Origin of the sequence: Paraburkholderia sp. BL10I2N1, assembly GCF_004361815.1 — a bacterium.
In the GTDB taxonomy this organism is placed as follows: domain Bacteria; phylum Pseudomonadota; class Gammaproteobacteria; order Burkholderiales; family Burkholderiaceae; genus Paraburkholderia.
Window position 1 is genome coordinate 1939430 of the sequence record NZ_SNWA01000001.1, and the last position, 113581, is coordinate 2053010.

General features: G+C 63.1%; 102 protein-coding genes, 1 tRNA gene and 3 pseudogenes (2 of these 106 cut by a window edge). 57 read left to right on the forward strand and 49 right to left on the reverse strand.

The window, feature by feature from the left end; genetic code table 11:
• Positions 1–83 carry the final stretch of an IS630 family transposase gene (locus B0G77_RS09065; protein ID WP_133660551.1) on the forward strand. 1057 nt of this gene lie to the left of the window's left edge, so only the last 83 of its 1140 coding nucleotides appear in the window; its start codon lies off the left edge, out of view; it ends in the stop codon at positions 81–83.
• Between the two features lie 166 nt (positions 84–249).
• Here B0G77_RS09065 and B0G77_RS09070 read toward each other — a convergent pair whose 3' ends face one another.
• The 5 genes from B0G77_RS09070 to B0G77_RS09090 form a co-directional block, all read right to left on the reverse strand.
• Positions 250–1392 carry a porin gene (locus B0G77_RS09070; protein ID WP_133661837.1) on the reverse strand — a complete coding sequence of 381 codons (1143 nt, stop codon included), beginning with the start codon at positions 1390–1392 and terminating at the stop codon, positions 250–252.
• Positions 1393–3177: 1785 nt separating this feature from the next.
• Positions 3178–3254, reverse strand: a tRNA-Met gene (locus B0G77_RS09075).
• An 81-nt stretch (positions 3255–3335) separates the two neighbouring features.
• On the reverse strand, positions 3336–4994 hold the full coding sequence (locus B0G77_RS09080) for an MFS transporter (protein ID WP_133661838.1): 1659 nt from the start codon (positions 4992–4994) through the stop codon (positions 3336–3338).
• A gap of 230 nt (positions 4995–5224) precedes the next feature.
• Complete coding sequence (locus B0G77_RS09085) at positions 5225–6796, reverse strand: sensor histidine kinase (RefSeq protein ID WP_133661839.1); 1572 nt, start codon at positions 6794–6796, stop codon at positions 5225–5227.
• Between the two features lie 9 nt (positions 6797–6805).
• Positions 6806–7552, reverse strand: a complete 747-nt coding sequence (locus B0G77_RS09090) for a response regulator transcription factor (protein ID WP_133661840.1) — start codon at positions 7550–7552, stop codon at positions 6806–6808.
• 254 nt (positions 7553–7806) lie between these two features.
• Here B0G77_RS09090 and recA point away from each other — a divergent pair, with 254 nt between their 5' ends.
• The 9 genes from recA (at position 7807) to B0G77_RS09135 (ending at position 17566) form a co-directional block, all read left to right on the forward strand.
• The gene (gene recA, locus B0G77_RS09095; RefSeq protein ID WP_133661841.1) at positions 7807–8880 is read left to right on the forward strand and encodes a recombinase RecA; all 1074 of its coding nucleotides are present in this window, start codon (positions 7807–7809) and stop codon (positions 8878–8880) included.
• A gap of 7 nt (positions 8881–8887) precedes the next feature.
• Positions 8888–9721, forward strand: coding sequence for a recombination regulator RecX (gene recX, locus B0G77_RS09100; protein WP_133661842.1), 834 nt, complete (start codon positions 8888–8890; stop codon positions 9719–9721).
• Between the two features lie 99 nt (positions 9722–9820).
• Entirely contained in the window at positions 9821–10582 is a 762-nt protein-coding gene (locus B0G77_RS09105; protein ID WP_133661843.1) for a DUF2889 domain-containing protein, read from the forward strand.
• Positions 10579–11748, forward strand: coding sequence for an ADP-forming succinate--CoA ligase subunit beta (gene sucC / locus B0G77_RS09110; RefSeq protein ID WP_133661844.1), 1170 nt, complete (start codon positions 10579–10581; stop codon positions 11746–11748). Before B0G77_RS09105 ends, sucC begins: the two co-directional genes overlap by 4 nt.
• 108 nt (positions 11749–11856) lie before the next feature.
• Positions 11857–12738: a succinate--CoA ligase subunit alpha gene (sucD, locus tag B0G77_RS09115; protein ID WP_133661845.1), complete on the forward strand. Its 882-nt coding sequence runs from the start codon at positions 11857–11859 to the stop codon at positions 12736–12738.
• A gap of 153 nt (positions 12739–12891) precedes the next feature.
• Positions 12892–13611: a TerC family protein gene (locus B0G77_RS09120; RefSeq protein ID WP_133661846.1), complete on the forward strand. Its 720-nt coding sequence runs from the start codon at positions 12892–12894 to the stop codon at positions 13609–13611.
• Between the two features lie 128 nt (positions 13612–13739).
• Entirely contained in the window at positions 13740–14378 is a 639-nt protein-coding gene (locus tag B0G77_RS09125; RefSeq protein WP_133661847.1) for a pilin, read from the forward strand.
• 155 nt (positions 14379–14533) lie between these two features.
• Positions 14534–16318: a Wzy polymerase domain-containing protein gene (locus B0G77_RS09130; protein ID WP_133661848.1), complete on the forward strand. Its 1785-nt coding sequence runs from the start codon at positions 14534–14536 to the stop codon at positions 16316–16318.
• Positions 16319–16504: 186 nt separating this feature from the next.
• Entirely contained in the window at positions 16505–17566 is a 1062-nt protein-coding gene (locus tag B0G77_RS09135; RefSeq protein WP_133661849.1) for a class I SAM-dependent methyltransferase, read from the forward strand.
• Here the strand turns inward: B0G77_RS09135 and B0G77_RS43105 are convergent.
• From B0G77_RS43105 to moaC, 3 genes are all read right to left on the reverse strand, one after another.
• A complete protein-coding gene (locus tag B0G77_RS43105; protein ID WP_166656127.1) occupies positions 17538–18197 on the reverse strand; it encodes a hypothetical protein in 660 nt (219 codons plus the stop codon). The genes B0G77_RS09135 and B0G77_RS43105 overlap by 29 nt on opposite strands.
• 16 nt (positions 18198–18213) lie before the next feature.
• Complete coding sequence (locus B0G77_RS09145) at positions 18214–18915, reverse strand: hypothetical protein (RefSeq protein WP_133661850.1); 702 nt, start codon at positions 18913–18915, stop codon at positions 18214–18216.
• Between the two features lie 251 nt (positions 18916–19166).
• Complete coding sequence (gene moaC, locus B0G77_RS09150) at positions 19167–19646, reverse strand: cyclic pyranopterin monophosphate synthase MoaC (protein WP_133661851.1); 480 nt, start codon at positions 19644–19646, stop codon at positions 19167–19169.
• Positions 19647–19851: 205 nt separating this feature from the next.
• Here moaC and B0G77_RS09155 point away from each other — a divergent pair, with 205 nt between their 5' ends.
• Entirely contained in the window at positions 19852–21564 is a 1713-nt protein-coding gene (locus B0G77_RS09155; protein ID WP_133661852.1) for a M48 family metalloprotease, read from the forward strand.
• A gap of 2 nt (positions 21565–21566) precedes the next feature.
• Here B0G77_RS09155 and B0G77_RS09160 read toward each other — a convergent pair whose 3' ends face one another.
• From B0G77_RS09160 to B0G77_RS09185, 6 genes are all read right to left on the reverse strand, one after another.
• The gene (locus B0G77_RS09160) at positions 21567–22157 is read right to left on the reverse strand and encodes a DUF2946 family protein (protein ID WP_133661853.1); all 591 of its coding nucleotides are present in this window, start codon (positions 22155–22157) and stop codon (positions 21567–21569) included.
• On the reverse strand, positions 22150–23226 hold the full coding sequence (locus tag B0G77_RS09165; protein ID WP_133661854.1) for a hydrolase: 1077 nt from the start codon (positions 23224–23226) through the stop codon (positions 22150–22152). The genes B0G77_RS09160 and B0G77_RS09165 overlap by 8 nt, the downstream gene beginning before the upstream one ends.
• 36 nt (positions 23227–23262) lie before the next feature.
• The gene (locus B0G77_RS09170; RefSeq protein WP_133661855.1) at positions 23263–23709 is read right to left on the reverse strand and encodes a nuclear transport factor 2 family protein; all 447 of its coding nucleotides are present in this window, start codon (positions 23707–23709) and stop codon (positions 23263–23265) included.
• A 162-nt stretch (positions 23710–23871) separates the two neighbouring features.
• On the reverse strand, positions 23872–24897 hold the full coding sequence (gene waaF, locus B0G77_RS09175) for a lipopolysaccharide heptosyltransferase II (RefSeq protein WP_133661856.1): 1026 nt from the start codon (positions 24895–24897) through the stop codon (positions 23872–23874).
• A 146-nt stretch (positions 24898–25043) separates the two neighbouring features.
• Complete coding sequence (locus tag B0G77_RS09180; protein WP_064268765.1) at positions 25044–25238, reverse strand: zinc-finger domain-containing protein; 195 nt, start codon at positions 25236–25238, stop codon at positions 25044–25046.
• Positions 25239–25327: 89 nt separating this feature from the next.
• Positions 25328–26251 carry a branched-chain amino acid transaminase gene (locus B0G77_RS09185; RefSeq protein WP_133661857.1) on the reverse strand — a complete coding sequence of 308 codons (924 nt, stop codon included), beginning with the start codon at positions 26249–26251 and terminating at the stop codon, positions 25328–25330.
• 298 nt (positions 26252–26549) lie between these two features.
• On the opposite strand from B0G77_RS09185, the gene B0G77_RS09190 reads away from it, so the two are divergent.
• From B0G77_RS09190 to B0G77_RS09230, 9 genes are all read left to right on the forward strand, one after another.
• Positions 26550–27296 carry an AzlC family ABC transporter permease gene (locus B0G77_RS09190; RefSeq protein ID WP_133664080.1) on the forward strand — a complete coding sequence of 249 codons (747 nt, stop codon included), beginning with the start codon at positions 26550–26552 and terminating at the stop codon, positions 27294–27296.
• Entirely contained in the window at positions 27293–27616 is a 324-nt protein-coding gene (locus B0G77_RS09195; RefSeq protein WP_133661858.1) for an AzlD domain-containing protein, read from the forward strand. Before B0G77_RS09190 ends, B0G77_RS09195 begins: the two co-directional genes overlap by 4 nt.
• A gap of 218 nt (positions 27617–27834) precedes the next feature.
• A complete protein-coding gene (locus tag B0G77_RS09200) occupies positions 27835–29028 on the forward strand; it encodes a phosphoglycerate kinase (RefSeq protein WP_133661859.1) in 1194 nt (397 codons plus the stop codon).
• A gap of 370 nt (positions 29029–29398) precedes the next feature.
• Positions 29399–30835 (forward strand): pyruvate kinase, encoded by a 1437-nt coding sequence (gene pyk, locus B0G77_RS09205; protein WP_133661860.1) that lies wholly within the window; start codon positions 29399–29401, stop codon positions 30833–30835.
• 178 nt (positions 30836–31013) lie between these two features.
• Positions 31014–32078: a class II fructose-bisphosphate aldolase gene (gene fba / locus B0G77_RS09210; protein WP_133661861.1), complete on the forward strand. Its 1065-nt coding sequence runs from the start codon at positions 31014–31016 to the stop codon at positions 32076–32078.
• Positions 32079–32221: 143 nt separating this feature from the next.
• Positions 32222–33112, forward strand: coding sequence for a phosphoribosylaminoimidazolesuccinocarboxamide synthase (locus tag B0G77_RS09215; RefSeq protein WP_133661862.1), 891 nt, complete (start codon positions 32222–32224; stop codon positions 33110–33112).
• A 28-nt stretch (positions 33113–33140) separates the two neighbouring features.
• The gene (gene purE, locus B0G77_RS09220; RefSeq protein ID WP_133661863.1) at positions 33141–33659 is read left to right on the forward strand and encodes a 5-(carboxyamino)imidazole ribonucleotide mutase; all 519 of its coding nucleotides are present in this window, start codon (positions 33141–33143) and stop codon (positions 33657–33659) included.
• 81 nt (positions 33660–33740) lie between these two features.
• A complete protein-coding gene (locus B0G77_RS09225; RefSeq protein ID WP_133661864.1) occupies positions 33741–34937 on the forward strand; it encodes a 5-(carboxyamino)imidazole ribonucleotide synthase in 1197 nt (398 codons plus the stop codon).
• 13 nt (positions 34938–34950) lie between these two features.
• Positions 34951–35991 carry an L-threonylcarbamoyladenylate synthase gene (locus tag B0G77_RS09230; protein ID WP_133661865.1) on the forward strand — a complete coding sequence of 347 codons (1041 nt, stop codon included), beginning with the start codon at positions 34951–34953 and terminating at the stop codon, positions 35989–35991.
• A gap of 160 nt (positions 35992–36151) precedes the next feature.
• Here the strand turns inward: B0G77_RS09230 and dacB are convergent, their stop codons facing one another.
• Positions 36152–37828, reverse strand: a complete 1677-nt coding sequence (gene dacB, locus B0G77_RS09235) for a D-alanyl-D-alanine carboxypeptidase/D-alanyl-D-alanine-endopeptidase (protein WP_133661866.1) — start codon at positions 37826–37828, stop codon at positions 36152–36154.
• 272 nt (positions 37829–38100) lie between these two features.
• Between dacB and B0G77_RS09240 the strand changes: the two genes are divergently transcribed.
• The 6 genes from B0G77_RS09240 (at position 38101) to B0G77_RS09265 (ending at position 43788) form a co-directional block, all read left to right on the forward strand.
• Positions 38101–38763, forward strand: a complete 663-nt coding sequence (locus B0G77_RS09240) for a response regulator (RefSeq protein WP_133661867.1) — start codon at positions 38101–38103, stop codon at positions 38761–38763.
• A gap of 4 nt (positions 38764–38767) precedes the next feature.
• Positions 38768–40069: an ATP-binding protein gene (locus B0G77_RS09245; protein WP_133661868.1), complete on the forward strand. Its 1302-nt coding sequence runs from the start codon at positions 38768–38770 to the stop codon at positions 40067–40069.
• Between the two features lie 137 nt (positions 40070–40206).
• Entirely contained in the window at positions 40207–41706 is a 1500-nt protein-coding gene (locus B0G77_RS09250; protein WP_133661869.1) for a DegQ family serine endoprotease, read from the forward strand.
• A gap of 146 nt (positions 41707–41852) precedes the next feature.
• Positions 41853–42350 (forward strand): carboxypeptidase regulatory-like domain-containing protein, encoded by a 498-nt coding sequence (locus tag B0G77_RS09255; protein ID WP_133661870.1) that lies wholly within the window; start codon positions 41853–41855, stop codon positions 42348–42350.
• A gap of 351 nt (positions 42351–42701) precedes the next feature.
• Positions 42702–43010, forward strand: coding sequence for a DUF427 domain-containing protein (locus tag B0G77_RS44145; RefSeq protein WP_243751113.1), 309 nt, complete (start codon positions 42702–42704; stop codon positions 43008–43010).
• Between the two features lie 34 nt (positions 43011–43044).
• Positions 43045–43788 carry an SRPBCC domain-containing protein gene (locus B0G77_RS09265; RefSeq protein ID WP_133661872.1) on the forward strand — a complete coding sequence of 248 codons (744 nt, stop codon included), beginning with the start codon at positions 43045–43047 and terminating at the stop codon, positions 43786–43788.
• 84 nt (positions 43789–43872) lie between these two features.
• Here the strand turns inward: B0G77_RS09265 and B0G77_RS09270 are convergent, their stop codons facing one another.
• Positions 43873–44916, reverse strand: coding sequence for a helix-turn-helix domain-containing protein (locus tag B0G77_RS09270; protein WP_133661873.1), 1044 nt, complete (start codon positions 44914–44916; stop codon positions 43873–43875).
• A 211-nt stretch (positions 44917–45127) separates the two neighbouring features.
• Here B0G77_RS09270 and B0G77_RS09275 point away from each other — a divergent pair, with 211 nt between their 5' ends.
• Positions 45128–45760, forward strand: coding sequence for a cysteine hydrolase family protein (locus tag B0G77_RS09275; RefSeq protein ID WP_133661874.1), 633 nt, complete (start codon positions 45128–45130; stop codon positions 45758–45760).
• Positions 45761–45859: 99 nt separating this feature from the next.
• Here the strand turns inward: B0G77_RS09275 and B0G77_RS09280 are convergent, their stop codons facing one another.
• Positions 45860–46501, reverse strand: coding sequence for a TetR family transcriptional regulator (locus tag B0G77_RS09280; RefSeq protein WP_133661875.1), 642 nt, complete (start codon positions 46499–46501; stop codon positions 45860–45862).
• A 404-nt stretch (positions 46502–46905) separates the two neighbouring features.
• On the opposite strand from B0G77_RS09280, the gene B0G77_RS09285 reads away from it, so the two are divergent.
• Genes B0G77_RS09285 through B0G77_RS09295 form a run of 3 tightly spaced genes read left to right on the forward strand, consistent with a single transcriptional unit; the run spans position 46906 to position 52915 of the window.
• Positions 46906–48165, forward strand: coding sequence for an efflux RND transporter periplasmic adaptor subunit (locus B0G77_RS09285; RefSeq protein WP_133661876.1), 1260 nt, complete (start codon positions 46906–46908; stop codon positions 48163–48165).
• A 15-nt stretch (positions 48166–48180) separates the two neighbouring features.
• On the forward strand, positions 48181–51390 hold the full coding sequence (locus B0G77_RS09290; RefSeq protein WP_133661877.1) for an efflux RND transporter permease subunit: 3210 nt from the start codon (positions 48181–48183) through the stop codon (positions 51388–51390).
• Positions 51391–51400: 10 nt separating this feature from the next.
• Positions 51401–52915 carry an efflux transporter outer membrane subunit gene (locus tag B0G77_RS09295; protein WP_133661878.1) on the forward strand — a complete coding sequence of 505 codons (1515 nt, stop codon included), beginning with the start codon at positions 51401–51403 and terminating at the stop codon, positions 52913–52915.
• Positions 52916–53058: 143 nt separating this feature from the next.
• Here B0G77_RS09295 and B0G77_RS09300 read toward each other — a convergent pair whose 3' ends face one another.
• Positions 53059–54495, reverse strand: coding sequence for a nucleobase:cation symporter-2 family protein (locus B0G77_RS09300; RefSeq protein WP_133661879.1), 1437 nt, complete (start codon positions 54493–54495; stop codon positions 53059–53061).
• 388 nt (positions 54496–54883) lie between these two features.
• Between B0G77_RS09300 and B0G77_RS09310 the strand changes: the two genes are divergently transcribed.
• The 3 genes from B0G77_RS09310 to fghA all read left to right on the forward strand — a co-directional run bounded on the left by B0G77_RS09310 (position 54884) and on the right by fghA (position 58481).
• Positions 54884–56305, forward strand: coding sequence for an FGGY family carbohydrate kinase (locus tag B0G77_RS09310; RefSeq protein ID WP_133661881.1), 1422 nt, complete (start codon positions 54884–54886; stop codon positions 56303–56305).
• A gap of 204 nt (positions 56306–56509) precedes the next feature.
• Positions 56510–57616 (forward strand): S-(hydroxymethyl)glutathione dehydrogenase/class III alcohol dehydrogenase, encoded by a 1107-nt coding sequence (locus B0G77_RS09315; protein WP_133661882.1) that lies wholly within the window; start codon positions 56510–56512, stop codon positions 57614–57616.
• Between the two features lie 10 nt (positions 57617–57626).
• Positions 57627–58481: an S-formylglutathione hydrolase gene (fghA, locus tag B0G77_RS09320; RefSeq protein ID WP_133661883.1), complete on the forward strand. Its 855-nt coding sequence runs from the start codon at positions 57627–57629 to the stop codon at positions 58479–58481.
• Positions 58482–58592: 111 nt separating this feature from the next.
• Here fghA and B0G77_RS09325 read toward each other — a convergent pair whose 3' ends face one another.
• The 3 genes from B0G77_RS09325 to B0G77_RS09335 are packed head-to-tail and all read right to left on the reverse strand — an operon-like array spanning position 58593 to position 61250.
• On the reverse strand, positions 58593–59375 hold the full coding sequence (locus tag B0G77_RS09325; RefSeq protein ID WP_133661884.1) for a metal ABC transporter permease: 783 nt from the start codon (positions 59373–59375) through the stop codon (positions 58593–58595).
• On the reverse strand, positions 59368–60315 hold the full coding sequence (locus B0G77_RS09330) for an ABC transporter ATP-binding protein (protein WP_133661885.1): 948 nt from the start codon (positions 60313–60315) through the stop codon (positions 59368–59370). The genes B0G77_RS09325 and B0G77_RS09330 overlap by 8 nt, the downstream gene beginning before the upstream one ends.
• Positions 60312–61250, reverse strand: a complete 939-nt coding sequence (locus B0G77_RS09335; protein WP_133661886.1) for a metal ABC transporter solute-binding protein — start codon at positions 61248–61250, stop codon at positions 60312–60314. Before B0G77_RS09335 ends, B0G77_RS09330 begins: the two co-directional genes overlap by 4 nt.
• Positions 61251–61551: 301 nt before the next feature.
• On the opposite strand from B0G77_RS09335, the gene B0G77_RS09340 reads away from it, so the two are divergent.
• The 6 genes from B0G77_RS09340 (at position 61552) to ugpC (ending at position 67523) form a co-directional block, all read left to right on the forward strand.
• Positions 61552–62334 (forward strand): L-iditol 2-dehydrogenase, encoded by a 783-nt coding sequence (locus tag B0G77_RS09340; protein WP_133661887.1) that lies wholly within the window; start codon positions 61552–61554, stop codon positions 62332–62334.
• Between the two features lie 61 nt (positions 62335–62395).
• On the forward strand, positions 62396–63718 hold the full coding sequence (locus B0G77_RS09345; protein ID WP_133661888.1) for a sugar ABC transporter substrate-binding protein: 1323 nt from the start codon (positions 62396–62398) through the stop codon (positions 63716–63718).
• Positions 63719–63855: 137 nt separating this feature from the next.
• Positions 63856–64797, forward strand: coding sequence for a sugar ABC transporter permease (locus B0G77_RS09350; protein WP_133661889.1), 942 nt, complete (start codon positions 63856–63858; stop codon positions 64795–64797).
• Positions 64794–65660, forward strand: coding sequence for a carbohydrate ABC transporter permease (locus B0G77_RS09355; RefSeq protein ID WP_133661890.1), 867 nt, complete (start codon positions 64794–64796; stop codon positions 65658–65660). Before B0G77_RS09350 ends, B0G77_RS09355 begins: the two co-directional genes overlap by 4 nt.
• Positions 65657–66346, forward strand: coding sequence for an HAD-IA family hydrolase (locus tag B0G77_RS09360; protein WP_133661891.1), 690 nt, complete (start codon positions 65657–65659; stop codon positions 66344–66346). The genes B0G77_RS09355 and B0G77_RS09360 overlap by 4 nt, the downstream gene beginning before the upstream one ends.
• Before the next feature lie 67 nt (positions 66347–66413).
• On the forward strand, positions 66414–67523 hold the full coding sequence (gene ugpC / locus B0G77_RS09365) for a sn-glycerol-3-phosphate ABC transporter ATP-binding protein UgpC (RefSeq protein ID WP_133661892.1): 1110 nt from the start codon (positions 66414–66416) through the stop codon (positions 67521–67523).
• A gap of 83 nt (positions 67524–67606) precedes the next feature.
• On the opposite strand, the gene B0G77_RS09370 is transcribed toward ugpC, so the two are convergent.
• The 3 genes and pseudogenes from B0G77_RS09370 to dalD form a co-directional block, all read right to left on the reverse strand.
• Complete coding sequence (locus B0G77_RS09370) at positions 67607–68593, reverse strand: sugar-binding transcriptional regulator (protein ID WP_133661893.1); 987 nt, start codon at positions 68591–68593, stop codon at positions 67607–67609.
• A 131-nt stretch (positions 68594–68724) separates the two neighbouring features.
• Positions 68725–70206, reverse strand: a complete 1482-nt coding sequence (gene xylB / locus B0G77_RS09375; protein ID WP_133661894.1) for a xylulokinase — start codon at positions 70204–70206, stop codon at positions 68725–68727.
• Positions 70207–70341: 135 nt separating this feature from the next.
• Positions 70342–71749 (reverse strand): annotated as a pseudogene (gene dalD / locus B0G77_RS09380) (D-arabinitol 4-dehydrogenase).
• A gap of 273 nt (positions 71750–72022) precedes the next feature.
• On the opposite strand from dalD, the pseudogene B0G77_RS09385 reads away from it, so the two are divergent.
• Positions 72023–72214, forward strand: a pseudogene (locus B0G77_RS09385) (erythritol/L-threitol dehydrogenase); the annotation flags it as partial.
• A 74-nt stretch (positions 72215–72288) separates the two neighbouring features.
• Positions 72289–73833 carry an FGGY-family carbohydrate kinase gene (locus B0G77_RS09390; protein ID WP_133661895.1) on the forward strand — a complete coding sequence of 515 codons (1545 nt, stop codon included), beginning with the start codon at positions 72289–72291 and terminating at the stop codon, positions 73831–73833.
• Between the two features lie 39 nt (positions 73834–73872).
• Here B0G77_RS09390 and kynA read toward each other — a convergent pair whose 3' ends face one another.
• The 3 genes from kynA to kynB all read right to left on the reverse strand — a co-directional run bounded on the left by kynA (position 73873) and on the right by kynB (position 76804).
• Entirely contained in the window at positions 73873–74823 is a 951-nt protein-coding gene (gene kynA, locus B0G77_RS09395) for a tryptophan 2,3-dioxygenase (RefSeq protein WP_133661896.1), read from the reverse strand.
• A gap of 10 nt (positions 74824–74833) precedes the next feature.
• Positions 74834–76084: a kynureninase gene (gene kynU / locus B0G77_RS09400; protein ID WP_133661897.1), complete on the reverse strand. Its 1251-nt coding sequence runs from the start codon at positions 76082–76084 to the stop codon at positions 74834–74836.
• Between the two features lie 84 nt (positions 76085–76168).
• Positions 76169–76804 (reverse strand): arylformamidase, encoded by a 636-nt coding sequence (gene kynB / locus B0G77_RS09405; protein WP_133664081.1) that lies wholly within the window; start codon positions 76802–76804, stop codon positions 76169–76171.
• A gap of 130 nt (positions 76805–76934) precedes the next feature.
• On the opposite strand from kynB, the gene B0G77_RS09410 reads away from it, so the two are divergent.
• The gene (locus B0G77_RS09410) at positions 76935–77429 is read left to right on the forward strand and encodes an Lrp/AsnC family transcriptional regulator (protein WP_133661898.1); all 495 of its coding nucleotides are present in this window, start codon (positions 76935–76937) and stop codon (positions 77427–77429) included.
• Between the two features lie 36 nt (positions 77430–77465).
• Here B0G77_RS09410 and B0G77_RS09415 read toward each other — a convergent pair whose 3' ends face one another.
• Positions 77466–77978: a flavin reductase family protein gene (locus B0G77_RS09415; RefSeq protein WP_133661899.1), complete on the reverse strand. Its 513-nt coding sequence runs from the start codon at positions 77976–77978 to the stop codon at positions 77466–77468.
• A gap of 237 nt (positions 77979–78215) precedes the next feature.
• On the opposite strand from B0G77_RS09415, the gene msrA reads away from it, so the two are divergent.
• A complete protein-coding gene (gene msrA, locus B0G77_RS09420) occupies positions 78216–78764 on the forward strand; it encodes a peptide-methionine (S)-S-oxide reductase MsrA (RefSeq protein WP_133661900.1) in 549 nt (182 codons plus the stop codon).
• 92 nt (positions 78765–78856) lie between these two features.
• Here the strand turns inward: msrA and B0G77_RS09425 are convergent, their stop codons facing one another.
• The 3 genes from B0G77_RS09425 to pdxH form a co-directional block, all read right to left on the reverse strand.
• The gene (locus B0G77_RS09425; protein WP_166656128.1) at positions 78857–80107 is read right to left on the reverse strand and encodes a DUF72 domain-containing protein; all 1251 of its coding nucleotides are present in this window, start codon (positions 80105–80107) and stop codon (positions 78857–78859) included.
• A gap of 97 nt (positions 80108–80204) precedes the next feature.
• Positions 80205–81419, reverse strand: a complete 1215-nt coding sequence (locus B0G77_RS09430; protein ID WP_133661901.1) for a cyclopropane-fatty-acyl-phospholipid synthase family protein — start codon at positions 81417–81419, stop codon at positions 80205–80207.
• A gap of 153 nt (positions 81420–81572) precedes the next feature.
• A complete protein-coding gene (pdxH, locus tag B0G77_RS09435; protein ID WP_133661902.1) occupies positions 81573–82211 on the reverse strand; it encodes a pyridoxamine 5'-phosphate oxidase in 639 nt (212 codons plus the stop codon).
• Between the two features lie 173 nt (positions 82212–82384).
• Between pdxH and tcdA the strand changes: the two genes are divergently transcribed.
• The gene (tcdA, locus tag B0G77_RS09440; RefSeq protein WP_133661903.1) at positions 82385–83263 is read left to right on the forward strand and encodes a tRNA cyclic N6-threonylcarbamoyladenosine(37) synthase TcdA; all 879 of its coding nucleotides are present in this window, start codon (positions 82385–82387) and stop codon (positions 83261–83263) included.
• Positions 83264–83359: 96 nt separating this feature from the next.
• Here tcdA and trxA read toward each other — a convergent pair whose 3' ends face one another.
• Together trxA and B0G77_RS09450 are read right to left on the reverse strand one after the other, a co-directional pair.
• Positions 83360–84208 carry a thioredoxin gene (gene trxA / locus B0G77_RS09445; RefSeq protein ID WP_133661904.1) on the reverse strand — a complete coding sequence of 283 codons (849 nt, stop codon included), beginning with the start codon at positions 84206–84208 and terminating at the stop codon, positions 83360–83362.
• 67 nt (positions 84209–84275) lie between these two features.
• On the reverse strand, positions 84276–85157 hold the full coding sequence (locus B0G77_RS09450) for a pirin family protein (RefSeq protein WP_133661905.1): 882 nt from the start codon (positions 85155–85157) through the stop codon (positions 84276–84278).
• Between the two features lie 205 nt (positions 85158–85362).
• Between B0G77_RS09450 and B0G77_RS09455 the strand changes: the two genes are divergently transcribed.
• Positions 85363–86244, forward strand: coding sequence for an EamA family transporter (locus B0G77_RS09455; protein WP_133661906.1), 882 nt, complete (start codon positions 85363–85365; stop codon positions 86242–86244).
• A gap of 92 nt (positions 86245–86336) precedes the next feature.
• Here the strand turns inward: B0G77_RS09455 and B0G77_RS09460 are convergent, their stop codons facing one another.
• A complete protein-coding gene (locus B0G77_RS09460; protein ID WP_133661907.1) occupies positions 86337–87866 on the reverse strand; it encodes an N-acetylmuramoyl-L-alanine amidase in 1530 nt (509 codons plus the stop codon).
• Positions 87848–88405, reverse strand: coding sequence for a tRNA (adenosine(37)-N6)-threonylcarbamoyltransferase complex ATPase subunit type 1 TsaE (gene tsaE, locus B0G77_RS09465; RefSeq protein WP_133661908.1), 558 nt, complete (start codon positions 88403–88405; stop codon positions 87848–87850). The genes B0G77_RS09460 and tsaE overlap by 19 nt, the downstream gene beginning before the upstream one ends.
• Before the next feature lie 17 nt (positions 88406–88422).
• Here tsaE and queG point away from each other — a divergent pair, with 17 nt between their 5' ends.
• From queG to xerD, 3 genes and pseudogenes are all read left to right on the forward strand, one after another.
• A complete protein-coding gene (gene queG, locus B0G77_RS09470) occupies positions 88423–89655 on the forward strand; it encodes a tRNA epoxyqueuosine(34) reductase QueG (RefSeq protein ID WP_133661909.1) in 1233 nt (410 codons plus the stop codon).
• Positions 89656–89762: 107 nt separating this feature from the next.
• Complete coding sequence (locus B0G77_RS09475; protein WP_133661910.1) at positions 89763–90233, forward strand: methylated-DNA--[protein]-cysteine S-methyltransferase; 471 nt, start codon at positions 89763–89765, stop codon at positions 90231–90233.
• A 14-nt stretch (positions 90234–90247) separates the two neighbouring features.
• Positions 90248–91190 (forward strand): annotated as a pseudogene (gene xerD, locus B0G77_RS09480) (site-specific tyrosine recombinase XerD).
• A 45-nt stretch (positions 91191–91235) separates the two neighbouring features.
• Here the strand turns inward: xerD and B0G77_RS09485 are convergent.
• Positions 91236–92819: an AMP-binding protein gene (locus B0G77_RS09485; protein WP_133661911.1), complete on the reverse strand. Its 1584-nt coding sequence runs from the start codon at positions 92817–92819 to the stop codon at positions 91236–91238.
• A 131-nt stretch (positions 92820–92950) separates the two neighbouring features.
• Here B0G77_RS09485 and ybaK point away from each other — a divergent pair, with 131 nt between their 5' ends.
• On the forward strand, positions 92951–93442 hold the full coding sequence (gene ybaK, locus B0G77_RS09490) for a Cys-tRNA(Pro) deacylase (protein ID WP_133661912.1): 492 nt from the start codon (positions 92951–92953) through the stop codon (positions 93440–93442).
• 126 nt (positions 93443–93568) lie between these two features.
• Positions 93569–94201, forward strand: coding sequence for a glycerol-3-phosphate 1-O-acyltransferase PlsY (gene plsY, locus B0G77_RS09495; RefSeq protein WP_133661913.1), 633 nt, complete (start codon positions 93569–93571; stop codon positions 94199–94201).
• A 47-nt stretch (positions 94202–94248) separates the two neighbouring features.
• On the opposite strand, the gene B0G77_RS09500 is transcribed toward plsY, so the two are convergent.
• A complete protein-coding gene (locus B0G77_RS09500) occupies positions 94249–94734 on the reverse strand; it encodes a YajQ family cyclic di-GMP-binding protein (protein WP_133661914.1) in 486 nt (161 codons plus the stop codon).
• Positions 94735–94916: 182 nt separating this feature from the next.
• Between B0G77_RS09500 and murB the strand changes: the two genes are divergently transcribed.
• A complete protein-coding gene (gene murB, locus B0G77_RS09505; RefSeq protein WP_133661915.1) occupies positions 94917–95957 on the forward strand; it encodes a UDP-N-acetylmuramate dehydrogenase in 1041 nt (346 codons plus the stop codon).
• 132 nt (positions 95958–96089) lie between these two features.
• Here the strand turns inward: murB and B0G77_RS09510 are convergent, their stop codons facing one another.
• Together B0G77_RS09510 and argF are read right to left on the reverse strand one after the other, a co-directional pair.
• Positions 96090–97316 carry an argininosuccinate synthase gene (locus B0G77_RS09510; protein WP_133661916.1) on the reverse strand — a complete coding sequence of 409 codons (1227 nt, stop codon included), beginning with the start codon at positions 97314–97316 and terminating at the stop codon, positions 96090–96092.
• 234 nt (positions 97317–97550) lie between these two features.
• Positions 97551–98480: an ornithine carbamoyltransferase gene (argF, locus tag B0G77_RS09515; RefSeq protein ID WP_133661917.1), complete on the reverse strand. Its 930-nt coding sequence runs from the start codon at positions 98478–98480 to the stop codon at positions 97551–97553.
• Positions 98481–98909: 429 nt separating this feature from the next.
• On the opposite strand from argF, the gene B0G77_RS09520 reads away from it, so the two are divergent.
• On the forward strand, positions 98910–99257 hold the full coding sequence (locus tag B0G77_RS09520) for a DUF3579 domain-containing protein (RefSeq protein ID WP_133661918.1): 348 nt from the start codon (positions 98910–98912) through the stop codon (positions 99255–99257).
• Positions 99258–99503: 246 nt separating this feature from the next.
• Here B0G77_RS09520 and rpsT read toward each other — a convergent pair whose 3' ends face one another.
• Positions 99504–99782, reverse strand: coding sequence for a 30S ribosomal protein S20 (rpsT, locus tag B0G77_RS09525; RefSeq protein ID WP_133661919.1), 279 nt, complete (start codon positions 99780–99782; stop codon positions 99504–99506).
• 431 nt (positions 99783–100213) lie between these two features.
• Here rpsT and murJ point away from each other — a divergent pair, with 431 nt between their 5' ends.
• Together murJ and B0G77_RS09535 are read left to right on the forward strand one after the other, a co-directional pair.
• Positions 100214–101764 (forward strand): murein biosynthesis integral membrane protein MurJ, encoded by a 1551-nt coding sequence (gene murJ / locus B0G77_RS09530; RefSeq protein ID WP_133661920.1) that lies wholly within the window; start codon positions 100214–100216, stop codon positions 101762–101764.
• Between the two features lie 5 nt (positions 101765–101769).
• Positions 101770–102612 (forward strand): SirB1 family protein, encoded by an 843-nt coding sequence (locus B0G77_RS09535; RefSeq protein WP_133664083.1) that lies wholly within the window; start codon positions 101770–101772, stop codon positions 102610–102612.
• A 121-nt stretch (positions 102613–102733) separates the two neighbouring features.
• Here the strand turns inward: B0G77_RS09535 and B0G77_RS09540 are convergent, their stop codons facing one another.
• From B0G77_RS09540 to lpxK, 5 genes are all read right to left on the reverse strand, one after another.
• On the reverse strand, positions 102734–103492 hold the full coding sequence (locus tag B0G77_RS09540; RefSeq protein WP_133661921.1) for a 3-hydroxyacyl-CoA dehydrogenase: 759 nt from the start codon (positions 103490–103492) through the stop codon (positions 102734–102736).
• Positions 103493–103670: 178 nt separating this feature from the next.
• A complete protein-coding gene (gene adk / locus B0G77_RS09545) occupies positions 103671–104333 on the reverse strand; it encodes an adenylate kinase (RefSeq protein ID WP_133661922.1) in 663 nt (220 codons plus the stop codon).
• Positions 104334–104562: 229 nt separating this feature from the next.
• A complete protein-coding gene (gene kdsB / locus B0G77_RS09550) occupies positions 104563–105372 on the reverse strand; it encodes a 3-deoxy-manno-octulosonate cytidylyltransferase (protein ID WP_133661923.1) in 810 nt (269 codons plus the stop codon).
• A 146-nt stretch (positions 105373–105518) separates the two neighbouring features.
• Positions 105519–105725, reverse strand: a complete 207-nt coding sequence (locus B0G77_RS09555) for a Trm112 family protein (RefSeq protein WP_133661924.1) — start codon at positions 105723–105725, stop codon at positions 105519–105521.
• The gene (lpxK, locus tag B0G77_RS09560; RefSeq protein WP_133661925.1) at positions 105706–106722 is read right to left on the reverse strand and encodes a tetraacyldisaccharide 4'-kinase; all 1017 of its coding nucleotides are present in this window, start codon (positions 106720–106722) and stop codon (positions 105706–105708) included. Before lpxK ends, B0G77_RS09555 begins: the two co-directional genes overlap by 20 nt.
• Before the next feature lie 563 nt (positions 106723–107285).
• Here lpxK and xseA point away from each other — a divergent pair.
• Together xseA and sodB are read left to right on the forward strand one after the other, a co-directional pair.
• Positions 107286–108665, forward strand: coding sequence for an exodeoxyribonuclease VII large subunit (xseA, locus tag B0G77_RS09565; protein WP_133661926.1), 1380 nt, complete (start codon positions 107286–107288; stop codon positions 108663–108665).
• 230 nt (positions 108666–108895) lie between these two features.
• Positions 108896–109474 carry a superoxide dismutase [Fe] gene (gene sodB / locus B0G77_RS09570; RefSeq protein WP_133661927.1) on the forward strand — a complete coding sequence of 193 codons (579 nt, stop codon included), beginning with the start codon at positions 108896–108898 and terminating at the stop codon, positions 109472–109474.
• 172 nt (positions 109475–109646) lie between these two features.
• On the opposite strand, the gene B0G77_RS09575 is transcribed toward sodB, so the two are convergent.
• The 3 genes from B0G77_RS09575 to clpP all read right to left on the reverse strand — a co-directional run bounded on the left by B0G77_RS09575 (position 109647) and on the right by clpP (position 112274).
• Entirely contained in the window at positions 109647–110582 is a 936-nt protein-coding gene (locus tag B0G77_RS09575) for a hypothetical protein (RefSeq protein WP_133661928.1), read from the reverse strand.
• Positions 110583–110735: 153 nt separating this feature from the next.
• On the reverse strand, positions 110736–111452 hold the full coding sequence (locus B0G77_RS09580) for a glutathione S-transferase N-terminal domain-containing protein (protein WP_133661929.1): 717 nt from the start codon (positions 111450–111452) through the stop codon (positions 110736–110738).
• Positions 111453–111617: 165 nt separating this feature from the next.
• Positions 111618–112274 (reverse strand): ATP-dependent Clp endopeptidase proteolytic subunit ClpP, encoded by a 657-nt coding sequence (gene clpP / locus B0G77_RS09585; protein ID WP_133661930.1) that lies wholly within the window; start codon positions 112272–112274, stop codon positions 111618–111620.
• 222 nt (positions 112275–112496) lie between these two features.
• Here clpP and B0G77_RS09590 point away from each other — a divergent pair, with 222 nt between their 5' ends.
• The gene (locus B0G77_RS09590; protein WP_133661931.1) at positions 112497–113459 is read left to right on the forward strand and encodes a sigma-70 family RNA polymerase sigma factor; all 963 of its coding nucleotides are present in this window, start codon (positions 112497–112499) and stop codon (positions 113457–113459) included.
• Between the two features lie 25 nt (positions 113460–113484).
• Here the strand turns inward: B0G77_RS09590 and B0G77_RS09595 are convergent, their stop codons facing one another.
• Positions 113485–113581: the end of an EAL domain-containing protein gene (locus B0G77_RS09595; RefSeq protein WP_133661932.1), read on the reverse strand. 1178 nt of this gene lie beyond the right edge of the window; the window shows 97 of its 1275 coding nt (coding positions 1179–1275); its start codon lies beyond the right edge, outside the window; the stop codon is at positions 113485–113487.

Genomic DNA, 113581 nt, shown 5'->3' on the forward strand with positions numbered 1-113581 from the left:
AGCGCATTCTGAGGGGCATCGAGGAATTCAATGCCTCACCGGTTGTCTTCCGCTGGAAAAAGGTCGACCTCGGCGTGGCTTAATATGTAACGACTTTGATGCAACGATCTACTAGTCAGGCGCTGCGCGATTCCTGCGTTGCGCTTCAGTCCGTTCGGTCGAAATGGCGCTTCTGCCTTCACTCGTGCTGGAAAGCCTCGACCAATAAAAAAGCCCGCCGAAGCGGGCTTTTCGTCAAGCTGACATCGATCAGAACTTGTGGCGGATGCCCACGGTCACGAGCGCTTGCTTGTTGCTGCCCGAGTCGCCGGTGGCCGAACCGATCACAGCCTGAGCCTGGCCGCCCGCCGGGTCTTCCGTGCCAGACGCAAGCGCGTAGGCTACCTGTGCGTAAACGTCCGTACGCTTGCTCAGCAGGTAGTCGGCGGCCAGAGCGAACTGGTTGTACTTCGCCGACGAATTGCCGGTCGAATGCATGTACGTGTAGCCCGCTTCTGCCTGCAGCGGCGCCGAAACCTGCCACATTGCGTACACCGAACCCGTGTTGTACTTCTGGGCCCGCGTGAACAACGAGCGGCCGTCAGCCGTATATTCGGCGTAGCTGTAGTAGCCACCCGCCGTCACAGGGCCAAACGTGTAGTTGCCGCCGATACGGGCATTGTTGATCGAGGAAGCGCTCTGGTACGCCGCGTTCACTGAGGTATTGAACAGGCTATCCCACGTAGTGGTCCCAGCGAGGCGAGCGGCCAAAGTGTTGCCGTTGCTCAGATGATAGTAACCTGCCGCCAGGTTCATCTGACCGAAGCTGTACGATGCCGCACCGGCGTAACTCTGACCCGAGCCGGTAGCGCCTGCTACACCGCCCAGCGAGTACATACCTTCGAACTGAAAGCCAGCCCAGACCGGCGAGGTGTACTTGATCGAGTTATTGACGCGCGCGCTGTTGTCGGCGTTGTCGATGTCACCCGGCGTGCTGAAGATGCCGCCGAGCCAGTTGTCGCCCTGAACCGGCTGAACCAGATCAACCAGCGGATCGTACTGGCGGCCGGCCGTGACCGTACCCCACGTGTCGCCCGTCAGGCCGATGTACGCCTGGCGACCGAACATGCGGCTACCCTGGCCGAGCTTGCCGTTCGTCGAGTTGAAGCCGTTTTCCAATACGAAGATCGTCTTCAGGCCACCACCCAGATCCTCTGTGCCCTTCAGGCCGAAGCGGTTGCCGGACATGTTGCCCGACGACATGCTGTACGAGTTACCGTTGCCGCCGTCGTTGTGAATGAACGTAAGGCCCGTATCGACGATACCGTAAAGCGTAACGCTGTTTTGTGCGTGGGCTGCGCCGGTGGCGCCCAGCATGGCCAGCGAGAGCGTCGCCAGTGTGGTCTTTTTCATCTGCATCCTTGGATTCTAGTTAAAAGAAGATTGCGGGGCAGAGGATACAACGGGACCCGGTTTGGATAATTTAGTGTTGTGCGAATGCAACGTTAAGTTAGTTTGCCTAACTATCTCGCTTAAGAAGGAGTCGTGTACGAATACACGACTCCATATCCGGGTGCAACTACAAACCACTCGTGGAGAATGAGAAAGTAACCGGACGGCGAATGTTAAGGGGGGGCGTTAAGTTGCGTCAAGAGTTCGAAAACAATTCGATTCTTTGCGGTCGATGACCTTTCTTCGCGCGGTTATGCGGGTCGGTGTGGCCTGGACCTGGCGCTCGCGCGGTCGTTCGAAAAGACGAAAGCTCGGGACCGGGAGGGATCCGCAGCGCGGACCGGGCCGGTCACTTGCGAGGCTGTCTGAGGGTGGCGGGGAGTGGCCCGGTGCTGCGGCTTGCGCCGCTGCTGATAGTCGACGTCGTCCCCTCACTCCTTCCGCCGTACGCGGTAGCGGTGGTCATTGCCGAATCGAAGTGTGCGAACCCTGGGGAGCAGCGCGGCAATAATTAGAGTCTTCATTTCGAATCTCCCGTTAAAAGAAGATCTCGTGAAGATAGGGATTCTTGTTTATGGATTGGCTGATGTAGTGATACGCGATGCTATATTATTTAGTTGGATGAATGCGGCCGATGGGAAGCTAATCGCGATATTCTTTAAAGAGCGATATCTTTCCGCATAAATAGATTGAACCAATAATCGCGGTTTATCATGATTTTCCTCTTTGCGAGCCGGGTGTAATTCAATATCTGCGACGAGGGGTGTGCCGCATTTTCTGGTTATCCGATTGGCTTTGATAGTGATGACACATCAGGGAAGCCAGTAATTTGCTGTGGCTCGCAAGCACTCTGTCCAGCAGGCGTTGGCGGTTGTGAGCTTATTGTCAGGTTAATGCCGTGTCTCCGGACTAGGTGAGCTATATGCAAATGGCATCAATCTCAGCCTTGAGAGTCGAATTTTCATTCGATAGTAGTGCCTGGCAGAAGTAGCGTTACGCGGCACCAGTGGATTCGGGTTTTTAAGTTGCGAGCCTGGCCGGCGACCAGGAGTCCTGTATTCAAGGATGCCTGTTTGGGCATCAACGCAAACCAACTGGTCATTCTGTCACTAGAGTTCGCGGTTTCCGTCCTGATTTATTGGGGTAGCGACGAATATAAATACGCAGGCCTAGTCGAAGCTCAGCGCTTTCGTGCCGGAATCGAACCGCATTTTCGGTACTTGAGTGTGGTGGTGGAGGGGCGGTCAGCTATGTTGATTCGAGTAATCTGTCGCGACATCAATCGCTTGACACAACTTGCCCCTCTTTCAGTGGGGGATTCCGTGTCCGTCAAGTCCTGTTTGCTGGCAGCGAAGGCCTTCAGGTTGAACTTTGGCTAAAACCAGCGGGTGCTACGAGGAAAGTCTCGCCAACCTTGATTCTGCCTGGTTGATATTTGCTGAATCGCCCGCTATCGGGAAGCGCGACCGCTAATCTGCACTTGCGGCCCGCGTTAAGAGTTGTTCTCTCACTCCGCGGACCCATTGAGTGGCAATGCAGTCAGTTGTGCCAGTTGGAATTCTTCGATGCGAGTGGAACGTCTGTGCCGCATTCGCTCTGGCAAATGGGCAACCGGGAGACCCCGTAGAGGGGCTTGACGGAGGTGGCGCGTGGAGACGTGCCAAGCCAGCATCTGCGGCCTCAACCGTGACGCCAGAAGTAAAAAGCCCTTGAACTTCGTTAGAAGATTCAAGGGCTTGGCGCAACTGGTGGCGAATCAGGGATTCGAACCCCGGACCTGCGGATTATGATTCCGTCGCTCTAACCGACTGAGCTAATTCGCCGAAAGAAGCAGAATTATGGAGATGACGGCGGGGGCTGTCAACCCCCGCGGGTCACATTTTTGGACTTCCCATCCCGAAGCCTCAATCCTCGGCGTAGATGTTCGAGTCCTTGGTCTCCTTCACGAACAGCATCCCGACCACGAAGGTAACCAGCGCGATCACGATCGGATACCACAACCCCGAAAAGATGTTGCCCTTCGCCGCGACGATTGCAAAGGCGGTTGCCGGCAGGAAGCCGCCGAACCAGCCATTGCCGATGTGATACGGCAGCGACATCGACGTATAGCGGATCCGCGTCGGGAACATTTCCACCAGCATCGCCGCGATCGGACCGTACACCATCGTCACGTAGATCACGAGAATCGTCAGGATCACCACGGTCATCGGCCAGTTGATCTGCGATGGGTCGGCCTTCGGCGGATAGCCGGCGGCCTTGAGCGCCACACCGAGCGACTTCTCGAATGCCTTTCCTTGTTCCTTCGCGTCGGCGGCCCGGCCATCAAACGTGTCGATTACGGTGTCGCCAACCTTGATCTGCGCCAGCGTGCCTGCCGGGGCAGCCACGTTGTCATAGTTCAGGCCGGCCCTCGACAGCGCGCTCTTCGCGATATCGCACGAGCTCGTGAACTTTGCCGTGCCGACCGGGTTGAACTGGAACGAGCACTCATCCGGGTTCGCGATTACAACAATCGGCGACTTCTGCTGCGCGGCCTCGAGCGCCGGGTTCGCGAAGTGCGTCAAGGCGTGGAACAGCGGAAAGTACGTGAGTGCGGCGATCAGGCAGCCCGCCATGATGATCGGCTTGCGGCCGATCTTGTCCGAAAGCGCGCCGAACAGGACGAAGCATGGCGTACCGATCAGCAGCGCCAGCGCAATCAGGATGTTGGCGCTGGTGCCGTCGACTTTCAGCGTCTGGGTCAGGAAGAAGAGGGCGTAGAACTGGCCCGTGTACCAGACGACCGCCTGGCCAGCGGTCAGGCCCACCAGCGCCAGAATGACGACCTTCAGGTTCTTCCATTGACCGAACGCTTCAGTGAGCGGCGCCTTCGACGTCCTGCCTTCTGCCTTGATCCGCGCGAAAGCCGGCGATTCGCGCAGTTGCAACCGGATCCAGACCGACACGCCGAGCAGCAGGATCGACGCGACGAACGGAATGCGCCAGCCCCAGTCGCCGAACGCTTCTTCGCCCATGGTCGTGCGTACGCCGAGGATCACCAGCAGCGACAGGAACAGGCCGAGCGTTGCCGTCGTCTGGATCCACGAGGTGTAGTAGCCGCGTCGATTGGCTGGCGCATGCTCCGCCACGTAGGTCGCCGCTCCGCCATACTCGCCGCCGAGCGCGAGGCCCTGCAGCAGGCGCATCGCAATGAAGATCACCGGCGACGCAAAGCCGATCGCCGCGTACCCCGGCAGAAAGCCGACCACGAACGTTGAGATACCCATGATCACGATCGTGATGAGGAACGTGTATTTGCGCCCGACCATGTCGCCGAGGCGGCCGAACACGATCGCGCCGAACGGACGCACCGCGAAGCCGGCCGCGAAGCCGAGCAGCGTGAAGATGAAGCCCGCGGTCGGATTGACGCCGGAGAAGAAGCTCTTGCTGATGAAGGCCGCAAGCGAACCGGCCAGATAGAAGTCGTACCATTCGAAAACGGTGCCTAGCGACGATGCGAAGATCACCCGCTTCTCATCGTTCGTCATCGGCGCGTGCGAGATTTGCCCGCCAACGGTAGCCATATGTCGTCTCCAATATTGATATAAGCACGCGGTCCGCCCGACGAGGCGTCCCCGTGAGCCGATTATTGGAGCAAAAACTTACGGCCTACTGACGCGTTGTCGCGAAATCAAGATCGATATGCGTGTAACAATGATGCAGCTAATGGCATTGAAAATCCATCTATCCGGCCAGTATCTGCTTCTATCAAGCAAAATGTGGCGTGGTAATGCCGCTGCCCCGAGGGTGTCGGTTAGGGTAAGTCCCGTGCAGGTTCCAGCAGCCTCAAACTGACACGGACGAGTGTCCCGGCAAGTCGCGGTGACGTTTGATAGACGTTGTCCTCGATGCTGAGCGTGCCGCCGTGCATCGTCGCTATCTCGCGCACGATCGCGAGGCCGAGTCCGCTGCCGTCGCCTTCCCGGCCGAGAATCCGGTAGAAGCGCTCGACCACCCGCTCACGTTCGGCGGCTGGAATGCCCAGCCCGGTGTCCTCGACTTCGAGGTGCACGAGGCGTGCCGCCAGATCCGGACGGACCCGAACCGTCACGCGCCCGCCTTCGGGCGTGTAGCGAATTGCGTTGTCGATGAGGTTCGAGAGCATCTCCCGCAGCATCACCGGATTGCCGTCGACTTCGATGCGCTCGTCCGGCTCGCCAGGTCCTTCGTAGCCGAGATCCATCTGTCGGGCGAGCGCAGCCTGCACCCAGTCCCGCACCGCGCTGCGCGCCACTTCCGTCACCTCGACGGGGGAGAAAATTTGCCCTGACATGCGGTTTTCTGCACGCGCCAACGCCAGCAGTTGCGTGACGAGCCGCGCCGCGTGTTCGGAACTGGTCGCGATCTGTTCAAGCGAGCGGTGCACTTCCGCCGACGCATCCTGGCGCAACGCCAGTTCGGCCTGCGTGCGCAGGCCCGCGAGCGGGGTTTTCATCTGATGCGCGGCATCGGCGATGAAGCGCTTTTGCAGCTCCATGTTCTGTTCGAGGCGAGTCAGCAGGTCGTTGAACGAAGTCACGAGCGGTTCGATTTCCGGCGGGGCACGCCGGGCTTCGAGCGGAGACAGATCGTCGGGCCGGCGCGCGCGAATGTTCGATTGCAGCGCGTGCAACGGGGCGAGCCCGCGCGACAGTCCGAACCACACAAGCAGGATCGCGAGCGGCAGGATCACGAACTGTGGCAGGATCACGCCCTTGATGATGTCGTTGGCGAGCTGGCTGCGCTTGTCGAGCGTTTCGGCGACCTGCACCAGCACCGGCTGCGCGCCGGGCGTTTGCGGAAACTCGACGGTCGTGTAGGCGACCCGGATGTCGTTGCCGCGCAGCACGTCGTCGCGGAATTCGACGAGACCCGGCTGCGGCCGGTCGTCCTCATGCGGCAGCGGCATGTCGCGGTCGCCGCTCACCAGTTCGCCGCGCGTGCCGAGCACCTGATAGAACACGCTATCGATATTGTCGGCACGCAGGAAGTCGCGCGTCGAATCGGGCAGCGACAGTTCGGCGACGCCATTGACCGGATGAATCTGTCGCGCCAGCACGTATGCGTCGGTTTCGAGCGCGCGATCGAACGGCCCGTTTGCGATCGACTTGGCGACCAGATACGTCACGGCAATGCTCATCGGCCACAGCAGCAGGAGCGGCGCGAGCATCCAGTCGAGAATTTCACCGAACAGCGAGCGCGGGCGCGCGTCGGCGGCAGCCTCAGTTTCGTCCGGTGGGGCGAACGGATTCGCGTAGCGGGCGTCGCGGGCCTCGTCGTCGAGATTCGCGACGGGCGGCGCAAGGTGCCCGGCTTGTTCCGCGGCGTGCTCAGCGCGAGCGGGCATGCGCGATTCCTACTTGAAGTAGTGGCTGGCGGGCATCGCGCCGGGAGCCGGGGAAGAGGGCGATGCTGGCGAAGGGGACGCGGGCGCCGGGGCCGCTTTCTCCAGGCAATAGCCGAGGCCGCGCACGGTGATGATGCGTACGCCGCTGGGCTCGATTTTTTTGCGCAGGCGGTGCACGTAGACTTCGATGGCGTTGTTGCTGACTTCCTCGCCCCATTCGCACAGGTGATCGACGAGCTGTTCCTTGGACACCAGCCGGCCGATCCGTTGCAGCAACACTTCGAGGAGGCCGAGCTCGCGGGCGGACAGATCTATCACCTGGTCGTTGACATAGGCGATGCGTCCGACCTGGTCGAACGACAGCGAGCCGTGCCTTACCACCGTCGGGCCGCCGCCCGCCCCGCGGCGCGTGAGGGCGCGCACGCGGGCTTCGAGTTCGTTGAGGGCGAACGGCTTGGCCATATAGTCGTCGGCACCGAGGTCGAGGCCTTTTACGCGCTGGTCGACGCTGTCGGCTGCCGTCAGGATCAGCACGGGCAGATTCGAATTGCGCGCGCGCAGGCGCCTCAGCACTTCGAGCCCCGACATGCGCGGCAGGCCGAGATCGAGAATCAGGAGATCGAACGTCTGCATCGACAGCGCGGTATCGGCTTCGACGCCGTTCTTCACGTGGTCGACAGCATAGGCCGATTGGCGGAGTGATCGGACGAGGCCGTCCGCGAGTATGCTGTCATCTTCGGCAATGAGAATTCGCATGATGCGTTGAGGCTCTGGCATTGCCCGCGTCGTGGTATCGCCTGGCGCGCGGCGGTCTCCGAAAGTATTTGTGGTGGCGGCGAGTTTTTGCACGCGAGTTTCCGCACGTCTAGAGAAGCATGCGAATCGTGCTTGCCAAAACCACTGTTTTTTTATACAGTGTCTGCGTTCAGTGCGTTGCCTTGTGAAAGGGTTCCATACCCGGGGGCGGCACACCTGCCTCAGACGCCGTTCATCATAGCAAAGGACGATTCATGGAAGAAAGCAAGAAAGGCCAGGCTGGACTGACTGCTGAAAAGAGCAAGGCACTGGCTGCCGCGCTCGCGCAGATTGAAAAGCAGTTCGGCAAAGGGTCGGTCATGCGGCTCGGCGCGGGCGAGGTAATGGAAGACATCCAGGTGGTCTCCACAGGATCACTCGGCCTCGACATCGCACTGGGCGTCGGCGGTTTGCCCCGGGGTCGCGTGGTCGAAATCTATGGGCCGGAATCGTCGGGTAAAACGACGCTGACGCTGCAGGTTATTGCCGAAATGCAGAAGATCGGCGGCACGGCGGCGTTCATCGATGCGGAGCACGCGCTCGATATCCAGTACGCCAGCAAGCTCGGCGTGAACGTATCCGATCTGCTGGTTTCGCAGCCGGACACGGGCGAGCAGGCCCTCGAAATTGCCGACGCCCTCGTGCGTTCGGGTTCGATCGACATGATCGTGATCGACTCGGTCGCGGCACTCGTGCCGAAGGCTGAAATCGAAGGCGAAATGGGTGACTCGCTGCCGGGTCTGCAGGCACGCCTGATGTCGCAGGCACTGCGTAAGCTCACGGGCACGATCAAGCGCACGAATTGCCTCGTTATCTTTATCAACCAGATCCGTATGAAGATCGGCGTGATGTTCGGTAACCCGGAAACCACGACGGGCGGCAATGCGCTCAAGTTCTACGCGTCGGTGCGTCTGGACATCCGCCGTATCGGTTCGATCAAGAAGAACGACGAAGTGATCGGCAACGAAACGCGTGTGAAGGTCGTCAAGAACAAGGTCTCGCCTCCGTTCCGCGAAGCGATCTTTGACATCCTGTACGGCGAAGGTATCTCGCGTCAGGGCGAAATCATCGATCTCGGCGTGCAGGCGAAGATTGTTGACAAGGCAGGCGCCTGGTACAGCTACAGCGGCGAACGTATCGGCCAGGGCAAGGACAATGCGCGCGAATTCCTGCGCGAGAATCCGGACATCGCACGTGAAATCGAGAATCGCATCCGCGAATCGCTCGGTGTGAACGCGATGGCGGACGCGGTCGTGACGGGCGTCGAAGTCGCGGACGAAGAGGAGTAAGCGTCGCGTGATACGCAAGGGTCGACCTGTATTGCACGCAGGGCACGATGCGGGCGACCCGCGTGACGATGTTGAGGTTGAGCCGCGTGAAAGTGGTTCTTCACACCCGTCAAGTCCTTCACGGCGAACGGCGCCGGATTCGTCCGGCCCGGCCTTATCGTCAGGCGATTTACCTGCCTCGTTAGGGTCTTCGCAGGATTCTTTCGATCCGTTCGAATCCTTCGATGCACATGATCGGGCTGCAGGACACCTTTCGTCCGGCAGTGCCCGAACTGGCGCTGCATCGGATCAAGCACCCGAAGAAAGCACCTACACCCGGTCGCGCCGCGCACCTGGTGACGCGCCGGCTATCGGCAAACAACGCGCTTCAAATTCACAACGTCCTGCCCCCTCGCTGAAAGGCCGTGCTCTCGGCTATCTGTCACGCCGCGAATACAGCCGTGCCGAACTGTCGAGAAAACTGACGCACTATGCGGAAGAACCGGATGCGCTCGAACTCGTGCTCGACGCGCTCGAGCGCGAAGGCTGGCTATCGGACTCCCGGTTTGCCGAAAGCCTGATTCATCGGCGTGCGTCGCGTGTCGGCGCAAGCCGGATCGTCAATGAACTGAAGCGTCATGCGGTCGGCCAGACGTTGATCGAAGAAGCCAGCGCCCAGTTGCGCGAGACCGAACTGGCTCGCGCGCAAGCGGTATGGCGTAAGAAATTCGGTCAGATTCCCGAAACGCCCGCCGAGCGCGCGAAGCAGAAGCGCTTTCTGGCCGCGCGCGGTTTCTCCGGATCGACGATAAGCAAGATCCTGAAGGGTATCGACGAAGAGTGGCCAGACAGCAGCGAATAGCCCGTAAAGTCAAGCCTGGCGGGGCGGCCGGATCCGCGCAGCGACAAATACCCAGTATGCTAAAATTCGCTGGTTTTCCAATCCGGCCTTACCTCCCGCATGCCGCTTTCCCCGCCAGTCTTCCGTCAGTTGCGCCATCGTCGCGCAATCCGTGCGGAAGCCTATGAGCGCGAAGATGGTCTGTGGGATATCGAGGCGTGTCTCACCGACGCAAAGCCACGCGATGTAGCGCTTGCGTCGGGCGTCCGGACCAACGGTCAGCCGATCCATGAACTCTGGCTCCGCATCACGATCGATCGCAAGCTCAACGTCGTGGACGCACAAGCGTCATCCGACTGGGTGCCCTATCCCGGTCAGTGCGAAGCCTCCAACCCCGCCTATCGGGCCCTCATCGGGCTCAATCTGTTCCACAATTTCCGTCGCGATGCTGCCCGTTTGCTGGCTGGAACGGCAGGTTGCACGCATCTCACCGAGTTGTGCGCGTTCCTGCCCACCGCAGCCATCCAGGCGTTCGCGGGCGACGTGTGGGATACGCACAATGGTGCGCCGGGGGAGGCGTCAGGTTCTGGAGACGAGTCCGCCAGCGGTACGAACGGAGCGGCAAACAAGCCGGCAGGACAATCAATCGACAAACCGCCATTCCAGCTGGGTCGCTGCCACGCGCTGCGATTCGACGGCGAGGCGGTGCGACAGTTTCATCCGCGCTGGTATGGCCGCGCGCCGCGCACTGCGGAACAGGCAGTGGAACACGCGGGCAGTACAGCCAACCGGACGGACCGCGTAAGCGGCGCGTCCCGCATCAGCGAAAAAAGCGGAAACGAAGTTCAATCCAACTCTCAGACTGAAGGGAATCACGCATGAAGATTCACGAGTACCAGGGTAAGGAAATCCTGCGGAAATTCGGAGTCGCGGTACCGCGCGGCAAGCCGGTATTCTCGGTGGATGACGCGGTCAAGGCCGCACAAGAGCTCGGCGGCCCGGTTTGGGTCGTGAAGGCTCAGATCCACGCGGGTGGCCGTGGCAAGGGCGGCGGCGTGAAGGTTGCCAAGTCGCTGGACCAGGTTCGCGAGTACTCGAACCAGATCCTCGGCATGCAGCTCGTCACGCACCAGACCGGTCCGGAAGGCCAGAAGGTGAACCGTCTGCTGATCGAAGAAGGTGCTGACATCAAGAAGGAACTGTATGTCGGCCTCGTGATCGATCGCGTTTCGCAGAAGATCGTCGTGATGGCATCGAGCGAAGGCGGCATGGACGTCGAAGAAGTCGCAGAAAAGACGCCCGAGCTGATCCACAAGGTTGCTGTCGACCCGTCGACCGGCCTGAAAGACGCCGAAGCTGACGACCTCGCGAAGAAGATCGGCGTGCCCGACGCTTCGATTCCGCAAGCTCGTGCGATCCTGCAAGGCCTGTACAAGGCATTCTGGGAAACGGACGCATCGCTCGCCGAAATCAACCCGCTGATCCTGACGGGCGACGGCAAGGTCATCGCACTGGATGCGAAATTCAACTTCGATTCGAACGCGCTCTTCCGTCATCCGGAAATCGTCGCTTATCGCGATCTGGACGAAGAAGATCCGGCTGAAGTCGAAGCATCGAAGTTCGACCTCGCGTACATCTCGCTCGACGGCAACATCGGCTGTCTCGTGAACGGCGCGGGCCTCGCGATGGCGACGATGGACACCATCAAGCTGTTCGGCGGCGAACCGGCGAACTTCCTCGACGTCGGCGGCGGTGCGACGACCGAGAAGGTCACCGAAGCCTTCAAGATCATGCTGAAGAACCCGAACCTGACGGCGATTCTCGTCAACATCTTCGGTGGCATCATGCGCTGCGACGTTATCGCGGAAGGCGTGATCGCAGCATCGAAGGCTGTGTCGCTGAAGGTGCCGCTCGTGGTCCGCATGAAGGGCACGAACGAAGACCTCGGCAAGAAGATGCTTGCTGAATCCGGCCTGCCGATCATCGCGGCGGACAGCATGGAAGAAGCTGCGCAGAAGGTCGTCGCGGCCGCCCAGGGCAAGGCTTAACCGCCCCCGGCGTTTTCAACCGAACACGAATGGCGGCGCGAGCGCGACGCGGGCGAGGCATATTTCGCCGCGCGCCGTACGCGACACCAAACGAACAGAGGTCAATACATGTCGATTCTGATTAACAAAGACACCAAGGTCATCACGCAGGGCATCACCGGCAAGACCGGTCAGTTCCACACGCGCGCCTGCCGTGAATATGCAAACGGCCGCGAAGCGTACGTCGCGGGTGTGAACCCGAAGCGGGCCGGCGAAGACTTCGAAGGCATTCCGATTTACGCGAGCGTCGCGGAAGCGAAGGCTGAAACGGGTGCAACCGTCTCGGTCATCTACGTTCCGCCGGCAGGCGCTGCTGCTGCGATCTGGGAAGCCGTCGAGGCCGATCTCGATCTCGCGATCTGTATCACGGAAGGCATTCCAGTTCGCGACATGATCGAAATCAAGGACCGCATGCGTCGCGAAAACCGCAAGACGCTGCTCCTCGGACCGAACTGCCCGGGCACGATCACGCCGGACGAACTCAAGATCGGCATCATGCCGGGTCACATCCACCGCAAGGGCCGCATCGGCGTCGTGTCGCGTTCGGGCACGCTGACGTATGAAGCAGTCGGTCAGCTGACGGCACTGGGCCTCGGCCAGTCGTCGGCAGTCGGTATCGGCGGCGACCCGATCAACGGTCTGAAGCACATCGACGTGATGAAGATGTTCAACGACGATCCGGAAACGGACGCCGTTATCATGATCGGCGAAATTGGTGGCCCGGACGAAGCGAACGCAGCGTACTGGATCAAGGACAACATGAAGAAGCCGGTGGTTGGCTTCATCGCTGGCGTCACGGCGCCTCCGGGCAAGCGCATGGGCCACGCCGGCGCGCTGATCTCGGGCGGTGCGGATACGGCCGAAGCGAAGCTGGAAATCATGGACGCCTGTGGCATCAAGGTCACGAAGAACCCGTCGGAAATGGCGCGTCTCTTGAAGTCGATCCTGTAATTGAAATGATGCCGGCGGCCCTGGCCACCGCATTATTTTGATATTCTTACGAAATCCTTTCGTAAGAGCCAAGTCTTGAAGCGGGGGAGCGAGCAATTGCTCCCCCGCTTTTTTTATTGGCTGCGCGGAACGCTTCCTTCTATTCTCCTTTCCATGCTTGGGTTCCTTGAAACGCTCCATTGGGGCGTAGTGCTTCAGATCATCGCGATCGATTTCCTGCTGGGTGGCGATAACGCCGTCGTCATCGCGCTGGCTTGCCGCAACCTGCCTGCGAGTCAGCGCGTGCGGGGTGTGCTGTGGGGCACGGCAGGCGCGATCGTATTGCGGATCGCCCTGATCGCGTTTGCAGTCGTACTGCTCGACGTGCCGTTGCTCAAGTTCGCCGGCGGCCTGCTGCTGCTATGGATCGGCGTGCGGCTGCTCGCCCCCGCGCATGACGTCCACGCGAATATCAAGCCCGCTGACAAGCTGTTGGGCGCGGTCAAGACCATCGTCGTCGCCGACGCCGTGATGAGCCTCGACAACGTGATCGCGATCGCCGGTGCGGCAGAGGCCGCCGATCCGCACCATCGGATCGCGCTTGTCATCTTTGGGCTGATCGTGAGCATCCCGCTGATCGTGTGGGGCAGCCAGCTCGTGCTGAAGCTGCTCGACCGGTTTCCTGTCGTCATCACGCTGGGCGCGGCTTTGCTCGGGTGGATCGCGGGCGGCCTCATCATCAACGACCCGGCCGGCGATCGCTGGCCGGTGCTCGACACGCCGGTCGCAGAGTACGGCATGAGTATCGCGGGTGCGCTTTTTGTGGTGTTGCTGGGAAAACTGCTGAGGCGGCGTAACGAACGCCGCGCCGCGATGCCTCCCGCCGCTCGCTGAGTGCGACAGAACATACTGCGGCGCGCGCTGGCCATCCGGCTGACTGTCGCGCGCTGGCGCTGCTGGCTACGATCGAAGCGCCTGCCTCAATACGTGAGACAGGCGCTTTTCGTTTCAGGAGCCAGCTGATGATCGTGTCCGTTCGCCGTTCTTTCCCTTTCCCATCGCATCGCACGGTTGCACGTGAGTCGCCACGCATTGCACAGTGGCGCACGGCGTTCGTGAGTGCGTGCAGCCATTCGGCCCACTGGGGCCACGTCGGCTTTACGCTGATCGAGTTGATGATCGTGCTGGCCATCGTCGGCGTGATCGCCGCCTACGCCATTCCGGCGTACCAGGACTATCTGGCGCGCAGCCGGGTTGGCGAAGGGCTGTCACTGGCGTCGTCGGCACGGATTGCGGTTGCCGAGAACGCCGCCAGCGGCAACGCACTTGGAGGCGGCTATTCGTCGCCGCCGTCCACTCGGAACGTCGAATCGATCCATGTGGATGACGACAGCGGCCAGCTCACAATTACCTTCACGACGCGAGTGGCCGCGGCAGGGGCCAATACGCTCGTCCTTGTGCCATCGGTGCCCGATAACCCCGATGCGCCGACGGCGCGTGTGGCGCTCGCCCAGGGCACGTCCCAACCCGGCTCGGTGACGTGGGAATGCTTTGCCGGGGGCAAGGGTGCGTCGTCGTTGCCGGCGCCCGGGGCTGGTCCGATGCCCACCACTGCACCGACTCTCTCCTCGAATCTCGCGCCTCCGGAATGCCGTGCATGACGATGATGGATGCGTAGCGCACCGGCGAACGGGCGGGGGAAGACGCAACGCACAGGTCCGACCCGTCGCAATTTAGGGATATTTCGGTCCGTCCGGCGCACAGCCCATTGATTTTTTTGTATAGTGCGCCGGTTGCTGACGCCCCCGGTTACTCGATGCCCACCCCATTCGCGCGCTATCTGTCTCTTGCCCTGCTGGCTCTTGCGTTGATCCTGCCCTATGCGGTCGTCAACCATACCTATCCAATTCCGACGTTCTACGCCGAGTTCACGGCGCTTTCGCTCTACCTGCTGACCGGCGCTGGCGTCGCGCTTCTCGTGCAGACGGCGAGGCCGCGCATCAGTTTTGGCTCGCCGGTGGTCTCGCTGGTGCCGCTCGCCTTCGGTGCGCTGCTTGTTGCGCAGTCCTTCCTGCTGCCGGTCGCGCAGCCGTCGATGAACTGGCTGGGCGGCGGCTTCCTGCTTGCCGCGTTCATGGCGACGCACGCGGGTTTTGGCTTCGCACGTGCGAACCTGAGCGAGACAGCGTTGCGCTGGATGGCCGCCGCACTCGTCGTCGGTGGCCTGTTTGCGGTGTTCTCCCAGGTGATTCAACTGTTGCATCTGGAGGCAAAGGTTTCGCCGCTCGTCGTGGCCTACAACGTGACAATCGACCGCCGGCCGTTCGGCAATATGGCTCAGGCCAATCACCTTGCGACCTACATTGCGTTCGCGATGGCCGGTGCATTGTTCCTCGTGCAGACACGGCGTCTGAATGTGGTCCTCTGGGCGATCGTTTCGACGATCTTCTCCGTTGGACTCGCACTCACCGTCTCACGCGGTCCGTGGCTGCAGATGGGCGTGATCGTCGTCGCAGGTTTCTGGATGGCGCTCGCTGAAGGGCGGCGCGATGCCGCGCATCCGCGCGGCAGTCGTGCATGGATGATTCCGCTCGCATTGGCCTCGCTCTTTGTCGTCGTGAATGCGGCGATTCGCTGGGCTAACGTGCATTTCCAGCTCGATCTCGCGCAGTCGGCTGCGGAGCGCATGAAGGACGCCGGCCAGATCGCACCGCGCATCGCGCTATGGAAGTACGGCTGGACGATGTTCAGGACGCACCCACTGCTTGGCGTTGGCTGGGGCGAGTTTCCGCGTTATCAGTACGACCTTGCGAAGACGCTCGGTGGCGTGGAGATCGCGAACAATTCGCACGACATTTTCATCGATCTGCTGGCGAAGACCGGCCTCTTCGGTGTCGCAATCGTGCTGTTCGGGATCGTCAGCTGGCTGGTTCGCGTGCTGCGCGCGCCACATACCGCGGGGCGAGTGTTCGGGCTTTCGATGATCGGCGTGCTCGTGATGCACGCGCTCGTCGAGTATCCGCAGCAGTACATGTTCTTCCTGCTGCCGGCGATGTTCGTGTTCGGGGTGCTTGAGACGAGGCCGCTGCGCCTCGTGCCGCGTGCTGCGTCGTTCGGCGTTTATGCGCTCGTCGTGTTCGGCGGACTCGCGGCGCTTTACCCGGTGTATCGCGACTACGCGCGCGCCGAGGTGCTGTACTACGGCGCGCGACCGGCGGAGGAGTATCGCGCGGATCCATCGTTCCTGTTCCAGGCGTGGGGCGAGTACGGCATGGCCACGTTGCTGCCCATGAACGCGATGGATTTGCCGCACAAGCTCGCCATGCACCAGCAGGCGATTGCGTTGCTGCCGGGCGAGACTGTGCTGCGACGTTATGCGGTGCTGCAGGCACTGAACGGCGACACCGGTGCAGCGTTCGACACGATTGAACGTCTGAAGATATTCGCCGAGGAGTTGCACGACTGGCCGCAGCAACTCAGCTATCTGTATGACCTTATAGACGAGCAGAAGACGCTTACGGGCTTCAAGGCAGAACTCGTGAAGAGATTCGGCATGCCGCCCGAGAACATCATTCAGGGTGACGACGAAAGCGACGACTGATGTCGTTACTTTATTGAGCGGGCGCTCGCGCACAGCACGTAGCACACGCCGCAATCGTCTTTCTGCACAAACCTATACTTCTCGATACCGAGCGCGCGCGGCGAAGGCATGAATGCATTCATGCCGTTCAATTTCGCCGCGCCATCCCCGTTTCTCTTTCAACGTGAACGGCATGGGAGACAGGTCATGCAGATCGATCAGGACAAGCTGCAGAATTTCATGGGGCGGATGGTCGGCGAGTTCGGCGCGGTCGCGTCGGCGCCGCTGATTCTGCTGGGCGACCGCCTGGGCCTGTACAAGGCGATGGCGGATCAGGGGCCGATGAGCGCAGCGCAGGTTGCCGGGCGCGCGGAAGTGACCGAGCGCTATGTTCGCGAGTGGTTGCTTGCGCAGGCCGCAGCGGGCTTCATTCGCTACGATGCCGATGCGGACACCTTCGAACTCGAAAGCGAACAGGCGATGTGCTTTGCTGATGAGACGAGCCCTGTGTTCGTGCCGGGCTTCTTTCAGGTCGCCGAATCGATGTTCCGCGATGTCCACAAACTCGAAGGCGTGTTTCGTACCGGGCTTGGCCTTGGCTGGCATCAGCACGATCATTCACTGTTTCGCGGTACCGAGCGCTTTTTCCGGCCAGGCTACGCGGCGAATCTCGTCAGCGCGTGGATACCAGCGCTCGACGGCGTCGAAGCGAAGCTAAAGGGAGGCGGCGCGAAGGTTGCGGACGTCGGTTGCGGCCATGGCGCGTCGACGGTGCTGATGGCGCAGGCTTATCCCAACGCTACCTTCGTCGGTTTTGACTACCACGAGCCGTCGATCCAGCGCGCAAGGCAGCTAGCGGGCGAGGCCGGGGTTCGCGATCGTGTGACGTTCCAGGTTGCACCGGCGAAAGATTTTCCGGGCAACGACTACGATCTCGTCGCGTTCTTCGACTGTCTGCACGATATGGGTGACCCAATTGGCGCCGCGGCGCACGTGCATCAGTCGCTCAAGAAGGACGGCACATGGATGATCGTCGAACCGTTCGCCAACGATCGCGCCGCTGACAACATGAACCCCGTCGGGCGGATCTTCTATTCAGCATCGACAATGATCTGCACGCCCGCTTCGTTCGCACAGGAAGGGAAGATGGGGCTCGGGGCGCAGGCCGGCGAGGCGAGGCTCAAGGACGTCGTCACCAGGGGCGGTTTCACGCAGTTTCGCCGCGCCACGGAGACGCCGTTCAATCTTGTGCTCGAAGCGCGGCTGTGAGGCGGTGTGAACTCGCCCGGACGTAAGGGCAAATAACGGTGGCGGCTGTCCGACGCCACCGCGAATCGTGGCGACGCTCTCCGGGGAATCGTGGTGCGACGACATGGCGTGATCGCGTGGCGATGCAATGCTGTCGCAGCGATTCGATGGCGCGGTAACAGTGGAAAGCAACATCATCGGGTTCCTTCATCGCCGGGATAAGGTCCCGCAAGCAACGATGGATGAGAACTCCCGATTCGCCTTGAAGTTTGGGGCGCATGGTGGCGATTCGACCGTCCAGACCGACCGCGCGATGTAGTTCGCTGATACACGGCACGTCAATGCCGAAGACAACATCCACGCCGACTTCCGGGCAGATCGCGCGTCGAATCTCGACGTCATAGGTGTGTCCGAGAACGTAGCCCACCAAGTCCATTTCCAACTGGACCAGATACTTGACGACGTTTCGCAGGTCCAGCGCATTCCATTCAACTTCGGTTTCCACCCATACGGCGACCTGATTCAGAAGAATTCGCACATCGGCTTTCGCATCGACGCCGGATGCGGCGTGCCTGAATTTCGCCGAGATGCGGCGATCTGGTATCTGCGCCCGTTCGGGATGGACCATGCCATCAAGGAAGTATCGGTACACGCGTAGTGCCCCCCGTTCATCCATCAATTCCGTCACACGCGAGAACGCGGGGATTCTCGACGCGCTCCCAGTTCGCCAAGGCGGAAGTCAGCCCTTTCGCATGTCGATCCAAAATTCCGTCTCCGCCATCCAGTTGCGGCATTAGCAGTCTTATCGATGTCCATAGACGACGCACGTGCTGTACCGAATCAGGCAGTAGAAAGGCATCGGGTGACAGGCGAGACGCATACTTTCGCAAAAGCATTCGCGCTCTTGGATGCGGGTGCCCGCCTACTTCACAATGATGCCAATACTCTTGATCGCAGAAAACTCCGCCTAACGCCTTGCGCATAGCCTGAGGCGTGAACTGCCGACGTAGGGCAACCGGGTCTGCGCCGTACCATTTTTCAAGCTGCGACGGGTCGGCATAGGCTTGGAACGCGAGATATTCGATCTCGAACAGTTGCCTGAGAAGTGTTCCTGCCGGGTACTCTCGCGTTGAGCGAAGAAGCATCACAATCCCGCTTGTAAGCTCCGACGCAAGGTTGACTAGAAGGGCCGCAGCTAGGAGTCGGTGGCTTTTCAAGAGATCGCCCGCGACGTGCAATTCTTCACCGATTCCGCTAAACGCAACGGACGCCGATTCGAGTGCTTCATAGCGCGATGCAACAACGTCGGTGTTTGCTGCCGCTACCATGAACGACTCGATCACGTCTAAACCGTTCGAACCTGAACTCATGTCGATGGGTGGCCGGAATCTGAAAAGGCTGACTATCGTCTCGTAGTACGGGTTTCGGTGCATCGGCGAAGGCTTACCCGATGTCCGAAACCGAGTGTTATCGCGCGGCCATTCCTGTTCCTAAGTGGAACAGAATTGGAGCAAGATCGATTTTTGGCACCGCAAAAGTCAGATGTGCGCTTGACGCGTCACGTCGCTGTAGATGCACGAAAGAAGGTGCGGCGTGGAATCAAGACTTATAAAACAATGCCTTAACTCCCCGCCATCCAGTCCCCCGACTTCCCGCCGTGCTTCTCGAGCACGCGCACCTCGGTGATCGTCATCCCACGATCCACCGCCTTGCACATGTCATAAACAGTCAAGAGGCCGATCTGCACGGCCGTCAGCGCTTCCATTTCCACGCCGGTGCGCCCCAGTGTCTCGACCTGCACGGTGCACTGCACGCCGGGCAACGCATCGTCGAACGCGAAATCAACAGCGACGCGCGTGAGCGCGAGCGGATGGCAGAGCGGGATCAGATCGGCGGTACGCTTCGCGCCCTGGATCGCGGCAATCCGCGCGACGCCGATTACATCGCCCTTTTTCGCGTTGCCGCCGCGAATGAGCGCAAGCGTCTCCGGCAGCATGCGAATCGAGCCGCTGGCGACTGCAATGCGCTTCGTCTCCGCTTTGCCGCCGACGTCGACCATATGCGCCTGTCCGGCGGCGTCGAAGTGGGTGAGTTCGGGCATGGTTGGGCTCCTTCTGAGGGCGCCTATCATAACAGCGCGCTTTCATAGGCGATTCTCCGCGCGATTGCCTGCGTGCGCACGGTGAGGCAAACATCGATGCGACTGGTCATTGGCAGCGCGCGGCCACTGGGTACAATTGAAACGCATCCGGCGAGCCATTCCGGTCGCCGGACCTTATTGCCGACCTTGCCCCATTGATCTCGCGATGCGTCTGAAACGGTCTCTTGCTGCGTGGTTATCCATCGCGCTGACGGTGCCGACGGGCGCGTTCGCGCAATCCTCCGCGTCGAATGGCGTCCATGGCGCAACGGCACAGGCGCCTACGTTGGAAATCGGTCCGCTCAGTTCGTCCGCCGCGCCTTCATTGCCCGACGATATCGCGCCGGGCGTATTCGGTACCTACGGCGGCGCGCGGAGCCGCTTCGCCGGCACCGCAGGCGCCGACGCCAGTCTGCACGCACCGGTCCTCAACCAGCAACTGCCCGACCTCGGCGACGGGTCCGGCGGAACGCTCACGCCGCAGGCCGAGCGCAAGCTCGGGGAGCGCGTAATGCGCGAGGTCCGCAGCGATCCCGATTATCTCGACGACTGGCTCATACGCGACTACCTGAATTCGATCGCCGCCAAACTCTCCGCTGCGGCAAGCGCGCTATACATCGGCGGCTACCGGCCTGACTTCGATCTGTTCGCGATGCGCGACCAGCAGATCAACGCGTTTTCGTTGCCGGGCGGCTTCATCGGCGTGAACACCGGGCTGATCGAAACGACGCAGACCGAGTCCGAACTCGCATCGGTGCTTGGCCACGAGATGGGCCACGTGCTGCAGCGGCACATCGCGCGCATGATCTCGACCAACGAACGCAGCGGCTACGCGGCGCTTGCAGCGATCCTGTTCGGGATACTCGCGGGTGTGGCTGCCCACAGCGCGGACCTGGGCAGCGCAATCGTGCTGGGCGGCCAGGCGTATTCGGTCGACAGCCAGTTGCGCTTCTCGCGCGCGGCGGAGCATGAGGCCGATCGCGTCGGCTTCCAGTTGTTGGCGGCCGCCGGCTACGACCCCTACGCAATGGCGACGTTTTTCGGGCGGCTCGATCGTGCGGCGATGGGCGATGCGGGTGAACCGAAATACGCGCGCACCCACCCGCTGACGGTCGACCGGATCGCCGACATGGAGGACCGTGCTCGCCGCGCGCAGTATCGCCAGCCGCGCCAGTCGCCTGAGTATGGTTTTGTCCGCGCCCGTGCGCGTGTGCTTCAGGTCCGGTCGCGCAGCGACTATGCCGACGAGATTTCGCGGATGCGCTCAGAAATCGACGACCGAACAGCGTTGAATATCGCGGCCAACTGGTATGGGATCGCGCTCGCTCAAACGCTGCTGGAGCGCTACGACGACGCTTCGGCGTCTCTTGCGACCGCGCGCAGGCTATTCGAACCGACGGGTAGCGGCGAAGGTGGCGTCAGCCGCAGTTCGCCGAGCCTGGATGTGCTGGCGGCCGACATCGCGCGTCGTGCCGGGCGCGGCGACGAGGCGGTGCGCCTTGCCGGGATTGCGCAGCATCGCTGGCCAGACTCTCACGCGGCCGTCGATATGCGACTGCACACGCTGCTCAGCGCACGACGTTTTGCTGAGGCGCAGGCGCTCGCGTCCCAGCAAACGCGAGCCGATCCGCAGCAGCCCTTGTGGTGGCGCTATCTCGCGCAGGCGAGCGTCGGCACTGGCGACGCGGTCACACAGCATCGCGCGCTCGCGGAGAAATTCGCGCTTGAAGGGGCGTGGCTGTCGGCGATCCGTCAGTTGAAAGAGGCGCGCGACATCAAGACGGTTGGCTACTACGATCTGTCTGCCATCGATGCGCGCCTGCACGACTTCGAGGCGCGCTACAAGGAAGAGCGCGAGGACGAAAAGAATAAAGGGTGAAACTATTGTGCGTCGTCGCGGGACGCTTCGTGCGCCGGACTCGCGACGAATCCGAAGCGCGCCGGTACCTCCGCACGCCGGACCGGTTGCAGCCGCAACGTCACACCGTCGCGCCAGTGAAACTGCCCGCATTGTCCGTCGTCGGACAGCGTGGCGCGTTCGGAGAACAGATCGAGATCGTGGTCATGCAGCACGGCCACGCGGCTGGGATTGGATGCGTCGGTGAACAGGATGCCGCCTTCGTCGTCGATCAACGCGGCTGCCGGCTCGAACGTTTCGCCCGCCTGATCAGTCAGTGCGAGCGCGCCGTCGGCGGCGACGGTGAGTCTGACGATCCACGGCGTATAAGCCAGTTCCACATAAACGCGTTGCGGTCCGTTCTGAAAGAACCACTGGCCGCGCGCGTCGCATTCGTAGTTGCGATTGATGAAGCCGAGCAGCGCTTCGTGGCGGATCGGTTCGCCCGACGCGCCGCGCGCCTGGGCCGCTTCGTCGCGCATGCGCCAGGCGCCGCGTCGGTCGAGCAGCAGCCATCCCGTGCAGTGCGGCACGTTGGGCCATTTGGCGAGCGCCTGTTTAACGATTTCATCCATGGTGGGCAAAGGGTGTGAAGTAGCCGAAAACCCGTTGCGCGAGCCAGTCGACCCGGCCGGGGAACGGGCCCGTCATGAAACCGACATGGCCGCCGTGATCCGGCTGATCGAGTTCGACGAGCGCCGACACCTCGTGTCTGGAAGGCAGCACCGAGCCTGGCAGGAACGGATCGTTGCGTGCGTTCAGCACCAGCGTCGGCACAGTGATGCCGGGCAACAGCGGACGCGTCGTCGCGCGGGTCCAGTAGTCGTCGGCGTTGCGAAAGCCGTGCAGCGGCGCAGTCACGACGTCGTCGAATTCGTACATCGTGCGGCTCGCGAGCATCGCGCCGCGGTCGAAGAGGCCGGGATACTGCTCGAGCTTTTGCTCTGCCTTCTGCTTCAGCGTTTTCAGGAAGCTGCGTGTATAGATCTTGCCGAACCCTTGCGACAGTGCGCGGCCGCCGGCGTGCACATCGAGCGGTGCCGAAATGGCCGCGGCCGCAGCGACGATCCACGCGTCGTTGCCCCGTTCGCCGAGCCAGTGCAGCAGCACGTTGCCGCCAAGCGAGACGCCGGCCGCGACGATCGGCCCGCGATACCCGCGGCGCAGGCGTCGCAGCACCCAGTCGACTTCGTTGCTGTCGGCGAGGTGGTAGAAGCGCGGCAGCAGATTGAGCGGTCCGCTGCAGCTCCGAAAATGCGGGACGACGGCGTTCCAGCCGCGCGCGCGCGCGGCGGCCATCAGCGCACGGGCATAGTGCGACGCCGAACTGCCTTCCAGGCCGTGGAACAGCACGAAGAGCGGCGTTGTATCGTCTGCTGCGGCTGGGGCCGTTTTATTCGATGTGCCGACGACGGCGGGCTCGCGAACCAGCCAGTCGAGTTCAATGAAATCGCCGTCGGGTGTATCCCAGCGCTCGCGTCGATAGGCAACCTTGGGCAGGCGCGCGAACAGCGCGGGAAAGATCGTCTGGACGTGGCTGTTCGGCAACCAGAGCGGCGCCCGGTAGCGGAGGTCCGCGAGCAGGTCCGCTACGTCGTCGAGAGGGGGCGTATCCGGACCGTTCTTATCGTGCGTCGTGCTCATACCAACCGCCAGCCAGATCGAAAAAACCAGTAAGCGTCAGTGCAGCGACCCTTGCCCGTGCCGCATCTTCGTTGCGAACTGGCTTGCGGCGGTGTCGGGCATCGGACTCGCGTGAATGTGCGCGATGCGCCACTCGCCGCGTTCGTGGACCATCACATAAGTGGTGAAGACCATCGCGGGCGCGGCGGCGGGATCGGCGGACCGGTGCGCTTCCGCGATCGCGTAGACGACGGTGCCGAGGCTGTCGTAGACGCGGATGTCGAGCGGTTCGATCGAAACGGGATTCGCTTCGAGCTGGATCGCGAGACCGGCGCGAATGCTGTCGAGGCCGTGCAGATGCGAGCCATCGGCCCAGATGCAGCTGGCGAACTCCTCGTCGATCCACAGGCCCATCAAGCTGTCGATATTGACCTCCGCAACGGCCTGATAGTAGGCGCTGAGGGTGTCGGCGGCGGCTTCGAAGATGTGGGCGAAACGTGGCATGGCTCGTCGGTCTCTTGCGCGCGGGGCGCGCGGTTGCGTGTCGGCGGTCAGCGGCTTTTACGGCCGCAGTGACCCCATTCGTCGGCGGGACTGCCGCGAGGATGCCAGCGCCGCAAGGCGCTGGCATGACGCGTCAGGGCGTGCGTGCAGCGACCAGCCGGTTTAGCGTTCTGCGACCAGCATGCCGCGCAGGTCGCCGAAAACCTGCTCGGCGCTCAGTTGCCGCAGGCAGTTCAGATGGCCAAGGGGGCACTCGCGCTGAAAACAGGGACTGCATTCGAGATGCAGCCATTGTACCTTCGCAAGCTCCGACAGAGGCGGGGTGTGACGCGGATCAGTCGACCCGTAGACCGCCACCAGCGGCCGTCGTAGGGCTGCCGCGACATGCATCAGGCCGGAATCGTTGGTGACCACGGCGTTGGCCCGTGAGATCAATGCGCAAGCTTCGCCAAGCGCAGTCTGGCCGCACAGGTTGCGCACGTTCGGGGCGCTGTCGGCGATGGCCTGGGCGAGCGGCGAATCCTTCGGCGAACCGAGCGCGACAATCTGTGTGTAAGGGAACGACTGGCCAACCATCTTCGCGAGCGCCGCGAAATGCTCGGGCGGCCAGCGCTTGGCCGGACCATATTCGGCGCCGGGGCAGAACACCAGCAGCGGAACGCGCGTATCGAGGTTGAAGCGGGCCGACACGCGTGACGCTTCATTCAGGTCCGCGTCGAGGCGCGGCATCGGCAGGTCGTCGGGAACCTTCGCGCCGGGCGCGTAGGCGAGCGCTGCATAGTGGCTGACCATCGGCGGTCGCTCGTTCTTGCGCGGATTCGCGTGGCGCACGTTCAAGAGGCCGTAACGGCTCTCGCCGGTATAGCCGATGCGCAGCGGAATGCCCGCCATCCACGGAATCAGCGCCGATTTGAACGAATTCGGCAGCGCGTACGCCGCGTCATAGCCGACGTCGCGCAGATCGCTCGCAAGCTGCCAGCGACGCAGCATCTGCAGCCTGCCGTGCGCGAGGTCGGTGGCGTAGACGTCGCGGATCTCGGGCATCCGTTCGAGCACGGGCGCGACCCAGCCAGGCGCGACCGCATCGATCGCGATGCGCGGATGCAGTTTCACGAGCCGCGAAAGCAGCGGCTGCGCCATCAATGCGTCACCGATCCAGTTCGGTGCGATAACCAACGCGCGACGCATCAGGGTGTGTTTCCGGTGTCGAAAAGAAGCGCCGCGCGCGGTTGCGCGCGGCGTTCAGGTTGTTCAGGGAAGAGCGAACACGCGAAGCCGCGTGAGCCGGACCGTAGTCCGGCTTCGCGGCCGCTGCGGCCGAAAGACGTGCGTGCTCAGTGGCCTTTGACCACTTCGCCGTCACGCAGCTTGTAACGCGTGCTGCAGTAAGGGCAGCGCGCTTCGCCGTGCGTCACGTCGATGAACACGCGCGGATGCGCGCTCCAGCGCGGCATTGCCGGATTCGGGCAATACGCGGGAAGATCTTTCGCCGACAGTTCGACCAGCGGCATTTCCTTGATTTCGCTCATGAGGACCATTCTCTATGTATTCGGTGAAGAAGCGCGGCCCCTGACCAGCCTGCGGGGCCTCTGGCTGGACGCCGGGTCTGAGACCCCGCTCAGACCCTGGTTAGCCAGTGCGCGTACTTCGTGCTCTTGCCGTTCACAATGTCGAAGAAACCCGACTGCAGTTTTTCTGTGATCGGACCACGCGCGCCCGAGCCTATCGTGCGGTTGTCGAGTTCGCGGACCGGCGTGACTTCGGCGGCCGTGCCGGTGAAGAACGCTTCGTCGCAGGTATAGACCTCGTCGCGCGTGATGCGCTTTTCGATGACTTCGATGCCTGCGTCTTTCGCCAGCGTGATGATCGTGTCGCGCGTGATGCCGTCGAGGCACGACGACAGGTCGGGCGTGTACAGCTTGCCGTTGTTCACGAGGAAGAAGTTTTCGCCGGAGCCTTCCGACACATAGCCGTCGACGTCGAGCAGCAGCGCTTCGTCGTAGCCGTCGGCGGTGGCTTCCTGGTTCGCGAGGATCGAGTTGACGTACCAGCCCGATGCCTTGGCACGCACCATCGACACGTTCACGTGATGGCGCGTGAACGACGACGTCTTGACGCGGATGCCCTTCTTGAGGCCGTCTTCGCCGAGGTAGGCGCCCCACGGCCACGCCGCGATGGCGACGTGAATCGTGTTGCCCTTGGCCGATACGCCGAGCTTTTCCGAGCCGACCCAGATGATCGGGCGCAGATAGCAGGACTCGAGCTTGTTCTCGCGGACGACTTCGCGCTGCGCGGCGGCGAGCGTTTCGTGGTCGAACGGCACGTCCATCTGGAAGATCTTGGCCGAGTTCAGCAGGCGTTTGGTATGTTCCTGCAGGCGGAAGATCGACGTGCCGCCATCGTCCGTCCTGTAGGCGCGCACGCCTTCGAAGACACCCATGCCGTAGTGCAGCGTATGGGTGAGCACGTGGATCTTGGCGTCGCGCCATTCGATGAGCTTGCCATCCATCCAGATCTTGCCGTCGCGGTCGGCCATTGACATACGATTCTCCAGGCGGTGCGTGATGAAATATTCGGTGAAGTCGCTCGGGCGGCCAGGTCGGAACGCGCGGCGCCGGCATGAGCCGGCGAGGCTGCGCGAAAAGCCGAAACATGGATCCGGCAAGCGGCGAAGTCCGTTATTTTAGCGTCTTTTGCACACGAAACGGGCATTCAGCCAGATGACGGGCGCTATAATTCTGCGCACACATAAATCAGTTCCGGATGCGTCAGCGGGTGATACGCGACCTGATGCCTACTTCCTGCCGTAGCGGCGCCCTCGTGCCGCGATGCTTCACACAATGCTCGCTCGCCTTTCTGACGTTGACCGCCGTGCCTTTCAAGAAGGTCTGCGCGACTACTCGCCGACTCTGATGGCGATTTTTTCGTGGGGCCTCGTGACGGGCATCGCCATGAGCAAATCGGTGCTGTCGGTGCCGCAGGCGCTCGGGATGTCGCTCGCCGTTTATGCCGGCTCGTCGCAACTGGCAGTGCTGCCGCTTTTCGCCGCGAAGCTGCCGGTCTGGACCATTCTGCTCACCGCTGCCATGGTCAACACGCGCTTTGTGATCTTTAGCGCCGGGCTCGCACCGCATTTCTCGTATTTGCCGCTGTGGCGGCGGCTGCTCGTCGGCTACTTCAACGGCGACATTATCTACCTGCTGTTCCAGAAGAAGAGCTTCAAGACAGGCTTCCAGCCGGGCAAGGAAGCGTATTTCTGGGGTATGGCGATCGCGAGCTGGACGTCGTGGCAGGTGTCGTCGATCATCGGCATCCTCCTCGCGAGCCTGTTCCCCGACAACTGGGGGCTGGAACTGGCGGGCACACTCGTGCTGATCCCGATCATGGTGTCTGCGATCGTCACGCGCTCGACGGCTGTGGCCGTCGCGATCGCCGGCGTCGTCTCGCTGCTCGCTTTCGATCTGCCTTACCGGCTCGCGCTGCCGCTCGCGGTGATCACCGCGATCGTGGCGGGCAGCATCACCGACCTGATGGTCGAGCGCGCCGATCTGGGCCGCATCCGCAAAGGCGCCGGAGATCCTCGGTGACTACCACGCAGATCTGGCTCGCCATCCTCGGCATGACGTTCGTCACGGCACTCACGCGGGCGATGTTCCTGATCGGCGGTGAGCGTACGGTTCTACCCGAACGTGTGCAGCGCATGCTGCGCTATGCGCCCGCGGCGGCGCTTGCGGCGGTCGTGCTGCCGGACGTGCTGGAGACGTCGGATGGGCTGTCGTTTGCACTCTCGAATCACGAGTTCTACGCGACCCTTGCCGGTCTCGGCTGGTTTTTGTGGCGGCGCAGTATGCTAGGCACAATCGTCGCGGGTATGCTTGTGTTCACCTTTCTGCGTCTCGTCGTCTAGTGCGTGCCCGGGGTTTATGTTGCGCTGCCGCATGCGCAGCACGTGGCCCAAATGCTGGACATTCGCGGTGACGCGGGTCAGAACGCCATGGGTATCGGTTAAAATAGCCCTCTTCCGGTTCACTGCGCGAAGCCGCGGCGGATGCCGCCGGCGCCTGTGACATGCAGGCCTCCGCGCAATCCGTCACTGCCTTCCAATCAACCTGCATCCAGACACCCATGAACCAGGTAAAGCGTCTCACCGATCTGATCGCCGAAGGCAAGCTCTCCGGCAAACGCGTGTTTATCCGCGCCGATCTGAACGTGCCGCAGGACGATCACGGCAACATCACCGAAGACACCCGCATCCGCGCGTCGGTGCCCGCCATCAAGGACGCTCTCGATGCCGGCGCGGCCGTCATGGTCACCTCCCATCTTGGCCGCCCGACCGAAGGCGAGCTGAAACCTGAAGATTCGCTCGCGCCGGTGGCCACGCGCCTCGCCGAACTGCTCGGCCGCGACGTGCCGCTGGTGGCGAACTGGGTCGAGAACGGCGTGAACGTGGCGCCCGGACAGGTCGTGCTGCTCGAAAACTGCCGCGTGAACAAGGGCGAGAAGAAGAATTCCGACGAACTCGCGCAGAAGATGGCGAAGCTGTGCGACATCTACGTCAACGACGCCTTCGGCACCGCGCACCGCGCCGAGGCCACAACGCACGGCATCGCGAAGTACGCACCGGTCGCCTGCGCAGGCCCGCTGCTTGCCGCTGAGCTCGATGCGCTCGGCAAGGCGCTTGGCGCGCCGAAGCGTCCGCTGGTGGCGATCGTCGCCGGCTCGAAGGTGTCGACCAAGCTCACCATTTTGAAGTCGCTGGCGGAGAAGGTCGACCAGCTGATCGTCGGCGGCGGCATTGCGAACACGTTCATGCTGGCTGCCGGACTGAAGATCGGCAAGTCGCTGGCCGAAGCGGATCTCGTTAATGAAGCGAAGGCCATCATCGACGCGGCGAAGGGCCGCGGCGCCTCGGTGCCGATCCCGACCGACGTCGTCACGGCGAAAGAATTCGCGCCCACCGCGAAGGCCGAAGTGAAGGCCGTCGCCGACGTACAGGACGACGACCTGATCCTCGACATCGGACCGGACACCGCGAAGGCGCTGGCCGCGCAGCTCGAAAAGGCCGGAACGATCGTGTGGAACGGTCCGGTCGGCGTGTTCGAATTCGACCAGTTCGGCAACGGCACGAAGACGCTCGCTGAAGCCATCGCGAAGTCGTCGGCGTTCTCGATTGCCGGCGGCGGCGATACGCTCGCGGCGATTGCCAAGTATGGCATCCACGACAAGGTCAGCTACATTTCGACGGGCGGCGGCGCCTTCCTCGAATTCCTCGAAGGCAAGAAGTTGCCTGCCGTCGAAATCCTGGAATCGCGGGCTTAACGTGGCGAAGCGCTCCCCGACGCCAACATCAGCGAAAGCGCGGCCGGCGCCGCGCACCGCAGCAGCAGGGGAGCGCAACGCGCGCTCCGCCAGGTCCGCAGGTTCAACCAGTTTAACCAGTTCAGTTGAAGCGCCACGCGCACCGGCTCCGGCCGGCTCGGCGACGCCAGAAGCAGACAATACGACGCCGGTTCACACCGGCGCACCCGCATCAAACGAGGCGCCGCCGGTTCAGACCGGCGCACCCGCATCTAACAAAGCGACGCAGGCCCAAGCCGGCGCGCAACCCCCGGCAGCCGCTGTCGCGGCACCGCCAAAGCATCCGACTCGCAGCGCTCATTCCAGCGACCCTATCCAGACGAGGAGACTCATGCATCGCGCCACCAAGATTGTCGCCACCATCGGCCCGGCTTCCAGCACGCCGGAAATCCTGCTGCAAATGATGCACGCCGGACTCGACGTGGTGCGGCTCAACTTCTCGCACGGCACCGCCGACGACCACCGCCAACGCGCCGAGTTCGTCCGCGAGGCGGCCCGCCAGGTGGGCCGCGAAGTCGCCATCATGGCCGACCTGCAAGGCCCGAAGATTCGCGTCGGCAAGTTCGAAAACGGCAAGACGACGCTGATCGCGGGAAATTCGTTCATTCTCGACGCCGGCTGCGAACTCGGTAACGACGAGCGCGTCGGGCTGGATTACAAGGATCTGCCGCGCGACCTGAAACCGGGCGACGTGCTGCTGCTGAACGACGGCCTGATCGTGCTGAACGTCACGCGCGTGCTCGGCGACGAGATTCACACCACGGTGAAGATCGGCGGCGAGCTGTCGAACAACAAGGGCATCAACCGCCAGGGCGGCGGCCTGACGGCGCCCGCGCTGACCGAGAAAGACATGGAGGACATCCGCACGGCGATGTCGCTCGGCGCGGATTATGTCGCGGTATCGTTCCCGAAGAACGCCACCGACATGGAAATGGCCCGTCAGCTTGCCAATATCGCCGGCGCACCTTACGGCATCAAGCCGAAGATGATCGCGAAGATCGAGCGCGCCGAAGCGATTCCGGCGCTGCAGGGCATTCTCGATGCATCCGACGGCATCATGGTCGCGCGTGGCGATCTGGCGGTGGAAGTGGGCAATGCCGCAGTGCCGGCGCTGCAAAAGCGCATGATCCGCATGGCGCGTGATTCGAACAAGTTCGTCATCACCGCGACGCAGATGATGGAATCGATGATCTACGCGCCGGTGCCAACCCGCGCCGAGGTGTCGGACGTCGCGAACGCGGTGCTGGACGGCACGGACGCCGTAATGCTGTCGGCCGAATCGGCGGCGGGCAAGTACCCGGTGCAGACCATCGAAACGATGGCGGCCATCTGTCTCGAAGCAGAAAAGTCGGAACAGTCGGAGCTGGACAAGGATTTCCTCGACCGCACGTTCACGCGGATCGACCAGTCGATCGCGATGGGCGCGCTGTTCACCGCCTATCATCTCGGCGCGAAGGCGATCGTGGCGCTCACCGAGTCGGGATCGACTGCGCTGTGGATGTCGCGCCACTGGACACACGTGCCGATTTTCGCGCTCACGCCGCGAACCGGCAGCGAGCGGGCGATGGCGTTGTACCGCAACGTGACGTCGCTGCATCTGGACACCAACACCGACCGCGATACCGCCCTGCAGCAGGCGCTGGAGGCGGTGGTGAGCAAAGGGTATGCATCGCGCGGCGACATGGTCGTGCTGACCGTCGGCGAGCCGATGGGTCAGGCCGGGGGAACGAACACGCTGAAGATTGTGCGGGTGGGTGAACCGTACTGATCAGCCCGTTTTTGCAACGATCGGCACGGCAGGCAGGCCGCACTTCCGCGAGAGGCCGCGCGACCCTTTGAGAGGTGTTCAGAGGTAGCGCGCACAGGAATGCAGCTTGCTTCGCGATAAAATCGCAAAAATTAGATGCCGACGTCACAGGATTCGTTTCAATCTAAGGAGTATCACCATGCCTCTCGTATCAATGCGTCAATTGCTGGACCATGCCGCCGAAAACGGCTATGGCCTCCCGGCATTCAACGTGAATAACCTGGAACAGGTGCAGGCGATCATGGCGGCGGCGGACCAGGTCGGCGCGCCCGTCATCATGCAGGCATCGGCCGGCGCCCGGAAGTACGCGGGTGAGCCGTTCCTGCGACACCTGATCGAAGCGGCCATCGAGTCGTATCCGCACATTCCGGTCGTGATGCATCAGGATCACGGACAATCGCCGGCGGTGTGCATGGCGGCCATGCGCAGCGGTTTCACCAGTGTGATGATGGACGGTTCGCTCGAAGCCGACGGCAAGTCGGTGGCCTCGTATGAGTACAACGTCGATGTGTCGCGCAAGGTGGTTGAAATGGCGCACTCGATCGGCGTGACGGTCGAAGCGGAACTGGGCGTGCTCGGTTCGCTGGAAACGATGAAGGGCGACAAGGAAGACGGCCACGGCGCGGAAGGCACGATGACCCGTGAGCAGCTGCTGACCGACGTCGAACAGGCCGCCGACTTCGTCAAACTCACGCAGTGCGACGCGCTGGCGATCGCGATCGGTACGTCGCATGGCGCGTACAAGTTCACGAAAAAGCCGACGGGCGATATCCTGTCGATCCAGCGTATCAAGGAAATTCACCAGCGCATTCCGAATACGCACCTGGTGATGCATGGTTCATCGTCGGTGCCGCAGGATCTGCTCGCGGAAATCCGCGAATTCGGCGGCGACATGAAGGAAACCTACGGCGTGCCGGTCGAAGAAATTCAGGAAGGCATCCGTAACGGTGTGCGCAAGGTCAATATCGACACCGACCTGCGTCTCGCGATTACGGGCGCGATCCGTCGCTATCTGGCGGAAAATCCGTCGATGTTCGACCCGCGCGACTACCTGAAGCCGGCTCGCGAAGCCGCGAAGAAGGTTTGCGTGGACCGCTTTGTGGCATTCGGCTGCGAAGGCCAGGCTGCGAAAATCAAGCCGATCCCGCTCGACAGGATGGCTGAGAAGTACAAGGCGGGTGGCCTGGCACAGATCGTCCGCTAAGCTGTTTATTCAGCAGTAACCTGGCCGGAACCCTGGCCATCTGGCCAGGTTGTTGTTCGACCGCCGTTCCCGCATGATCTGGGGAACGGCGTTTCCCTTTTGTTCCGGTCTCACTTTTTGCCTCATTTTTGCGAACTACGACGATGTCTACCCTTTACGAATCTACGCTCCGCTCGCTGCCGCTACTCGGCCGCGGCAAGGTCCGCGACAACTATGCGGTGGGCAACGACCAGTTGCTGATCGTCACGACTGACCGTCTGTCGGCGTTCGACGTCATCATGGGCGAGCCGATTCCGGACAAGGGTCGCGTGCTGAACCAGATGGCCAACTTCTGGTTCGACAGGCTCAAGCACATCGTGCCGAATCACCTGACGGGCGTCGAGCCAGAATCGGTCGTCGCTCCCGATGAAGTCGAGCAGGTAAAAGGCCGCGCGGTGGTCGTGAAACGCCTCGAACCGATCCTCGTCGAAGCCGTGGTGCGCGGCTATCTGGCCGGCAGCGGCTGGAAGGACTATCAGACAACCGGTTCCGTGTGCGGCGTGGAATTGCCGCCGGGCCTGCAAAATGCGCAGAAGCTGCCTGAGCCGATCTTTACGCCGGCCGCCAAGGCCGAAATGGGCCACCACGACGAAAACATCACGTATAACGAGATGGAGCGCCGGATCGGCACGGAACTGTCGGCCACGATCCGCGACATCTCGATTCGCCTGTACAAGGAAGCCGCCGATTACGCCGCCACGCGCGGCATCATCATCGCGGACACGAAGTTCGAATTCGGTCTGGATAACCACGGCAAGCTCTACTTGATGGATGAAGCGCTGACGGCCGATTCGTCGCGGTTCTGGCCGGCAGACCAGTACCAGGTGGGCACGAACCCCCCGTCGTTCGACAAGCAGTTCGTCCGTGACTGGCTGGAAACCCAGCCATGGAAGAAAGAGCCGCCCGCGCCGAAACTGCCGGACGAGGTTGTCACGAGGACCGGCCAGAAGTACCAGGAAGCGCTCGAGCGCCTGACCGGGCAGAAGCTCGCCTGACGCCTGCGAAAATAAGGAAGTCCGTACGATGAATGAAGTCCAGACCGCCCACATGCATGCCGCGCCGATGGTCGGCGTGCTGATGGGCTCCAGTTCCGACTGGGAAATCATGAAGCATGCCGTTGCGATCCTGCGGGAATTCGGCGTGCCTTACGAAGCGAGGGTGGTGTCGGCGCACCGGATGCCCGACGAGATGTTCGAATACGCAGAAGGCGCTCGTGAGCGCGGCCTGCGCGCGATTATTGCCGGTGCCGGCGGCGCCGCGCATCTGCCGGGTATGCTGGCTGCCAAAACCACGGTGCCCGTACTTGGCGTGCCGGTGGCCAGCAAGTATCTGAAGGGCGTCGATTCGTTGCATTCGATCGTGCAGATGCCGAAGGGCGTGCCGGTCGCAACGTTCGCGATTGGCGAAGCGGGTGCGGCGAACGCAGCGCTCTTCGCTGTGTCGATTCTGAGCGTCACGTCGACCGAATACGCGAACCAGCTTGCCGCGTTCCGTGTGCGCCAGAACGAAGCGGCACATGCAATGGTGTTGCCCGCGCTGTGAGCGCGATTCGCTTTTCCCTGCCTGACCCCCGGCCCATGCGCGGCGCTCAGCTTGGCGCACCGGCCGTGACCGACCACTGAGATGAACCCAGACAACACACCGGTTTCACCGATTCTGCCCGGCGCATGGCTTGGCATGATCGGTGGCGGCCAGCTAGGCCGCATGTTCTGCTTTGCCGCCCAGGCGATGGGCTATCGCGTCGCCGTGCTCGATCCGGACGAAAACAGTCCGGCGGGTGCCGTGGCGGACCGGCACCTGCGCGCCGCTTACGACGACGAGGCCTCGCTTACCGAACTCGGACGTCTGTGCGCGGCGGTATCGACGGAGTTCGAGAATGTCCCCGCGGCGAGCCTCGACTTCCTCGCGCGCACCACCTTCGTGAGCCCTGCGGGCCGGTGCGTTGCCGTTGCGCAGGACCGCATCGCAGAGAAGCGCTTTATCGCGTCGTCGGGCGTTGCGGTGGCGCCGCATGTCGTGATCGAGTCGTCGGCCGCGCTTGAAGCTATCGGCGATGCGAAGCTCGAAGCTGTATTGCCCGGCATCCTCAAGACTGCGCGGCTTGGCTACGACGGCAAAGGCCAGATCCGCGTGCGCAATGCCGAGGAAGTGCGCGAGGCGCATGCGTCGCTCGGCGGCGTGGCATGCGTGCTGGAAAAGCGGCTGCCCCTCAAGTTCGAGGTGTCGGCGCTGATTGCGCGGGCGGCTAACGGTGCGTCAGCGGTCTATCCGCTTGCGCAGAATACGCATCGTGACGGCGTGCTGTCGCATACGATCGTACCGGCGCCGGATGCGAGCGCCGCGCTGGTCGGCCAGGCGCAGCAGGCCGCACTGCAGATCGCCGAGAAGCTGGGTTACGTTGGTGTGCTGTGCGTCGAGTTCTTTATTCTGGAAGACGGCTCGCTCGTCGCCAACGAAATGGCGCCGCGGCCGCACAACTCCGGCCATTACACCGTCGATGCATGCGCAACCAGCCAGTTCGAACAGCAGGTCCGGGCGATGACAGGCATGCCGCTAGGCGATACACGCCAGCATTCGCCAGCAGTGATGTTGAACATCCTTGGCGACGTCTGGTTCAAGGACGGCCCGAAGCGCGCGGCCGTCACGCCGCCATGGCATGAAGTCGCCGCAATGTCGGCTGCACGTCTGCATCTGTACGGCAAGGAAGAGGCGCGGCCGGGCCGGAAAATGGGCCACGTGAACTTCACCGCCGCCACGCTCGACGAAGCCCGCACGGCCGCGCGCGATTGTGCGCGGCTCCTGCACATCGCTACGAGCTGAGACCGCTGTCACCATGCCAGACCAACCGAAACAGGCCGACGAATCAATGCCGGTTAGCGTAGAAGAGATCGAGCATGCCGCTGCGCTGCTGGACGCGGGTGAGCTCGTCGCTTTTCCGACCGAGACCGTTTACGGTCTCGGAGGCGACGCGGAGAGCGCCGAAGCGGTGGCGCGCATCTACGCGGCGAAGGGGCGGCCGGCGAATCATCCGGTTATTGTCCATCTTGCGCCGAATGGCGATCCCGGCTATTGGGTCGAACATCTCCCTGCCGAGGCACAGCGGCTCATCGATGCCTTCTGGCCGGGTCCGCTCACGCTGATCCTGAAGCGCGCTGCGCATATTCCGGCGGCCGTGAGCGGTGGACAGGATTCGGTCGGGCTGCGCTGTCCGTCCCATCCGGTCGCGCAGGCAGTGCTTGCTGCATTCAGCGCGCGGCGTGGTGGACACGGCGGTGTCGGGGCGCCGTCGGCGAACCGCTTCGGACATGTAAGCCCGACTACCGCGCAGCACGTGCGCGATGAGTTCGGCAGTTCCATCTACGTGCTCGATGGCGGATCGTCGGACGTCGGGATCGAATCGACGATTCTGGATCTGTCGCGCGGGTTTCCGGCGCTGCTTCGACCCGGACGCGTGACGCCGCAAGAAATCGCCACGGTGCTCGGCGAAATGCCGCGTTTGCTGGACGGTTCAGACGCCACGGCGCCGCGCGCGTCGGGGACCTTGAAGGCGCACTATGCGCCGCGTACGCCTCTTCTGTTGCTGCGCTTTGATGCGATCGAGTCGTTGCTCGCTACGCGGAAGGCTCATGAGCGCGTGGCGCTTGTCGCGCGGGCTTCGCGAGCCGGGCATTGGGCGCAGGCCGACGGTGTGCACTTCGTCGCCGCACCCGAGGACCCGCGCGTGTACGCGCGCGAACTTTACGGTCTATTGCGTGCACTCGATCGCGCAGACGTCGAGCGTATCCTGATTGAGAAGCTCCCCGACACGATCGAATGGATTGCCGTCAATGACCGGCTGGGCAGAGCGGCAGCCGCTTTCGAGGCTCAGGGGTAAGGGTACGGGTGCCGATACCGGCTTGAAGCTGGGGGCAGCGGCGGGTCCTTACTGCGCCGATGGACAAAAAGCTTGGCATTGTCGAGCCGGATTTTTGCAGAGCAGCGCGCCAGACGGGAGGCGAAACACTGCGCTTCGCTCGGTTCCCTGGAAGGAATATTCAACGCGGATTGCGGCGACTCGGGTTTCTCCTGGCCTTGCCGCGTGGTTCCTCGGGCGCGGCGGGCATGGCCGTCGACGGGCCCTTATAGATCCATTCGAGCAGCGAGTCATGAGCGGCCCGCGCCGCTTCAGCGTGCTCATCGTTGATGAAGCTGACGACGACATAGCTCTCGCCGTCCGCCGACGCGACGTAACCGGCGATGGCGCGCACGTCGCGCAGCGTGCCGGTCTTGATATGCGCGTTGCCCCCGACGGGTAGTGTCGTCAGCCGGTTGCGCATCGTGCCGTCGACGCCAGCAATCGGCAGCGATTCGACGAATACCTGCGCAACCGGGCTGGAGTTGGCCGACTGCAGCAGGTCGGCGAGCGAGAGGGCGGTAATGTGCTCGTCACGCGACAGCCCGGAGCCGTTTTCGAGCTGCAGATACTCGGTCGGCAGCGCGCTGCGGTGCATGAAGGTGTCGACGGCGTCGATCGATTTTTGTGGCGTCGCAGGCGCCTTGTAGATTGCCGCACCAATCGTCAGGAACAGGTTGCGCGCCATCGTGTTGTTACTGTACTTGTTGATGTCGCGAACGATGTCAGATAGCACCGGCCCTTCGTGGACCGCAATCGGGCGCGTGCCGGCGGGCACCGCGCCTTCTCGCATCGTGCCATTGAAGGTGCCTCCAGTCCGTTGCCAGAGCGCAAGGAAGCCGCCGGCAAAGAATGCCGAGTGATCCAGCACGGCGACGTTGATCGTGCGGTCGCCGCAGCGCAGCGGGTAGTCGCCGGCGAACGACGCGGACACCGTGCCGTTTGGCATCGGCGTGACGGTGGGTGTAACGGCGGTCGATTCGCCGCGGCACGGGCCGCCTGTCGCGTGCAGCTGGTTGTCGATCTGCAGTTGTGCGAGGGCGGGCAACACGTCGACCGCGACGGTGCCATCCGGCGACGGCGTCAGCGTGAACGACAGCGATTTGAACGCATACAGCAGCGGATCCGGACCGACGTTGTACGGCGCCGTGACGTCGTCGTCGAACGGCGGCAGATCGCGCGTCGACGGATCGAAGAAGCGTTTGTCGAGCACGAGTGCTCCGTCGATCCCGTTGATGCCGGCATTGCGGATTTTCTGCACGAGGTCGATCAGTTCTTCCGGCACGAGTTTCGGGTCGCCCGTGCCCTGAATGTAGAGGTTGCCGTGCAGCACGCCGTTGCCGTCGACGGTGCCGTCGGCATACGCACTCGTGCGCCAGCGATAGTCGGGGCCGAGGATCGAAAGGCCGGCATAGGTCGTGACGAGCTTCATCGTCGAGGCGGGCATCATCGGTTTGCCGGCATTGAGCGCGACGATCGGCGTGCGGTCGCCGACCTTTTCCACCACGACGCTGATCGCGGACAGCGGGACATGCGCGCGCTCGAGCCCGGCCATGACCGAAGGTGGCAGCACCGTGCTGACGTTGACGGCAGGATGGGTGGCCTTGACGCGCGCGTGCGCCGGCAACGGCGCGGCCAGAGCGAGCGCAAGCATGAGCGCGAACGCCGCGCAGCCGGGCAGCATCGCAGCGGCGCGCAACGGCTGTGTAGGGAGCGCGGCGCCGGGCTTGCCCAGACGGTACGACGTAGTGTTGAAAACAGACGAAAGAGGGCGAACCGGCAGGCGGCGCGCAAGTGAAGAGAAAAATGCGTTCGTCATGAAAAGGCGGTCAGGCGGAAGATCACGGCTTGTAAGGCGGCGCGTCGGTTGGCGCGGGTCGGCAACCGCGAACGGGAGTCAGCAGGAAACGCACCCTGCGTAGCAAAAGCGCTTATTGTAGAGACAAGCGATGCTGCTGCGCGGAAAAGGCGCTCGCGAAACGCACGGGCCCGACGAACCGCAAAAACGCACGGGCAAAGCGCGAGCGCACGTACGCCGCTGGGTCCGGAGGCTAGAATGCGTGATCACGAACGATTTGAAACGGTAGAGCGATGCGCATACTGCTTGTCGAAGACGACCGGATGATTGCCGAAGGCGTGCGCAAGGCGCTGCGCGGCGAGGGCTTTGCCGTTGACTGGGTGCAGGACGGCGAATCCGCGTTGAACGCGGTGTCAGGCGAACCTTACGATCTCGTGCTGCTGGACCTGGGTCTGCCGAAACGCGATGGTCTCGATGTACTGCGTTCGCTGCGTGCCCGCGGCCTGGCGATTCCCGTGTTGATCGTCACCGCGCGCGACGCGATCGCGGATCGCGTCAAGGGACTCGATGCCGGTGCCGACGATTACCTCGTCAAACCCTTCGATCTCGACGAACTCGGCGCCCGCATGCGCGCGCTGATTCGGCGCCAGTCGGGCCGCAGCGATTCGACGATCCGCCACGGCCGGCTCACGCTCGATCCTGCGGCACATCAGGTCACACTCGAAGGTGCGCCGGTCGCCTTGTCCGCGCGCGAATTTGCGCTGCTCGAAGCGCTGATGGCGCGGCCGGGGGCGGTGCTGTCGAAGAGCCAGCTCGAAGAAAAAATGTACGGGTGGGGTGAGGAGATCGGCAGCAACACGGTTGAAGTCTATATCCACGCGCTGCGCAAAAAGCTTGGCGCGGACGTGATCCGCAATGTGCGCGGTCTCGGTTACATGCTCGCGAAGGATGTCTGAGCTGATGCGCTCGATTCGCCGTCAACTGCTGTTCTGGCTGCTCGCAATCGTGCTTGCCGGGGTGGGCATCGCGGGCTGGCTGATCTATCGTCAGGCACTCGCCGAAGCGAACGAATTGTTCGATTATCAGTTGCAGGAGATCGCCGCCGCGCTGCCCGCCGAGCCTTTTTCGCAGGTGCTCGGCTCCCAGGATACAGGCGACGAAGGCATCGTGCTGCAAATCTGGAATCGTAACGGCATGCTGATGTATTACTCGCATCCGCGCGCGCCGCTCGCGCCACGCGCCGAACTCGGCTTCACGACGGAGCACACCGATCGCGGCGACTGGCGCGTGTACGGTGCGATCGTCGGCGATAACGTCGTGCAGCTGGCACAACCGGTTTCGGTGCGCAACCGGCTCGCGGCGAACGTGGCGCTGCGCACCTTGTGGCCGCTGATTGTCCTGCTGCCGTTACTCGGTCTGGCGGTGTGGATCGTCGTCGGGCGCGGTCTGAAGCCGCTGCGGCGCGTGACGGATGCGCTCGATACGCGTCATCCCGAAGCACTCGATCCGTTGCCGGACCGACGCCTGCCGCAGGAAGTCCAGCCGCTCGTACACGCCCTGAATGGACTGCTGGAGCGGCTTGCCACGGCACTCCATACGCAGAGGGCGTTTGTCGCCGATGCTGCGCACGAATTGCGCACTCCGCTTGCTGCATTGCAGATCCAGTCGCAACTCGTCGCCCGCGCGCGCGACGACAGCTCGCGTCAGGAAGCGCTCGATGATCTGCAGGCGGGCGTTACGCGCGCGACGCGTCTTGCCGAACAGCTCCTTGCCCTGGCCCGCGCCGAACCCGATGGGCGTGTCTCGACAACGGCACTGGACCTGCATGCGCTTCTCGACGAATGTGTGGTGGCATGCGTGCCGCTCGCGCAGCAGCGCAACGTCGATCTCGGCATCGACACAAATGAACCAGCGACCGTGACCGGTGACGCCGAAGCGCTGCGTGTCATGTTCAACAATCTGCTCGACAACGCGACGAAATACACCCCGGCGGGTGGGCGGGTCGATGTGAGCCTCAAGGTCGAGGGCGGCCGTCCGGTCGTGCGTATCGCCGACGCGGGGCCGGGCATTCCGGTTGAGGAGCGCGAGCGTGTCTTCGACCGCTTCTATCGCGTCGGCGCAGGCGCAAACCGCGTACGCACCGACGTCGCGGGCAGCGGTCTTGGGCTCGCGATCGTCAAACGCATCGCGCTTCAACACGAGGTGCAACTGACGCTGGGGGAATCGGCGGCAGGCGGCCTGCTTGTGACCGTGCGGTTCTGATTTCCCGGGGGTGAAAGACCTTCCGCAGGCAGAACGGGAAAGGGTTTTCGGGTCGTAGCAAGTTTAAGACTCCTTTAAGCGATGCCGCGTACGCTTCGAATCAATTCTGGAGCACGTCTTCCCGTCAGGAGTACACGATGACAGCAAAAATCCTCTCCCGCAGTGCAGTTGCCGTGGCCGTTGCCGTCGCATTGTCGGCGGGCTACATAGCGGGACATCGCAACGTTCCGACGCCCGAAATCATCACACCGGTGCAAGCGGCGATGATGCCGGCCGAAGCCGCCGCGAAGACCGGGATTCCCGATTTCTCCGGCCTCGTCGAAACGTACGGCCCGGCCGTGGTCAACATCAGCGCGAAGCACGTCGTCAAACAGACTGCGCAACGCAGCGGTAACGGCGCGCAGTTGCCGATGGATCCAAGCGATCCGCTCTATCAGTTCTACCGTCACTTCTTCGGCGGTATCCCCGGTCAGGGTGGTCCCGGCGCGGGCGGCGACGATCAGCCGGACACACCGAGTGCGAGCCTCGGTTCCGGGTTCATCATCAGCGGCGACGGCTACATTCTGACCAACGCGCACGTCGTCGACGGCGCTAACGTCGTCACCGTCAAGCTGACCGACAAACGTGAGTTCAAGGCGAAGGTCGTCGGGGCGGACAAACAGTCCGACGTCGCCGTACTGAAAATCGAAGCGGGCAACCTGCCAACCGTAAAGATCGGCGATCCGCGTCAGAGCAAGGTCGGCCAATGGGTCGTCGCAATCGGCTCGCCGTATGGTTTCGACAATACGGTGACCTCGGGCATCATCAGCGCGAAGTCGCGTTCGCTGCCGAATGAAAACTACACGCCGTTCATCCAGACTGACGTGCCGGTGAACCCGGGAAATTCTGGCGGTCCGTTGTTTAACCTGCAGGGCGAAGTGATCGGCATCAACTCGATGATCTATTCGCAGACGGGTGGTTTCCAAGGCCTTTCGTTCGCCATCCCGATCAGCGAGGCAATGAAGGTCAAGGACGACCTCGTCGCGACGGGTCACGTCAGCCGTGGACGTCTCGGTGTTGCCGTGCAGTCGGTGAACCAGTCGCTTGCCAACTCGTTCGGTATGAAGACGCCGCAAGGCGCACTGGTGAGTTCGGTCGATTCCAGCGGACCGGCCGCGAAGGCCGGATTGCAACCGGGCGACGTGATCCTGTCGGTGAACGGCACGCCGGTGGCCGACTCGTCGGATCTGCCGTCCCAGGTGGCCAGCCTGAAGCCGGGCACGTCGGCCGACGTCCAGGTCTGGCGTGACAAGGCGACCAAGACTCTGAAGGTGACGATCGGTGCGCTGTCGGATGCGAAGGTCGCATCAAAAGATACGCCGGCCGAGGAACAGGGTCGCCTGGGGGTTGCGGTTCGGCCGCTGACACCTGAGGAAAAGAGCAGTGCGTCCCTGTCGCACGGGTTGCTGGTTCAGCAGGCGGGTGGTCCGGCGGCGAGCGCTGGCATTCAGCCGGGCGATGTGATCCTCGCCGTCAACGGCCGTCCGGTGACGAGTATCGACCAACTGAAGCAGATGGTTGCCAAGGCGGGCGATAGCATTGCGCTCCTGATCCAGCGCGACGATGCGCAGATTTTTGTGCCGGTCGACCTCGGTTGATGTAAAAAGTACAGGGTGGCGCCGGTTAGCCCGGCGCCACGGATTGCACCGATTGAGGCTGTGCCTGTCTCGACGCTGGGGCAAGCCGACAGGCACGGAGCTTGCGGCCTCTCGTTTTCTGCACGAACCATAACAGGAACGATGCCATGAAGACAGAAGGTACACAGGGAAGAATCCTGACGGTGGCCGTGGCTGCGGCGCTGGCACTCGGTCTCGCGGGCGGCGCGTATGCGCAGCAGGCGAGCGACACCACGGGCGGCACCACGACCGACAACACGAGCGCGGGTAATACCAACGGCGGCGGCATGCCACAGGTTCAGCAGCAAGGCGACGTGTCGTTCGTCTCGGGCGGCGTCGGGCTCGATGAGTCGAGAGCCTTACAGGCCGCACAGAGCCAGTGGCCACTGTCGCTGCGCTTCACCGGCCCGGCTTCCAACTTTCTAGCGAACGTTCATGTCCGGATTGTCGACGCGCAAGGCGGCGACGTGCTGACCGCAACGTCGCGCGGCCCGTTCATGCTGGTGCGGCTGCGGCCTGGCCGCTATTCGGTCCATGCGGCGTACGAAGATCGCGAGCAGACCAGGACGGTCAGCGTGCCGCCCACGGGCACGGCCCGGGCGTCCTTCTACTGGAATACCCAGTGATACCCTGGTTAGCGCAGGGAGGCCGCACATTCGGCCGGAGTTTCGCCGATAATAAAGCCACGGGCAAGCCCCGTGGCTTTTTTCATGGAGCCGCGCCGCTTGCCGGAAAGCGCACGCGCGGCGCGACAGCGGGGTTGGAGCCTGGGCTGCCGCGCGGTTCCCAACCGCACCACGGAGCTGGACATGACGGCCAACGCCCCGGCAGGCAACGGAAGTCCCGACGAGGACGAAGCCCCTGACGGGCGGGGTGCGGTGCGCTCGTCCGCTCCGGGACAACCCTCAGCCGATGCCGCAGCGCATGGCGCGGCGGGCGGCGGTCATCGTGTCGAGGTTGCCGCCAACCGTCATCGCGTGCGTGTGATTCATCTGGGCGTCACCGTGGCCGACACCCAAGCCGCGCTGACCTTATCCGAAACTGGCCTTCCCGACGTGTTCTATTTCCCGCGTGCCGACGTCAACATGGCGCGGCTCGAGCGTTCTGCGCATACCTCCCGATGTCCGTTCAAAGGGGAGGCGTCCTACTATCACCTGTTGACCGAAGAAGGCGTCGTCGAAAACGCCGTCTGGACTTACGAGACACCGCTCGACTCCGTCAAGCAGATCAAGGGCTATCTGGCGTTTTACGTGTCGCGCGTCGACCGCATCGATCAGACTTCTTGATCCCGCGGGCCGCGTGTTTATCGGGGAGGCCGTCATGGAACTAAACAACGCTTTGCGGATTCCGCTTGAACCCTCGGCCGTATGGGACGCCCTGCAGGATCTTGCGCTTTTGCGCGCGAGCCTCGACAACTGCGAGTCGTTCACCCGGCTGGCGCACGGCGAATATGCGTTGACGATGACCGTGCCGCTCGGGCCCCTGCGTGCGCATTACGACGTGCGCGCCCATGTCGTGAGCCCGGACGACGTGCAGTCCGAGACCATGCACCGCATGCTCAACTTCAAGGCCCGGGCGGAAGGTGTCGGGGCGTTGCGCGGACAGATGGAAGTGCGCCTGCGTGCGGACGATCAGGGGAGCGGCCCAACCAGGCACGCGCACACGCGGATCGACTATTCAGTATGGGCCACGCTGACCGGCCCCCTGACCCAGCTGCCCGCACGTCAGATCGAAAACGCGCTGCATGAACTGGCGGACACTTTTTTCACCGAATTCTGCGCGGTTGTGCAGGCGAAGCACGGTCGCGGACCGAATCGCGTGCATGGCACGCCGAACCGGCGCCAGCATGTATTCTTGCGGCCGGTCAATCTCAGTGCGATGGCGCGCCGGGTGCGGCCGCACGATCATGGCGCGCTGACCGGCCGGGCGGCCAGCTCCCTGCTGAGTGCGCGCGCGTCGCATCACGAGCATGACCCGCATGCCGTGCCGAACTGGGCATGGGCGGGAATGATCTTCTTCGTCGCGATACTGCTTTATCTGGCGCGCTGGTTCAGCCAGGGCTGAAAGGCCGGGCGCGGCGGCTTCCCCGGCCGCCGCGTTGAGTGCCGCCGATATTTCCCGACCGCTTTTCCTTCATCGCGCCGCTCGTCACGCGCCGTGAAACTCACGTCTGTAAGCTGACGGCGACGTTCTGAACGCCTCGGCGAAATGCTGACGTAGCGACGCCGTCGAGCCGAAGCCTGCGATGCCGGCGATCGCATCCACCGATTGATCCGTAGTCTCGAGCAGTTGCTGCGCGCGCGCAAGGCGCTGCGCGAGTAGCCACGCGCCGACGGTCGTGCCGGTCGACTGCCGGAAGCGGCGCGTGAGGGTGCGCCGGCTCATCAGGGCGCGCCCGGCGAGCGAGTCGAGTGTGTGCGGCTCGTTGAGGTTGCTGCATACCCAGTCGAGCAGTCCGGCCAGGCGGTCGCCGTGCACATTCGCCGGCACCGGCTGCTGGATGTACTGCGCTTGACTGCCCTGGCGATGCGGCGGTACGACCAGCCGGCGCGCCACATAGCTCGCGGTCTGCGCACCGCACCGCTTGCGCAGTACGTGCAGGCAGCAGTCGAGACCGGCAGCCGTGCCGGCCGAGGTCAGCACCTCGCCGTCGTCGACATACAGCACATTGGGATTGAGCTTCACCTTCGGATAACGGCTCGCGAAGTCTTCTGCCCAAGCCCAGTGGGTGGTAGCCGGACGGCCATCGAGCAAACCTGCCGCCGCCAGCACGTACGCGCCCAGGCACAGCCCGACCAGTTGCGTGCCACGCGCGTGCGCTGCGCGCAATGCGTCGAGCAATGCAGCGGGCGGAGGCTCGTTCGGGTCGCGCCAGCTCGGCACGATGATCGTGTCGGCGTCGGCGAGTGCGTCGAGACCATGCGGGGCAGAGATCGAAAAGCCCGCGGTAGTCGACAGCGTCCCCGGCTCGGTCGCGCAGACGCGAAAGTCAAACGCTGGCACGCCGCCGTCGCCACGGTCTTCGCCGAACACGACGCAGGGCACGGAAAGATGGAACGGACTGATGCGGTCGAAGGCGACGACGGCGATGACGGGCCTCGTATCGACATCGGCAACGCCCGCACGAGGAAGCTGGGACGGCCGTGGTCGAGCGCCACGATGGGAAGCAGAACCGGAAACCGGGGTGGGCATCGCAGGCTCCCTGATGTGAAGTAGCAGGCAGGAAGAACCGGCCGCGGACAATTTTCGAAAAGTACCATTGGCCCGATTCTATCGAAAATTGTCATTCGGGTCACTGTCGGTCTCACTGCAGAAAGCGAAGAATGCGCTCATCGCTGCTGCACGGGAAAGGACCGAACGACCGGTGCGTGGCGAGCCCTTGAACCAGAGAAGGAGTTTCGCCATGACTACGCCCCGCCGCGCCCTGATCGTCATCGATGTGCAGAACGAATACGTCACCGGCGACCTGCCGATCGAATATCCGCCGGTGCAGGTTTCACTCGCGAACATCGGCCGGGCGATGGACGCTGCGCGCGCAGCATCAGTGCCGGTCGTCGTCGTGCAGAATCTGGCTCCGGCTACTTCGCCGCTCTTCGCGCGCGGCACGGAAGGCGCGGAATTGCATCCGGCCGTCGCGTCGCGCGAGCGCGACCATCTCGTGACGAAAACGTTGCCGAGCGCTTTCCCGGAAACGGACCTCGCCGCCTGGCTCGCGCTGCATCAGGTCGACACGCTGACGGTCGTCGGCTACATGACCCACAACTGCGATGCGTCGACGATCAACCATGCGGTGCATTCGGGACTGACGGTCGAATTTCTGCACGACGCGACAGGGTCGGTGCCGTACGAAAACAGCGCGGGCTTCGCGAGCGCGGAGGACATCCATCGCGTGTTCAGCGTCGTGCTGCAATCGCGCTTTGCTGCGGTCGCCAGCACGGATCATTGGATCGAGGCCCTTGCAGCGGGCCAGCCGCTGGAGCGCGGCAACATCTACACGTCGAACCAGACCGCGCGCGCAACGCGAAGAGCGGCCTGAGACGGGACGCGCCGCCTAGGCGACGCGCGATGATGCAAAGAAGGCAGAAACCGGAAGGTTTCCGCCTTGTTTGTCAGCACAGAGGACTAACCCGCCGGATCAGTGGGGCGCTGAACGCAAGGCGGGACTCAGGCGCAGCATGTCGAATATGCCTTTGACCATCTGCTCGGCGTGTTTCTCGAAGTCGAGCGCGCCAGGCAGGAACAGCATGTCGCGCAGAGCGCCGCCGACGAACGCATGCAGCATCGACGTCGCCCGTGCGGTATCGAGATCCGCCGGCAACTGGCCTTTCGAGATCGCGTTGCGCAGGCCGCCCTCGATACTCCTCAGCGCGTCGCGCATGCTGTTCTGATTGCGCGCCATGACCGGGCCCATCTCCTCAACGAATTCACACTTCAGAAAGAGGATATCGAACACGCGCCGACGGCGCGGATCGTTCGCGGTATCGCGCAGACAAACCGTGCAGATCTCCATCAGGCGCGCGAGCGGATCCGCCTCCCCGGGATCGAGCGAGGCCGCCTTGAGTTCGTCGAGCGGGAGCAGCACGCGATCGAACATCGCGGTGAAGAGTTCGCCCTTGTTGGCGAAATGCCAGTAAATCGCCCCGCGGGTCACGCCCGCTGCCTGGGCGATGTCGGCCAGCGACGTGCGCGATACACCCTTCTCGAAAAACACCCGCTCCGCGGCATCGAGGATGCCGTTGCGTGTCTCCAACGCCTCTTCCTTCGTTCGTCGGACCATATCTGTATGATCTACTCTCGCTACGGGTTGACCCTGAGCTTATTAAACGCGCCAGGTAACAATCCGTTCAATAGTTAACCGATTTGCGAACTGATCTTGCAGACCGCGCTGTTTCGGCGTGATGAACCGTCTTTTACGTGCATTCACGAATGTATATATAATAGCACCCCATCGATCGAATAGCCCAAGCGGTGTCGACCGGTTAATATCCGACACTGTTGTCTTTTAAACGCTTGCGAACCGCCTGAAACGGCGTCGCAGTGCGGCATTTCCCGGTTTGGCGCATTTGCCCTAGGCCGTTTTGGGCTATCGATCAGGCGTCTTCTGACGCATGCGTGCGCTGTCATCCCCGGGGTAGGGATGCGCGCACTTTTTCATTCTCAGTCTTTGACAGAGGTCGCTCCATGCGCGTCGAACGGGTTCCATTCCGCTTAATCAGTGCCGCGACGGCTGCCGTATTTCTTGCAGCATGCGGACCAAAACAATCGGCACCTCCGCAACAGACGCCCGAAGTCGGCGTCGTAACCGTCCAGCCGTCGGCAGTTCCGGTCACCAGCGAACTGCCGGGCCGTACCAGCGCCTACCTCGTCGCGGAAGTCCGCGCACGGGTGGACGGCATCGTCCTGAGGCGCGAGTTCACGGAAGGCTCCGAGGTCAAGGCCGGCCAGCGTCTCTACAAGATCGACCCGGCTCCGTATATCGCGACGCTGAACAACGCGAAGGCGTCGCTTGCGAAGGCGCAGGCAAATCTCGCTTCGACCTCCGCCCAGGCAGCCCGCTACAAGGTGCTCGTCGCGGCCAACGCCGTCAGCAAGCAGGACTACGACAACGCCGTGGCCTCTGAAGGGCAGGCGGCAGCAGACGTCGCCGCCGGCAAGGCCGCGGTCGACACCGCGCAGATCAACCTCGGCTACACCGATGTGACGTCGCCGATCACCGGCCGCATCGGCAAATCCGCGGTGACGCCGGGCGCCTATGTGCAGGCGAGCCAGGCGACGCTGCTCTCGACGGTCCAGCAACTGGATCCGGTCTACGTCGATGTGACGCAATCGAGCCTCGACGGCCTGCGGCTGCGCCGTGAGATCCAGGAGGGGCGTCTGAAGACTAACGGCCCCAATGCCGCCAAGGTCACGCTGATCCTCGAGGATGGCAGGAAGTATCCGGAAATCGGCAAGCTCCAGTTCACCGACGTGACCGTCGACCAGACCACGGGTTCGGTCACCGTCCGCGCGATTTTCCCGAACAAGGACCGTGTGCTGTTACCGGGCATGTTCGTGCGCGCAAGCATTGAAGAGGGGGTGAACCAGAACGCGCTGCTCGTGCCGCAGGTTGGCGTGACGCATGACCAGAAGGGTCAGCCGACCGCGCTCGTCGTCGACCCGGATAACAAGGTGGTGTTGCGCCAGATCGTCGCGTCGCGCACGTACGGCCAGAACTGGGTCGTCGATGACGGCCTGAATCCGGGTGACCGCGTGATCGTTCAGGGCACCGAGAAGGTCCGCCCCGGCGCGTCCGTGAAGCCGGTCCCTGCACAACTGCCCCCCGCCCCTGCCTCCGCTACGGTCGCTCAGGGTGCCCCGGCGGCCAGCGGTGCGCAGACGGCCCCCCAGGGGGACACGCCTCACAACGCACAAGCTGCCTCCGCTGCATCGGGCGCGCAATAACAGGGAGCCCGCTTCATGGCAAAGTTCTTTATCGATCGCCCGATTTTTGCATGGGTGATCGCCATCATTCTGATGCTGGCGGGTCTCGCGTCGATCTTTACCTTACCGATTGCGCAATACCCGACCATCGCGCCGCCGTCCGTGCAGATCAGCGCGACGTACCCGGGCGCCTCGGCGAAGACGGTTGAAAATACCGTCACGCAGGTGATCGAGCAGCAGATGAGTGGTCTCGACCACCTGCTGTATCTGGCGTCGACGTCGGATGACTCCGGCACCGCCACGATCACGCTGACGTTCGCGGCCGGCACCAATCCGGACATCGCGCAGGTGCAGGTGCAGAACAAGCTGCAGCTCGCGACGCCGCTTCTGCCGCAGGTCGTGCAGCAGCTTGGTACGAGGGTCACGAAGTCGAGCAGCAGCTTCCTGCTGGTGATGGCGTTCGTGTCCGAAGACAGCAGCATGAACAAGTACGACCTGGCGAACTACGTCGCGTCGCACGTGCAGGATCCGATCAGCCGTATTGACGGCGTGGGCACGGTGACGCTGTTCGGTACGCAGTATGCGATGCGGATCTGGCTCGACGCGACCAAGCTGAACAACTTCGGTCTCACGCCGGTCGATGTGCAGACCGCGTTGCTCGCACAGAACGTTCAGGTGGCGGGCGGCTCGCTCGGCGGCACGCCGTCGGTGCCGGGTCAGATGCTGCAGGCGACGATCAGCGAAGCCACGCTGCTCAACACGCCCGAGCAGTTCGGCAACGTGCTGCTGAAGGTGAATCAGGACGGCTCGCAGGTGCGCATCAAGGACGTCGCGCGCATCGAGCTCGGCGGCGAAAACTACAACTTCGACACGAAGTACAACGGCGCGCCGACCGCGGGCTTCGGTATCCAGCTGGCGACTGGCGCAAATGCGCTGGCCACGGCCAAGGCCGTGCGCGCAAAGGTCGACGAACTGTCGAAGTACTTCCCGCACGGTCTGGTGGTGAAGTACCCGTATGACACGACGCCGTTCGTGCGCCTGTCGATCGAGGAAGTGGTCAAGACACTGCTCGAAGGCATCGTGCTGGTGTTCCTCGTGATGTACCTGTTCCTGCAGAACCTGCGCGCCACGCTGATCCCGACGATCGCCGTGCCGGTGGTGCTGCTGGGCACGTTCGCGATCATGGGCATAGTGGGTTTTTCGATCAACGTGCTGTCGATGTTCGGGCTTGTGCTGGCGATCGGTCTGCTGGTGGACGATGCGATCGTGGTGGTGGAAAACGTCGAGCGGGTGATGGCGGAGGAGGGGTTATCGCCACGCGAGGCAACCCGCAAGGCGATGGACCAGATTACCGGCGCGTTGATCGGCGTGGCGCTCGTGCTGTCGGCGGTGTTCGTGCCGGTGGCGTTTTCCGGCGGTTCGGTCGGCGCGATCTACCGGCAGTTCTCGCTGACGATCGTGGCGGCCATGGTGCTGTCCGTGCTGGTCGCGTTGATTCTGACGCCGGCGCTGTGCGCGACGATCCTCAAGCCGATTCCGAAGGGCCATCACGAAGAGAAGAAGGGCTTCTTCGGCTGGTTCAACCGGACGTTCGAGAAAAGCCGCGACAAGTATCACGTCGGCGTTCACCACGTGATCAAGCGCTCGGGCCGCTGGCTCATCATCTACATGGTGGTGATTTTCGCGGTCGGGCTGCTGTTCGTGAAGCTGCCGAAGTCGTTCCTGCCGGATGAAGACCAGGGCACGATGTTCGTGCTGGTGCAGACGCCGGCCGGTTCGACGCAGGAAACGACCGCACGCACGCTGAAGAACGTGTCCGACTATCTGCTCACCACCGAGAAGAGCATCGTCGAATCGACCTTCACGGTGAACGGCTTCAGCTTTGCCGGTCGCGGGCAGAACGCGGGTCTCGTGTTCGTGCGGATGAAGGACTATTCACAGCGCCAGCGGGCGGACCAGAAGGTGCAGGCGCTCGTGGGCCGGTTGTTCATGCATTTCGGCAGCTACAAGGATGCGCTGGTGTATCCGGTGAATCCGCCGTCCATTCCTGAACTGGGCACCGCAGCGGGCTTCGACTTCCAGCTGCAGGACCGTTCGGGTGTCGGTCACGAGGCGCTGATGGCCGCGCGCAACCAGTTGCTGGGCATGGCCGCCAAGGATCCGGTACTGGCGCAGGTCCGTCCGAACGGCCTGAACGACACGCCGCAGTTCAAGGTGAACATCGATCAGGAGAAGGCTTCGGCGCTCGGCGTATCGTTGACGACCATCGACCAGACGTTCTCGATCGCGTGGGCATCGCAGTTCGTGAACAACTTCCTCGATACCGACAGCCGGATCAAGAAGGTGTATCTGCAGGGTGACGCACCATTCCGGATGACGCCGGAGAACCTACACGACTGGTACGTGCGCAACTCGGCGGGCGGCATGGTGCCGTTCTCCTCGTTCGCTTCGGGCGCCTGGACGTTCGGTTCACCGAAGCTGGAGCGCTACAACGGTATTTCGTCGGTGGAAATCCAGGGTGCCGCGGCGCCTGGCAAGAGTACCGGCCAGGCGATGACGGCGATCGAAGCCATCGCAGCGAAGCTCCCGGCAGGCATTGGCTACGAATGGACGGGTCTGTCGTTCCAGGAGCGCCAGTCCGGTTCGCAGGCGCCGATCCTGTACGGCATCTCGATTCTGGTCGTGTTCCTGTGTCTCGCCGCGCTGTATGAAAGCTGGTCGATTCCGTTCTCGGTGATCATGGTGGTGCCGCTCGGCGTGATCGGTGCACTGCTCGCCGCGACGCTGCGCGGGCTCGAGAATGACGTGTTCTTCCAGGTGGGTCTGTTGACCACGGTGGGGCTGTCGGCGAAGAACGCGATTCTGATCGTGGAATTCGCCCGCGAGCTGCAGCAGTCGCAAGGCATGGGGCCGATCGAAGCGGCGCTCGAAGCATCGCGTCTGCGGTTGCGCCCGATCCTGATGACGTCGCTCGCGTTCATTCTTGGCGTGTTGCCGCTCGCCATCAGTAACGGTGCGGGTTCGGCAAGCCAGCACGCGATCGGTACCGGCGTGATCGGCGGGATGTTGACGGCGACCTTCCTCGCCATCTTCATGATCCCGATGTTCTTCGTCGTGATCCGCGCGAAGTTCGGTGGCGAGAAGGAAGACCCGGATGCAGCGCTCGATCACTACAACCAGCACCACCCGGACGACCCTGAAGGTGGGGCGGGCGGCCATGGCTCGGGCAACGGGTCTGCGAGCTAAGGACATTGAGATGCAAAAACATTCTTTGATTGCAGTCGCGGTTGCGCTTTTCGCCGCGGGCTGCACGATGGCGCCGAAGTACGAACGCCCGGCCGCGCCCGTGTCGGACAGCTTCCCGACGGGTGGCGTCTACGCGACCCAGCCCGTCGCGGCGGCGGGCGGCCTGAGCGCGAACGGCCAGGCGGCAACGGATATCGGCTGGCGTGACTTCTTCGCCGATCCGCGTCTGCAAAGACTGATCGAGATCGCGCTGAAGAACAACCGTGATCTGCGCGTGTCGGTGCTGAATATTGCGGCGTCGCGTGCGCAGTATCAGATCACGCGCGCACAACTGTTCCCGACGCTCGAAGCGGCGGCGTCGGAAACCAAAACGCGTACGCCGAAGGATCTGACGTTCTTCGGCAATACGATCTCGACCGAGTATTCGGTCGGCCTCAACGCTTCGTGGGAAATCGACTTCTTCGGCCGGATCCAGAGCCTGAAGGATCAGGCGCTGGCGCAGTATCTGGCTACGGCACAGGCGCGCAAGGCGGCGGAAATTTCGCTCGTGTCGTCGGTGGCGGACCAGTATCTGACCGTGCTGGCCTTTGACGATCTGCTGAAGGTTACCGAAGGCACGCTGAAGATCGCGCAGGATTCGTACAACCTCACCAAGCTGCAATTCGATACGGGCACGGGTTCCGAACTCGACCTGCGTCAGGCACAGACGGTGGTCGAGCAGGCCACGGCGAGCATGCAGTCGGAGGCGCGTCTGCGGGCGCAGGCGGAAAACGCGCTCGTGCTGCTGGTCGGCGAACCACTGCCTGCGGATCTGCCGCCCGGCATGCCGTTGAACGACCAGAATCTCCTCGCGGATATTCCGGCCGGGTTGCCGTCGGATCTGCTGCAGCGTCGTCCAGACATCATGGAAGCAGAAGAGAACCTGCTTGCTGCCAATGCGAACATCGGGGCGGCGCGCGCGGCGTTCTTTCCGAAGGTTTCGCTGACCGGCAATTTCGGTACGCTGAGTCCGTCGCTTGGCGGTCTCTTCAAGGCGGGTTCCGCGGCATGGTCGTTCGCGCCGCAGATCACGTTGCCGATCTTCGAAGGCGGCGCGAACAAGGCCAATCTCGATCTTGCGCACGTGCAGAAGAACATCCAGATCGCGCAGTACGAAAAGGCGATCCAGACGGCTTTCCGCGAAGTCGCCGATGGTCTCGCGGCACGTGGCACGTACGACCAGGAAATTTCGGCGCGTGAACGCAACACCTTCGCTGAGCAGCGCCGCTTCGAGCTGTCGGACCTGCGCTACAGGAACGGCGTCGACAGCTATCTGTCGGTGCTTACCGCGCAGAACGATCTCTATCTCGCGCAGCAGACGCTGATCACCGCGCGTTTGAACCGGCTCACGAACCTGGTCGATCTGTACCAGTTCCTGGGCGGCGGCTGGATCGAGCGGGCTGGCGAGCAGCCACGTCCGGCCGATGCACCCGTCGACTACGGCGCAGCGAGCGCGCCTGTTGCCGCTTCGGCGCCGGCGGGCTGACAGATCGTCGTCATCCAGTAATCGGGCAGGCAGCATTCGCCGGATCACTGGATCGCAGGCAGAAAAAAACGCCACGGGAAGCCGTGGCGTTTCTCATTGGCGCGTCGCGCGACGGGGATCGCGCGGTGTACTACGAGCCGTCTTCAGTGCGCGTCCGCGGCACGTGCTTCGAACTCGTGGCTCGTGCGGAGGGCGTCGTCCCTTGCCGGCTGATCGCCCGGCGTGCGGCCGTCGAAATCATGGCCTGTACGGCGGATATCGTTCTTCGCGGCGCGTTCACCCTTCACGCCGTTGAAGATCAGGTTCAGCACGACCGCGGACACCGACGCAAGCAGGATCCCGCTATGGAGCAGCGGCGAGAGAGCCGGCGGCAGCTTCGAGAAGAAATGCGGTGAGACGACCGGCACGAGGCCGAGGCCGATACTCACGGCGACGATGAACAGGTTGTGATGGTTCTTTACGAAGTCGACCTTCGACAGCACCTTGATGCCGTTTGCCGCGACCATCCCGAACATCACGATGCCCGCGCCGCCGAGCACGAACGCCGGTACCGACGCCACCACCTGCGCCATCTTCGGAAAAAGGCCAAGCAGCACGAGGATCACGCCGCCCATCGCGCAGACGAAGCGGCTTTTCACGCCCGTCACGCCGATCAGCCCGACGTTCTGCGAGAACGAGGTATGCGGGAACGAGTTGAAGATGCCGCCGATCAATGTGCCGAGACCGTCGACGCGCAGACCGCGCACCAGTGTCTTCTGGTCGACCGGCCGGTCGACCATGTCGCCGACCGCGAGGAACATGCCGGTCGATTCGATGAACGTGACGAACATCACCGTCACCATGGTCGCGATCGACAGCGGATCGAAGTGCGGCAGGCCGAAGTGGAACGGCATCACGAAGCCGACCCATGGCGCGCTGGTTACGCCTTCCATGTTCACACGGCCGAGCAGGGCTGCAACCACGAAGCCCGCGACGATACCAAGGAGCACGGAAATATTCGCGATGAAGCCCTTGCCGAACTTGTTGATCAGCAGAATCAACGTGAGCACGATGAGAGACAGTCCAAGGTAGACAGGATTGCCGTAATCCGGATTGCCGACGCCGCCCGCCGCCCAGTTGATCCCGACCTCCATCAAAGAAAGTCCGATCACTGAAATCACCACGCCGACCACGACAGGTGGAAAGAACCGCAACAGCTTGCCGATCGCAGGCGCGAGGAAGATGCCGACGATGCCGGCTGCAATCGTCGAACCGAAGATGTCGAGAATGCCGAGCGACGGATTGGTGCCGATCGCGACCATCGGGCCGACGGCCGCGAACGTGCAGCCCATGATCACCGGCAGACGGATGCCGAAAATCCACAGGCCGAGCGTCTGGATCAGCGTGGCGATGCCGCACGAGAACAGGTCGGCGCTGATGAGAAAGGCAATCTGCTCTTTCGGAAGCTTGAGCGCGGCGCCGATGATGAGCGGAACCGCAACCGCTCCGGCATACATGACGAGCACATGCTGAATGCCGAGCGTCAGCAACTGGCCTGCCGGCAGTCGCTCATCGCACGGGTGAACCGTGTTCGATTGCATCTTGTCTGTCTCCACATCTCGTTTTCGGGATGGCTCCAAGGTAGGTGGAACGAAAAGATGCAACAAGACCGCTGGAGCCTATTCCGGGCTTCCCGACGACGATATGGGTAGCGCGCGTTTGAAAGCCAATCGAAACACGTGCTGTGGCCGAAATGCCGCCAGGCCCCGTGTCGTGGCGCACGGCTGTCATGCGCGCACACGGACGGCATCGCGTGATATGTGTGAAAATTGATGCAGCGTATTCGCGGCAGCACATAGTGTCGTTTTGACACGGCCTGTGGCGTGCCGGGGTTAACCCGCGAGTCGCGCGTTTCAGTGCCTCTCCGGCACGCTGCCGGATATCGTCAAATTCGGGTGGTCACCATCCGTCAAACTCATACTATTGCCCATGCGTTTTCTCGGCATCGACCTCGGCACCGGGTCACTGAAACTGGCAATTGTCGACGAGGAGGGACGCGAGCGCGCCGCGGCAAGCGTCGCGTATGCGATCGAAACGCCACGTCCTGGATGGGCCGAAACGTCCGTCGAGACATGGTGGCGCGCGCTGTGCGAAGCGTCGGCCCGACTGCCCGCCGAAGAGCGCGACGAGGTCCGCGCGATTGGTTTCTCCGGGCAGATGCACGGTGTCGTGCTGACCGATGCGCAAGGGCAGCCGGTGCGGCCCGCCATGCTCTGGCCCGACACGCGCGCGCTTGCGCTGCTCGATGCGTGGCCCGAACCGCAGCCGAATCCCGTAGCGCCAGGCATGGCCGGTCCCTTGTTGCGCTGGATCGCGGTCCATGAGCCGCAGTCCGCACAGGCGACGCGCTGGGCGTTGCAACCGAAAGACTGGCTGCGCGTGAGACTCGGCGGCGCGGTGTTGACCGATCCATCCGATGCATGTGCGACCGCGCTCGCCGATCCGGCAGGCGTATGGGATTCCGCGCTGCTCGACAGGCTTGGTTTGCCGCATGAGTGGTTTGCACCATTGGCGCCGTCGTATGTGGCGGGCGGCACCTTGTCCGGCGAGGCGGCGACTGCGCTGGGTCTGCGTGCCGGAATCGTGCTGGCGACAGGTGCCGCCGATACGCCGTGCGCTGCGCTAGGCAGTGGTCTGACGCGCGACGGCGACGCGCTTCTCACCACCGGCACGGGTGGGCAGATCGTCGTCCTCGCATGCGATGAAGCGGACGCGGCGCAGGGTTTGCATCGCTATCGCGCGGCGACCGATCACGGGTACCGGATGGCGGCGATGCAGAATGTCGGCGTCGCGCTGGAGACGGTACGCGGCTGGCTGTCATACGAATGGCCGGATGCCTATCGCGATGCGTTCGTCGACAACGCGGTGGCCGGTCTCACGTTTCTCCCGTATCTCACTGGCGAACGTTCGCCGTGGCTCAATCCTTCGGCGCGCGGCGGCTGGCTCGGCCTTGCACTCGGTCATACACGCGGAACAATGATGCGTGCCGCTTTCGAAGGCGTCGCGTTTTCGCTGCGTGCGGGGCTCGATGCGATCCGTCGCAGCGGGGCTCATGTGACGACGCTGCGGCTCGCGGGCGGTGGTTCCGTCGATGCGCGCTGGCGGCAACTGCTTGCCGATGCGCTCGATGTCGAACTGCATGCGGTCGATTGTCCCAACGCAGCGGGGCGCGGTGCTGCGATACTTGGCGGGCTCGCGAGCGGACACTGGCATGCTTCCGATCTGGCCGTCCTCGCGCCAGCGACAACGCGCGTTGCCGGCCCGTCAGGCGACACAGCGCTGGCTGACCGCTACGCACGCTTCCTCGATCTGTACGCGCGGACGGAGACCTGGTTCCCTGTGCGTGATTGAACAACGGGATGTCGCGTGCAGTCAGCGACGCGGCCAATGGCACAACGACCGGCGACGCAATTTCGCCGATGATGATGGGCGTCCGGCACAGCGCCAGCGCATCACCAGGCTCAGGCGCGCGCCACCAACAGGATTCGCAACACCCGGCGCGACCAGCATGCACTGATCGTTCCGCGAATTGATGGACTCAAAGGAGCATTTACGATGAAGACAAAAGCAGCAATCGCATGGAAGGCCGGCGCGCCGTTGACGATCGAAGAGGTCGATCTCGAAGGACCGCGTGCGGGCGAAGTGCTGATTGAGGTGAAGGCGACGGGCATCTGCCACACCGACTACTACACGCTGTCGGGCGCGGACCCGGAAGGCATCTTCCCGGCGATTCTGGGTCATGAGGGTGCGGGTGTCGTCGTCGATGTCGGTCCCGGTGTCGGCACGCTGAAGAAGGGCGATCATGTGATTCCGCTCTACACGCCGGAATGCCGCCAGTGCAAGTTCTGCCTGTCGCGCAAGACCAACCTGTGTCAGGCGATCCGCTCGACGCAGGGCAAGGGCCTCATGCCCGATGCGACGTCGCGCTTTTCGATCGACGGCAGGCCGCTGTTTCATTACATGGGCACGTCGACGTTCTCGAACTACATCGTGGTGCCGGAAATCGCGGTCGCGAAGGTGCGTGAAGACGCGCCGTTCGACAAGATCTGCTACATCGGCTGCGGGGTGACGACGGGCGTCGGCGCCGTGGTGTATTCGGCGAAGGTCGAGGCGGGCGCGAATGTCGTCGTGTTCGGTCTGGGCGGCATCGGCCTGAACGTGATTCAGGGCGCAAAGATGGTCGGTGCCGACAAAATCATCGGTGTCGACCTGAATCCAGGCCGCGTCGAACTGGCGAAGAAGTTCGGCATGACGCACTTCATCAACCCGAACGAAGTCGAGAACGTGGTCGACCACATCGTGCAATTGACGGATGGCGGCGCGGACTACTCGTTCGAATGCATCGGCAACACGAAGGTCATGCGTCAGGCGCTCGAATGCACGCACAAGGGCTGGGGCCAGTCGTTCATCATCGGGGTGGCGGCAGCGGGCGAAGAAATCAGCACGCGGCCGTTCCAGCTGGTGACGGGCCGCGAGTGGAAGGGCTCGGCTTTTGGTGGCGCGCGCGGCCGCACCGACGTGCCGAAGATCGTCGACTGGTACATGGAAGGCAAGATCAATATCGACGACCTGATCACGCACCGTCTGCCGCTCGAACGCATCAACGAGGGCTTCGAGCTGATGAAGAAGGGCGAGTCGATCCGTTCGGTCGTGATGTATTGAGGAGCGCCAGATGCTCGAACTGCTGAATTCTCACGCGTGCCACGGCGGCGTGCAGCGGATTTACCGGCACGAGTCGCAAGCCATCGGTCTGCCGATGCGTTTTGCCGTGTATCTGCCGCCGCAGGCGATGCAGGCAAATCCGGATCGCGTGCCCGCGCTGTTTTACCTTGCCGGCTTGACGTGCACCGAGGAGACCTTTCCGATCAAGGCGGGCGCGCAGCGCTTTGCCGCGCAGCACGGCATCGCCCTGATCGCGCCGGACACGAGTCCGCGCGGTGCGGGTATTCCGGGCGAGAGCGCGGCATGGGACTTCGGCGTGGGCGCGGGCTTCTATGTCGACGCAACAGAGGCGCCGTGGTCGAAGCACTACCGCATGTACTCGTACGTGCGCGACGAACTGCGCGAGACGGTGCTGGCGAATCTGCCAGTCGACGGCGGGCGTCTCGGTATCTTCGGGCATTCGATGGGCGGGCACGGGGCGCTGACGCTGGCGCTGCGCAATCCGGACATCTATCGGTCGGTGTCGGCGTTCGCGCCGATTGCCGCACCGATGCGTTGTCCGTGGGGCGAGAAGGCGTTCAGCGGTTATCTGGGCGACGATCGCAACGCCTGGCGGCAGTACGACGCGAGCGAGCTGGTCGTAAGCGCATCGCACAGGTTCGCGGAAGGCATTCTGATCGATCAGGGCCTGGCAGATCAGTTTCTTGCCGAGCAACTGAATCCGGAGGTCTTCGAGGCGGCATGCCGCGCCGCGGGCCAGCCGCTTACGTTGCGTCGTCATGAAGGCTACGACCACGGTTACTATTTCATTCAGACCTTCATCGGAGATCATGTCGCGCATCATGCCAGGGTATTGCTGGCGTGATTCTTCGCGCTTGATGTGAAACGGGGCGCCGGATCTTGTCCGGCGCCCCGTTTTTTTCCTGGGGCCGGCACGAAGCAAGGCCCCTGGCCGACGTCGGTGCCAACCTCAACCTCAACGTCGACCCAACAGACTCCCCCCGTACACCAGCGCCGCGAGCGCGGTGATCCAGAAGCTCGTCGGCCAGTCGGTGTAGAACGCGAGCGTGACACCGAGCCACGCCTGTGCGAGCGCGAGCAACGCCGCAAGGACGAGCCCGGTGGAGAGCCGCGTCGTGAGGTTCTGGGCGGCTGCCGCAGGCCCGACCATCAACGTGAAGACCAGCAGCACGCCGACGATCTGCGTGCATGCGGCCACGGCCAGCGCGGCAATCGCGAGAAACAGCACCGACACGAGCCGCAGTGACACGCCTTTCGCTTCCGCGAGTTCCGGCTGCAATGAAGCGAACAGCAACGGCCGCATGATGGCCGCGAGCGCCAGCAGACTCACCACGCCGAGCGCTGCGAGCACCCCGAGCGTCGAGCTGTTCACGCCGAGCACATTGCCGAACAGCAGCGCCGTGACCTGCGTCGCGTACGCGGTGAAGAAGTGCAGAAACAGCAACCCGAAGCCGAGCGACAGCGACAGGATCACGCCGATCGCCACATCGCGCCCCGCAAGACGCTCACCGAGCGCGCCCATCCCGACGCCGGCTGCGAGCGTGAAGCCGATCATGCCCCAGATCGGCGAAATGCCGACCAGCACCGCGCCGGTCGCGCCGGTGAAGCCGACGTGCGAGAGCGCGTGACCGGCGAATGTCTGTCCGCGCATCACGAGGAAATAACCGACGACGCCTGCCAGCACCGCGACGATCCCCGACGCCGCGAACGCGTTCACCATGAAGTCGTATTCAAACATCGTGCGTATGTCCGTCGCGGTGTGAATGGTCTGGCTGGCCGTGCGAATTGGAATGTGAACGTGCGTGTCCGTGACCGTGCAGGTGCGCATCGCCGCCGTGGTCATGCTCGTGATCGTCTTCGTGCTCGTGATCGTGTTTTTCGACTTCGACGTCGCCCGACATCACAAAAATGCGGCCGTTGACGCGCATCACATCGATCGTGGAGCCGTAGAGCCGCGACAACACCGGCTTCGTGATGACTTCATCCACGGTGCCTAGCGCCGCGACGCCGCTGCCGAGATACAGCACGCGATCCAGTGCGTGAAGCAGCGGGTTGAGTTCATGCGCGGAGAACAGCACGGTGATGCGCAGCTCCTGCTGCACCCGCCGCACGAGTTCGACGACGCTCTTCTGATGATGCGGATCGAGACTGATCAGCGGTTCGTCGAGCAGCAGGAGACGCGGGTTGCCCAGCAGACATTGCGCCAGCAGCAGGCGCTGGCGCTCGCCGCCCGACAGCTCCGATAGCGGCCGTCCAGCCAGCTCGCGAGCGCCAACGAGCTCGAGCACGCGATCGACCTCGCTGCGTGCAGCCGCGCTGTGATGCGGCAGACCCCAGCGATGCCCGTCCGCGGCCATCGCGACGAAATCGCGTCCACGCACCCGGCGGCCCGCCAGCGCGCTGCGCGTCTGCGGCATGTAGCCGATCGACGGATTGCCCCGCACGACCGGTTCCCCGAGCACTCGGATTGCCCCGCCCGCGGCGGGCACAAGGCCCAGTATCGCGCGCATCAGCGTGGTCTTGCCCGCGCCGTTCGGTCCGAGCACACCGATGAACTCGTTCTGGTTCAGGACGAGACTCGTATCGCCGAGAATCGTGCGTCCGCCCAGCTCCAGCGTGACGCGTTCGAGTTCGAGTACGGGAGCGAAGCGGGGTGCCGCTGCGCCAGTCGATGTCATTGCGTGTTTCCTTTGCCCGCGTCGCCAGCGGCGAGCGCTTCACCCAGCTCGTCGAGCTGCGACAGCATCCACTGCTGGAAGGTCTTGCTGGCCGGCTGCGTTTCGGTGACGCTCACCGTCGGCACGTTCGACTGCTGTGCGAGTTTCAGCATACGTTTGGTCAGCGCCTCAGTTGCCTGGCTGTTATAGATCAGCACGCGCACGCGTTTCTCGCGCAGATCGCGCTCGAACGCGGCGATGTCGGAAGCACTGGCTTCCGTGTTGTTCATTGCCGCCAGCTGGAAGCGCTGGTTGCGCATCTCGAGACCGATTGCATCCGACATGTAGCCGAACACCGGCTCCGTCGCCGTCACCGGCAGATGAGCATAGCGCGTGCGCAACCCGGCGACCCTGGCGTCGATCGGCTTCAGCGAATCGAGAAACTTCGCGAGGTTCGCATCGTACGCCGGTTTGTGCGACGGGTCAGCCGCGACGAGCGCCGCGTTCACCGCGCGCGCCACCGCCGGCATCGTCGACGGCGCGTACCACAGGTGCGGATTGTCGCCGCTCTTCTTGCCGGTGAGGTCGGCGGCGACAATCACCGTGCGCTTCGCATTGTTCGATGCCGCAAGCAGCTTCGCCATCCACGGATCGTAGTCGGCGCCGTTGTAGACGACAAGGCTCGCGTTCTGCAGCGCGCGTGCCGTCTTCGGGCTGGCTTCGAACAGGTGAGGATCCTGATCAGGGTTGCTGAGGATGCTTGTCACGTCGACCCGGTCGCCGCCTAGCTGGCGTACCACGTCGCCGTAGAAATTCTCCGCTGCGACAACCGGGATCTTCGCATCGGCGGCAAAGGCAGTCTGGCCGAGCGCCAGCGCGAGCGCGCCGGCCGCCAGATACTTCGACAGGGCGTGCACGGGGCGCGCACGGTTCCATAGAGCACGGAGGGTCGTCATCGTTTGTCGGGTCCTTGAAAGATGGGCCGCCTTGTCGGGCGCGTTTCTGTGCCGGGCTGGCACGAGAGCGAAATGATATAACGTATCGCAAAAGTTTGACACTGCGATGCAACCTTGCCGCCTCCCGCGCCCTCCCGTGAGGTGCGGACAAGCGCTGCCGCGCTGCACCATCGAAATCCTGCATTCCGCCTTGACATGACCCGATGCGTATCCGATCATTCGATCACAAAGAGAGCAATTGTTCGCGCAACGAGCGTTCGCTCACTGCGCAGCTTGCAGAACGAACGAACCGGAGACATCTGTGGCAGGACGATTACAGGACAAGGTGGCGATCCTGACCGGCGCAGGCAGTGGAATCGGCGAAGCGGTCGCGAGGCGCTATCTGGAAGAAGGCGCGCGCTGCGTGCTGGTCGACGTGAAGCCGGCAGGCGAGTTCGCGCAGGCACTTGCCCAAAGCCATGGTGACCGCGTGCTGACGGTTTCCGCCGACGTCACCCGTCGCGACGACATCGAACGCATTGTGTCGGCCACCCTCGAGCGGTTCGGCCGGGTCGACATCCTCTTCAACAACGCGGCGCTTTTCGACATGCGCCCGCTCCTCGACGAATCCTGGGACGTGTTCGATCGCCTGTTCACGGTCAACGTGAAGGGCATGTTCTTCCTGATGCAGCGCGTCGCGCGGCATATGGTCGAACAGGGGCAGGGCGGCAAGATCATCAACATGTCATCGCAGGCGGGACGGCGCGGCGAAGCGCTCGTGTCGCACTACTGCGCGACCAAGGCGGCCGTACTGAGCTACACACAGTCGGCGGCGCTGGCGCTCGCGCCGCACAGGATCAACGTGAACGGCATTGCGCCGGGCGTGATCGATACGCCGATGTGGAAAGAAGTCGACGCGCTCTTCGCGCGCTATGAAAACCGTCCGCTGGGCGAGAAGAAGCGCCTGGTCGGCGAAGCCGTGCCGCTCGGCCGCATGGGCGTGCCGGACGATTTAACGGGCGCGGCGCTGTTTCTCGCTTCGTCCGATGCGGACTACATCACCGCGCAGACGCTCAACGTCGACGGTGGCAACTGGATGAGCTGATCGACACAACAACCGCCAGCAGCATCACTCGAAGAACGACTAATCCAGAAGGAGACACTTCATGAAACCCGCTTTCCAGACCGCGCTCAAGGCGCTAGGTGCGAGCACCGTCGCATGCGCCGCGTTGAACGCATCGGCGGCGACGGTGACGATCGCCGCCCTCAACAACCCGGACATGATTGAGCTGAAGAAGCAGTCGTCCAACTTCGAGAAAGCGAATCCGGACATCAAGCTGAACTGGGTGATTCTCGAAGAAAACGTGCTGCGCCAGCGCGCCACGACCGACATCACGACCAACAGCGGCCAGTTCGACGTGATGATGATCGGCACGTATGAGACGCCGCAATGGGGCAAGCGCGGCTGGCTCACGCCGATCACCAACCTGCCCGCTGACTACGATCTGAACGACGTCGTGAAGACGGCCCGCGACGGTCTGTCGTACAACGGCTCGCTGTACGCGCTGCCGTTCTACGTCGAAAGCTCGATGACGTTCTACCGCAAGGACCTGTTCGCGGCGAAAGGCCTCAAGATGCCCGACCAGCCGACCTATGACCAGATTGCACAGTTCGCCGACAAGCTGACCGACAAGGCCAACGGCATCTACGGTATTTGCCTGCGCGGCAAGGCTGGCTGGGGCGAAAACATGGCGTACGTGACGACGCTCGTGAACACCTACGGCGGCCGCTGGTTCGACGAAAAGTGGAACGCGCAGCTAACGTCGCCGGAATGGAAAAAGGCGGTCACGTTCTACACGGATCTGCTGAAGAAAGACGGCCCGCCGGGAGCCAGTTCGAACGGCTTCAACGAAAACCTGACGCTGATGTCGTCGGGCAAGTGCGGCATGTGGATCGATGCGACGGTGGCTGCCGGCATGCTGTTCAACAAGTCGCAATCGCAGGTGGCCGACAAGATCGGCTTCGCGCCCGCGCCGATCGCCGTGACGCCGAAGGGCTCGCACTGGCTGTGGTCCTGGGCACTGGCCATTCCGAAGTCGTCGAAGCAGGCCGATGCGGCGAAGAAGTTCATCACCTGGGCGACATCGAAGGAGTACATCGAGCTCGTCGCGAAGGACCAGGGCTGGGCATCGGTGCCGCCGGGCACGCGGAGTTCGACTTACGCACGTCCGGAATACCAGCAGGCCGCACCGTTTGCCAGCTTCGTGCTGAAGGCCATCGAAACGGCCGATCCGAACAATCCGACGCTGAAGCCCGTGCCGTACACCGGCGTCCAGTTCGTCGGCATTCCGGAGTTCCAGTCGTTCGGCACGGTGGTGGGTCAGAGCGTCTCAGGCGCAGTGGCCGGACAGCTGGCAGTCGATCAGGCGCTCGCAGCCGGACAGGCCACCGCGGACCGCGCGGTGCGCCAGGCGGGTTACCTGAAGTGACATCGAGTTCGACGTCGATCCCGACGCCGCCCTCGACGTAGAGCGCCGGCTGACATCCCCATGTCAGCCGGACGACGGCAGTGCAGCGGGTCGCCGAAGCCTCGCAGCCCGCGCTTTACCGAACAGGTGGTTCGATCATGCGTCATCTGCACCTTCCTCTCATGCACGCCCATTCCCATCCCCAAACCGAACAGGAACGCGAAACCCGCAAGGCGGCATCCGCACGATGGCTGGTCACGCCGTCCGTCGCGGTGCTGCTGCTGTGGATGGCGATTCCGCTCGCGATGACGATCTGGTTTTCGTTCTCGCGCTACAACCTGCTAAGCCCGGACGTCAGGGGGTTCGCCGGCTTCGACAACTACCGTTATCTGGCTAGCGATCCCGCGTTCGGTCCATCGATCCTGATTACGCTCGAACTGATCGGCTCGGTGCTGATCATTACGGTGGTCGGCGGGATCCTGATGTCAGTGCTGTTCGATCGCAAGTTCTACGGTCAGGGCGTCGCGCGGTTGCTGGCAATCGCGCCGTTCTTCGTCATGCCCACCGTCAGCGCGCTGATCTGGAAGAACATGATCCTGCATCCGGTGTACGGTCTTGTCGCAACCGGCATGCGTGCGATCGGGCTGCAACCGATCGACTGGTTTGCCACCTATCCGCTCACGGCAATCATCATGATCGTCGCGTGGCAATGGTTGCCCTTCGCGTTCCTGATCCTGTTCACGGCGATCCAGTCGCTCGACCAGGAGCAGAAGGAAGCCGCACGCATCGACGGCGCCGGCCCGTTCTCGATGTTCTTCTTCATCACGCTGCCTCACCTTAGACGGGCAATCGCGGTCGTGGTGATGATGGAAACGATTTTCCTGCTGTCCATCTTCGCCGAGATCTATACGACGACGGGCGGCGGTCCGGGCAATGCAACCACCAATCTGTCGTACCTGATCTACTCGCTCGGCCTGCAACAGTTCGACGTTGGCCTCGCCTCCGCCGGCGGGATTCTCGCGGTGGTGCTCGCGAATATCGTGTCGTTCTTCCTCGTGCGCATGCTCGCGAAGAACCTGAAAGGGGAGTACGAAAAATGAGCCAGGTTGCTGCTACACCTTCTACTTCGTCGCTGCCTTCGACCGCTTCGCCACTGGCTGTCGCCAAACGCAGCATCCCGGGCGTCCTCGCGTGGCTGATCGCGTTGCTGCTGTTCTTCCCGATCTTCTGGATGGCGATCACCGCGTTCAAGACGGAGCAACAGGCCTATTCGTTGTCGCTCTTCTTCATTCCGACGCTCGACAGTTTTCGTGAGGTTTTCGCCCGCAGCAACTATTTCTCCTTTGCATGGAATTCGGTGCTGATTTCGGGGGGCGTCACGATCCTGTGTCTGCTGTTCGCCGTGCCGGCCTCCTACGCGATGGCGTTCTTTCCGACCCGCCGCACGCAGAAAGTCCTGCTGTGGATGCTGTCGACGAAGATGATGCCGTCCGTCGGCGTGCTGGTGCCGATCTATCTGTTGTGCAAGAACAGCGGCTTGCTCGATACGGTGACGGGGCTCGTGATCGTCTACACGCTGATCAATCTGCCGATTGCGGTGTGGATGTCCTTTACGTACTTCAACGAGATTCCGCGCGATATTCTCGAAGCAGGGCGAATCGACGGCGCCGCGACCTGGCAGGAAATCATCTACCTGCTGATGCCGATGTCGTTGCCGGGTCTCGCTTCAACGGCGCTGCTGCTCGTGATCCTGTCGTGGAACGAGGCGTTCTGGAGCATCAACCTGTCGAGTTCGCACGCTGCGCCGCTGACAGTTTTCATCGCGTCGTATTCGAGCCCTGAGGGGTTGTTCTGGGCGAAGCTGTCGGCGGCCTCGCTGCTGGCGGTCGCGCCGATCCTGATCGTCGGCTGGCTGTCGCAGAAGCAGCTCGTGCGCGGCCTCACGTTCGGGGCGGTCAAATGACCGCTGCGACCCGGGCGCTGATCTGCGATTGCGACGGCGTGCTCATCGACAGCGAGGCCGTCGCGGCGCGGATGCTCGTGCACGAACTGGAAGCGCGCTGGCCCGATGCGGATATCGAGCCGGTCGTGCTGCCGCTACTTGGGCTGCGCATCGAGCGTGTGCTTGAGGGCACGGCGGCGCAGCTTGGCAGGACGCTCACGGCGAGCGATATCGATGCGATCCGCGGCGCGGTCGAAGCGGCGGCGATCGATGCGCCGTCGGTGCCCGGCATCGCCGCGGCTCTCGCGGAGATCCCGTTGATCAAGGCGTGCGCGAGCAACAGCTATACGCCGTACGTGCGGGCGGTGCTGGCACGCACCAGCCTCTCGGAACATTTCGGTGAGCGGCTTTTTTGCGCCGACACGGTGGCGCTCCCAAAGCCCGCGCCGGATGTCTACCTCGCCGCCGCACGCGGACTGCAGTTGACGCCCGATGCGTGTCTGGTGATCGAAGACAGCGTGACGGGCGTCACGGCGGCCACCGCGGCGGACATGACGGTGCTCGGTTTTATCGGCGGCGGCCACGCGAGCGACGCGCAGATCGAGGCGCTTCGCGCGGCGGGCGCCCGGCATGTGTTCGACGACATGCGGCAGTTGCCGACCTTCGTCGCGCAATGGATGGAGCACGTCGCAATCGGTCTCGATTGACTCGGGCGGCGTGCGGGACTAGCGTGCAAGCATAGCGTAGCAACAGCAGTACATACGGAGACACATCATGGCAAGCGTAACCCTGCGTGGCATCGTCAAGCGCTACGACGACAACGAAGTGATGCGCAACATCAACCTCGACATCGCGGACGGCGAATTCGTCGTGTTCGTCGGCCCGAGCGGATGCGGGAAATCGACGCTGATGCGGATGATCGCCGGCCTCGAAGACATCAGCGGCGGCGACCTGACCATCGACGGTACGCGCATGAACGACGTGCCGCCCGCGAAGCGCGGCATTGCGATGGTGTTCCAGTCGTATGCGCTTTATCCGCACATGACGCTGTACGACAACATGGCGTTCGGCCTGAAACTGGCCGGCACGAAGAAGCCGGAAATCGATGTGGCCGTGCGCAACGCGGCAAAGATCCTGCACATCGATCATCTGCTGGATCGCAAGCCGAAGCAGCTGTCGGGTGGCCAGCGGCAGCGTGTCGCGATCGGCCGGGCGATTACGCGCAAGCCAAAGGTGTTCCTGTTCGACGAACCGCTGTCGAATCTCGACGCCGCGCTGCGCGTGAAAATGCGTCTCGAATTCGCGCGTCTGCACGACGAACTGAAGACGACGATGATCTACGTGACGCACGATCAGGTCGAAGCGATGACGCTCGCCGACAAGATCGTCGTGCTGTCGGCGGGCAATGTCGAGCAGGTTGGCAGCCCGAACCGGCTCTATCACGCGCCGGCGAACCGCTTTGTCGCGGGTTTCATCGGCTCGCCGAAGATGAACTTCCTGGAAGGGGTCGTGCAGTCGGTGTCGAACGACGGCGTGGTGGTGCGCTATGAATCCGGTGAAACGCAACGCGTGGCGGTCGAGCCTTCGAAGGTGAAGGAAGGCGACAAAGTGACCGTCGGTATCCGGCCGGAACACCTGCACGTCGGCACGACGGAGTACGGCGTGTCGGCGAACACGATGGCGATCGAGTCGCTTGGCGACGCGGCCTATCTGTATGCCGAATGCAGTGTCGCGCCCGACGGGTTGATCGCGCGGATCCCGCCGCTTGAACATCATGCGCGTGGGGACGTTCTGAAACTCGGCGCGACGCCGGAGCATTGCCACCTGTTCGATACTCAGGGCCAGGCGTTCGAGCGCAAGATTGTCGAGGTTCTGGCGGCTTGAGCTCAGGAAGCTGCGCCGCTCGTTGCGAGACGGCGCAGCGCTTCCGTGGGGTGATGGTGCGCGCGGTGACGCGCTTTTAGCGTTTATGAACGCTTGCGCGCGACCTTCGGCGGGTTCGCCGCAGCATCCTCCAGCGCTGCTCGGGCGCACCGCTCATCGGTCACCAATCCCGACAGCCATCCGCCTTTCAGCGCGGCGATTACCGCGTCACGTTTGCGTTCCCCTCCCGCAAAGCCGATGGTGGGCCGCCTGGGCGGCGAATCGAGACGCAGGCTCGTCACGCGATCTCCCGTCGGCGATTCGACACGCGCGCCCGACGCGTTGATCGGCAGCCCCAGCATTTCGGCGATTGCGCCGCGCTGCATCAGATCCTTCACTTCGGCGGACGTAATAAACCCGTCTTCATGCAACGGACAGTTCGGCCCGATATTACCGATCCCGACAAACGCCACATCGGCCGAGGCCGACAACGATTCGACGATCCGGTACAAGCGGTGATTGCACCACTGTGCACGTTCGGCATCGTTGTCGGCGATGAGCGGCGCGGGCAGCAGAAAATGCTTGCCGCCGGTCTTTTCCGAAATGTGCAGCGCGACGTCATAGCGGTTCGACGAGCCGTCCTGCGCGATTGCGCCGACCATCGACACCAGCCGGTGCTGCGGACGCTCCAACTGGGCGATCTGGTCGACGGCGGCCTTCAGCGTTCGTCCGCTGCTCACCGCGACGATCATGGGCTTTTCTTCCGTCAGATAGCGCTCCATGACCTGCGCGCCGGCCACCGCGAGCTTGCGGTCGATCTCTTCGGGACTATCGTCGTCGACGGGCACGATCTCGCAGACTGACAGCCCATAGCGCTTCGATAGCTGATCGGCGAGGGCGAGACAGTCGGCAAGCTGATGATCGACGCGCACGCGGATCAGGTTCTTCTCGACCGCGAACGCGACGAGCCGTTGCGCAACAGGGCGCGACACCTGCAACTTCTCTGCGATCTCGTTCTGCGTATTGCCCGCGACGTAGTAGAGCCACGCGGCGCGGGTAGCGAGATCGAGTTTTTCGGTTGACCTGGACACGATGGATCTTCGACGTAAGCGGCATGTGCCGCGTGGCAGGGTTCGGCGCGTGGATCGACGATGCTCGTGGAGTCTCGCGCCGAGGTTGGCAGTCGCCTTGCTTGAATGACAGGGTTACGGGACTGGCGGATTCATGCCAGGGGTTCGCGTGACGGGTCGAACAGAGGCCGCACGTGCCGGTACAGCGCACGGTAGCTATCCAGCCGTGCACGCAATGCCGCGTGGCGTGCCGCGTCCGGTACGAATTCCGCTTCGACGGGGGGCTTGGTGAGCACGGTCGCCGGATCGCCGCCCGCAGCCAGCCAGCCGAGGCGCGCGGCGCCCAGTGCCGCGCCGGTTTCGCCGCCGCCGTGCTTGCGCGTCGGCGTATCGAGCGCATCGGCCAGCAACTGTGCCCAGTAGTTGCTTCGCGCACCACCGCCGATCAGCGACAGCGCGCTCGCTTCGGTGCCCGCTGCGCGCAACGCATCGAGGCCGTCCGTGAGCGCGAGCGTGACGCCTTCGAGCACCGCGTAGCCGAGCAGCGCACGATCGGTCGCGTGGGTCATGCCGAAGAACACACCCTGCGCGTACGGGTCGTTGTGTGGCGTGCGTTCGCCGGACAGATAGGGCAGAAAGAGCGGCGCCGTCGCCAGCGCATCAGGGGCCAGCGCGCCTACTTCGGCGAGCAGCGTCGGTTCGTCGGTGGACGTGAGTTTGCAGACCCAGCGCAGACAGCTCGCCGCCGACAGCACGACGCTCATCTGATGCCAGCGGTCAGGAATCGCGTGACAGAACGCATGCACGGCGGACGCCGGGTTCGGCCGGAAGCGGTCGCCGACGACGCACAGCACGCCTGAAGTGCCCAGCGACACGAAGCCGTCGCCCGGTTGGGTCGCACCGATGCCGATCGCACTCGTCGCGTTGTCGCCGCCGCCGGCGGCAACGATCACGCTCTCTTGCAGACCGAATTCCCGCGCGATGTCGGGACGCAGAGTGCCGGACGGCGCGCTGCCTTCAGCAAGCCGCGGCATCTGCGCGCGACGCATGTCGCAGGCGGCGAGCAGCGCATCCGACCAGTCGCGCTTCGCCACGTCGAGCCAGAGCGTGCCGGCGGCGTCGGATGGATCCGAGACCTTGTCGCCCGTCAGCATCAGGCGTAGATAGTCTTTCGGCAGCAGCACGCAGGCGGTCTGACGGAACAGCTCCGGCTCGTGCCGTTGCACCCACAACAGTTTCGGCGCCGTGAAACCCGGCATCGCCAGATTGCCGGCGATGCGGTGCAGGTCGGGCGCGCGCGCGGTCAACTCGTCGCATTCGTCGACGCTGCGCATGTCGTTCCATAGAATGGCGGGCCGCAGCACGCGGTCTTCGGCATCGAGCAGCACCGCGCCGTGCATCTGCCCCGAGAGGCCGATGCCACGAACCTGTGCGAATTCATCGGGATGGCTGTCGCGCAGCGCGAAGAGCGCAGCGCGTGTGCCGTTCCACCAGTCGGACGGGTTCTGCTCGGCCCAGCGCTGGTGCGGACGCGAAACGGTAAAAGGCGAGCCTGTCGTGCCGATCACGCGTCCACTGGACGCGAGCAGCAGGACTTTTACTTCGGACGTGCCGAGGTCGATGCCGAGATACATGGGCGCGGAACCTTCGTCATTGGGATGCGCTACTTTAGCCGCACGCGGCGTGCATGACCATGGGCGTTAGACCTGACCGGCCTTCATGGACTTCATCAACCACGGGAAACAGCCTGTTCAACCGCGTAAGGCGCGTCAACCACGTTTGGCGATCCACGCATCGACGCGCGTCAGCGCACCACGCAGCGCGTTTTCCAGCCCGGGCGTCTGCGCCATGCTGCCCCACAGCAGGCGGTCGGCGCAGAACGCCGCCAACGGATCGGGCGCCGTGAAGAAGCCGCGCGCGACGCGTTCGTCCATCACGCCGTCCTGATACTCATAAGGCAGCTTGCCGGCCTGCCAGCGGTCGAGGAAACGGAAAAAACAGCGCAGGCAGGATCGCCGTAGCCGCGGGTTCCACGCCGCGAGCGAAGCATTCCGATAACGTCGGCGCGATAAAGCCGGGAAGCTTCGAGAAACCATCGGCGGCAACGCGCTGGTTCGTGTCCTGGATATACGGATTGCTGAAGCGGTCTAGCACCACGTCGCGATAGCGTGCGAGGTCGAGCGGGCTCGGCGTGAGACACGGAATCACATCCTGCGTCACGTAGTCATAGGCGAACTTCTGGATGTCGGGGTCGATCGTGCCTTCGTGGATGTAGCGCAGGCCTACGAGCGTGCCCGCCCACGCGATGCAGCTATGCGTCGCGTTCAGGATACGGATCTTGGCCTCTTCGTACGGCATGACGGATTCGACCAGTTCCGCGCCGACCTTCTCCCACGCGGGACGCCCTGCGCAGAAGTGATCTTCGATTACCCACTGGATGAACGCTTCACCCATCACCGGACACGCATCGTCAAAACCCGCCGCGGTCCGCACGCGCTCGCGCACGTCTTCGGTGGGACGCGGCGTGATGCGATCGACCATGGAGTTCGGGGAGGCGGTATGGGCGTCGAACCACGCTCGTAGCGCCGTGTCGCCGCGTCGCTCGAGGAACTCGCTCATGCCCGCATGGAAGCGCTCGCCGTTGCTGCGCAGGTTGTCGCAGGTCTGCAGCGTCACGGGGCCGGCGTTGAGCTTCATGCGCGTTTCGAGAATTGCGGCGAGCGCGCCGTAGATCGTCTTGCGCGCGCCTTGCAAATCAGCTGCGAGATCGGCATTGGCGGTGTCCAGATGATTGTGCTCGTCGAGGTAGTAGCCGCCTTCTGTCACCGTGAAGGCGATGATCCTGCACGCCGGGTCTGAACCTGCCTCGATGAGTCCAGCCAGATCCGCCTGCCAGGGCAGCACACGTTCGATCGAGCGGATCGTCTCGTAATCGCGCTCGCCTTGCGGCGTGACGGTTTCGAGTGTGTAGACGCCGTCCTGCGCTGCCAGCGCCTCGAGCACGGCGTTCATGTCGCTGCGGATATTGCCGACCGTCAACGACCAGTGCGGCTCGCTGGCGTCACGCGCCTCGTTCAGCCGGTGCAGATACCACGCCTGATGCGCGCGATGAAACGATCCCGCGCCGATGTGCAGGATCACCAGGGCGTTCGCGTCGCTGCCTTGCACGCTGTTCATGTGCGTCTCCTGAAAACTTTCGCGCACGGTCTGTCGCGTGCGTTTTTAGAGGTGGAGCATTTGCTCTGTGCGTGAACGAATGATCGTATCCAGCGAATCGAAAGTCAAGGCAATGCGCGGCGCTTTCTGTGGCGCAGCGCGGCGCGAAAGCGCCTGCTGGCCGGGATGGACAGACGAATGAGATGCACGCGAGGCGGCCGGCGGGCGTGAAGTCGCGCTGCTGCGCCGCATCAAAATTGACCTGTTGCGGGTCGGTGCTAACCAGGACGCACGAGGAGTGTCGCTGAGGGCGGCTACGGTTCCGATATATACGTCGACACGACCGGTGTGCCTGCGGGCGTGAAGCAGGGAATGGACCTGAGCCGCAAGCTTGAGCGCTGCGTCGGGTTCCAGGTGTTCGGTAGCGACACGACGGTCGACTGGTCTATCATCGGCGGCAGAATGGAACTGGACGTACGTAGCGCGTAAGCAGGCAAGCAGACGCCCAACAGACACGCGGGCAGACCGCATAGAAGAAACGGCATATAAACGGAGACGCTATGGAATACGTGATCGGCATCGACATCGGTACGCAGAGCACCAAGGCGTTGCTGGTCGACCGGCGCGGTGGTGTCATTGCGCAGCACGCAAGCAGCTATCACCCCGATACACCAAAGCCGCTGTGGGCCGAGCAGTGGCCTTCGGTCTGGTTCAACGCGGTGGTCGAATGCATCGCGCGATGCGTCGTGCAGGCGAAAGAGCAGGGGATCGCGGCGAGTTCGATCAAGGCGGTATGCGTGAGCAGCCTGTACGGCGGTTCGGGCATTCCAGTCGATAGCGACATGCGGCCACTGTATCCGTGCCTGATCTGGATGGATCGACGCGCCACCGCGGAAGTGGACTGGGTTCGCGGGAATCTGGACCTGGAGCGTCTCTTTGCGATCACCGGCAACAGCGTCGACAGCTACTACGGCTACACGAAGATGCTCTGGCTGCGCCAGCACGAACCGGACGTGTGGGCGAACACGCGCTACTTCCTGCCGCCGAACGCGTACGTGATCTATCTGCTGACAGGCGAAGTCGCGGTCGATCACAGTTCGGCGGGCAATATCGGCGGCGTGTATGACATCGCGCGGCGCGACTGGTCCGCTGAAGCGCTCGACATGCTGGGCATTCCCGCAACGATGATGCCTGAACGGCTCGTCGATTCATCGGAGGTGGTAGGCGGATTGCTATCGCAATGGTGCGGGCAGTTGGGGCTCGACGCGGGCACGCCGATCGTAGCGGGCGGGGTCGATGCGGCAGTTGCGACGTTTGCAGCAGGCGTGACGCGTGCCGGGCAGCATGTCGCGATGATCGGCACCAGCATGTGCTGGGGTTACGTCAACCAGAGCGTCGACGCGCGCCATGGGCTCATCAGCATGCCGCACGTCTTCAACGGGCAGCGCGACCTCTATGTGTTTGGCGGCGCGATCACGGCTGGCGCATCGGTGACCTGGTATCGCGAGCAGTTTTGTCACGAGGAAGTCGAAGCCGCGCGCGCAACGCCGCACGGCGATCCGCACAGGCTGCTTGAAGACGCCGCGGCGCGGATTCCGGCGGGTTCGGACGGTGTGATGTTCCTGCCCTACCTGATGGGCGAACGCAGCCCGGTCTGGGACGCAAAGGCGAGCGGCGCGTTTATCGGCCTGAGTCTCTTTCATACGCGCGCGCACCTGTACCGTGCGGTGCTCGAAGGCGTCTCGTTCGCGCTCCAGCACAACATCGAAGCGGGACGCAAAGGCGCGCAGTCGCTCGATGACAAACTGATCGTCGTCGGTGGGGCGGCGCATTCGGATCTCTGGATGCAGATCATCGCCGATGTGACTGGCTATCCGGTGTACACGATCAAGGAAGAGGTAGAGGCAGCGATGGGTGCGGCGCTGCTCGCCGCACTTGGAGTGAAGCTCGTGTCGCGTGAAGACGCGCAGGGCGGGTGGGTGACGCTCGTCGAACGCGCGCAGCCCGATCCCGTTCGGAAGAGGCTGTATGCCGAACGTTTTGGCATCTACGCTGATCTGTATCCGGCGTTGAAGCCGCTCATGCATCGCCTGCAAACCGCATGAACGCAATCAGTTGGAACGTCACCCGTTCGTGTGCCGTGTCTAGAGAAGCGTACGCACGTGCCACAACTCAGGAAACAGCACCACGTCCAGCATTTTCCGCAGATACGGCGCGCCGCTCGTGCCGCCGGTGCCCTGCTTGAATCCGATGATCCGCTCGACGGTCGTCACGTGCCGGAACCGCCATTGGCGAAACGCGTCCTCGAGATCGACGAGCTCTTCGGCCATCTCGTACAGCTCCCAATGCTGCGAGGGATTGCGATAGACCTCCAGCCAGGCCGCTTCGACCGATGCATCGTGCTGCGTCGGCTCGGTCCAGTCCCGGTTCAGCCGTTCCGGCGCAATTGCAAAGCCGCGCCGCGCGAGCAGGCGGATGACCTCGTCGTAGAACGACGGCGCTTCGAGCGTCGCGCGCACTTCCGCAAGTACATCGGGCCGGTGCGCATGGGGCTTCAGCATCTGTTCGTTCTTGTTGCCGAGCAGGAACTCCAGTTGCCGGTACTGGTACGACTGGAAGCCCGATGAAGCGCCCAGGTAGGGCCGCATCGCGGTGTATTCGGACGGGGTCATGGTCGCGAGCACGCTCCACGCCTGCACCAGCTGTTCGAGAATGCGCGACAGGCGCGCCAGCATCTTGAACGCGGGCGGCAGGTCGTCGCGACAGACAGCGGCCAGCGCGGCGCGCAGTTCGTACAGCCCGAGTTTCATCCATAGTTCGCTGGTTTGATGCTGGATGATGAAGAGCATCTCATTGTGATCGGGCGAGAGCGGATGCTGCGCCGAGAGGATCGACCCGAGCGACAGATAGTCGCCATAGCTCATCGACTCCGAGAAGTCGAGCTGCGCGTCGTGCCAGCCTTCTCCACCTCCGGGAACATGCGGCGCGTGCGCGCCGCCGGCGGCCGCCGCTGAATGCGTACCCACAGCGGCGCCGTGGCCGAATGGGCACCCGCGTGCCGGTTGGTCATCAGGTCGTTGCATATGATCGGTCATCGCGGGCTCCTTACGTCACTGCGCCGCGTGCGGCGAATTCGGGTGCATGCCACGTCTCGTGGGCGAGGACGTCGCGCAGCGTTTCGACGGCGTCCCACACATCGACGAAGCGCGTATAGAGCGGCGTGAGGCCAAAACGCAGCACATGTGGCTCGCGATAGTCGCCGATCACGCCGCGCGCGATCAGCGCCTGCATCACTTCATAACCGTGCGGATGCTCGAAGCTCGCATGCGAGCCGCGCTCGCTGTGCTTGCGCGGTGTCACGAGCGTCAGCGGGAATTCGCTGCAGCGCGACTCGACCAGTTCGATGAACAGATCGGTGAGCGCAAGCGACTTCCGGCGGACCGCCTGCATGTCGGTCTGCAGAAATACATCGAGCCCGGATTCCACGAGCGCCATCGACACCATCGGCTGCGTGCCGCACAGATAGCGGCCGACGCCTTCATCCGGCTGGTACGTCGGGTTCATCTCGAACGGCGCGCGATGGCCCCACCAGCCCGACAGCGGCTGCGAAAATTCATTCTGGTGGCGATGAGGCACCCACACGAAGGCAGGCGAGCCCGGGCCGCCGTTCAGATACTTGTACGTGCAGCCAACCGCATAGTCGGCCCCGGCGCCGTTCAGATCGACCGGCACCGCGCCCGCCGAATGCGCAAGGTCCCACAGCGCAAGCGCGCCTGCCTCATGGATCAGCTTCGTGAGCGCCGTCATGTCGTGCATGTAGCCGGTGCGGTAGTTCACGTGCGTGATCATTGCAATGGCCGTATCAGCACCGAGCGCGGCCGGCAGTTCCGAGGGGTCATCGATGAGGCGCAATTCGTAGCCGCGATCGAGCTGTTCGATGAGGCCCTGCGCGATGTACAGATCGCTCGGGAAATTCGAGCGCTCCGACACGATCACGCGCCGCTTCGGATCGCGCTGGTTCTGCAGCTTCAACGCGGCTGACAGCAGCTTGAAGAGGTTGATCGAGATCGTGTCGGTGATGACCACTTCGTTGTGCGCCGCGCCGATCAGTGGCGCGAGCTTGTTGCCGAGGCGGCGCGGCAGCGCGAACCAGCCGGCGCTATTCCAGCTGCGGATCAGTCCTTCGCCCCATTCGGCGGCGATGACGGTCTGCGCGCGTTGCGCGGCAGCCGCCGGCGGCACGCCGAGCGAATTGCCGTCGAGATAGATGGTCGACGGTGAGAGGGCAAACTGTCCGCGCAGCGGAGCAAGCGGGTCGGCGCGGTCGAGCGCTACAGCATCTTCACGGGTATTCATGGTGGTCCAGTCGAAAGAAATCAGGTACAGGCGTAGTTGGGCAGGTGATGCCTGGGTCGGCCAGGTTCAGGATCAGATTCAGGCTCAGGTGGGCAAGGCACGCAGCACGGCACGCACCGGGCTCGCGTCGAGCGTGGTGAACCTGAGGGGCAGCGCGATCAGTTCGTAGTCGCCGGCGGCGACTTCGTCCAGCACGATGCCTTCGAGTATCGCCATGCGATGGGCGCGGATCCGCTGGTGGGCGGCCATCGTCTTCGATTCCTGCGGATCGAGCGACGGCGTATCGATGCCGATCAGCCGGACGCCATGCGCCGCGAGCAGATCGATCGTTTCCGGCGCGACCGCGCAGAACGCGCTGTCCCACACGGCGGTGGGCGCGCGTTCGTAGGTGCGCAGCAGCACGCGTGGCGGGAGGGTGCTGTCGAGCGCCGCGGCGACGTGTCTGGGTGTCACCAGGGGCGACGCGCCGACGCAGTGGATCACCCGGCAGCGTCCAAGGTACGCATCGAGCGGTACCTTGCCGATAGCGGCGCCGTCGGCATCGTAGTGAAGCGGCGCGTCGGTATGGGCGCCGGTGTGGGGCGATAGTGTGATTCGCGCAACATTCACCGGCGAGCCGGCTTCCATGCGCCAGACGCGCTCGATGCCGACCGGCGTATCGCCCGGCCAGACAGGCGTGGCGGTGTCGACCGGCGGGGTGATGTCCCAAAGTCCTGTCATCTCGGAGTGGTGTTGTGTGTCCATTCTTCAAATGATAGGCGGGGTGCCGCGAAATGTGATTGCGAAAAAATCACCTTCTTTGGCCTCTCCTGGAACATAATTTGAGGCAAATGGGAAAGGGAGACCGAAAATGAACGCGATCTCGCTCGACGCCACCGATTGCCGTATCCTGGCGGTGCTCCAGCATGAGGGACGGATCAGCAATCTCGATCTGGCGGAACGGATTTCGCTCTCGCCTTCGGCTTGTCTGCGAAGGCTGCGGTTGCTGGAGGAGCAAGGCGTCATCGAACGCTACCGCGCGTGCCTGAACCGTGAAGTACTGGGTTTCGAACTGGAGGCGTTCGTGCAGGTCTCCATGCGCAACGACCAGGAAAACTGGCACGAGCGCTTCGCGTCGGCGGTGCGAGACTGGCCGGAGGTGGTCGGCGCGTTCGTCGTGACGGGCGAAAGCCACTACGTGCTGCGCGTGCTGGCGCACAATCTCAAGCACTATTCGGATTTCGTGCTGAGCCGGCTTTACAAGGCGCCCGGTGTGATGGACATCCGCTCGAACATCGTCCTGCAGACGCTCAAGGAAGATTCAGGCGTGCCGGTGGAACTGGTAGCCGGGGCGGCCGCGAAGTAGGGGTGAAGCAGGACTGGACGCAGGGATGAAAGCCGCTCAGAGCGGCTTTAACCCGTGGAACTGACCGTTCTGGAACACCAGCGGCGCGATCTCGCGAGCCTGCTCGTGGACGCCGCAACGCTCGACCTCGCCCACGAAAATCACGTGATCGCCTTCTTCGTAGCGGCTGCGATTGTGGCACTCGAACCAGGCAAGCGCCCCGTCCAGCACCGGCATGCCCGAATCGCCGGCCGCATGCGACACGCCTTCGAAGCGGTTGCCCTTCACTGTCGCGAAGCGTTTGCAAAGGTCGAGCTGCGACGTCGCGAGCACGTTCACCACATAGTGACTGTTTGCCTGGAACACGGGCATCGACGCCGAGCGCGTCGCGAGACTCCACAGCACGAGCGGCGGCGCAAGCGACACCGAATTGAACGAACTGGCGGTGATGCCGATCAGCTGGCCGGACGCCGCGCGCGTCGTGATCACGGTGACGCCGGTGGCAAACTGGCTGAGTGCGAGCTTGAACGCCACCTGGTCGAAATTGGGTGGGCTGGCACGCTTTGTCATTGAGCGGAGGCTCCGGATGCCGGCCGGGCGGTGGGGCATCGCGGCTTGGCGGGAAGAATTGAATCGAAGGTCATGTAGAAAATCGGCGAATTGCCCCAATTCTAACGGAACCGCGGGCGGGCCAGCCGCGAACCCCTGCCGGCGCACGCAAAAGCCGCTAAGCTGAACACGATTCACCGGGTCCGATCGGGTCTAATTGAAAAGCGCGCGGCGCAGCAAACAAGCAAGGAGCGATCAATGAGTCAGGCAAGTGAAACCGCCACCCTGGGCGGCGGGTGTTTCTGGTGTCTTGAAGCCGTGTTTCTGGGCGTCGACGGTGTGAACGCCGTCGAGTCGGGCTATGCGGGCGGCCAGGCCGATCACCCGACTTACGAGCAGGTCTGCGATGGTGAAACCGGTCACGCGGAAGTCGTCAAGGTGGACTTCGATCCGTCGCGGATCAGCTACCGCGAAGTCCTGGATATTTTCTTTGCGATCCACGATCCGACCCAGGTGAACCGCCAGGGCAACGACGTCGGCACGCAGTACCGGTCGGCGATCTTCACGCATTCGGACGCGCAGCGCGAGACGGCGCAGCAGGCCATCCGCGAGGTCGCCGCGGAAGGCATCTACGACGGGCAGATCGTGACGCAGGTGCTGCCGCTCGACGGTAACTACTGGCCGGCTGAGGCGTATCACCAGAACTATTTCGCGCAGCATCCAGATCAGGGTTATTGCTCATTCGTCGTTGCGCCGAAGGTCGCGAAATTCCGTCAGAAGTTTGCGCACCGGATCAAGGCGGGCTAAGGCCGGATGGTGGATGGCGGCGCTGCGCCGCCCCAGCGGGCTGTCGACGGGTCATGGTCGACCGCTCGCTCGCCGGGGAGCGCAGCCTGCGGTCAGGCGCTTTCTTCGCGCAAACGGGTGCAGGCCTCGACGATCGCTTCGCCGAGTTTCACGCAGGTCAGCGGCGCTGAACCTTCCGCCTTGTTGTTCGCGGCGATCAGCACCGGCCAGCCCGCCAGCGCGTAGCGGGCCGCCAGTTCGGCAAGCGCGGTGCGGGTCGTCGGATCTTCGTCGACGAGACGGTTGAACGGATCGTATTTCGCCTTCGCCTGCTCATATTTGAAGCCGCCGTGCAGGCTCCAGCGCACGATCAGCGGACCGGCTGGTTCGCCATCCAGCAACGCGAGCGCGGCTGCCTGACGCAGCGGATCCGGCATCCGCGCATGAATTCCCACGCAGTAACGGACGCCCGCCGCGCGCAACGCGCGGATGAAACGCGGTGTCAGCAGGCAGGCGTCGCGGATTTCGACCGCGTAGCACGCTCCGCCCTCCGGCAGTCGCGGCAGCGCGGCGAGAAAGGCGCTCAGGCGGTCGATGAAAATCGCTGGCTCGGCCAGCATCTCGTCGGGCAGCGGCGAAAACTGGAACACCAGCGCGCCGGCCCTGGCACCCAGGCCATCGAGACAGGGGCGCACGAAGTCGTCGATCGCGATCTGTGCATTCAGAAAACACGGGTTCAGTGAGACCGGCTCGCCGCGTTCGGCCCGCACGGTTGCGTCGGTGACCGACTGCGGCGCCTTCACGATAAAGCGGAAATGATCCGGTACCTGACGGGCGTAGCGCAGGTAGTCGGCGAGCGTCAAGGGCGCGTAGAACGACCGGTCGATACTCACCGTGCGCAGCAGCGGATGCGAACCGTAGGCCGCGAGTCCATCGCGCGAAAGCTTGCTGTTGCTGTAGTCGTCACCGTAGACGATCCCGCTCCAGCCGGGAAACGACCATGACGAGGTGCCGAGATGAACCTGCGGCGGCAGGGCGTCAGCTACGGCGAGTACATCTGCAGAAGGAATGGCGGCGACGACGTCGCGCGCACGGCGCTTCGGTTTATCAGCAGGAGGAGAGGCCGGAGCCGGCGTCGCGGAGAGAGTAGGCTCTTCGTGCCAGAGCGTTGAAGAAGCAAAAGCGCTTGCTGCTTCGCGCGAAGACGGTCCGGTCGGCGAAGTCGTCGCGCGGACTGACGCCATTGGCAAATCGGATGCCGGTGCCGCCACCGGCATCCCGAACAGATCGAGCTGCGGCGCCTCGTTTTCCCCTTCGTTTGCCCGAAGCAGTTGTGCGTCTGCGCCGTGCTCGCCTTCTTCCATCGATTCCCGTATCCGATTGCTGTTGTGACACCAGACCGAAGCGCCTGCGGCGGAGACGCCGCCCGCATCGCCGGCCCGGTGTCACGCCATCAATGGATCACTGCGGCCGGTTGTACATGTATTGCCGCGACCACGGCAAGGTCCTCGCGTTGCGGCCCGCCTTGCGGCACACAACCTGATAGATCGACACATCGTCGTTCTCGAACGCGTACGCGCAGCCCGCAAGATACACGCGCCAGATGCGGAATTTCTCATCGTCGACCAGCTTGCGCGCGGCCTCCGCGTGCGTTTCGAAATTCTCCGCCCAGATATCGAGCGTGCGCGCATAGTGCCGCCGCAGGCTTTCGACGTCAACCGCTTCCAGGCCGCCGCGTTGCATCGCCTCGAGGGCGAGGCTGATGTGGGGCAACTCGCCGTCCGGGAACACATAGCGGTCGATGAATTCGCCACCGCCGAGCGCCGTCTCGCCGCTGTCGTAATCGGTCGACGTAATGCCGTGGTTCATCGCCACGCCGTCGTCGACGAGCAGATCGTGGATCTTCTGGAAGTAGCCAGGCAGATTCTTGCGCCCGACGTGCTCGAACATCCCGACGCTCGTGATGCGATCGAACTGGCCTACTATGTCGCGATAGTCCTGCAGGCGGATTTCGATCCTGTCCTCGAGGCCGGCCGCCTTGACGCGTGCCGTGGCGAGATCGAACTGGTTCTGCGACAGCGTCACGCCGACGCACTGCGCGCCGAATTTCTGCGCGGCACGCAGCACGAGCGCACCCCAGCCGCAGCCGATGTCGAGCAGGCGCTGACCGGGCTGCACCTGGATCTTGGTGAGGATGTGGTCGATTTTCTTGATCTGCGCAGTGGCGAGGTCTTCATCGCCGTTCTCGAAGTACGCGCACGAGTACACCATGTTGTCGTCGAGCCACAGCCGGTAGAACTCGTTCGAGACATCGTAGTGATACTGGATCGCCTTCCTGTCCGACGTCTTCGAATGATTGAAGTAGCGTCGTACACGCGCGAGCTTGCCGGCACTCGTGACAGTGCTGCGTGCCAGCGAATAACTGACATTGATGATGTCCGACAGCTTGCCTTCGATGTCGATCTTGCCCTTCACGTACGCTTCGCCAAGATTGTCGAGGCTCGGTTCGAGCAGATACGGCAGCGCCGTCGCACTTTTGACATGCAGTGTGACCTGGGGCGCGGCAAACTGCCCGAAGTCGTGTTGCTGGCCGTCCCACAGCACGAGACGTGCAGGCACGTTGGCCTTGCCTTTTACCTCTTCTACCCACTGCGCCAGCTTCTTCTCCCAGAACATGTGATTTCTCCGTGTCCAATGAAATCAAAGCAAAGCCCTTTGGATCGCTGCGTGCCGTGGCGCTATTCCGAAGCCTCGATGGTCGCGCGGGATCCCGCCGGTCGACGCGGCCGTCCGGCAGGACGTCCGCGTCGACCGGCGCCGTATATAGAGTTAAGGCGACAGCCGGGCGATCTGCCAGTCGCCGTTGGCTGTGCGCGTATACCGCAGGCGGTCGTGCAGTCGCGACGGCCGGCCTTGCCAGAATTCGATGGCGTCCGGCACGAGCCGGTAGCCGCCCCAGTGCGGCGGACGCGGCGGCTCAGCGCCGAATCGTTTACTGAATTCGCGTTCGCGTGCTTCGAGCACGGCGCGGCTTTCAATTACCTGACTTTGTTCGGATGCCCAGGCGCCGATGCGCGAATCCGCAGGACGCGACGCAAAATAGGCGTCGCTTTCGTCGGCGCCTGTCTTTGCAACCAGGCCCTCGATACGCACCTGGCGCTCGAGTTCGATCCAGTAAAAAAGCAGGGCGGCGCGCGGGTTCTCCGCGAGTTCGCGGCCCTTGCGGCTGTCGTAGTTGGTGAAGAAGGTGAAGCCGCGTTCGTCGACGCCCTTGATCAGCACGATGCGTGCCGAAGGCTGGCCACGGCCGTCGACCGTGGCCAGCGTCATGGTGTTCGGCTCGCGCAGTCGGGCGTCGAGTGCCTGCGCGAACCATGTCTTGAACTGCCGGATCGGGTCGCGGTCGACGTCGGCCTCGTCGAGCGAACCGAGCGAATAGTTTTTGCGAAGTTCGGCAAGTGTCGTCATCTTCTTATGCGAACGCTACAGTAAGCCCAGTATAGCGAAGGAACAGATTTTCTGCGTTGTGACGGATCAACGGAGTCGCGTCTGAAGCTTTGGGTGGGTGCCCGGCTCACTCGCCCGCGATCAGGCAAAATACGGGCTTCGCAAGCCAGCCTGTTCCCAACGAGTTCGTCGCCATGTCCACGCCCAGCAGCACCGCGCATACCGGTGCGTCTTCCGATCTTACTACCGGCCCCGGCGGGAATGAAACCGCCGACCGTGCGCGCCGTTTCGGCGGCATCGCGAGGCTGTACGGCGCACCGGCGCTCGAAGCGTTCGAGCGGGCGCACGTTGCTGTCATCGGTATCGGTGGGGTGGGTTCGTGGGCGGCCGAGGCGCTCGCGCGCAGTGCAATCGGCAAGCTGACGTTGATCGACCTCGACAACGTCGCTGAAAGCAACACGAACCGGCAGATTCACGCGCTCGACGGCAACTACGGCAAGCCGAAAGTCGAGGCGATGGCCGAGCGGATCAGATTGATCGATCCGCAGTGCGACGTGCGCCTCGTCGAAGATTTCATCGAGCCGGACAATTTCGCTGCGGTGCTGGGTGGCGGCTTCGACTATGTGATCGATGCGATCGACAGCGTGCGTACGAAGACCGCCTTGATCGCGTGGTGTGTCGAACAGAAGCTGCCGCTGATCACGGTCGGCGGTGCGGGCGGTCAGCTCGATCCGACGCGTATCCGCATCGACGATCTGGCGCTGACGATCCAGGACCCGCTGCTCTCGAAGGTACGCGCGCAGTTGCGCAAGCAGCACGGTTTTCCGCGCGGCCCGAAGGCGAAATTCAAGGTGAGTGCGGTTTATTCCGACGAGCCGCTCATCTATCCGGAAGCCGCCGTATGCGATATCGACGAGGAAACCGAACACGTCACGACGTCGCCGGGGCATACCGGACCGGTGGGGCTGAACTGTGCGGGCTTCGGTTCCAGCGTGTGCGTGACGGCGAGCTTCGGGTTCGCAGCGGCGGCGCATGTGCTGCGTGTACTGGCGCAGCAGGGCAACGCCAGGTGAGCGCCTGCCGGGTGCTCCATCCGGGCTGAAAACAGAAACGCGGCCAGCAGGCCGCGTTTCTGTTTGTTGCTCAAAGCGTGTTGCTCACTGACGCGCTCAATTTAGCGCCGCGCTCAGCTTGCGCCGCCACTGCGCCACCAGCTCCGGTTGATGTGCCGCCAGATCGAACACCGACAGCATCGTTTTGCGGCCGATGTCATCGCGGAACGAGCGGTCGCGATGCACGATCGCGAGCAGATGCTCCAGCGCGTCTGCGTATTTGCGCCGCGCGATGAAGGCACTGGCGAGATCGAAGCGCGCATCCAGATCATCGGGATTCGCCGCGACTTTCGCTTCCAGCGCGTCGGTGGGCGGCAGGTCCGCCGCTGCATCGACCGCATCGAGCCGCGTCTTGATTGCGTTAAAGCGCGGGTCGATGTCTTGCGTGGTTTTCGCCGATAGCAGGTCGACTTCGTTGCGTGCTTCGTCGAAGCGGTTTTGATTCAGCAACAGTTCGATCAGGTCCAGACGTGCCTCTTCGTAACCCGGATCGAACGCGAGCGCGGCCTTCAGATGATCGAAGGCATCGTCGAGACGACCTTCGGCGATCGCGATCTGCGCATTGCCGCGTTCGGCTTCGGCGGAGTCCGGCACCAGGCGGTCGAGAAACGCACGCAACTGGCCTTCCGGCAGCACGCCGACGAACTGGTCGACCGGGCGGCCGTCCGCAAAGGCGATCACATGCGGAATGCTGCGCACCTGGAAGTGTGCGGCGAGTTCCTGATTTTCATCGACATTCACCTTCACGAGTTTCCATTTGCCCTCGTACTCGGCTTCGAGCTTTTCGAGCATCGGGCCGAGCGTCTTGCACGGGCCGCACCACGGCGCCCAGAAATCGATCAGCACTGGAGCGAGCGTCGAACCTTCGATGACGTCCTTTTCGAAAGTGGCCAGAGTGGTGTCCATTGCATCCTCGTCGGAAAAACTGTCTGTGCATCAAATGGGGGCTCGCGCCCCGAATTCAATGCGCCATTCACTGTGGCTTGCGCTCGGGCAACGGAATCCATTCCGTTTCGCCCGGCACTGTGCCCATCTGCTGGTTCGTCCATAGAAGCTTGGCGCGCTCGATCTTTTCACGCGAACTCGCCACGAAATTCCATTCGATAAAGCGTTCACCGTCGATCTTCTCGCCGCCCAGCAGCATGACGGTCGCCCCCTTCGTGCTCGCGAGCGTGACGGTTTCGCCGAGTGTCAGCACAGCCATCTGGCCGGCTTCGAACGCTTCGCCATCGATCGCCAGATCGCCTTCGACCAGATACACGCCGCGCTCGTCGTGCTCCGGCTCGAGCGCGAACGAACTGCCCGGCGCAAAGTGGGCGGCGACGTAGAGCGTGCCCGAGAAAGTCGTGGTCGGCGCGGTCTGGCCGAAAGCCGTGCCTGCGATCACACGCAGCGTGACGCCGTGGCGCTCGATCTCCGGCAGTGTCGACGCCGCGTGATGTTCGAACGACGGCTCGTCGTCTTCATGCGCGAGCGGCAGCGCGACCCAGGTCTGGATGCCGTGCATGGCCAGGCCGCGACCGCGGTCCTCGTTCGGCGTGCGTTCCGAATGCACGATGCCGCGGCCGGCGGTCATCCAGTTCACGTCGCCGGGAACGATCCTCTGCTCGGAACCGAGACTGTCACGGTGCATGATCGCGCCTTCGAACAGATAGGTGACGGTCGCAAGGCCGATGTGCGGATGCGGGCGGACATCGAGGCCCACACCTGGCGCGAGTATCGCCGGACCCATATGGTCGAAGAAGATGAATGGTCCGATGAGGCGCGCCGCCATCGCCGGCAGCACGCGCCGCACGGTAAGGCTGCCGACGTCGCGCAAATGAGGCTTGAGAACCGCTTTGATCGGGGAGGACATGAGTAGGGCTCCTGGCTGCCGCGGTTGAGGGGACAGGTTCATTTTAACGCTCGCGCGAGGTGAGTTGCTGGTCCGGTGAACCGGGGCGCGGCCAGCGGCGCTCGCAAAGAAGCGCAAGTCTGGACAAGTATTCCGCGGAGGAACCACGGCTTCCCGGCGGGCGCTCCGCTAAACTTGGATCTTCGTGAACGAGAGGAGGCGAAGGATGTCGCCGAAGGATCTGCTGCTGGCGCTGGTGGTGGTCGTTGCGTGGGGTGTGAACTTTGTCGTCATCAAGGTCGGCTTGCACGGCGTGCCGCCGATGCTGCTCGGCGCCTTGCGCTTTCTGCTGGCCGCGATTCCGGCCGTGTTCTTCGTCAAACGTCCGCAACTGCCTTGGCGCTGGCTGCTGGCCTATGGCGCGACCATTTCGTTCGGCCAGTTCGCTTTTCTCTTCACCGCGATGTATGTCGGGATGCCGGCGGGCCTCGCTTCGCTCGTGCTGCAAGCGCAGGCGTTTTTTACGCTGCTCTTCGCGGTCATGTTTCTCCACGAGCGTTTTCGCGCCCAGAACGTCATTGGTTTGTTGATCGCGGCGGGCGGCCTCGCGGTGATCGGCCTGGAGGGCGGTCACGTGATGACGCTTGCCGGCTTTGTCCTCACGCTGTGCGCGGCGGTCTCGTGGGCGCTCGGCAATATCGTCACCAAGAAGATCGGCAAGGTCGACCTGGTCGGCCTCGTGGTGTGGGCGAGCCTGATTCCGCCGCTGCCGTTTCTTGTCCTGTCTTACTTCCTCGAAGGTCCGCAACGAATCGCCGCGGCGCTGACCGGCATCGGCGGATCGTCGATCTTCGCGATCGTCTATCTCGCGTTTATCGCAACGCTTCTGGGCTACAGCCTCTGGAGCCGTCTGCTGTCGCGTTATCCGGCAAGCCAGGTTGCGCCGTTTTCGCTGCTCGTGCCGATTGTCGGGCTGGCCTCCGCATCGCTTTTTCTCGACGAGCATCTGTCGACCGCGCAGATTGCCGGTGCGGTGCTCGTGATGACTGGACTCGCTGTGAACGTGTTCGGCGGATGGGTCGTGCAACGCGCTGCGTCAGCGCGCTGACTGGATAATCCGGCGGAATCGGGACGCGCGCCTGACGTAAAAGCGGCCGCGTCGAGCGGCCGTTGTTACATGGCAAGACGATCATCAGCGCATTACGTCATCCGGTTCTTCGCAAGCGGCGGATTCGCCGCGAAGTAACGCTTGATGCCAGTGAGAATTGCGTCGGCCATCCGGTCGCGATAGGCGTCGTCGTTGAGACGTTTTTCTTCGTCCGGGTTGCTGATGAATGCGGTCTCGACGAGGATCGACGGAATATCGGGCGCTTTCAGCACGGCAAACCCCGCCTGTTCGACCGAGCCCTTGTGCAGCTTGTTGATGTCGCCGATCTCCTTCAGCACGAAGTTGCCGTAACGCATCGAATCGCGGATCTGCGCGGTGGTCGACATGTCGAACAGTGCGCGGTTCACGCTTGCGTCGGCGGTCTTGATGTTGATGCCGCCGATCTGGTCCGACGAGTTTTCCTTGTTCGCCATCCATTGCGCCGCTGCGCTCGACGCGCCGTGCTCCGACAGGGCGAACACCGACGAGCCGCGTGCGGACGGATCGGTGAACGCGTCGGCATGGACCGATACGAAGAGGTCGGCCCCCACGCGCCGCGCTTTCTGCACGCGCACGTTGAGCGGCACGAAGAAGTCGGCGTCGCGGGTCATCATCGCGCGCATGTTCGGCTGGGCGTCGATCTTTGCGCGCAGCTTCTTCGCGACGTCGAGTGCGATGTGCTTTTCATACGTGCCGCCGCCGCCGATCGCGCCCGGGTCTTCACCGCCATGGCCCGGGTCGATGGCGACCGTCAGCAGGCGGACCGTGTTGCCTCTGCCGGATTTCGGAGCTGTGAACCTGTACGTATCGTCGGTGGCATCGGCGCCGTCGTCGTCGTTGCGGGCGATGGCGGTCGGCGGCGCGGGTTTGACTGTCGGGCGCGGCGGGGTCGGGTTTGGCGTAACGCGCGCGGGTGGTCGCGGCACGTCCGGCGACGATGGCCCGCTGTTCTGCGCGTAGCGCTCGAAGAACGCGTCGCTGTTGTCGCCCGGCGGCGGAGAGGTGGGACCCGAGAGCGTCGCGGGCGGCGCGTTGTTTTCGTTGAGCTTCTGTTCCTTGCGCTCGGTCTGCGCGAGGAGATCCATCAGCGGATCCGGCGCCACAGCCGGATAAAGATCGAACACGAGGCGGTATTTATAAGCACCGACGGGCGGCAAGGTGAACACCTGTGGCTTCACCGAACCCTTCAGGTCGAACACCATCCGCACGACATGCGGCTGATACTGCCCGACCCGCACGGCCTGGATCTGCGGATCATTCGGCGTGATCTTCGAGACGAGATCGCGCAGGGCCTGATCGAGATCGAGACCGGTCAGATCGACCACCAGCCGGTCGGGGCCCTGCAAAAGTTGTTGCGCGTTTTGCAGCGGCTGGTCCGACTCGATCGTCACGCGCGTGTAGTCGCGTGCGGGCCAGACGCGCACGCCGAGCACCGAACTCGCCCGTGCGAGGCGCGGCGCGACGAGCCCGAGCACGAGCGTCGATGCGCCCGCGCGCAGGATCTGCCGGCGCCTCCAGTTATGCGTCGCGGTGGCCGCTGACTCGATCGAGCGGAACGGTTTGATCAACATCTTTCGAGACATGCCTTTCCTGATTCGCTGTATGCGCGCGCAATGAGAAGGCGTCCATCGCCCTCCACATCGAGCGAGAAGACAAGATCCGGTATGCCGAGCAGGGTGCCCGCGCGTTCCGGCCATTCGACAAGGCAGATCGCTCCGCTGTCGAAGTATTCGCGAAAGCCTGCATCGGCCCATTCGGCCGGATCGGTAAAACGATAGAGATCGAAGTGGTACAGCTCGAGTTCCCCATCGGGTCGTTCGACCGCGTAGGGTTCGACCAGCGTGTAGGTTGGGCTGCGCACGCGGCCCGTGTGTCCGAGGGCGCGTAACGTGGCGCGCACGAGCGTGGTTTTGCCCGCGCCGAGGTCGCCCAGCAACTGCACCTGCAAGCCCTGGAATTCGCTGCGGGCGCCGGGTTCCGATGCGGCCCGGCGTACGTGATCGATGGCGTCGGCGAAGCGCGCGCCGAACGCACTGGTGGCGGCTTCGTCCGCGAGCGCGAAGTGGCGTTCGAGCAGGACGGCAGCGGCGGGTTTGATCACGTGAACGGGGTTGTCGGGCATTCTCGTAAAATGGCGTGATGAACCGATGTCCGGACCACCCCGTTTCCTGCACGCCTGCGTCTGATGACGATGCGCGTGCCGTGCGTCATTTCGATGAAGCGGCGCTGAACGCGCTCGCCTTGCGCATCAAAACGTGGGGCCGCGAACTGGGTTTCGGTGCGATCGGTATCAGTGACACCGACCTCACAGCTGCCGAGGCGGGACTCGCCGCGTGGCTCGAAGCGGACTGCCATGGCGAGATGGATTATATGGCCAAACACGGGATGAAACGCGCACGGCCGGCCGAGCTTGTGGCCGGCACGCGACGCGTGATTACCGCACGAATGGCCTATTTGCCCGCCATGACACTTACCGGAAAGTCCGACGAAAGCGACCCGCAGGCTATGCCGCCGGACTGGCGCAAGGCTGAACACGGCCGGCTTGCGGACCCGTCCGCTGCGGTTGTCTCGATCTACGCACGTGGCCGCGACTATCACAAGGTGATGCGTAACCGTTTGCAACAGCTCGCGGAAAAGGTCGAAGCGGAGATCGGCGGATACGGGTATCGCGTCTTCACCGATTCGGCCCCGGTGCTGGAAGTCGAGCTTGCGCAGAACGCGGGTGTCGGCTGGCGTGGCAAGCACACGTTGCTGTTGCAGCGCGACGCAGGCTCGCTGTTTTTTCTCGGCGAGATCTATGTCGACATTCCGCTGCCAACCGACGCTGAAATCGCGCCGGAGCAGGCACCCGAAACCGCTGGCGCGCATTGTGGCAGTTGTACGCGCTGCATCGGCGCCTGTCCGACGGGCGCGATCGTCGCCCCGTACAAGGTCGACGCGCGGCGCTGCATCTCCTATCTGACGATCGAACTGAAAGGCAGTATTCCCCAGGACTTGCGGCCGCTGATCGGCAATCGTGTGTATGGCTGCGACGATTGCCAGCTTGTCTGTCCGTGGAACAAGTTCGCGCAGGCCGCGCCTGTCGCGGATTTCGATGTCCGGCACGGGCTCGATCGTGCGACGCTTGTCGAACTGTTCGGCTGGACCGCCAGCGAGTTCGACACGCGGATGCAGGGCAGTGCGATCCGTCGCATTGGCTATGAGTGCTGGCTGCGCAATCTGGCGGTCGGCATGGGCAATGCGCTGCGTGCGGATCGCGCGAGCCTGTCGGTTGCGGCGCGAGCCGATATCGTCGAAGCATTGCGCTCGCGTATCGACGACCCGTCCGCGCTCGTTCGTGAGCACGTGGAATGGGCGCTCGAGGCAGCGTAAAGTAGCGGGGTTCCGGCCGCGTTTCTGGTCCGTGCCTTGCGTTGCGTTCTGGAAGACAGGTAACGCATGTTCAACACAACGGATGCCGCACCGAAAAGGAGGCAATCATGTTCAACGCAGTAATCGATGCGCCGTTCGGCAAGGTCGGCATCCGTATCGAAGCCGACACCGTCCGCGAAATCGTCTATCTGCCTGATTCGATCCGCAGCATCGCGCCCGATACGCCGCTCGCGAAGAAGGCCGTCGAGCAGATCGAGCGCTATTTCGAGCGTGCGTCGGCAACCTTCGACCTGCCGCTCGCCAATGTCGGCAGTGCATTTCAGCGACGCGTCTGGCAGGCCATCAGCGACATTCCGCCCGGCATCGTGCTGACGTACGGGCAGGTCGCGAAACAGGTCGGCAGTGCACCGCGCGCGGTCGGCCAGGCGTGCGGCGCGAATTATTTTCCGCTAGTGATTCCGTGCCATCGTGTGGTGGCATCGGGCGGGATCGGCGGCTTTGCGAATCACGACGACGACGGCTACTTCCGCAAGGTCAAACGCTGGCTTCTCGCACACGAAGGTGTTCCCTACGCATGAGCAGCACGACCGGCATCTCCGGGACCGTCATCGACGAAGCGCCTGGCGCGTCGCAGTCGCCGCTCTTCATGACGAGCAACGCGTCGATCGATGCGTTTTTGCGACGCGCTATGGCTCGAACACGGGCTGTCGCGCAACACGCTCGATGCGTATCGCCGCGATCTGCGGATCTTTGCCGAATGGCTCGCCAAGAAGCGCGACAGTTCGCTCGATACGGCGAGCGAAGCGGATCTCAACGCCTACAGCGCAGTACGGCAGAAGGACAAGTCGACTTCGGCAAACCGCCGTCTGTCTGTGTTCAGACGTTATTACGCGTGGTCCGTGCGTGAACATCGCGCAACTGCAGATCCGACGCTACGCATCCGCTCGGCGAAGCAGCCGCCACGCTTTCCGTCGACGTTGACCGAGGCGCAGGTCGAAGCGCTGCTCGGCGCGCCGGATATCGACACATCGCTCGGGCTGCGCGATCGCACGATGCTGGAACTGATGTATGCGAGCGGGCTGCGCGTCACGGAACTCGTGACGTTGAAGACGGTGGAAGTCGGCCTCAACGAGGGCGTGGTGCGCGTGATGGGGAAAGGCTCGAAAGAGCGGCTGATCCCGTTCGGCGAGGAGGCGCACGGCTGGATTGAACGGTATCTGCGCGAAGCCCGGCCTGCGTTGCTGGGCGCGCGGGCGAGCGACGCGCTCTTCGTCACCACCCGCGCGGAGGGCATGACGCGTCAGCAGTTCTGGAACATCATCAAGCGCCATGCCGCCGCGGCCGATGTGCGCGCACCGCTGTCGCCGCACACGCTGCGGCACGCGTTCGCCACGCATCTGCTGAATCACGGCGCGGACCTGCGTGTAGTGCAGTTGCTGCTCGGTCACACGGATATCTCGACGACGCAGATTTACACGCACGTCGCGCGCGAGCGGCTGAAGTCGCTGCACGCGACCCACCATCCGCGAGGATGATTCTGTCGGGCCGCGGCGCCGCGACCGTTTAGCGCCCGCGCCTGCTCAAATCAGATCGCGCAGTCTGTGCTTCAGAATCTTGCCGGTCGATGCCGCCGGCAGCGCCGCGAGCACGCGCACTTCGGCAGGCCGTTTGTACGGTGCGAGGCGGCCGCTGCACCATCCGATCAGCTCGGCCGGCGTCACCTGCGCGCCAGCAACAAGTTCGACAAACGCCACCACTTCCTCATTGCCTTCGACCGCGCGGCCGATCACCGCAGACTGCACGACTTGCGGGTGCGCATTCAGCACATGCTCGACTTCCGCTGGATAGACGTTGAAGCCCGATCGGATGATCAGTTCCTTGCTGCGGCCGACGATGTCGAGCGCGCCATCAGACTCCTGCCGCGCGAGATCGCCGGTTTTCAGCCAGCCATCCGCGGTGACCGTGGCCCGGGTCTGTTCCGGGTTGCGGTAATAACCGAGCATCACATTCGGCCCGCGTACCCACAGTTCGCCGATCTCGTCTGGTGCGACATCGACACCATCCAGCGAAACGAACCGCACTTCGACCCCCGGAATCACCTGACCGACGGAAACATCGGTGCGCGGTGCGTCGAGCAGGGTCTGCGAGACGGTCGGGCTGCTTTCCGTCATGCCGTAACCGTTGTGCAATGTCACGCCGTACACGCTTTCGACACGCGCTTTCAGCGCAGCGTCGAGCGGCGAGCCGCCTGAATAAGCGAAGCGCAGTTGCGGCGCCGACCATGAATGTCCGTGTGTCTGCAGATGTTCAAGCAGCCTGGCGTGCATGGCGGGCACACCCTGGAAGATCGACACACGCTCTTCGGCGAGTGCGCGACGCACTGCTTCGGGCGAGAAGCGCGACGCGAGCCGCAGCGTCGCGCCTGCGTGCAGGCTGCCGAGGCACACCGAGGCGAGGCCGTACACGTGCGAAACAGGCAGCACCGCATACACGACATCCTCCGGACCCACACGGCGTAGCGTGCTGGAGATCGTCGCGATGAACATCAGGTTGCGGTGCGACAGCATCACGCCCTTCGGCGTGCCTGTCGTGCCCGTGGTGTAAATCAGCGCCGCGCATTGCTTTTCGCTGGCGGCTTCGACGGGCTCGGCGCTCACCGTGCTGTCGGACGTCCATGACCATCCGCCGATGTCGATTCCCGACGCCAATGCCGGTGCGGGTTGCGCGCCGTGACGTTGCGCGTGCTGCAGCGCATCGGGCGACGCGTCGACCGCATAGGCGACCACGCGCGGCTGCGCATGCGCGCGGATGGCGTCGAGTTCGCCCGCGGAGAGCCTCGCGTTCGATACAAGCGACCACGCGTCGAGTCTGGCCGTGGCAAACAGCAGCACGATCTGCGCGATGCTGTTCTCGGCGACGATCATCACGCGGTCGCCCGCGCGCACGCCCCATTCGCGCAGTTGCGCGGCCGTGGCGTCGATGGCGTCGACGAGTTGCTGGCGAGTGAACTGCCGCGTGTCTTCGATCAGCGAGATGCGCTGTGGGTCTCGCGCTGCAGCCCGGACAGGAATGTCGGCAATGCGTGCCGGCAGCGAAGCCAGCAGGGCGGGGATGTCGGATGCGTCGAATACGCGCTGACTCGGGAGGGCGGGATCGGCGGTCAATGCTGTCTCCTTGACGCGCCGGGAAGTCCGGCGACGGGATATTTTCGAACGATCGTGCCACAATCGACGGACACGCACAATTGAGGATTGGGCAGATACCCGTTGTGTGGCAAGGCATTTACAATGCGCCGATGAGCAAATCCAGACACGTTTCCGAGACCCCCGCGACGCAGTTTCTGCGCTGCCACGGCGTCGCCTTCGGCGAACATCCCTACGACTACGTCGACCACGGCGGCACGGCCGAATCGGCACGCCAGCTGGGCGTGGACGAACATCATGTCGTCAAGACCCTCGTAATGGAAGACGAGCATGCCAGGCCATTGATCGTGCTGATGCACGGCGACCGCACTGTGTCGATGAAGAACCTCGCCCGTCAGATCGGTGCGAAACGCGTCGAGCCGTGCAAGCCCGAGGTCGCGAGCCGGCATTCGGGTTACCTGATCGGCGGCACGTCGCCGTTCGGCACGCGCAAGGCGATGCCAGTGTATGTCGAGTCGACGATACTCGAGCTCGATCAGATCTGGCTGAATGGCGGCCGGCGCGGCTTTCTGGTGAGCATCGCGCCGAAGGTGCTGACCAAACTGATCGACGCGAAGCCCGTGGAGTGCGCGAGCGTCGATTGAGCCGGCCGGGTCGTGCGAGATGATCGTGTTCGGTAGAATGTGTGCCGTTCTGGTCGTGCGGTACCGGTGTTTTCCGGTTTCATCACCCACTAGCCTTTCCGGCACATTACAAGAAGAGTCCACAGCATGGAAAACCTGATTGTCGCCGTCGCGGCCTACCTGATCGGCTCGGTGTCGTTTGCCGTGATCGTGAGCGCCTCGATGGGGCTCGCCGACCCGCGTTCATACGGGTCGAAGAATCCTGGCGCGACCAACGTCCTGCGCAGCGGCAACAAGACCGCCGCGATCCTCACGCTGCTCGGCGATGCATTCAAAGGGTGGCTCGCGGTGTGGCTCGTCAGCCACTTCGGCCCGCACTATGGCCTCGATGATCCGGCGATCGCGCTCGCCGCGATTGCGGTGTTCCTCGGCCATCTGTATCCGGTCTACTTCCGCTTCAAGGGCGGCAAGGGCGTGGCGACCGCAGCGGGTGTCCTGCTTGCGATCCATCCGGTGCTGGGAATCGCGACGCTGCTGACGTGGCTCATCATCGCGTTCTTTTTCCGCTATTCGTCGTTGGCGGCGCTCGTGGCCGCCGTGTTCGCGCCGTTCTTCGACGTGTTCCTGTTCGGTCCGAACATCATTGCGCTGGCTGTGCTCGCGATGAGCGCGCTGTTGATCTGGCGCCATCGGGCGAACATCGGCAAGCTGATCGAGGGCAAGGAAAGCCGAATCGGCGAGAAGAAGCGCGGCGCGCCACCGACGGGCAAGGCACGTTGAGCTTTCGAGCCGGGGCGCCCTGTCAGATGGCGTGACGCCTCATCCGTTCAGTCGCGGAAGTTGTTGAAGTCGAGCGGCGTGTCGGTCACGTCCTTGCGCAGCAGCGCAATAGCGCTTTGCAGATCGTCGCGCTTGGTGCCCGTCACGCGCACCGCGTCGCCCTGAATGCTCGCCTGGACCTTGATCTTGCTGTCCTTCACGAGCTTGACGATCTTCTTCGCGAGGTCGCCCGACACACCTTTCTTCACGGTGATGATCTGCTTGACCTTGTCGCCGCCGATCTTCTCGATCTTGCCGTAGTCGAGGAAGCGCACGTCCACGTTGCGCTTCGCCATTTTGGACAGCAGCACGTCCTTGACCTGGGTGAGCTTGAAGTCGTCGTCGGCGTAGGCGGTGAGTTCGCGCTCCTTCTGCTCGACACGGGCATCCGAGCCCTTGAAGTCGAAGCGGGTCGAAATTTCCTTGTTGGACTGCTCGATCGCGTTCTTGACTTCGATCATGTTGGCTTCGCTGACAACGTCAAACGATGGCATTGCATTCTCCCAATAGTGCGCGGTGGCTGACACGGCCGGACGGCCGCGCGTGACGCACTCGCTATAATCACGAACCGGCTGTCATTTTACCGACGCCTTTCCCATTTGCCCAAGGCCGCCGCGCAACGCTTTCGCGGCGTGACCCTGAAGATCCCCGAGATCCTGACCATCGCGCCATCCTGATGTCCCAAGCCGCTGCCGTTTCGTTTCTGTCCAGTTATCCGCTCAAGGCGCACAACACCTTTGGCTTCGATGTGCGTGCGCGCCTCGCGTGCCGCATCGAACATGAGGCGCAGATCGTCCCCGCGGTCGACGATCCCCGCTCGGCGGGCTTGCCGCGGCTGGTACTGGGCGGAGGCAGCAATGTCGTGCTGACGCGCGATTTCGACGGGCTCGTGCTGCTTGTTGCGCTGCGCGGCCGGCGTCTCGCGCGCGAGGACGATGACGCATGGTATGTCGAGGCGGCGGCCGGAGAGAACTGGCATGAATTCGTCGAGTGGACGCTTGCACAGGGCCTGCCCGGACTCGAGAACCTGGCGCTGATTCCGGGAACGGTCGGCGCTGCGCCCATCCAGAACATCGGCGCGTACGGCCTTGAAATGTGCGAGCGCTTCGCGTCGCTGCGGGCGGTCGAGCTGGCGACGGGCGATGTCGTCGAACTCGATGCAAAAGCCTGCCGCTTCGGCTATCGCGACAGTTTCTTCAAACGGGAAGGGCGCGACCGTTTCGTGATTACGTCGGTGACGTTCCGTCTGCCGAAAATGTGGACGCCGCGCGCCGGCTACGCCGACATTGCGCGCGAACTCGCTGCAGATGGCTTTGGCGACGCGTCACCGACTGCGCAGGCGATCTTCGATGCCGTCGTCGCGGTGCGGCGCGCAAAGCTGCCCGATCCGCTCGAATTCGGAAACGCGGGCAGTTTTTTCAAGAATCCGGTCGTCGATGCAGCGCAGTTCGAAGCGTTGCAGCAGCGCGAGCCGGACGTGGTGTCGTACCGGCAGCCCGATGGACGCGTGAAGCTCGCAGCTGGCTGGCTCATCGACCGGTGCGGCTGGAAGGGGCGAGCGATGGGCGCGGCGGCCGTTCACGACCGGCAGGCGCTGGTGCTGGTGAACCGCGGGGGCGCGACGGGCGCCGAGATGCTGACGCTGGCGCGGGCGATCCAGAGCGACGTTATTCGGCGGTTTGGCGTCGAGCTTGATCCGGAGCCCGTTTGCCTGTGAACGCCCGGTTGCCGTGGCTGAGGACAAATTGACGGCAACACAATGACAAAGGCGCCGGGATCACTCCCGGCGCCTTTTTTGCGGATGCCGTTGCGCGCGAAAAACCGCGCGCGGCATCAGTCAGTTCAATGCTCAGCTACGCTGGCGACGCGCGTTTTCAGCGATCCGCATACGAAGCGCATTCAGCTTGATGAAGCCACCGGCGTCGGCCTGGTTGTATGCACCGCCGTCGTCGTCGAAGGTCGCGATGGTCTTGTCGAACAGCGTGTCCTTCGAGTCGCGCGCCACCACGGACACGCTGCCCTTGTACAGCTTCACGCGCGTCCAGCCGTTGACCTTTTCCTGCGTATGGTCGATCAGCACCTGGATGGCGCGACGCTCCGGGCTCCACCAGTAGCCGTTGTAAATGATGGACGCATAGCGCGCCATCAGGTCGTCCTTCAGGTGAGCGACTTCGCGGTCGAGTGTGATCGACTCCATGCCGCGGTGCGCTTTTAGCATGATGGTGCCGCCCGGCGTTTCATAGCAGCCGCGCGACTTCATGCCGACGTAGCGGTTTTCGACCAGATCCAGACGGCCGATGCCGTGTTTGCCGCCGAGACGGTTCAGTTCGGTCAGCATTTCGGCCGGCGACAGGCGCTTGCCATTGAGCGCGACCGGGTCGCCGCGCTCGTATTCGATGTCGAGGTATTCCGCCTGATCCGGCGCTTCTTCGGGCGAGACCGTCCAGCGCCACATGTCGGGTTCGGCTTCCGCCTTCGGGTCTTCGAGGTGACGGCCTTCGAACGAAATGTGCAACAGGTTCGCGTCCATCGAGTACGGCGCACCGCCCTGCTTGTGCTTCATTTCGATCGGAATGCCAGCCTTCTCGGCGTAAGCGAGCAGCTTTTCACGCGAAAGCAGATCCCATTCGCGCCACGGAGCGATGACTTTGATGCCCGGTTCGAGCGCGTAGTAGCCGAGTTCGAAGCGGACCTGGTCGTTGCCCTTGCCGGTCGCACCGTGCGACACGGCCTGGGCACCGGTTGCGCGGGCAATCTCGATCTGGCGCTTCGCGATCAGCGGACGCGCGATCGACGTGCCCAGCAGGTATTCGCCTTCGTAGATCGTGTTCGCACGGAACATCGGGAACACGAAGTCGCGCACGAATTCTTCGCGCAGGTCTTCGATGAAGATGTTGTCCTGCTTGATGCCGAGTTGCAGTGCTTTCTTGCGCGCCGGCTCCAGTTCTTCGCCCTGGCCGATATCGGCCGTGAACGTGACGACTTCGGCGTCGTAGTTGTCCTGCAACCATTTCAGGATGACGGAGGTGTCGAGGCCGCCCGAATAGGCGAGCACGACTTTCTTGATATCGCTCATGGTGAACTCGTAGCTGGGAAACTGGGACAAAAACAGGGGCGCGCCGGCCATTCCGGAGCGCGTAAAAACGCTATTTTGACACTAAATCGCCGCGTGATCCGCGTTTTTGGGTAGCGCGACGGGTGAGTTGCCGAGACGCTGCGCAGGTGGCCGCGGCTCGCCGGATGCGTGACATGCAGGTGACCGGTGCCACCGGGGAGGTGACCCGTTACCGTCCGTCGCGGCTGGTACTGCTCAGTGATTCAGCTTGCCGAGCAGCAGGTATTCCATCAGCGCCTTTTGCACGTGCAGACGGTTTTCCGCTTCGTCCCATACGACGCTCTGCGGCCCGTCGATCACTTCCGCGCTCACTTCTTCGCCGCGATGGGCAGGCAGACAGTGCATGAACAGGGCATCCGGGTTGGCGCGCGCTATCATGTCGGCGTCGACGCACCAGTCGGCAAAGGCTTTTTTGCGCGCCTCGTTTTCGGCTTCGAAACCCATGCTGGTCCACACGTCCGTCGTGACGAGATCGGCGCCCTCGCAGGCTTCATGCGGATCGTCGAAGTCCTGCCAGAACGGCGCGCTTTCAGGCGCGACGAGCGCATGGTCGAGCTTGTAGCCGGCCGGTGTCGACAGGCGCAGCTTGAAACCGAGGATGTGTGCCGCTTCGATCCAGGTGTACAGCATGTTATTCGCGTCACCGACCCACGCGACCGTCTTGCCGCGGATCGGCCCGCGATGCTCGAAGTAGGTGAAGATGTCGGCCAGCACCTGGCACGGGTGGTATTCGTTCGTCAGGCCGTTGATGACCGGCACGCGCGAGTTGTCGGCGAAACGTTGCAGGATGTCCTGGCCGAACGTGCGGATCATGATGATGTCGACCATTCGCGAGATCACCTGCGCGGCATCTTCGATCGGTTCGCCGCGGCCTAGCTGCGTGTCGCGCGTGCTCATGAACACGGCATGGCCGCCGAGCTGGAAGATGCCCGCTTCGAACGACAGGCGCGTGCGCGTCGAGTTTTTCTCGAAGATCATCGCGAGCGTGCGGTCGTGGAGTGGGTGATAGGTCTCGTAGTTCTTGAACTTTCGCTTCAAAATGCGCGCGCGTTCCAGCACGTACTCGTAGTCGTCCAGCGAGAAGTCCTTGAACTGCAGATAGTGGCGAATTTTCTTGGCGGTCATAAAACAAATACGGCGGTCTCACCCGGCAGAAGTGCCGGACGGCGCCGCCGTTGTTTGTGGTAACTCAATGCAGGATAAAGGATTTTGCCGGGTTTGACGAGTCGGCCAAAAGGCCTGTCATGTCGCTGTCACGGTCAGAGCGACATGCTCGCCGCATCGTCCGGGCGGTTGTGTGCAGTGCGGAAGAACATCTGCTGCGCTATAATCTCAGGGTTTTCCCAAGCACGGCCGTGCAGGCGCCAGGCTTGCGGGACACGGGTCGCGCGTCCGGCTGTCAAGCGTATCCGACGCATGCGGCGCACGTAGCGCTCACCTTCCCCGCGGGGTGTTTTCAGCGCCGCGCGATGTGCTCAGGGGTTGTCGTGTCCGCTGTGTTCAGGCAGCCGCATTCGCCGGCACTTCACTGGGCAGTCACACAGGTATCTCTACATGGCCGAAGCACCTCCAACCGAATATTTCATTCAGGGGATCACGAAGAGCGGAAGGAAGTTTCGGCCGAGCGACTGGTCGGAGCGACTCGCTGGCGTGATGTCAGGTTTCGGTCCCGGCGCGAGGAAGGGGCCGAACGCCTACATGCAATATTCGGTGTACGTGCGTCCGACGATCATCGGCGACCTCAAGGTCGTCATTCTCGATTCGCGCCTTCGTGACATCGAACCGATGGCTTTCGATTTCGTCATGAACTTCGCGAAAGATAACGATCTCGTCGTGACCGAGGCGTGCGAATTGCCGGCTCACCACGGCACACAGCAGCAGATTGCAGCGGAGAAGGCCTAGTCGGGTGGTTGAGTAGATGGCTGGCGCGTGGCTCTCGCGGCAGCAACCAATGCAAGAACCCGCGGTAGCGGGTTTTTTTGTGCCCGGCGTTGGTGTTGGATGTGTTGGTCGCGGCGCGCTAAGTGTGCCGCGCGGCTCGCCAGGATGAGGGCAATAACCGCCGAGGCAAACAAAAAAGCCCGCCAGAGCGGGCTTTCATGACGCAGCGGAAACAGGAGGTGGCCCACCGAAGCGGGCTGACCGGATTTACTGCGCTGCGGGCGCTTGCAGACCCTTGATGGCTGCAGCGAGGCGGCTCTTATGACGAGCGGCCTTGTTCTTGTGAACGATTTTCTTGTCGGCGATGATGTCGATCGTCTTCGACGACGCCTTGAAGAGTTCAGCGGCCTTGGCCTGGTCGCCGGCGTCGATTGCCTTGCGGACTGCCTTGATCGCGGTGCGGAACTTCGAGCGCAGCGCCGAATTGTGCGAGTTTGCCTTGGCGGCCTGACGGGCGCGCTTGCGTGCTTGTGCGGAGTTAGCCATGACGGTTCCTTATCCTGTTCCTGTTTCCAGAGTCGCCCTGGTAAATGGGCCGACGCTGCTTTTTTCAGAACCTCTGGAAGCGATTGCCCAGAGGCGCAATTGAGTCGACTGAGACTGACCGATACGCGAAAACTGCCATGCTTTGGAGCGATTCAGGAATGACCCAAAAGCTGAGCGAGCTTCGAAACCAGCGATTATAGCAACAAAATCAGGCAAGTGGCAATCGGAAAAGTCGATCTGAGCAGGTGCGGCGCGCCCCGGCAGCTGCCGGGGCGCCGGCAAAACTGCAGACGCACGCTTACGGCGCCGCCGCGGCAAGCGGCTATCCAGCGGAACATTGCGCGAACGTCTGGCTCCGGACGCGGTCCGATTCGCGTCCTGGCTTTTCGTTCGCTCGCCGGTGCGAGCGGCACCCGTATAATAAGCGCCCCATGAATCTATTCCGAGCCCTGCTGACGGTCAGCGGATTCACGCTGCTGTCGCGCGTGACCGGTCTGGCCCGCGAGACGTTGATCGCCCGAGCGTTCGGCGCCAGCCAATATACCGATGCGTTCTACGTCGCCTTCCGCATCCCGAACCTGCTGCGCCGGATTTCGGCCGAAGGTGCATTTTCTCAGGCCTTCGTGCCCATTCTTGCCGAGTTCAAGAACCAGCAAGGCCACGACGCGACCAAGGCGCTTGTCGACGCGACCTCGACCGTACTTGCCTGGGCGCTGGTCCTGCTTTCGCTGATCGGCATTGCTGGCGCGTCGTTTGTCGTCTTCGTCGTCGCCTCCGGCCTGCGGGCCGACGGACAGGCGTATACGCTTGCCGTTTCGATGACGCGGATCATGTTTCCGTACATCGTGTTTATCTCGCTGACTTCGCTTGCGTCCGCGGTGCTCAACACGTACAAGAGTTTCTCGCTGCCTGCGTTTGCGCCCGTTCTGCTAAACGTTGCGTTCATCGCTGCGGCGGTATTCGTCGCACCCCACATGAAGACGCCCGTTTATGCACTCGCATGGGCGGTGATCGCGGGCGGCGTGCTGCAGTTCTTCGTACAACTGCCGGGGCTGAAGAAAATCGACATGATGCCGCGCATCGGTCTGAACCCGATGCGCGCGCTCGCGCACCGTGGTGTCAAGCGCGTGCTGTCGAAAATGGTGCCGGCGATGTTTGCGGTATCCGCTTCGCAGATCAGTCTCATCATCAACACGAACATCGCGTCGCATATCGGTCCCGGCGCGGTATCGTGGATCAACTACGCCGACCGGCTGATGGAGTTCCCCACTGCGCTGCTCGGTGTCGCGCTTGGCACGATCCTGTTGCCGAGCCTGTCGAAGGCGCACGTCGACGCCGATCCGCACGAATATTCGTCGCTGCTCGACTGGGGCCTGCGCGTGACGTTTCTGCTCGCCGCGCCGAGCGCGGCCGCGCTGTTCTTCTTCGCTGAGCCGCTGACCGCTACGCTCTTCCACTACGGCAGGTTCGATGGCCATGCGGTGGTGATGGTGAGCCGTGCATTGTCGGCATACGGTGTCGGATTGATCGGACTGATCCTCATCAAGATTCTCGCACCGGGTTTTTACGCGAAGCAGGACATCAAGACGCCAGTGAAAATCGCGGTCGGCGTGCTGATCGTCACGCAGTTGAGCAATTACGTGTTCGTGCCGATCTTCGCGCATGCCGGCTTGACGCTCAGTATCGGCCTCGGCTCGTGCGTGAATGCATCGCTGCTGTTCATCATGCTGCGTCGCCGTGGCATTTATATGCCGTCCAGCGGCTGGGCGCATTTCTTCGTGCAGTTGCTCGGCGCGTGCCTCGTGCTGGCCGGCGCGATGCACTGGTTCTCCATAAGTTTCGACTGGGTCGGCCTGCACGCCGAACCGGTACGCCGCATCGTTTTGCTGGGCGCGTGCCTCGTCCTGTTCGCCGCGCTATATTTCGGTATGCTCTGGGCGATGGGCTTCAAATACGCGTATTTCAGAAGGCGGGTGAAGTGATGACGATGACGCGGGTTCTCGACTATTTCAGTACGCTTGTAGCCGACGACGACAGCCTGCCGCTCACCGAAGCGGCCCTGTCGCTTGCGCAGGACGCCTATCCGGATCTCGACATGACGGGCGTGCTCGCCGAGATCGACGAACTGGTCGTGCGGCTGCGCCGCCGTATGCCGGACGATGCCGACCTCAAGCAGAAAGTCGGCATCCTGAACCGTTTCTTCTTTCGCGAGCTGGGATTCGCCAGCAACCTCAACGACTACTACGATCCGGACAACAGTCATCTGAATATCGTGTTGAAACGTCGTCGCGGCATTCCGATCTCGCTCGCGGTGCTGTATCTGGAGATGGCGAGCCAGATCGGTGTTCCGGTGCGGGGTGTGTCGTTTCCGGGGCACTTCCTGCTGCGCGTGACAACGCCCGACGGCGACGTGATGCTCAATCCGACCTCGGGACATTCGCTGACCGAGCCCGAGATGGTCGAGATGCTCGAGCCGTATGTGGCGAAAGCGGGGGAGTCGGTGGGGCGAGCGCTGCGGATACTGCTGCAACCGGCGACGCGTCGCGAGATCATCGCGCGCATGCTGCGCAACTTGAAGGCGACCTATCTTCAGACGGAACGCTGGCAGCGTCTGCTCGGTGTGCAGCAGCGTCTTGTGATCCTGTTGCCGGAAAGCATCGAGGAAGTGCGCGATCGTGGCTTCGCGTATGCGCGGCTGGATTACCTGCGGCCCGCGCTCGAGGACCTCGAACGCTATCTCGGCGACCGTCCGGATGCGGAAGATGCAACCGTCGTGGAGTCCCAGTTGCACGAGTTGCGTCAGCGCACGCAGCATAACGACCGCGATTGATTCGATGCCGACGTAAGGCGCGATACCTCGCGCAGGTCACTTACGACAACGCCTGCGATGCGCTCGATGCACATCGCAGGCGTTTTTTCATTTCCGCCAGCGTAATGCGCTTACTTCAGCGTTACTTCGGCTGCATCCGGATCGCACCATCGAGGCGAATGACTTCGCCATTCAGCATTGGATTGTCGAGGATCTGCTTGACGAGCATCGCATACTCCGACGGCTTGCCGAGGCGCGGCGGGAACGGCACCATCGCGCCGAGCGCGTCCTGCACGTCCTGCGGCATGCCGAGCAGCATCGGCGTTTCGAAGATGCCGGGGGCAATCGTCATGACACGGATCGCGTTGCGCGACAGATCGCGCGCGATCGGCAGCGTCATGCCGACCACGCCGCTCTTCGATGCCGCATAGGCCGCCTGCCCGATCTGTCCGTCGAACGCAGCCACTGAAGCCGTGTTGACGATCACCCCGCGCTCACCGTTCTCAGTCGGCTCGTTCTTCGACATTGCAGCCGCGGCGAGGCGGATCATGTTGAAGGTGCCGATCAGGTTGATCGAGATGGTTTTTGCGAAGGCGTCGAGCGGATGCGGACCATCCTTGCCAACCGTCTTGATCGCCGGCGCGACGCCTGCACAGTTGATCAGGCCGCGTAGCGTGCCGAGTTTTGTCGCGGCTTCGACGGCGTGTGTTGCGTCCTCTTCGCGGCTGACGTCGCATTTCACGAACACGCCACCGAGTTCCTTCGCGAGGCCATTGCCGGCGTCCTGGTTGAGATCGGCGAGCACAACCTTGCCGCCGTGCTCGACCACGAGGCGCGCAGTCGCCGCGCCCAGGCCCGATGCGCCGCCCGTGATGAGGAATACGTTGTTGCGAATCTCCATGACTGCTCCTTTGTTTCGGTCCGTCGACCGCTCAGGTTTGAATATTTATTGATCGACGATTGTAGCGGCACTAGGTGCAGTCGCAGCAAAAGAGGGCGACTGTGCTTTTTTATAACGCGATGGCCAGCAAATAAAAAAACCCGCACGAGGCGGGTTTTTCAGTTCACATCCGGCGCGTTCACTTCAGCGCATCGAACACGCGCGCGCGGATTTCATCCACCGAGCCGAGCCCGGAAATGCTCCGGTATTGCGGCGCCTTCAGGCCGTTCTCGTCGCCGCGCTTTGCCCAGTCGTTGTAGTACTCGATAAGGGGCTTCGTCTGCGCGACATACACGTCGAGACGCTTCCTGACCGTTTCTTCCCTGTCGTCGTCGCGCTGGATCAACGGCTCGCCTGTCACGTCGTCGACGTTGTCGACCTTCGGCGGGTTGAACTTCACGTGATACGTGCGACCCGACGCCGCATGCATGCGGCGGCCGCTCATCCGGACGATGATCTCGTCGAACGGTACGTCGATCTCCAGCACGTAATCGATCGCAACACCCGCCTGCTTCATGGCTTCTGCCTGGGGCAACGTGCGTGGAAAGCCGTCGAACAGATAACCGTTCGCGCAGTCCGGCTCGCGCAGGCGTTCCTTGACGAGGTTGATGATCAGCTCGTCGGTGACGAGCTCGCCTGCGTCCATGAAGCGCTTGGCTTCGAGGCCCAGCGGCGTGCCCGCCTTGACGGCTGCACGCAACATGTCACCGGTGGAAATCTGCGGGATGCCGAATTTTTCCTTGATGAAGTTTGCCTGGGTGCCCTTTCCCGCGCCGGGTGCGCCCAACAGGATCAAACGCATGGTGATATCTCCAGATCTAGGTAAATTCTTTGGCGGCGCGAGGCTTGCGGGGTATCGACAAAGCTTCGCTCAGTGCGTTTCTGTGACCCATGCGATAAGCGGCGGCGTGTCTCGCGCAGCACGTCATGAATGACGGCGCTGCAAGACAGGCGGCGGCACAATCGAGGGGAAACCCTGACGAAGATTGGTTCCGGCGGCTCGCGCAACCGTTCAATTATGCCATGGGTTTTTATGCTCGCGACCCGAATAGCGCCTGCACGCGGGCGAGATCGGCCGGCGTATCGACGCCCGGCAACGGCGCATCCTGCGTGACGAGCACCGCGATCCGCTCGCCGTGCCACATCGCGCGCAGCTGTTCGAGTGCCTCGGCCTGTTCGATTGGCGACAGCGTGAGCGTCGGATATGTGCGCAGGAATTTCGCGCGATACGCGTACAGCCCGATGTGCCGGTAGACGGTCGCGACTGCAGGCGGCACGGGCATCGATGCGACATCGGGCCAGTGCGGCTGATACGCGTCGCGTGCCCACGGAATCGGCGCGCGCGAGAAGTACAGCGCGACGCTCCGCGCATCGAGCACGACCTTCACGACGTTCGGATTGAAGATTTCCGCGGGATCGGAGATCGGATGGGCCGCGGTAGCGATGGCACAGCCGTCGCTTGCCGCGAGGTGGGACGCGACGCCGCGCACGAGCGCCGGATCGATCAGTGGCTCGTCACCCTGCACGTTGACGACGATCGTGTCGTCGCTCCAGCCGAAATGCGCGGCCACTTCGGCGAGGCGATCGGTGCCCGACGGATGATCGGCACGCGTCAGCATCGCTTCGATGCCATGTTCGCGAGCGACGTCGAGCACTGATTGCGCGTCCGATGCGATCAGCACCTGCCGCGCGCCGGATTCCAGCGCGCGTTCTGCTACGCGCACCACCATCGGCTTGCCGCCGATATCGGCGAGCGGCTTGTTCGGCAGACGGGTCGATGAGAGGCGGGCCGGAACGACGGCGATGAACGGCTGGGTGCCTGGTGGCGTGGACTGGGTCATCGCAAGGAAGGGCAGCGTGTGAGAGGCTCAGGCGGATGATCGGCGCGCGGGATGGTGCGCGGCGAACAACGGGCAGTGAGGACGAACAGTGACAGTGGGCAAAGGCAGCGGGCAATTGCGGGTCCGCTTCGCGAACCTCGCGGACGTTACGAGCCCGACGGCGGATTCAACGGTTCGACGGGCGTGCCTTCGACGGTCTGCCGCGCTTCGTCGACGAGCATCACGGGGATGCCGTCGCGGATCGGATAGGCGAGCTTGTCGGCATGGCAGATTAGTTCCTGCGCGGGACGATCGTAGCTGAGCGGGCCCTTGCAGATCGGGCAGACAAGAATTTCAAGCAGGCGAGCGTCCACGGACTTTCTCCACAACGAGTGCAATGAGGCGGTGATCCAGCGCGGCTTCAACTGGGACAACCCAGATCCGCGCATCATGCCAGGACCCTAATTTTACCGCATCCTTTTCGGTAATCAGGATCGTGTCGGCATCGACGTCGACGAACGGATTCGTCGCGAACGCGTAATGGTCGGGCAACGCGCGAGTCGCGGGCGAAAGTCCGGCGGCGCGCAGTGTCGCGAAGAAACGTTCCGGCGCGCCGATACCGGCTGCAGCCAGCACGCGCTCGCCGCTGAACTGGGCGAGCGGGCGGCGCAGCTTCGGATTGTCGAGATGCCATGCGTCGCCGGGCGCAAGGGTGAGCGCGAACGTATCAGGCCAGGGAGGCAGCGCGCGGTCATACGGGTTATTGACCAGCGTGGCGTCGCGATGGCGCGAAAGCGGTTCGCGCAGGGGGCCAGCCGGCAAGAGAAAACCATTGCCGCCGAGACGATGATCGAAGACGACCAGTTCGAAGTCGCGCGCGAGCCGGTAGTGTTGCAGGCCGTCGTCGCTGACGATCACGTCGACGTCCGGATGCGCATCGCGCAGCGCCCGCGCCGCGGCGACGCGGTCCGGGCTGACCCAGACCGGCGCACCGGTGCGCCGCGAAATCAGCAGCGGCTCGTCGCCGGCGGCGGTGGCTGGCGAAGCCGGCGTCACAGCCGTCGGCTGAACGATTTTCGCGCCGTAGCCGCGCGAGACGACGCCCGGTGTAAAGCCGGCCGAGCGCAGTGCGTCGACGAGCGCAATGACGGTCGGCGTCTTGCCGGTTCCGCCAACGGTCACATTCCCGACCACCACGACCGGCACGTGCACCTGCACGGTCTTGAGCCAGCCGAGCGCGAACGCAGCGCGACGCGCGGCGGCGATGGCGCCGAAGAGGCAGGCAAACGGCGTGAGCGCCCACGCGAGCGGGCCGCGTTGCTGCCATTCCTGCGCAAGACGCGCCTCGATCCGGGATTTCAGGCCATTCATGAGAAAAACGCCGGCGCGCGTCGCGCCGATCCAGACGACGTCACGCGCAGAGCGGGTAGGACAGACAGGTCAGGCAGCAACACAGGTCTCCGGGCGATGAGAAGATAAAGCGCAATCGTTCGATCCGGCTGGCGGCCGGGCGGCAACGCTACGCCAGCGCGCCAGACGGCAGCTCGACGAGCGGACGCCAAATACGCCCTGGAAACCCGGCACTCTAGCGCGCCGGTGTCGTATGCGGCAAGTCGGCCGCCATCAGGCGGCCCGCCGTGCAGCCCGAACTTTCGCCTTTCCGACCTGTGGATAACTTTGTGGAGAACTTGGCCTCCGATGACCGGAAAGGGCCGTCGCGGTTACCTCCTGTCGGGGTCGTCAAATATTTGTTAGATGGAAATTCCTTATAAATCAATGACATGCGTTTTGATTACCGGGCTGCGCCGCCCTCCCGCCGACTCGCGAGCACGATGGTGCACCGATGTGGACACTTCCCACATTATGCGCACCGCGCTGGACGGGAATGGCCAGTCGGTCTATCGTCTGTCCGGCCTCGTCAACACGTCCCTCGCATGAATCCAGAAAGTCCCTTTTCGTCGCCCGCGCTGCCGGGCGGCGAGGTCGTCGTGCCGGTGTCGGCGCTCAATCGCGCAATCGGCTCGATGCTTGAACGTTCGTTCCCGCTCGTCTGGGTGGCGGGCGAAGTCTCGAATTTCACGCGCGCGGGGAGCGGCCACTGGTATTTTTCGATCAAGGACGCGCAGGCGCAGATGCGCTGCGTGATGTTCCGCGGTCGCGCGCAATACGCTGAATTCACGCCGCGCGAAGGCGACCGTATCGAAGTGCGGGCACTCGTCACGATGTATGAACCACGTGGCGAGCTGCAATTGAATGTCGAGGCGGTGCGCCGCACCGGGCAGGGGCGTCTCTACGAAGCGTTCCTGAAACTGAAGGCTCAGCTCGAAGCGGAAGGTCTCTTTGCCGCCGAACGCAAACGCCCCTTGCCGGCGCATCCACACGCGATCGGCATTGTCACGTCGCTGCAGGCCGCTGCGTTGCGCGATGTCCTGACGACGCTCGCGCGCCGCGCGCCGCATATTCCCGTGATCGTCTATCCGGCGCCCGTGCAGGGCGCGGGTGTGAGCGCGAAACTCGCGGCGATGGTCGAATGCGCGAACGCACGACGCGAAGTCGACGTGTTGATCGTGTGCCGCGGGGGTGGGTCGATCGAAGATCTGTGGGCGTTTAACGAGGAAGTCCTCGCACGCGCGATTGCTGCGAGCGAACTGCCGGTCGTGAGCGGCGTCGGGCACGAAACCGATTTCACGATCGCCGATTTTGCCGCCGACGTGCGTGCGCCGACGCCGACCGGCGCCGCCGAACTCGTGAGTCCGCAACGCGCGCTGTTGTTACGCGATCTGGACCACCGGCACGCCACGCTCGCACGTGGCTTCGGCCGGATGATGGAGCGTCGCGCGCAACAACTCGACTGGCTCGCCCGCCGTCTCGTTTCGCCGGCCGAACGGCTCGCCCGGCAGCGCACTCACCTTCAGCAGCTTTCTGTAAGGCTCGCGTCAGCGGGTGCGCGACCGGCGCGCGATGCGCGGGCGCAGTTCTCGCTGTTGCAGATGCACTGGCAGCGCTGGCGTCCGGATCTCGCCGGGCATCGCGCGACGTTGAATTCGCTTGGTCAACGTCTCGAGGGTGCGCAGCAACGGTTGCACGAACGGCAGACGGCACGCGTCGCTACGCTAACTGCGCGACTCGAAGTGTTGAGTCCGCAACGCACGCTCGAGCGCGGCTATGCGGCACTGCTCGACGGGCAGAGCGGACGCGCGGTGCGTGCGCCGGCTGCGCTCAAGCCGGGCCGCCGTTTTACCGTTCATCTCGCGGAAGGCTCCGCTGATATCGCGTTCGCCGACGTTCAGCCGCGCCTGACCGACGGGTTTTAAGGCGGGCTCGACGCGGCTTTCAAAGCGGTTCTGAACCCGCTTCGACATCCGTACTTTTGACCTCGCGAAACGCGCTGCCTGAGCATCTTTTACGGCTTTCATGCAGCGCGTTCTGGCAATGCCATGCATAAAGGCCGCTGGTTTGCGGGGTTATTCCAAGTCGCCTACAATCGAGTGCTCTACAGCGTTATCCGCAGACTCCCCATAACACGATAGAAGGAACAGCAATCATGGAACATACGCTCCCGCCGCTGCCGTACGCGAAGAATGCTCTCGCTCCGCACATGTCGGAAGAGACGCTCGAGTTTCACTACGGCAAGCATCATCAGACCTATGTGACCAACCTGAACAAGCTGATTCCCGGCACCGAGTTCGAGAATCTGTCGCTGGAAGAAATCGTCAAGAAGTCGTCGGGCGGCGTATTCAACAACGCAGCCCAGATCTGGAATCACACGTTCTTCTGGAACAGCCTGTCGCCGCAAGGTGGCGGTGCTCCGACGGGCGCGCTGGCCGACGCGATCAACGCGAAGTGGGGCTCCTACGACAAATTCAAGGAAGAGTTCACGAAGGTCGCAGTCGGCACGTTCGGCTCGGGCTGGGCATGGCTCGTGAAGAAGCCTGACGGCTCGCTCGACCTCGTGTCGACCAGCAACGCGGCTACGCCGCTCACGACCGACGCCAAACCGCTGCTGACGATCGACGTGTGGGAACACGCGTACTACATCGACTACCGCAATGCGCGTCCGAAGTTCGTCGAAGCGTACTGGAACCTCGTGAACTGGAATTTCGCAGCGACCAACTTCGCGTAAGCGAATTGCGGTTCATCGCCTGGTGATGAATTCTGGGCGGCTGCGCAGCGGTTCGATCAAACTGAACCGCTTCGCGCAATAAGGTCGCCCACAGCCAGCAAAAAAAGAAAGCCCTCACTTGTGGGGGCTTTCTGCTATTGGGGCCTACGTCGCAATGCGGAGGGGGCCGATCTCATTTACCTGCGCCATTCGGGTTTTCGCCCGCAGGAGTCGTCGGAGACGGATGCGCACCAGCGGCCTGAAAAGTGAACGGTGCAGGTGCAGCAGGTGCAGCACCTGCTGCGGGAGCGGCGGCCGTCGCCGCGACTTTCGCCATGTCGACAGCGTACAGATGGCGGAGCACCACATCGCGATCTGCTTCCGGCAGCGCGGCGATCGCGTGCAGCGAGAGCTGCATCATCCAGCAGCGGTCGATCGGGCTGGCGTGAGGCTGGTCGACCATGATCGCCGCGAGGCGCTCGATGTCGGCCTTGTTGCCATGCAACTGGGCCTCCATGCTCGTGCCGAGCTTGATCAGCGCAGCCTGGTGCTGCGCGGGTGTCGGGGTGTCGACAGGCGCGTTGACGGCCCACTGATGCACCATCCGGTAGATGAGGCGAAAGTACGTGTCGATCTGCGCATCCGACATCGTGGTGAACGAGATCGCCCTGCGCATCACTTCCTTCTGATCGGTCAGGCCATAGCAGTCTTGCGGTACTACCTGGTCGTAGATCGCGGTCAACATTGAAAAGAACTCGAGCCGTTCCGCTTCGGGCAGGCGCGCGAGGCCATTGCCAACGAGGGCGGTGCCGGCGGTCGGGTCGAGCAGTATCTGGCTGATTCCGTCCACGCCGCCCGGCACGGCCGCGATGATATCCGGGTCGGTGCGAATCCTGTCGATCCACGTATTGAGGATCCGGGCTTTCGTCGAGTCGGGATCGATGCCCAGCTTGCGAAGGCGCTGGTCGCGGATTGCCCGCTCCAGCGGAGTTGGCCCGCGTGTTTCACCCACCTGCGAGGCGGACTCGGGTGTCACAGCGGGCACATCCGAGGTCAGCGCGTTGGCGGCGGTCGTCGCTACGGCGAGCGCGGCGGTGCATGCGCAAATAATGCCAGTGATCTTCTTCATGTTCTCTTTTGGGAATGCTGCCGTCAGTATTTCGGCAACGCGCTCGGGATCTTGAGCCTTCCCGCAAAGACAAAAGCCCCCACGGATGAGGGCTTGCATATTGTTCGCGCCGGGTGTTGTCCCAACGGCGCGCCCGGACGCGGCGGCAGCCACTTAAGCGGCGACCGGCTCCCGCCTCGGAATATCGATACCGCGTGCGACCGCGGGACGGGCCAGGAACATCTCGAGGGCACGCGTGACATGCGGAAATTCCGTGATCTGCACCAGTTCGCCCGCTTCATAAAAGCCGGTCAGATTGCGCACCCACGGAAACGTTGCCATATCGGCGATCGTGTAGGCATCGCCCATGATCCAGGTTCGCTCTGCGAGGCGCTGATTGAGCACGTTCAGCAGGCGTTTTGACTCGGCGACGTAGCGATCGCGCGGACGCTTGTCTTCGTAGTCTTTACCCGCGAACTTGTTGAAAAAGCCGACCTGTCCGAACATCGGGCCGATGCCGCCCATCTGGAACATCACCCACTGAATCGTCTCGTAGCGCCCGGCGGCATCCCGCGGAATGAACTTTCCGCTCTTGTCAGCGAGATAGATCAGGATCGCACCGGACTCAAACAGCGCGAGCGGCATTCCATCCGGTCCTTTGGGGTCAATGATGGCCGGGATCTTGTTGTTGGGATTGAGCGATAAAAATTCCGGCGACAACTGGTCGTTCGTGTCGAAGCGCACAAGGTGCGGCTCGTAAGGCAGCCCGGTTTCCTCGAGCATCACCGAGACCTTGACGCCATTTGGCGTGGGCAGCGAATAGAGTTGAATCCTGTCAGGATGCGTAGCGGGCCATTTCTGTGTGATCGGGAACGCGGAAAGGTCGGTCATAGGGGAGTCTGGAAAGGAACGAAAGGAATGACGCTTTGCCGGGTATGCAACGCCTGGCGCCCTTTGGCAGGAGGGCAGGACAATCAATATAAACGCTCTGACTCCACCTTGCTTGCGCGGCTCGGACAGGAACGCGTCCCGCGCCGCGCACGATCGGTCGCTCAGTCACATGGCGTGGTGTTTTGCGTCGCTGTTCGCGAGAGCGTTGCGCGTCGTGAGCACGTCATCGATCAGGCCGTAGGCTTTCGCCGCTTCCGCCGACATGAAGTTGTCGCGGTCCGTATCTTTCTCGATCTGTTCGACCGTTTGTCCGGTGCGTTCGGCGAGCGCCACATTCAACCGTTGCCGCAGATACAGCACTTCGCGCGCCTGAATCTCGATGTCGGCGGCCGTGCCCTGTCCGCCGCCTGACGGCTGGTGAATCATGATCCGCGCATTCGGCAGCGCGTAGCGTTTGCCGCGCTGGCCGGCCGCGAGCAGAAAGGTGCCCATGCTCGCCGCGAAGCCGGTGCATAGCGTCGAGACTTCGGGCTTGATGAACTGCATCGTGTCGATGATCGCGAGGCCGTCATAGACAGAGCCACCCGGCGAGTTGATGTAAAAAGAAATATCCTTGTCGGGATTCTCCGATTCGAGAAAGAGCAACTGCGCGACGATCAGGCTCGCCGACTGCTCGTTGACCGGGCCGACCAGAAACACGATGCGCTCGCGCAACAGGCGTGAATAGATGTCGTAGGCGCGTTCGCCGCGACCGGACTGTTCGATGACGGTCGGCACGAGGCCGAGACCCGAAAACGATGGGGGCGGATAAAGTGAAGACATGCGTTCCTCGTTCGATCGTGAAAGAAGCCCGCGCTGTGCGGCATCGCGCGGGTGTCTGTCAGCAAGACGCGGGAACGTCGTGTCGCGTGACGGAGAATGTTTTTGCGTTGGCGTGTCACATGTGCGCGAGCTGATACGTCTCCCCCGAAAGGCCGGCGTTCTGGCGACGTGCTGCGAAGCCGGCGCGTTCAGCCCTCTCTCCACGATCTGGGAGCTTCACGAATGACAGAAGATGAAATCGACAAGTCAGCGGCATTCGCGGCGTCGCGGGCGAAGCTCCTTTCGCTGGCGTACCGGATGCTTGGTAGCCGCGCGGAGGCCGAGGACGTCGTGCAGGATGCCTGGCTGAAATGGCATCTCGCGGACGCGAGCGATGTGCGCGCCCCCGCTGGATGGCTCACCACGATCACGACCCGCCTAGCCATCGACCGGCTCCGGCATCTGCAGATGGAGCGCGCCTCGCGTGCAGGCGGCTGGCTGCCTGAGCCATGGCTGGACGATGTCGCGCCGTCGGCGGAAGAGGTGGCGTTGCGGTCGGTGGATATGTCGTACGGTCTGTTGCTGCTGCTCGAACGGCTGACGCCGGACGAGCGCGCGGCGTTCGTGCTGCACGAGGCGTTCGACTGCGACTATGCGGAGATCGCGCAGATCATCGACAAGTCCGTCGCCAACTGCCGGCAGATCGTGCATCGGGCGAAAGCCCGCCTGCGTCGTGCGGGCGATGAGCCGAGGCCGGCAGTCGATCCGGCCGCGCATGCCAAGGTGGTCGAACGTTTGCGTGCGGCGATCGAGGCGCAGGATCGCGCGCAGTTGATGCGTCTTTTCAGCGTCGAGCCCGTGGTGCTCACCGACGCAGACGTTGCCGATACCGGAGCCGTCATCGCGTCCGCGCGCTGGGTGGATCAGGTTGTATCGCGCGCCGCGCCGCCGGTTGCGGCCGAAGCGGTATCGATCAATGGCGCGACCGGCATTGCGCTGCTGCACGAGGGCGAGATTACCGAACTGCTGGACGTAACGATCGAAGACGGACGTATCGTGCGGCTGTGCATTGTGTCGTCCGCAGCGAATCTTGATGCGGCGAATCGCGACTTCGGTGCGCGAGCGGTGGTTCGTCTGCTGAAGTCGATGTGCAGCCACAGCTGCATGCCTGCCATGCTGAGCGCTCAGCCCGTCACCCTGTGCTGAGCGCGTTGCACGCCGTGTCCCGCGGTCAGTTCCGGTGCGCGGCGACTTCCCAGTTGATGTCCACGCACAGCACCTGCAGCCCGCGTGCCGTTTCCGCCGCAATGGACGCCGTCACGCAAAGG

Excerpts from the sequence above, each read along its gene's own strand:
- B0G77_RS09300 (WP_133661879.1), bottom strand. The coding sequence starts at position 54,495 with ATGCAATCGAACACGGTTCACCCGTGCGATGAGCGACTGCCGGCAGGC.
- B0G77_RS09360 (WP_133661891.1), top strand. The coding sequence starts at position 65,657 with ATGACCGCTGCGACCCGGGCGCTGATCTGCGATTGCGACGGCGTGCTC.
- B0G77_RS09415 (WP_133661899.1), bottom strand. The coding sequence starts at position 77,978 with ATGACAAAGCGTGCCAGCCCACCCAATTTCGACCAGGTGGCGTTCAAG.
- B0G77_RS09535 (WP_133664083.1), top strand. The coding sequence starts at position 101,770 with ATGACGCGGGTTCTCGACTATTTCAGTACGCTTGTAGCCGACGACGAC.
- B0G77_RS09315 (WP_133661882.1), top strand. The coding sequence starts at position 56,510 with ATGAAGACAAAAGCAGCAATCGCATGGAAGGCCGGCGCGCCGTTGACG.
- B0G77_RS09290 (WP_133661877.1), top strand. The coding sequence starts at position 48,181 with ATGGCAAAGTTCTTTATCGATCGCCCGATTTTTGCATGGGTGATCGCC.
- B0G77_RS09265 (WP_133661872.1), top strand. The coding sequence starts at position 43,045 with ATGGAACTAAACAACGCTTTGCGGATTCCGCTTGAACCCTCGGCCGTA.
- B0G77_RS09275 (WP_133661874.1), top strand. The coding sequence starts at position 45,128 with ATGACTACGCCCCGCCGCGCCCTGATCGTCATCGATGTGCAGAACGAA.
- B0G77_RS09330 (WP_133661885.1), bottom strand. The coding sequence starts at position 60,315 with ATGACATCGACTGGCGCAGCGGCACCCCGCTTCGCTCCCGTACTCGAA.
- murB (WP_133661915.1), top strand. The coding sequence starts at position 94,917 with ATGTCCCAAGCCGCTGCCGTTTCGTTTCTGTCCAGTTATCCGCTCAAG.
- B0G77_RS09575 (WP_133661928.1), bottom strand. The coding sequence starts at position 110,582 with ATGAAGAAGATCACTGGCATTATTTGCGCATGCACCGCCGCGCTCGCC.
- sucD (WP_133661845.1), top strand. The coding sequence starts at position 11,857 with ATGTCGATTCTGATTAACAAAGACACCAAGGTCATCACGCAGGGCATC.
- B0G77_RS09450 (WP_133661905.1), bottom strand. The coding sequence starts at position 85,157 with ATGTCCTCCCCGATCAAAGCGGTTCTCAAGCCTCATTTGCGCGACGTC.
- tsaE (WP_133661908.1), bottom strand. The coding sequence starts at position 88,405 with ATGCCCGACAACCCCGTTCACGTGATCAAACCCGCCGCTGCCGTCCTG.
- B0G77_RS09165 (WP_133661854.1), bottom strand. The coding sequence starts at position 23,226 with ATGAGCACGACGCACGATAAGAACGGTCCGGATACGCCCCCTCTCGAC.
- xseA (WP_133661926.1), top strand. The coding sequence starts at position 107,286 with ATGAATCCAGAAAGTCCCTTTTCGTCGCCCGCGCTGCCGGGCGGCGAG.
- clpP (WP_133661930.1), bottom strand. The coding sequence starts at position 112,274 with ATGTCTTCACTTTATCCGCCCCCATCGTTTTCGGGTCTCGGCCTCGTG.
- B0G77_RS09070 (WP_133661837.1), bottom strand. The coding sequence starts at position 1,392 with ATGAAAAAGACCACACTGGCGACGCTCTCGCTGGCCATGCTGGGCGCC.
- B0G77_RS09105 (WP_133661843.1), top strand. The coding sequence starts at position 9,821 with ATGCCGCTTTCCCCGCCAGTCTTCCGTCAGTTGCGCCATCGTCGCGCA.
- B0G77_RS09510 (WP_133661916.1), bottom strand. The coding sequence starts at position 97,316 with ATGAGCGATATCAAGAAAGTCGTGCTCGCCTATTCGGGCGGCCTCGAC.
- B0G77_RS09120 (WP_133661846.1), top strand. The coding sequence starts at position 12,892 with ATGCTTGGGTTCCTTGAAACGCTCCATTGGGGCGTAGTGCTTCAGATC.
- B0G77_RS09135 (WP_133661849.1), top strand. The coding sequence starts at position 16,505 with ATGCAGATCGATCAGGACAAGCTGCAGAATTTCATGGGGCGGATGGTC.
- B0G77_RS09475 (WP_133661910.1), top strand. The coding sequence starts at position 89,763 with ATGTTCAACGCAGTAATCGATGCGCCGTTCGGCAAGGTCGGCATCCGT.
- dacB (WP_133661866.1), bottom strand. The coding sequence starts at position 37,828 with ATGACGAACGCATTTTTCTCTTCACTTGCGCGCCGCCTGCCGGTTCGC.
- B0G77_RS09230 (WP_133661865.1), top strand. The coding sequence starts at position 34,951 with ATGCCAGACCAACCGAAACAGGCCGACGAATCAATGCCGGTTAGCGTA.
- B0G77_RS09250 (WP_133661869.1), top strand. The coding sequence starts at position 40,207 with ATGACAGCAAAAATCCTCTCCCGCAGTGCAGTTGCCGTGGCCGTTGCC.
- B0G77_RS09155 (WP_133661852.1), top strand. The coding sequence starts at position 19,852 with ATGCGTCTGAAACGGTCTCTTGCTGCGTGGTTATCCATCGCGCTGACG.
- B0G77_RS09085 (WP_133661839.1), bottom strand. The coding sequence starts at position 6,796 with ATGCCCGCTCGCGCTGAGCACGCCGCGGAACAAGCCGGGCACCTTGCG.
- B0G77_RS09425 (WP_166656128.1), bottom strand. The coding sequence starts at position 80,107 with ATGGAAGAAGGCGAGCACGGCGCAGACGCACAACTGCTTCGGGCAAAC.
- B0G77_RS09350 (WP_133661889.1), top strand. The coding sequence starts at position 63,856 with ATGCGTCATCTGCACCTTCCTCTCATGCACGCCCATTCCCATCCCCAA.
- B0G77_RS09280 (WP_133661875.1), bottom strand. The coding sequence starts at position 46,501 with ATGGTCCGACGAACGAAGGAAGAGGCGTTGGAGACACGCAACGGCATC.
- ybaK (WP_133661912.1), top strand. The coding sequence starts at position 92,951 with ATGAGCAAATCCAGACACGTTTCCGAGACCCCCGCGACGCAGTTTCTG.
- adk (WP_133661922.1), bottom strand. The coding sequence starts at position 104,333 with ATGCGTTTGATCCTGTTGGGCGCACCCGGCGCGGGAAAGGGCACCCAG.
- kynB (WP_133664081.1), bottom strand. The coding sequence starts at position 76,804 with ATGACAGGACTTTGGGACATCACCCCGCCGGTCGACACCGCCACGCCT.
- B0G77_RS09240 (WP_133661867.1), top strand. The coding sequence starts at position 38,101 with ATGCGCATACTGCTTGTCGAAGACGACCGGATGATTGCCGAAGGCGTG.
- kdsB (WP_133661923.1), bottom strand. The coding sequence starts at position 105,372 with ATGACCCAGTCCACGCCACCAGGCACCCAGCCGTTCATCGCCGTCGTT.
- B0G77_RS09180 (WP_064268765.1), bottom strand. The coding sequence starts at position 25,238 with ATGAGCGAAATCAAGGAAATGCCGCTGGTCGAACTGTCGGCGAAAGAT.
- B0G77_RS09225 (WP_133661864.1), top strand. The coding sequence starts at position 33,741 with ATGAACCCAGACAACACACCGGTTTCACCGATTCTGCCCGGCGCATGG.
- murJ (WP_133661920.1), top strand. The coding sequence starts at position 100,214 with ATGAATCTATTCCGAGCCCTGCTGACGGTCAGCGGATTCACGCTGCTG.
- sodB (WP_133661927.1), top strand. The coding sequence starts at position 108,896 with ATGGAACATACGCTCCCGCCGCTGCCGTACGCGAAGAATGCTCTCGCT.
- B0G77_RS09500 (WP_133661914.1), bottom strand. The coding sequence starts at position 94,734 with ATGCCATCGTTTGACGTTGTCAGCGAAGCCAACATGATCGAAGTCAAG.
- B0G77_RS09215 (WP_133661862.1), top strand. The coding sequence starts at position 32,222 with ATGTCTACCCTTTACGAATCTACGCTCCGCTCGCTGCCGCTACTCGGC.
- B0G77_RS09390 (WP_133661895.1), top strand. The coding sequence starts at position 72,289 with ATGGAATACGTGATCGGCATCGACATCGGTACGCAGAGCACCAAGGCG.
- fghA (WP_133661883.1), top strand. The coding sequence starts at position 57,627 with ATGCTCGAACTGCTGAATTCTCACGCGTGCCACGGCGGCGTGCAGCGG.
- B0G77_RS09090 (WP_133661840.1), bottom strand. The coding sequence starts at position 7,552 with ATGCGAATTCTCATTGCCGAAGATGACAGCATACTCGCGGACGGCCTC.
- B0G77_RS09430 (WP_133661901.1), bottom strand. The coding sequence starts at position 81,419 with ATGTTCTGGGAGAAGAAGCTGGCGCAGTGGGTAGAAGAGGTAAAAGGC.
- purE (WP_133661863.1), top strand. The coding sequence starts at position 33,141 with ATGAATGAAGTCCAGACCGCCCACATGCATGCCGCGCCGATGGTCGGC.
- pdxH (WP_133661902.1), bottom strand. The coding sequence starts at position 82,211 with ATGACGACACTTGCCGAACTTCGCAAAAACTATTCGCTCGGTTCGCTC.
- xylB (WP_133661894.1), bottom strand. The coding sequence starts at position 70,206 with ATGTATCTCGGCATCGACCTCGGCACGTCCGAAGTAAAAGTCCTGCTG.
- B0G77_RS09540 (WP_133661921.1), bottom strand. The coding sequence starts at position 103,492 with ATGGAGATTCGCAACAACGTATTCCTCATCACGGGCGGCGCATCGGGC.
- B0G77_RS09125 (WP_133661847.1), top strand. The coding sequence starts at position 13,740 with ATGATCGTGTCCGTTCGCCGTTCTTTCCCTTTCCCATCGCATCGCACG.
- B0G77_RS09455 (WP_133661906.1), top strand. The coding sequence starts at position 85,363 with ATGTCGCCGAAGGATCTGCTGCTGGCGCTGGTGGTGGTCGTTGCGTGG.
- B0G77_RS09295 (WP_133661878.1), top strand. The coding sequence starts at position 51,401 with ATGCAAAAACATTCTTTGATTGCAGTCGCGGTTGCGCTTTTCGCCGCG.
- rpsT (WP_133661919.1), bottom strand. The coding sequence starts at position 99,782 with ATGGCTAACTCCGCACAAGCACGCAAGCGCGCCCGTCAGGCCGCCAAG.
- B0G77_RS09460 (WP_133661907.1), bottom strand. The coding sequence starts at position 87,866 with ATGTCTCGAAAGATGTTGATCAAACCGTTCCGCTCGATCGAGTCAGCG.
- argF (WP_133661917.1), bottom strand. The coding sequence starts at position 98,480 with ATGACCGCCAAGAAAATTCGCCACTATCTGCAGTTCAAGGACTTCTCG.
- pyk (WP_133661860.1), top strand. The coding sequence starts at position 29,399 with ATGCATCGCGCCACCAAGATTGTCGCCACCATCGGCCCGGCTTCCAGC.
- B0G77_RS09285 (WP_133661876.1), top strand. The coding sequence starts at position 46,906 with ATGCGCGTCGAACGGGTTCCATTCCGCTTAATCAGTGCCGCGACGGCT.
- B0G77_RS09255 (WP_133661870.1), top strand. The coding sequence starts at position 41,853 with ATGAAGACAGAAGGTACACAGGGAAGAATCCTGACGGTGGCCGTGGCT.
- B0G77_RS09080 (WP_133661838.1), bottom strand. The coding sequence starts at position 4,994 with ATGGCTACCGTTGGCGGGCAAATCTCGCACGCGCCGATGACGAACGAT.
- moaC (WP_133661851.1), bottom strand. The coding sequence starts at position 19,646 with ATGCCCGAACTCACCCACTTCGACGCCGCCGGACAGGCGCATATGGTC.
- B0G77_RS09130 (WP_133661848.1), top strand. The coding sequence starts at position 14,534 with ATGCCCACCCCATTCGCGCGCTATCTGTCTCTTGCCCTGCTGGCTCTT.
- kynU (WP_133661897.1), bottom strand. The coding sequence starts at position 76,084 with ATGAATACCCGTGAAGATGCTGTAGCGCTCGACCGCGCCGACCCGCTT.
- recA (WP_133661841.1), top strand. The coding sequence starts at position 7,807 with ATGGAAGAAAGCAAGAAAGGCCAGGCTGGACTGACTGCTGAAAAGAGC.
- B0G77_RS09410 (WP_133661898.1), top strand. The coding sequence starts at position 76,935 with ATGAACGCGATCTCGCTCGACGCCACCGATTGCCGTATCCTGGCGGTG.
- B0G77_RS09190 (WP_133664080.1), top strand. The coding sequence starts at position 26,550 with ATGCTCGCTCGCCTTTCTGACGTTGACCGCCGTGCCTTTCAAGAAGGT.
- B0G77_RS09245 (WP_133661868.1), top strand. The coding sequence starts at position 38,768 with ATGCGCTCGATTCGCCGTCAACTGCTGTTCTGGCTGCTCGCAATCGTG.
- B0G77_RS09580 (WP_133661929.1), bottom strand. The coding sequence starts at position 111,452 with ATGACCGACCTTTCCGCGTTCCCGATCACACAGAAATGGCCCGCTACG.
- waaF (WP_133661856.1), bottom strand. The coding sequence starts at position 24,897 with ATGCGTCGCGCGTTGGTTATCGCACCGAACTGGATCGGTGACGCATTG.
- B0G77_RS09310 (WP_133661881.1), top strand. The coding sequence starts at position 54,884 with ATGCGTTTTCTCGGCATCGACCTCGGCACCGGGTCACTGAAACTGGCA.
- B0G77_RS09355 (WP_133661890.1), top strand. The coding sequence starts at position 64,794 with ATGAGCCAGGTTGCTGCTACACCTTCTACTTCGTCGCTGCCTTCGACC.
- B0G77_RS09520 (WP_133661918.1), top strand. The coding sequence starts at position 98,910 with ATGGCCGAAGCACCTCCAACCGAATATTTCATTCAGGGGATCACGAAG.
- kynA (WP_133661896.1), bottom strand. The coding sequence starts at position 74,823 with ATGACCGATCATATGCAACGACCTGATGACCAACCGGCACGCGGGTGC.
- B0G77_RS09185 (WP_133661857.1), bottom strand. The coding sequence starts at position 26,251 with ATGTCAATGGCCGACCGCGACGGCAAGATCTGGATGGATGGCAAGCTC.
- ugpC (WP_133661892.1), top strand. The coding sequence starts at position 66,414 with ATGGCAAGCGTAACCCTGCGTGGCATCGTCAAGCGCTACGACGACAAC.
- B0G77_RS09200 (WP_133661859.1), top strand. The coding sequence starts at position 27,835 with ATGAACCAGGTAAAGCGTCTCACCGATCTGATCGCCGAAGGCAAGCTC.
- msrA (WP_133661900.1), top strand. The coding sequence starts at position 78,216 with ATGAGTCAGGCAAGTGAAACCGCCACCCTGGGCGGCGGGTGTTTCTGG.
- queG (WP_133661909.1), top strand. The coding sequence starts at position 88,423 with ATGAACCGATGTCCGGACCACCCCGTTTCCTGCACGCCTGCGTCTGAT.
- B0G77_RS09590 (WP_133661931.1), top strand. The coding sequence starts at position 112,497 with ATGACAGAAGATGAAATCGACAAGTCAGCGGCATTCGCGGCGTCGCGG.
- B0G77_RS09325 (WP_133661884.1), bottom strand. The coding sequence starts at position 59,375 with ATGTTTGAATACGACTTCATGGTGAACGCGTTCGCGGCGTCGGGGATC.
- trxA (WP_133661904.1), bottom strand. The coding sequence starts at position 84,208 with ATGGACACCACTCTGGCCACTTTCGAAAAGGACGTCATCGAAGGTTCG.
- B0G77_RS09345 (WP_133661888.1), top strand. The coding sequence starts at position 62,396 with ATGAAACCCGCTTTCCAGACCGCGCTCAAGGCGCTAGGTGCGAGCACC.
- B0G77_RS09160 (WP_133661853.1), bottom strand. The coding sequence starts at position 22,157 with ATGGATGAAATCGTTAAACAGGCGCTCGCCAAATGGCCCAACGTGCCG.
- B0G77_RS09270 (WP_133661873.1), bottom strand. The coding sequence starts at position 44,916 with ATGCCCACCCCGGTTTCCGGTTCTGCTTCCCATCGTGGCGCTCGACCA.
- B0G77_RS09145 (WP_133661850.1), bottom strand. The coding sequence starts at position 18,915 with ATGAGTTCAGGTTCGAACGGTTTAGACGTGATCGAGTCGTTCATGGTA.
- tcdA (WP_133661903.1), top strand. The coding sequence starts at position 82,385 with ATGTCCACGCCCAGCAGCACCGCGCATACCGGTGCGTCTTCCGATCTT.
- plsY (WP_133661913.1), top strand. The coding sequence starts at position 93,569 with ATGGAAAACCTGATTGTCGCCGTCGCGGCCTACCTGATCGGCTCGGTG.
- fba (WP_133661861.1), top strand. The coding sequence starts at position 31,014 with ATGCCTCTCGTATCAATGCGTCAATTGCTGGACCATGCCGCCGAAAAC.
- B0G77_RS09170 (WP_133661855.1), bottom strand. The coding sequence starts at position 23,709 with ATGCCACGTTTCGCCCACATCTTCGAAGCCGCCGCCGACACCCTCAGC.
- sucC (WP_133661844.1), top strand. The coding sequence starts at position 10,579 with ATGAAGATTCACGAGTACCAGGGTAAGGAAATCCTGCGGAAATTCGGA.
- lpxK (WP_133661925.1), bottom strand. The coding sequence starts at position 106,722 with ATGAATGGCCTGAAATCCCGGATCGAGGCGCGTCTTGCGCAGGAATGG.
- B0G77_RS09335 (WP_133661886.1), bottom strand. The coding sequence starts at position 61,250 with ATGACGACCCTCCGTGCTCTATGGAACCGTGCGCGCCCCGTGCACGCC.